The 113,108-nt window shown below is 64.1% G+C and carries 109 protein-coding genes and 7 tRNA genes (2 of these 116 only partly in view); 22 read left to right on the top strand and 94 right to left on the bottom strand.

Annotated features, from left to right (window positions below):
- The 7 genes in view from ACFPK0_RS05700 to pilV are tightly spaced (at most 47 nt apart) and all read right to left on the bottom strand, a layout consistent with a single transcriptional unit that may run on beyond the window.
- On the bottom strand, positions 1–299 hold the 5' end (the start) of the coding sequence (locus ACFPK0_RS05700) for a GspH/FimT family pseudopilin (RefSeq protein WP_377340275.1). 337 nt of this gene lie to the left of the window's left edge; 299 of the gene's 636 nt are visible here — the first part of the coding sequence; the start codon lies at positions 297–299; its stop codon lies beyond the left edge, outside the window.
- A 47-nt stretch (positions 300–346) separates the two neighbouring features.
- A complete protein-coding gene (locus ACFPK0_RS05695; RefSeq protein ID WP_377340273.1) occupies positions 347–778 on the bottom strand; it encodes a DUF4124 domain-containing protein in 432 nt (143 codons plus the stop codon).
- A 2-nt stretch (positions 779–780) separates the two neighbouring features.
- Positions 781–1,188, bottom strand: a complete 408-nt coding sequence (locus tag ACFPK0_RS05690; protein WP_377338985.1) for a type IV pilin protein — start codon at positions 1,186–1,188, stop codon at positions 781–783.
- Between the two features lie 8 nt (positions 1,189–1,196).
- Positions 1,197–6,614, bottom strand: a complete 5,418-nt coding sequence (locus tag ACFPK0_RS05685) for a pilus assembly protein (protein ID WP_377338983.1) — start codon at positions 6,612–6,614, stop codon at positions 1,197–1,199.
- A 10-nt stretch (positions 6,615–6,624) separates the two neighbouring features.
- Positions 6,625–7,383, bottom strand: coding sequence for a pilus assembly PilX family protein (locus tag ACFPK0_RS05680; RefSeq protein ID WP_377338981.1), 759 nt, complete (start codon positions 7,381–7,383; stop codon positions 6,625–6,627).
- Complete coding sequence (locus ACFPK0_RS05675) at positions 7,380–8,546, bottom strand: PilW family protein (RefSeq protein WP_377338979.1); 1,167 nt, start codon at positions 8,544–8,546, stop codon at positions 7,380–7,382. The genes ACFPK0_RS05680 and ACFPK0_RS05675 overlap by 4 nt, the downstream gene beginning before the upstream one ends.
- Positions 8,515–9,054: a type IV pilus modification protein PilV gene (gene pilV / locus ACFPK0_RS05670; protein ID WP_377338977.1), complete on the bottom strand. Its 540-nt coding sequence runs from the start codon at positions 9,052–9,054 to the stop codon at positions 8,515–8,517. Before pilV ends, ACFPK0_RS05675 begins: the two co-directional genes overlap by 32 nt.
- Before the next feature lie 280 nt (positions 9,055–9,334).
- Here pilV and ACFPK0_RS05665 point away from each other — a divergent pair.
- Positions 9,335–9,410, top strand: a tRNA-Thr gene (locus ACFPK0_RS05665).
- Positions 9,411–9,515: 105 nt separating this feature from the next.
- On the opposite strand, the gene ACFPK0_RS05660 is transcribed toward ACFPK0_RS05665, so the two are convergent.
- From ACFPK0_RS05660 to grxD, 8 genes are all read right to left on the bottom strand, one after another.
- Positions 9,516–11,045: a GH39 family glycosyl hydrolase gene (locus ACFPK0_RS05660; RefSeq protein WP_377338975.1), complete on the bottom strand. Its 1,530-nt coding sequence runs from the start codon at positions 11,043–11,045 to the stop codon at positions 9,516–9,518.
- 210 nt (positions 11,046–11,255) lie between these two features.
- Positions 11,256–11,332 (bottom strand) — tRNA-Asn (locus tag ACFPK0_RS05655).
- A 68-nt stretch (positions 11,333–11,400) separates the two neighbouring features.
- Complete coding sequence (gene ppnN, locus ACFPK0_RS05650; protein WP_056080551.1) at positions 11,401–12,798, bottom strand: nucleotide 5'-monophosphate nucleosidase PpnN; 1,398 nt, start codon at positions 12,796–12,798, stop codon at positions 11,401–11,403.
- 129 nt (positions 12,799–12,927) lie between these two features.
- Positions 12,928–16,194, bottom strand: a complete 3,267-nt coding sequence (locus ACFPK0_RS05645) for a TonB-dependent receptor (protein WP_377338973.1) — start codon at positions 16,192–16,194, stop codon at positions 12,928–12,930.
- 223 nt (positions 16,195–16,417) lie between these two features.
- Positions 16,418–18,154, bottom strand: a complete 1,737-nt coding sequence (olsF, locus tag ACFPK0_RS05640; RefSeq protein WP_377338971.1) for a bifunctional ornithine lipid synthase OlsF — start codon at positions 18,152–18,154, stop codon at positions 16,418–16,420.
- A 111-nt stretch (positions 18,155–18,265) separates the two neighbouring features.
- Complete coding sequence (locus tag ACFPK0_RS05635; protein WP_056081082.1) at positions 18,266–18,865, bottom strand: YhgN family NAAT transporter; 600 nt, start codon at positions 18,863–18,865, stop codon at positions 18,266–18,268.
- Positions 18,866–18,991: 126 nt separating this feature from the next.
- Positions 18,992–19,765: an SDR family NAD(P)-dependent oxidoreductase gene (locus ACFPK0_RS05630; RefSeq protein ID WP_056080560.1), complete on the bottom strand. Its 774-nt coding sequence runs from the start codon at positions 19,763–19,765 to the stop codon at positions 18,992–18,994.
- Positions 19,762–20,085: a Grx4 family monothiol glutaredoxin gene (gene grxD / locus ACFPK0_RS05625; protein ID WP_040671014.1), complete on the bottom strand. Its 324-nt coding sequence runs from the start codon at positions 20,083–20,085 to the stop codon at positions 19,762–19,764. Before grxD ends, ACFPK0_RS05630 begins: the two co-directional genes overlap by 4 nt.
- A 111-nt stretch (positions 20,086–20,196) precedes the next feature.
- Between grxD and ACFPK0_RS05620 the strand changes: the two genes are divergently transcribed.
- On the top strand, positions 20,197–20,775 hold the full coding sequence (locus ACFPK0_RS05620) for a superoxide dismutase (RefSeq protein WP_056080564.1): 579 nt from the start codon (positions 20,197–20,199) through the stop codon (positions 20,773–20,775).
- Between the two features lie 79 nt (positions 20,776–20,854).
- Here the strand turns inward: ACFPK0_RS05620 and ACFPK0_RS05615 are convergent, their stop codons facing one another.
- Together ACFPK0_RS05615 and purE are read right to left on the bottom strand one after the other, a co-directional pair.
- Positions 20,855–22,012, bottom strand: coding sequence for a 5-(carboxyamino)imidazole ribonucleotide synthase (locus ACFPK0_RS05615; RefSeq protein ID WP_377338968.1), 1,158 nt, complete (start codon positions 22,010–22,012; stop codon positions 20,855–20,857).
- On the bottom strand, positions 22,009–22,512 hold the full coding sequence (gene purE, locus ACFPK0_RS05610) for a 5-(carboxyamino)imidazole ribonucleotide mutase (RefSeq protein ID WP_056080571.1): 504 nt from the start codon (positions 22,510–22,512) through the stop codon (positions 22,009–22,011). Before purE ends, ACFPK0_RS05615 begins: the two co-directional genes overlap by 4 nt.
- 67 nt (positions 22,513–22,579) lie before the next feature.
- On the opposite strand from purE, the gene ACFPK0_RS05605 reads away from it, so the two are divergent.
- From ACFPK0_RS05605 to ACFPK0_RS05590, 4 genes are all read left to right on the top strand, one after another.
- Positions 22,580–22,852 (top strand): Trm112 family protein, encoded by a 273-nt coding sequence (locus tag ACFPK0_RS05605; RefSeq protein ID WP_377338966.1) that lies wholly within the window; start codon positions 22,580–22,582, stop codon positions 22,850–22,852.
- 152 nt (positions 22,853–23,004) lie between these two features.
- Positions 23,005–25,272, top strand: coding sequence for a DUF1631 domain-containing protein (locus ACFPK0_RS05600; RefSeq protein WP_377338964.1), 2,268 nt, complete (start codon positions 23,005–23,007; stop codon positions 25,270–25,272).
- Entirely contained in the window at positions 25,269–26,126 is an 858-nt protein-coding gene (gene nadC, locus ACFPK0_RS05595; protein WP_377338961.1) for a carboxylating nicotinate-nucleotide diphosphorylase, read from the top strand. The genes ACFPK0_RS05600 and nadC overlap by 4 nt, the downstream gene beginning before the upstream one ends.
- Positions 26,127–26,394: 268 nt before the next feature.
- A complete protein-coding gene (locus ACFPK0_RS05590; protein WP_056604875.1) occupies positions 26,395–26,811 on the top strand; it encodes a DUF3301 domain-containing protein in 417 nt (138 codons plus the stop codon).
- A gap of 29 nt (positions 26,812–26,840) precedes the next feature.
- On the opposite strand, the gene ACFPK0_RS05585 is transcribed toward ACFPK0_RS05590, so the two are convergent.
- The 5 genes from ACFPK0_RS05585 to petA all read right to left on the bottom strand — a co-directional run bounded on the left by ACFPK0_RS05585 (position 26,841) and on the right by petA (position 30,858).
- Positions 26,841–27,266, bottom strand: coding sequence for a ClpXP protease specificity-enhancing factor (locus ACFPK0_RS05585; RefSeq protein ID WP_082520146.1), 426 nt, complete (start codon positions 27,264–27,266; stop codon positions 26,841–26,843).
- A gap of 222 nt (positions 27,267–27,488) precedes the next feature.
- Positions 27,489–28,124: a glutathione S-transferase N-terminal domain-containing protein gene (locus ACFPK0_RS05580; RefSeq protein WP_056080587.1), complete on the bottom strand. Its 636-nt coding sequence runs from the start codon at positions 28,122–28,124 to the stop codon at positions 27,489–27,491.
- A gap of 73 nt (positions 28,125–28,197) precedes the next feature.
- Positions 28,198–28,938, bottom strand: a complete 741-nt coding sequence (locus ACFPK0_RS05575) for a cytochrome c1 (RefSeq protein ID WP_377340271.1) — start codon at positions 28,936–28,938, stop codon at positions 28,198–28,200.
- 13 nt (positions 28,939–28,951) lie between these two features.
- Entirely contained in the window at positions 28,952–30,253 is a 1,302-nt protein-coding gene (locus ACFPK0_RS05570; RefSeq protein ID WP_056080593.1) for a cytochrome b, read from the bottom strand.
- Entirely contained in the window at positions 30,253–30,858 is a 606-nt protein-coding gene (gene petA / locus ACFPK0_RS05565) for a ubiquinol-cytochrome c reductase iron-sulfur subunit (protein ID WP_056081086.1), read from the bottom strand. Before petA ends, ACFPK0_RS05570 begins: the two co-directional genes overlap by 1 nt.
- Positions 30,859–31,071: 213 nt before the next feature.
- Here petA and ACFPK0_RS05560 point away from each other — a divergent pair, with 213 nt between their 5' ends.
- Complete coding sequence (locus tag ACFPK0_RS05560; RefSeq protein WP_056080595.1) at positions 31,072–32,253, top strand: S1C family serine protease; 1,182 nt, start codon at positions 31,072–31,074, stop codon at positions 32,251–32,253.
- A 35-nt stretch (positions 32,254–32,288) separates the two neighbouring features.
- Here the strand turns inward: ACFPK0_RS05560 and ACFPK0_RS05555 are convergent, their stop codons facing one another.
- Positions 32,289–33,443, bottom strand: coding sequence for a lytic transglycosylase domain-containing protein (locus ACFPK0_RS05555; RefSeq protein ID WP_056080598.1), 1,155 nt, complete (start codon positions 33,441–33,443; stop codon positions 32,289–32,291).
- Positions 33,444–33,630: 187 nt separating this feature from the next.
- On the opposite strand from ACFPK0_RS05555, the gene miaB reads away from it, so the two are divergent.
- The 5 genes from miaB to coaE all read left to right on the top strand — a co-directional run bounded on the left by miaB (position 33,631) and on the right by coaE (position 40,002).
- Entirely contained in the window at positions 33,631–34,974 is a 1,344-nt protein-coding gene (gene miaB, locus ACFPK0_RS05550) for a tRNA (N6-isopentenyl adenosine(37)-C2)-methylthiotransferase MiaB (protein ID WP_377338957.1), read from the top strand.
- Between the two features lie 320 nt (positions 34,975–35,294).
- The gene (gene pilB / locus ACFPK0_RS05545; RefSeq protein ID WP_377338954.1) at positions 35,295–37,022 is read left to right on the top strand and encodes a type IV-A pilus assembly ATPase PilB; all 1,728 of its coding nucleotides are present in this window, start codon (positions 35,295–35,297) and stop codon (positions 37,020–37,022) included.
- Positions 37,023–37,161: 139 nt separating this feature from the next.
- Positions 37,162–38,424 (top strand): type II secretion system F family protein, encoded by a 1,263-nt coding sequence (locus ACFPK0_RS05540; protein ID WP_377338952.1) that lies wholly within the window; start codon positions 37,162–37,164, stop codon positions 38,422–38,424.
- Between the two features lie 115 nt (positions 38,425–38,539).
- A complete protein-coding gene (locus tag ACFPK0_RS05535; RefSeq protein ID WP_377338950.1) occupies positions 38,540–39,397 on the top strand; it encodes a prepilin peptidase in 858 nt (285 codons plus the stop codon).
- A complete protein-coding gene (gene coaE / locus ACFPK0_RS05530) occupies positions 39,394–40,002 on the top strand; it encodes a dephospho-CoA kinase (RefSeq protein WP_377338948.1) in 609 nt (202 codons plus the stop codon). Before ACFPK0_RS05535 ends, coaE begins: the two co-directional genes overlap by 4 nt.
- Here coaE and tldD read toward each other — a convergent pair.
- The 4 genes from tldD to ACFPK0_RS05510 all read right to left on the bottom strand — a co-directional run bounded on the left by tldD (position 39,999) and on the right by ACFPK0_RS05510 (position 48,315).
- Complete coding sequence (gene tldD / locus ACFPK0_RS05525; RefSeq protein ID WP_377338945.1) at positions 39,999–41,438, bottom strand: metalloprotease TldD; 1,440 nt, start codon at positions 41,436–41,438, stop codon at positions 39,999–40,001. The genes coaE and tldD overlap by 4 nt on opposite strands.
- Positions 41,439–41,545: 107 nt before the next feature.
- Positions 41,546–45,520: a YhdP family protein gene (locus ACFPK0_RS05520; RefSeq protein WP_377340269.1), complete on the bottom strand. Its 3,975-nt coding sequence runs from the start codon at positions 45,518–45,520 to the stop codon at positions 41,546–41,548.
- A gap of 27 nt (positions 45,521–45,547) precedes the next feature.
- Complete coding sequence (rng, locus tag ACFPK0_RS05515) at positions 45,548–47,044, bottom strand: ribonuclease G (protein WP_056081093.1); 1,497 nt, start codon at positions 47,042–47,044, stop codon at positions 45,548–45,550.
- Between the two features lie 152 nt (positions 47,045–47,196).
- Entirely contained in the window at positions 47,197–48,315 is a 1,119-nt protein-coding gene (locus ACFPK0_RS05510; protein ID WP_377338943.1) for a mechanosensitive ion channel family protein, read from the bottom strand.
- A gap of 65 nt (positions 48,316–48,380) precedes the next feature.
- Between ACFPK0_RS05510 and ACFPK0_RS05505 the strand changes: the two genes are divergently transcribed.
- A complete protein-coding gene (locus ACFPK0_RS05505; protein ID WP_377338941.1) occupies positions 48,381–49,064 on the top strand; it encodes a Dph6-related ATP pyrophosphatase in 684 nt (227 codons plus the stop codon).
- A 17-nt stretch (positions 49,065–49,081) separates the two neighbouring features.
- Complete coding sequence (locus ACFPK0_RS05500; protein WP_377338939.1) at positions 49,082–49,579, top strand: mismatch-specific DNA-glycosylase; 498 nt, start codon at positions 49,082–49,084, stop codon at positions 49,577–49,579.
- A gap of 22 nt (positions 49,580–49,601) precedes the next feature.
- On the opposite strand, the gene ACFPK0_RS05495 is transcribed toward ACFPK0_RS05500, so the two are convergent.
- The 49 genes from ACFPK0_RS05495 to ACFPK0_RS05255 all read right to left on the bottom strand — a co-directional run bounded on the left by ACFPK0_RS05495 (position 49,602) and on the right by ACFPK0_RS05255 (position 87,865).
- Positions 49,602–50,891 carry a c-type cytochrome gene (locus tag ACFPK0_RS05495; protein WP_377338937.1) on the bottom strand — a complete coding sequence of 430 codons (1,290 nt, stop codon included), beginning with the start codon at positions 50,889–50,891 and terminating at the stop codon, positions 49,602–49,604.
- Positions 50,888–51,670, bottom strand: coding sequence for a c-type cytochrome (locus ACFPK0_RS05490; protein ID WP_056080629.1), 783 nt, complete (start codon positions 51,668–51,670; stop codon positions 50,888–50,890). The genes ACFPK0_RS05495 and ACFPK0_RS05490 overlap by 4 nt, the downstream gene beginning before the upstream one ends.
- 96 nt (positions 51,671–51,766) lie before the next feature.
- Positions 51,767–53,161: a class II 3-deoxy-7-phosphoheptulonate synthase gene (locus ACFPK0_RS05485; protein WP_056080632.1), complete on the bottom strand. Its 1,395-nt coding sequence runs from the start codon at positions 53,159–53,161 to the stop codon at positions 51,767–51,769.
- Between the two features lie 2 nt (positions 53,162–53,163).
- The gene (locus ACFPK0_RS05480) at positions 53,164–53,670 is read right to left on the bottom strand and encodes a disulfide bond formation protein B (RefSeq protein WP_056081096.1); all 507 of its coding nucleotides are present in this window, start codon (positions 53,668–53,670) and stop codon (positions 53,164–53,166) included.
- 190 nt (positions 53,671–53,860) lie between these two features.
- Positions 53,861–54,244: a 50S ribosomal protein L17 gene (gene rplQ, locus ACFPK0_RS05475; RefSeq protein ID WP_056080634.1), complete on the bottom strand. Its 384-nt coding sequence runs from the start codon at positions 54,242–54,244 to the stop codon at positions 53,861–53,863.
- Between the two features lie 178 nt (positions 54,245–54,422).
- Positions 54,423–55,421: a DNA-directed RNA polymerase subunit alpha gene (locus ACFPK0_RS05470; protein ID WP_056080637.1), complete on the bottom strand. Its 999-nt coding sequence runs from the start codon at positions 55,419–55,421 to the stop codon at positions 54,423–54,425.
- A 15-nt stretch (positions 55,422–55,436) separates the two neighbouring features.
- Positions 55,437–56,063 (bottom strand): 30S ribosomal protein S4, encoded by a 627-nt coding sequence (gene rpsD, locus ACFPK0_RS05465; protein ID WP_056080640.1) that lies wholly within the window; start codon positions 56,061–56,063, stop codon positions 55,437–55,439.
- A 10-nt stretch (positions 56,064–56,073) separates the two neighbouring features.
- On the bottom strand, positions 56,074–56,460 hold the full coding sequence (gene rpsK, locus ACFPK0_RS05460) for a 30S ribosomal protein S11 (RefSeq protein WP_007082196.1): 387 nt from the start codon (positions 56,458–56,460) through the stop codon (positions 56,074–56,076).
- Between the two features lie 12 nt (positions 56,461–56,472).
- Positions 56,473–56,829: a 30S ribosomal protein S13 gene (rpsM, locus tag ACFPK0_RS05455; RefSeq protein ID WP_007082195.1), complete on the bottom strand. Its 357-nt coding sequence runs from the start codon at positions 56,827–56,829 to the stop codon at positions 56,473–56,475.
- A 126-nt stretch (positions 56,830–56,955) separates the two neighbouring features.
- Positions 56,956–58,278 (bottom strand): preprotein translocase subunit SecY, encoded by a 1,323-nt coding sequence (gene secY / locus ACFPK0_RS05450; protein ID WP_007082194.1) that lies wholly within the window; start codon positions 58,276–58,278, stop codon positions 56,956–56,958.
- Between the two features lie 4 nt (positions 58,279–58,282).
- The gene (gene rplO / locus ACFPK0_RS05445) at positions 58,283–58,720 is read right to left on the bottom strand and encodes a 50S ribosomal protein L15 (protein WP_193385306.1); all 438 of its coding nucleotides are present in this window, start codon (positions 58,718–58,720) and stop codon (positions 58,283–58,285) included.
- Positions 58,720–58,920 carry a 50S ribosomal protein L30 gene (gene rpmD, locus ACFPK0_RS05440; RefSeq protein WP_040671001.1) on the bottom strand — a complete coding sequence of 67 codons (201 nt, stop codon included), beginning with the start codon at positions 58,918–58,920 and terminating at the stop codon, positions 58,720–58,722. Before rpmD ends, rplO begins: the two co-directional genes overlap by 1 nt.
- The gene (rpsE, locus tag ACFPK0_RS05435) at positions 58,913–59,422 is read right to left on the bottom strand and encodes a 30S ribosomal protein S5 (protein WP_007082191.1); all 510 of its coding nucleotides are present in this window, start codon (positions 59,420–59,422) and stop codon (positions 58,913–58,915) included. Before rpsE ends, rpmD begins: the two co-directional genes overlap by 8 nt.
- Positions 59,423–59,538: 116 nt before the next feature.
- Entirely contained in the window at positions 59,539–59,892 is a 354-nt protein-coding gene (gene rplR / locus ACFPK0_RS05430; RefSeq protein WP_007082190.1) for a 50S ribosomal protein L18, read from the bottom strand.
- Between the two features lie 118 nt (positions 59,893–60,010).
- Positions 60,011–60,538 carry a 50S ribosomal protein L6 gene (gene rplF / locus ACFPK0_RS05425; protein ID WP_377338931.1) on the bottom strand — a complete coding sequence of 176 codons (528 nt, stop codon included), beginning with the start codon at positions 60,536–60,538 and terminating at the stop codon, positions 60,011–60,013.
- Positions 60,539–60,548: 10 nt separating this feature from the next.
- On the bottom strand, positions 60,549–60,944 hold the full coding sequence (rpsH, locus tag ACFPK0_RS05420) for a 30S ribosomal protein S8 (protein WP_056080647.1): 396 nt from the start codon (positions 60,942–60,944) through the stop codon (positions 60,549–60,551).
- 216 nt (positions 60,945–61,160) lie between these two features.
- On the bottom strand, positions 61,161–61,466 hold the full coding sequence (gene rpsN, locus ACFPK0_RS05415) for a 30S ribosomal protein S14 (RefSeq protein WP_007082187.1): 306 nt from the start codon (positions 61,464–61,466) through the stop codon (positions 61,161–61,163).
- Between the two features lie 12 nt (positions 61,467–61,478).
- Positions 61,479–62,021, bottom strand: coding sequence for a 50S ribosomal protein L5 (gene rplE, locus ACFPK0_RS05410; protein ID WP_193385304.1), 543 nt, complete (start codon positions 62,019–62,021; stop codon positions 61,479–61,481).
- Between the two features lie 8 nt (positions 62,022–62,029).
- A complete protein-coding gene (rplX, locus tag ACFPK0_RS05405) occupies positions 62,030–62,344 on the bottom strand; it encodes a 50S ribosomal protein L24 (RefSeq protein ID WP_007082185.1) in 315 nt (104 codons plus the stop codon).
- A 13-nt stretch (positions 62,345–62,357) separates the two neighbouring features.
- Entirely contained in the window at positions 62,358–62,726 is a 369-nt protein-coding gene (rplN, locus tag ACFPK0_RS05400) for a 50S ribosomal protein L14 (protein WP_007082184.1), read from the bottom strand.
- A 14-nt stretch (positions 62,727–62,740) separates the two neighbouring features.
- Positions 62,741–63,022 (bottom strand): 30S ribosomal protein S17, encoded by a 282-nt coding sequence (rpsQ, locus tag ACFPK0_RS05395; protein ID WP_007082183.1) that lies wholly within the window; start codon positions 63,020–63,022, stop codon positions 62,741–62,743.
- Positions 63,023–63,034: 12 nt separating this feature from the next.
- Entirely contained in the window at positions 63,035–63,220 is a 186-nt protein-coding gene (gene rpmC / locus ACFPK0_RS05390) for a 50S ribosomal protein L29 (RefSeq protein ID WP_007082182.1), read from the bottom strand.
- Positions 63,220–63,633 carry a 50S ribosomal protein L16 gene (gene rplP, locus ACFPK0_RS05385; protein ID WP_007082181.1) on the bottom strand — a complete coding sequence of 138 codons (414 nt, stop codon included), beginning with the start codon at positions 63,631–63,633 and terminating at the stop codon, positions 63,220–63,222. The genes rpmC and rplP overlap by 1 nt, the downstream gene beginning before the upstream one ends.
- Before the next feature lie 11 nt (positions 63,634–63,644).
- Positions 63,645–64,397 (bottom strand): 30S ribosomal protein S3, encoded by a 753-nt coding sequence (gene rpsC, locus ACFPK0_RS05380; RefSeq protein WP_007082180.1) that lies wholly within the window; start codon positions 64,395–64,397, stop codon positions 63,645–63,647.
- A 15-nt stretch (positions 64,398–64,412) separates the two neighbouring features.
- Positions 64,413–64,748 (bottom strand): 50S ribosomal protein L22, encoded by a 336-nt coding sequence (rplV, locus tag ACFPK0_RS05375; RefSeq protein ID WP_007082179.1) that lies wholly within the window; start codon positions 64,746–64,748, stop codon positions 64,413–64,415.
- Positions 64,748–65,020 carry a 30S ribosomal protein S19 gene (rpsS, locus tag ACFPK0_RS05370; protein ID WP_007082178.1) on the bottom strand — a complete coding sequence of 91 codons (273 nt, stop codon included), beginning with the start codon at positions 65,018–65,020 and terminating at the stop codon, positions 64,748–64,750. Before rpsS ends, rplV begins: the two co-directional genes overlap by 1 nt.
- 12 nt (positions 65,021–65,032) lie before the next feature.
- Entirely contained in the window at positions 65,033–65,857 is an 825-nt protein-coding gene (gene rplB / locus ACFPK0_RS05365; protein ID WP_007082177.1) for a 50S ribosomal protein L2, read from the bottom strand.
- A 17-nt stretch (positions 65,858–65,874) separates the two neighbouring features.
- Positions 65,875–66,168, bottom strand: coding sequence for a 50S ribosomal protein L23 (gene rplW, locus ACFPK0_RS05360; RefSeq protein ID WP_007082176.1), 294 nt, complete (start codon positions 66,166–66,168; stop codon positions 65,875–65,877).
- Positions 66,165–66,767 carry a 50S ribosomal protein L4 gene (gene rplD / locus ACFPK0_RS05355; RefSeq protein WP_007082175.1) on the bottom strand — a complete coding sequence of 201 codons (603 nt, stop codon included), beginning with the start codon at positions 66,765–66,767 and terminating at the stop codon, positions 66,165–66,167. The genes rplW and rplD overlap by 4 nt, the downstream gene beginning before the upstream one ends.
- 11 nt (positions 66,768–66,778) lie before the next feature.
- A complete protein-coding gene (gene rplC / locus ACFPK0_RS05350; protein WP_056080653.1) occupies positions 66,779–67,420 on the bottom strand; it encodes a 50S ribosomal protein L3 in 642 nt (213 codons plus the stop codon).
- Positions 67,421–67,440: 20 nt separating this feature from the next.
- A complete protein-coding gene (gene rpsJ, locus ACFPK0_RS05345) occupies positions 67,441–67,752 on the bottom strand; it encodes a 30S ribosomal protein S10 (RefSeq protein WP_007082173.1) in 312 nt (103 codons plus the stop codon).
- Between the two features lie 414 nt (positions 67,753–68,166).
- A complete protein-coding gene (gene tuf / locus ACFPK0_RS05340) occupies positions 68,167–69,357 on the bottom strand; it encodes an elongation factor Tu (protein ID WP_377338923.1) in 1,191 nt (396 codons plus the stop codon).
- A gap of 61 nt (positions 69,358–69,418) precedes the next feature.
- Positions 69,419–71,548, bottom strand: a complete 2,130-nt coding sequence (fusA, locus tag ACFPK0_RS05335; protein ID WP_377338921.1) for an elongation factor G — start codon at positions 71,546–71,548, stop codon at positions 69,419–69,421.
- A 242-nt stretch (positions 71,549–71,790) separates the two neighbouring features.
- Positions 71,791–72,258 carry a 30S ribosomal protein S7 gene (gene rpsG / locus ACFPK0_RS05330; RefSeq protein WP_007083022.1) on the bottom strand — a complete coding sequence of 156 codons (468 nt, stop codon included), beginning with the start codon at positions 72,256–72,258 and terminating at the stop codon, positions 71,791–71,793.
- 69 nt (positions 72,259–72,327) lie between these two features.
- Positions 72,328–72,702, bottom strand: a complete 375-nt coding sequence (gene rpsL, locus ACFPK0_RS05325; protein ID WP_007083021.1) for a 30S ribosomal protein S12 — start codon at positions 72,700–72,702, stop codon at positions 72,328–72,330.
- 176 nt (positions 72,703–72,878) lie between these two features.
- Entirely contained in the window at positions 72,879–77,093 is a 4,215-nt protein-coding gene (gene rpoC / locus ACFPK0_RS05320) for a DNA-directed RNA polymerase subunit beta' (RefSeq protein WP_056608813.1), read from the bottom strand.
- Between the two features lie 131 nt (positions 77,094–77,224).
- Complete coding sequence (gene rpoB / locus ACFPK0_RS05315; RefSeq protein ID WP_377338918.1) at positions 77,225–81,385, bottom strand: DNA-directed RNA polymerase subunit beta; 4,161 nt, start codon at positions 81,383–81,385, stop codon at positions 77,225–77,227.
- Positions 81,386–81,617: 232 nt separating this feature from the next.
- Positions 81,618–81,986 carry a 50S ribosomal protein L7/L12 gene (gene rplL, locus ACFPK0_RS05310; protein ID WP_056080665.1) on the bottom strand — a complete coding sequence of 123 codons (369 nt, stop codon included), beginning with the start codon at positions 81,984–81,986 and terminating at the stop codon, positions 81,618–81,620.
- 48 nt (positions 81,987–82,034) lie between these two features.
- The gene (gene rplJ / locus ACFPK0_RS05305; RefSeq protein ID WP_056080668.1) at positions 82,035–82,568 is read right to left on the bottom strand and encodes a 50S ribosomal protein L10; all 534 of its coding nucleotides are present in this window, start codon (positions 82,566–82,568) and stop codon (positions 82,035–82,037) included.
- Positions 82,569–82,905: 337 nt separating this feature from the next.
- Positions 82,906–83,613 carry a 50S ribosomal protein L1 gene (rplA, locus tag ACFPK0_RS05300; protein WP_056080670.1) on the bottom strand — a complete coding sequence of 236 codons (708 nt, stop codon included), beginning with the start codon at positions 83,611–83,613 and terminating at the stop codon, positions 82,906–82,908.
- 3 nt (positions 83,614–83,616) lie between these two features.
- Positions 83,617–84,045, bottom strand: coding sequence for a 50S ribosomal protein L11 (rplK, locus tag ACFPK0_RS05295; protein WP_007083015.1), 429 nt, complete (start codon positions 84,043–84,045; stop codon positions 83,617–83,619).
- Between the two features lie 306 nt (positions 84,046–84,351).
- The gene (gene nusG, locus ACFPK0_RS05290) at positions 84,352–84,912 is read right to left on the bottom strand and encodes a transcription termination/antitermination protein NusG (protein WP_007083014.1); all 561 of its coding nucleotides are present in this window, start codon (positions 84,910–84,912) and stop codon (positions 84,352–84,354) included.
- A 10-nt stretch (positions 84,913–84,922) separates the two neighbouring features.
- On the bottom strand, positions 84,923–85,318 hold the full coding sequence (gene secE / locus ACFPK0_RS05285; RefSeq protein ID WP_056081099.1) for a preprotein translocase subunit SecE: 396 nt from the start codon (positions 85,316–85,318) through the stop codon (positions 84,923–84,925).
- 81 nt (positions 85,319–85,399) lie between these two features.
- Positions 85,400–85,475: transfer RNA gene (locus tag ACFPK0_RS05280), tRNA-Trp, on the bottom strand.
- A 108-nt stretch (positions 85,476–85,583) separates the two neighbouring features.
- Complete coding sequence (gene tuf, locus ACFPK0_RS05275; protein ID WP_377338913.1) at positions 85,584–86,774, bottom strand: elongation factor Tu; 1,191 nt, start codon at positions 86,772–86,774, stop codon at positions 85,584–85,586.
- A gap of 81 nt (positions 86,775–86,855) precedes the next feature.
- A tRNA-Thr gene (locus ACFPK0_RS05270) sits at positions 86,856–86,931 on the bottom strand.
- A 126-nt stretch (positions 86,932–87,057) separates the two neighbouring features.
- Positions 87,058–87,131: transfer RNA gene (locus tag ACFPK0_RS05265), tRNA-Gly, on the bottom strand.
- 58 nt (positions 87,132–87,189) lie between these two features.
- Positions 87,190–87,275: transfer RNA gene (locus ACFPK0_RS05260), tRNA-Tyr, on the bottom strand.
- A 101-nt stretch (positions 87,276–87,376) separates the two neighbouring features.
- On the bottom strand, positions 87,377–87,865 hold the full coding sequence (locus tag ACFPK0_RS05255; RefSeq protein WP_056081105.1) for an acyl-CoA thioesterase: 489 nt from the start codon (positions 87,863–87,865) through the stop codon (positions 87,377–87,379).
- Positions 87,866–87,998: 133 nt separating this feature from the next.
- Here ACFPK0_RS05255 and ACFPK0_RS05250 point away from each other — a divergent pair, with 133 nt between their 5' ends.
- Positions 87,999–90,314, top strand: a complete 2,316-nt coding sequence (locus ACFPK0_RS05250) for a SpoIIE family protein phosphatase (protein WP_377338910.1) — start codon at positions 87,999–88,001, stop codon at positions 90,312–90,314.
- On the top strand, positions 90,311–90,703 hold the full coding sequence (locus tag ACFPK0_RS05245; protein WP_056081111.1) for an STAS domain-containing protein: 393 nt from the start codon (positions 90,311–90,313) through the stop codon (positions 90,701–90,703). The genes ACFPK0_RS05250 and ACFPK0_RS05245 overlap by 4 nt, the downstream gene beginning before the upstream one ends.
- A 27-nt stretch (positions 90,704–90,730) precedes the next feature.
- Here ACFPK0_RS05245 and ychF read toward each other — a convergent pair whose 3' ends face one another.
- The 8 genes from ychF to ACFPK0_RS05205 form a co-directional block, all read right to left on the bottom strand.
- Complete coding sequence (gene ychF / locus ACFPK0_RS05240) at positions 90,731–91,819, bottom strand: redox-regulated ATPase YchF (RefSeq protein ID WP_056081114.1); 1,089 nt, start codon at positions 91,817–91,819, stop codon at positions 90,731–90,733.
- A gap of 92 nt (positions 91,820–91,911) precedes the next feature.
- The gene (gene pth, locus ACFPK0_RS05235) at positions 91,912–92,496 is read right to left on the bottom strand and encodes an aminoacyl-tRNA hydrolase (protein WP_056083916.1); all 585 of its coding nucleotides are present in this window, start codon (positions 92,494–92,496) and stop codon (positions 91,912–91,914) included.
- Positions 92,497–92,549: 53 nt separating this feature from the next.
- Complete coding sequence (locus ACFPK0_RS05230) at positions 92,550–93,233, bottom strand: 50S ribosomal protein L25/general stress protein Ctc (protein ID WP_056081117.1); 684 nt, start codon at positions 93,231–93,233, stop codon at positions 92,550–92,552.
- Between the two features lie 162 nt (positions 93,234–93,395).
- Positions 93,396–94,361 (bottom strand): ribose-phosphate diphosphokinase, encoded by a 966-nt coding sequence (locus tag ACFPK0_RS05225; RefSeq protein WP_056081120.1) that lies wholly within the window; start codon positions 94,359–94,361, stop codon positions 93,396–93,398.
- A gap of 27 nt (positions 94,362–94,388) precedes the next feature.
- Positions 94,389–94,465: transfer RNA gene (locus ACFPK0_RS05220), tRNA-Gln, on the bottom strand.
- Positions 94,466–94,508: 43 nt separating this feature from the next.
- Positions 94,509–95,885 (bottom strand): 4-(cytidine 5'-diphospho)-2-C-methyl-D-erythritol kinase, encoded by a 1,377-nt coding sequence (gene ispE, locus ACFPK0_RS05215; protein ID WP_377340266.1) that lies wholly within the window; start codon positions 95,883–95,885, stop codon positions 94,509–94,511.
- 53 nt (positions 95,886–95,938) lie between these two features.
- The gene (gene lolB, locus ACFPK0_RS05210) at positions 95,939–96,541 is read right to left on the bottom strand and encodes a lipoprotein insertase outer membrane protein LolB (protein WP_377338906.1); all 603 of its coding nucleotides are present in this window, start codon (positions 96,539–96,541) and stop codon (positions 95,939–95,941) included.
- Positions 96,538–98,190 (bottom strand): tetratricopeptide repeat protein, encoded by a 1,653-nt coding sequence (locus tag ACFPK0_RS05205; protein ID WP_377338904.1) that lies wholly within the window; start codon positions 98,188–98,190, stop codon positions 96,538–96,540. Before ACFPK0_RS05205 ends, lolB begins: the two co-directional genes overlap by 4 nt.
- A gap of 193 nt (positions 98,191–98,383) precedes the next feature.
- On the opposite strand from ACFPK0_RS05205, the gene hemA reads away from it, so the two are divergent.
- Positions 98,384–99,658 (top strand): glutamyl-tRNA reductase, encoded by a 1,275-nt coding sequence (hemA, locus tag ACFPK0_RS05200; RefSeq protein ID WP_056081131.1) that lies wholly within the window; start codon positions 98,384–98,386, stop codon positions 99,656–99,658.
- A 109-nt stretch (positions 99,659–99,767) separates the two neighbouring features.
- Positions 99,768–100,847, top strand: a complete 1,080-nt coding sequence (prfA, locus tag ACFPK0_RS05195; RefSeq protein ID WP_377338902.1) for a peptide chain release factor 1 — start codon at positions 99,768–99,770, stop codon at positions 100,845–100,847.
- A gap of 139 nt (positions 100,848–100,986) precedes the next feature.
- Here the strand turns inward: prfA and ACFPK0_RS05190 are convergent, their stop codons facing one another.
- The 3 genes from ACFPK0_RS05190 to ACFPK0_RS05180 are packed head-to-tail and all read right to left on the bottom strand — an operon-like array spanning position 100,987 to position 103,035.
- Positions 100,987–101,253: an acylphosphatase gene (locus ACFPK0_RS05190; RefSeq protein WP_377338900.1), complete on the bottom strand. Its 267-nt coding sequence runs from the start codon at positions 101,251–101,253 to the stop codon at positions 100,987–100,989.
- A gap of 13 nt (positions 101,254–101,266) precedes the next feature.
- Positions 101,267–101,755, bottom strand: coding sequence for a TlpA family protein disulfide reductase (locus tag ACFPK0_RS05185; protein WP_377338897.1), 489 nt, complete (start codon positions 101,753–101,755; stop codon positions 101,267–101,269).
- Positions 101,752–103,035 (bottom strand): YihY family inner membrane protein, encoded by a 1,284-nt coding sequence (locus ACFPK0_RS05180; RefSeq protein ID WP_377340264.1) that lies wholly within the window; start codon positions 103,033–103,035, stop codon positions 101,752–101,754. Before ACFPK0_RS05180 ends, ACFPK0_RS05185 begins: the two co-directional genes overlap by 4 nt.
- A gap of 157 nt (positions 103,036–103,192) precedes the next feature.
- Between ACFPK0_RS05180 and wrbA the strand changes: the two genes are divergently transcribed.
- On the top strand, positions 103,193–103,795 hold the full coding sequence (gene wrbA / locus ACFPK0_RS05175; protein ID WP_056081143.1) for an NAD(P)H:quinone oxidoreductase: 603 nt from the start codon (positions 103,193–103,195) through the stop codon (positions 103,793–103,795).
- Complete coding sequence (locus tag ACFPK0_RS05170; protein ID WP_377338895.1) at positions 103,792–104,142, top strand: DUF2069 domain-containing protein; 351 nt, start codon at positions 103,792–103,794, stop codon at positions 104,140–104,142. Before wrbA ends, ACFPK0_RS05170 begins: the two co-directional genes overlap by 4 nt.
- 1 nt (position 104,143) lies before the next feature.
- Here ACFPK0_RS05170 and ACFPK0_RS05165 read toward each other — a convergent pair whose 3' ends face one another.
- Positions 104,144–105,739 (bottom strand): hypothetical protein, encoded by a 1,596-nt coding sequence (locus ACFPK0_RS05165; protein ID WP_377338894.1) that lies wholly within the window; start codon positions 105,737–105,739, stop codon positions 104,144–104,146.
- Positions 105,739–106,689: a glycosyltransferase family 2 protein gene (locus ACFPK0_RS05160; RefSeq protein WP_377338892.1), complete on the bottom strand. Its 951-nt coding sequence runs from the start codon at positions 106,687–106,689 to the stop codon at positions 105,739–105,741. The genes ACFPK0_RS05165 and ACFPK0_RS05160 overlap by 1 nt, the downstream gene beginning before the upstream one ends.
- A 78-nt stretch (positions 106,690–106,767) precedes the next feature.
- Between ACFPK0_RS05160 and ACFPK0_RS05155 the strand changes: the two genes are divergently transcribed.
- Together ACFPK0_RS05155 and ACFPK0_RS05150 are read left to right on the top strand one after the other, a co-directional pair.
- Entirely contained in the window at positions 106,768–108,408 is a 1,641-nt protein-coding gene (locus ACFPK0_RS05155; protein WP_377338890.1) for an acyl-CoA dehydrogenase family protein, read from the top strand.
- Between the two features lie 108 nt (positions 108,409–108,516).
- Positions 108,517–109,011, top strand: a complete 495-nt coding sequence (locus ACFPK0_RS05150; protein ID WP_377338888.1) for an asparaginase domain-containing protein — start codon at positions 108,517–108,519, stop codon at positions 109,009–109,011.
- 149 nt (positions 109,012–109,160) lie between these two features.
- On the opposite strand, the gene ACFPK0_RS05145 is transcribed toward ACFPK0_RS05150, so the two are convergent.
- From ACFPK0_RS05145 to ACFPK0_RS05125, 5 genes are all read right to left on the bottom strand, one after another.
- Entirely contained in the window at positions 109,161–110,432 is a 1,272-nt protein-coding gene (locus tag ACFPK0_RS05145) for a threonine/serine exporter family protein (protein ID WP_377338886.1), read from the bottom strand.
- Positions 110,429–110,878: an NfeD family protein gene (locus tag ACFPK0_RS05140; RefSeq protein ID WP_056081159.1), complete on the bottom strand. Its 450-nt coding sequence runs from the start codon at positions 110,876–110,878 to the stop codon at positions 110,429–110,431. The genes ACFPK0_RS05145 and ACFPK0_RS05140 overlap by 4 nt, the downstream gene beginning before the upstream one ends.
- Positions 110,879–110,914: 36 nt before the next feature.
- Positions 110,915–111,289, bottom strand: coding sequence for an endonuclease domain-containing protein (locus ACFPK0_RS05135; RefSeq protein WP_377338884.1), 375 nt, complete (start codon positions 111,287–111,289; stop codon positions 110,915–110,917).
- A 63-nt stretch (positions 111,290–111,352) separates the two neighbouring features.
- Positions 111,353–112,297 (bottom strand): SPFH domain-containing protein, encoded by a 945-nt coding sequence (locus tag ACFPK0_RS05130; RefSeq protein WP_377338882.1) that lies wholly within the window; start codon positions 112,295–112,297, stop codon positions 111,353–111,355.
- Between the two features lie 60 nt (positions 112,298–112,357).
- Positions 112,358–113,108, bottom strand: the 3' portion of a protein-coding gene (locus ACFPK0_RS05125; protein WP_056081162.1) for a sensor histidine kinase. Its footprint extends 632 nt past the window's final position; 751 of the gene's 1,383 nt are visible here — the last part of the coding sequence; its start codon lies beyond the right edge, outside the window; it ends in the stop codon at positions 112,358–112,360.

Raw genomic sequence — 113,108 nt, 5'->3', positions numbered from 1 at the left:
GCACTTGAGCAGGTGGTGGTCCCCGCGATAGCCAACGGACAGACTGACAGATAGCTGCGAGTGGCGGCCGCTTGACCACGTGCAAATTGCATATCGGAACGGATGCTGTTGGATTGGGCTACCGCACGGTTCCGCCGCATGAAGTCACGCATGCTCGGGTAGGCGATGGTGGAGAGTATGCCCAACACCCCCAATGTCACCATCAACTCCAACAGAGTAAAACCACGGGTTCTTGCGTGCGCCGCCCCATGCCTGCCGAGCCCGCGCCAATGGGAACCCCGCCCATACGCGGCAGCCATAGGTGGCGGTAGGGGTGAATTTGACGGAGTGCAGGTTGTCATCGTGATCATCCGCGATCGCAGTACTGGGTAATTTGATGCCGCGCCTCGACCGTGGCCGCGACCCGCTGTTCGGCCGAGAGCTTGGTCGCCGTGGTGACGCCATCAGGATGTTGCACGGTACCGGTATCGAGCACCATCGAAGACCCAGAGAGCAGTTGCAGGTTGTTGCGCGCGGCGGCACACGCCTGCTTCCGAAAGTCATCCGTGGCCGCCTTCAGATCGCCTGCCATGGTGGCGGGCGCGGCTGCGGTGGCAGGTGCGGCGGGCACCTGCCCCTGCGTGCCACGCACATGGACGGGCTTCGCCTTCGTCGTCGGTGGGCGTTGCTCGCTGTAGTGTGTGACGCCTTGGGCATCGATCCACTTGTAGTACGTCTGTGCCCATGCCGCACCTGTGCCCAGCATGGCCAACGCCACCAGCGCCAGTAAGCAGCGCATGCTCAATGCCCGCCCCAGCAGATTTCCGTCGCACCGCTACCGGACGATCCCTTCGCGCCGGAGCGATGCAGCGCGAACGCAGTGCAGGCGCCATCCTGCGTCTGCGTGCCACGCGCCGCGGCAGTGATTTCATAATCAGTGCTGCTGGCCGAGGCGATGGCGATGGTGTAATACGATCCGGCGATGCTTGACGTGGCGCCAAGATCTCCGAGGTTGTCGGCGTATTCGTTGTTGCTGAAGTAGTAATTCTCCTGGCGTGAGGCAATGTCCTGCAGCGCCCGCGTCGCCTCGGAGCGGTGTCCCTTGAGCATGTATTGTCGGTAGGACGGGATAGCAATGGCGGCCAGAATCGAGATGATGACCAGGACGATCATCAACTCGATCATGCTGAAACCGCGGGCTCGGTTCATGTCGGTTCTCATTGGTTGTCCATCGGTTCGCGCCACGAAATTTCTCCATTGCTGGCCGCGCCCAGCGCGCCGATCTCCTGCAGCTTGGTGCCGCCACTGATACCCAAGGCAGCCCTGACCTCTCCATTGCCAACATGCAATACCGGCGAGGAAGCCTTGCCGCTACCCAGGTTCACCTTGTTCGACACGTTGCCTCCACTGATGCCGAAGGAGCTCGCCAGAGAGGGATCGGCCGTGCCGGTCTGATAATTCATGCCATACAGGTTGCTGCTGCCCGGCACCGGCACCGGATTGCAAGCGCTCTGCTTCGCCGCCGTCTTCTGCGACAGGTTGGCGGGAATGTAGCTGGGCGTGAGCAGAATGCCGTTGTAGAGCACTTGGCTGCTGATGATACGTTCCGATGGCTGTTGCACCGAAACCCCGTTGTTGCCCGCCGCAAGCCGCAGTTTCCAGCCCGAATAGTTGTAGCACCCAGTTTCAGGATCGCGTGCGGTCAATTGCGCGGCCAGGATATCCAAGGTGGCTGTGTCCTTGAATTTGTCGTCATCCGGAAGGCCCGAAACTTTTCTCTCGCTGGTCACGAAAATATCCGAGGCGTCAAAGAGCGGCCCCGTGGCGGGCATCTCCTTGCAGACGTCGTCGAAACCCACCAGCAAGCTATTGTCCGATACCCCATAGATATATTGCTGCTGCACACCCTGTGCGGATGCCCCGCTGTCATCGTTGGTGGTGAACGACCGCCCTGTGCCGAAATACACCATGGCTCGATTGGTGGAATCCAGTGCCAATGTTGGCCGGATGGTTACTGGCTGTCCGGTATCGATCACCTGTTCGAGGGCCCACGTATTGGGATCACTGGTGTCGGTCACCGTAGCGGCGTTTCCGTCTGCATCCGCGGGAGCCGTATTCATGTCCAGCTTCCACAGACCGCCACCGAACATGCCGGTGGACTTGCTCAGGTCCAGATCGGCGGGGTTCGTGACCACACCGAAGTAGACACCCTCGGCGCTGTTGTTCAGGTCGAAGTCGGAAGCCACCATGTCACCAGCGAAGCTGTCTTCCGGTCCCGTGTCCAGGGCGGCTACCGGCGTGCTGCTTTGCGCCACGATGTCGGCGACGTCGTAGACCCATACCTTGAGGTTGCCGTCGGGCGCCGCTACGGGCTTGTCTTGCTCCCCGTTGGGACCGCCGTTGTCGATGGGACCCGAACCGATGGTGAGGTAGTAGTGCAGCGTGCCGTCTTTCTCCCGGTGCACCGAGAACGCGGGCGCAGACGTGGTGTACGTACCCGTGGTGATCTCGCCCAATACAGTGGGCGGCTGCTCGGGGTCAGTGATGTCGAGCAACACGTAGGCGGAAGCAGAGGACTGGAAGTGAGCCTTCCCCTCTTCCGTGTCGCCATCGCCCACGGTATCCACTTTGATCGGGCCGCCTCCCAGCCGGAACGGCACCACCATGACCGTGCCCCAACCGCATACATGACCCTTCGTGTCCTTGACTGTGGACGTCCCAGCCTTGCAAGCGGCGGTGGACGGGTCGCTCGCGGTGCTGACAAAGGCCTGGACATCGGAAACGACTGGCGAGCCATCAACATAGAAGACATGCGTGTAGTTCTTGTCCGCCAACCAGCGCAAATGAGGCAAAAGGTTGTTAGGCACATAGGCCCACACTTCCTGACCAAGCTGCCAGTTATTGCCTAGCGGCAAGCTGTCATTACCGCTGGTCATCTTGCTCGCGGTGGTCAACTGCCGGACGACCGTGGGGTTGGTGGCATTGTCGGGGTCGGGATCGGCGTGACCGGGCACATAGAAGCCGCCATTGAACGCATGGAGCATGCCGTCATTGGCCCCTACGTAAACCATCTGACGACGGTCACGGTAGTTGGCTCGGAACGAGGCGAAACTGTAATCGCTGTATAACAGGTCATAAGATTCCGCCGGAACGCCTACGACAGACGGCGACGAATCCACGATATCGCCCAGCCGATACGTGCGCGTACCTCCGGTGCCAGTACGGCTGCGATAGTCGTTGTACTCCACGCCTCGCACCCAATTAACCAGCTTCTTGGCCATCAACGGATCTTTCTCGTTGAGCAAACCATAGTTGCCGTAGCGTTCGCCGTCCTTCATACCGCCGCAGAAACCGGACGCCACCGCCAGTGTGTACGTGCCATCGGCATCGCACGCCGCATCATTCCATACGAACGCGGTCTGGGTGCCGTTCACCACCGTACCGCTGGCAGCGTCACCGTTGGGAGCCTGAGTCAGGTAAGTGAAGATGTAGCGCTGGCTCGCACCAGCGAGGTCGGTGGCGTTGCCATAAGTGCGTTGCTTGGCCAGGTTGGCGATCGCATTGGCGTCACTCGACCCGGTCGCCGCGGTGGGTTCGTAATAAGCGTTGAGCCATTTACCCACGTCCCACGCCGGATGTAGCGGATTGGTGGCCGTGACCATCGAACAGTTGCTGTTGTTCTTTGAGGGATCGAACGACGCATCCCCTTCTGCAGGTTCTGGTTTGACCGAGCAGCGATAACTGGCCATTGCGCCAGCTAACGCGCCCTCGGACGTATCCGGCCCGGTGGTTACATACATCGCGTCGGGCTCCAGCTCCTGCGCCCCGCTGTCCGTGCCTTCGCGCTGGTAGCCCTCACTGTCGGACCAGAATGCCTGCAGGCTGCCGGTCCACTTGACACCATCGCGCTGCTGGAAATATTGCACCTGGTAAGAAAGACCACTGCCCTGCACGTCGTTGCTGGACGACGGCGTGGTCGCGTTGCCGAAATTGTTGGCAGCGATCGAGGTTGTTCCACCAATGGCCTTGTCGAGCTTGTCTTTCAAAGCACCGGCGTTCCGGGCGAAGAAGTAGTTCAATGGATCTTTTGAATCCACTGGCAACGCGGGCGTTTCGCCTGTGAAACCGCTGTATTTTGCTGCGTACCAAAGCGGACTCTGCAAGGCCGTCACAGCGGAGCCCGTGCTCGTAAACCGCTTTACCTGAGGCGCTGAATTGCAGACGATATTCGCAAGCATGTTGCAACCGAAGGAAACGCCTGAATTGTTGATTTCAGCAACTGCAGTGGAGTTCGCGCCGCTCAATTGATAGCCGATATACATGCCCGAGGAGCTGTAGCCCAGCCATTGGTTGCGCACCAACACGTCTTTCGGACCCATCGTCTGGGCAAGCTTGCCATCGGAGGTGCATGCCCCGCCGATGGCAGCCGTGGATTTGGTTCCGTTAACGACGATGGGGTCGCAAATGGCCACGCCGGATGTTATTGAGGAAGGTTTGTTGCAGCTCGTTCCTACGCACCAGGAAATGACGTTCGTGGCGTCCTGGTCATGGTCGGATCCATATTGCGAGTCCTCCCACACGAAATAATAGCTTCCAACGGTTTCGTATCCCGGGGATGGCGCGAGCCCATAGGTCGTATTCCCGTTCTGGTTCTTTCGCGCACCAATGGCAACCGAACCGATATAGCAACTGGCATAAGTGCCTTTGTTGGCGGGGTCAGCGCGACACGTCGGCGAAAGCGAGATGGAATCGCTACCGACCGGTATCGAGAATGACGGCAGGTTTTCCGACAGGGATATTCCGTAGGTCTTTACCTTGAAATCGTCCTTGACCCTGTCGTCGGTCCGAATCGGATCGGCCCACGCCCGGTAACTCAATCCCGCGATGGTGTAGGAGCCTTCCTGGCCGGGAGTGCCCAGGCAGATGCCGGTAACATCGGACAGGCTGCCAATAGTTGTGGGCGAGCAGATAGCGATGTCGCTGAACTTGGTCCCACCCACGGTGAGATAGCCATTGTCTGGTGCGTCCGTCAACGCCTTGTCGTTGTAGTAGGTGGACAGCAAATAGCTGCCTGTAATCCCCTCCTTCGTTTGCAGGGCATCGGTATAGGTGTCCGCCTCCAACGTACTTGCATCAGGGACATTGGCGTCATCGAAGCTGTTGAGACCGCTGCTGATCACAATGATTGAGCAGCTGGCGCAAGGAAGGTTGCGCGGTTCTCCATCGGCGGAATCACCATAGGGATCCACCCAAGCCGGCGTCGGCAGCGCGCCACTATCGGCATAGGTTGGGCCGGACGCTCCCTGGATATAGCGCAGCGCTTCGGCATACATGCCCGCCAGCGGGTTGCCAAAATCCGGGCACATCGCCGGATGCTCCTGGATGTAATAACCACGACTGCCCCAAGCCGTCCCACCCGGCGCGTTACACCGCGCGTCACCGCTCGTGCCGTAGTCCGAGCCATTCCAACCAACGATCTGCAAACGGTCGAGCGTCTTGACGATGCCTTCGCCCGGTTGCGGGCTGGCCGTCTTGTAGCAAAAAGTTCCATCGAGGCTGTTGAACTCGTCGCCTTGGGCACAGCCCGTGCCCGGTTGGTTGGACGCCAGCTTCCCGATGTTCCTGCGCACTTGCCCGCCCTTGCGCGCGTTGACCCAGGAGCCCGTGACCAGGCCGAAACGCTTGACGTCGGCGCTCCCCTCCTTGCTGTATTTCTGCAGCAGGCCTTCCGGCTTCAGCGAGCTTCCGGTTGCCACGCAGAACGATTCGTTGGGCGCGGTGCCGTTGTTCTGGCAAACCGTGACACGCGCGGTGCGCTCGACGTTACCCGTCTTGGAGGGCCTGTTGCTGTCGCCTTCCGCATTGTCTCCCTTCCATTGGCATTGCAGCTTCGCCGTGGTGGCCCAGTCCGCCCAATCGCCACTGGCCACGCGGATCTGTGGCGTGGTGTCGATGCCGCTTTGGACATCGCTTACGGTGCCCCAGCCGCCAGTTTTGCCGCTGGAGACGTTACAAAAGGTGCGTGTGCCCGTATACGGCGTGTATTTGTTGATGTCGGCGCCCGAATAGACCTTCGCCCAAGCGTGCAGGTCATTGGGAATTTCGGCGCGCTCAAGGACGGTCTTTCCGGCTTGATCGGTGCTGCGCGTGCCGCCGTACAGAACCCAGCGGATGATATCCAGCCGGCTCATCGAGACCCAGTTGAGGAAGTTTCCGCTCCAGAGCGAGCCGTTGCACTGGTGATTGCTGGCGTTGGCCTTCGAATAAAAAGTGCCGGATCCGTAGTCGTAACAGATTGCCGGATCAAAATAACCGTTGTACTCAAACGTGTTCTGGTACGTCGTATCGATGACGCCATCGTTGTTCAGATCGGTGTAATCTGGATACGCCTTGTTGAACAACTGTTCGTCACGCGACATCACCAGCATGATCAGTGGCGGCGGGTTGCTGGCCGCCAATCCATTCACGCCCGATGGATAGGCCTCGAAAGAGGGCATGTCCTTGAGAGATATACGGCCAGGCTCGACGGTGGGCGTGACTGTTTGCGCTGAGACGGCCACGAGCGCCACGCCACTGATCAGCACCATGGGCAGACACAGCCAGAGGCCACGCAACAACGGTTTGAATCGGGTCATTACGACGCCCTCAATGATCGATATTCAACTTGTACTGCGCGATGGTGGCCGCTTGGCCATTGCCAGGCACCGTCGCCTGGCTACGTATCTGCAGGTACAGTGCGGAACCACCCCTCGCCGTGCCTACACCAATGCTGGCGTACCCTTGTGATTGCGCGGCCCCGGACCCCTTGTTGACCGTCACGCCGTCACGAATCATGGCCACGGTGGTCTTGATCTTTCGATTGGATTCGCACGTGGCGCCACCGTCGCTGCAGGTGGTCATGATGACGGAAGGATCCCAATCCGACGGCGAATAGCTGTAATTGTCGGCGTGTACACCGCAAGCCTGCGGCATGTAAAAGATCACCAACCCCACGCCTCCGCACTTTTGCAGGCCCTGGCCGCTCGTGGTGGCGGGATCGAGCAGTTCTATCCAGTCAGGACGATGTACAAAGGTGGCGTTCAGATCGAACGCGCTGTCTGGCACCGACCCGCCCCAGCTATTGGGCCAACCGCGGTTGAACACATGCGCAGCCAACACTGTCTCCGGGATCAGGCGGCCGGCCTCGGACGCCTCGAACGCCTGCTCGTGCCGCGCGGTTGCCGTGGTCATGCGCGTTTCAAGCAAGGTGTCCTTCATCACCACGATCGCCACCAGACTCAACATGACAAGAAACACCAGGCCCACGAACAGCGCAACGCCGCGCTGTCGCCGAAAACCGGGAGTTGCCGTGCGCATGTCCATACCGCCTTCTTGTCCGATTCGTTGCATCGACATCACCGTCATCCCCGTATCCGGTTGCGCAGTTGCACCACAAACTGCTGACTGGCGCGCACGAATTGCGATGCCTTGTCACCACCGAAGGGGGTGAAGTCCTCACAATCCGTGGTGGTCGGTGCGGCATCACGATTGATCGTGTACTTGCAGGCTTCAAGCGTGCCAAGCGTGTAGGTGCCGATATGCGGAACAGAGACGTCGCGTACCGCATTCACCGCTACCACCGAAACGCGTACCGATACGACATTTCCCCAGTTACTGTCGTTTGTCACTTTAGTCGCGCGGGCGTATTCCGGCACCATGTCGTTTGCCGAGGTAGCCACGCCGAACTCGAAATTCAATTGTTCGATGCCGTCCACCACCGGCTCGGAAATGAAGGTGCCGTCGCTCTGCAGATGCATGCGCATCAGGGTCGGTACCGGCATGCCACCATCGGCAGCGGCATTGCAGATCGAGCCCACCGGCACGTTGCAGGGACGCAGGTAATACATGTCGATCTGGTAGGGGTGCACATAGCGGCGCAGCGAATTGTTGCCGCCAGCCCCGGGCACGGTGCCGGCGAACAGCTGGGCAGTAGAGCCCGGTACGGAAAGCAGGAAAATCTGGTCGGGGTTGTCACTGATGGTGGCTGCTTCTGCCGGTGCGGCGCTGCTGGCAGCAGGCCCGGGCGACAATACGTCCGGCTCGGCATAACGCAACACCAGCACATCCGAGCCCTTGACGTAATTGTCTTCGCCACCGATGCAGGCGGCATCGAGCGGGAACGCATCCGCGCCGTCATAGCCAAACACCGCACCCGCACCGTTCGAGCCCGGTGCGACGGCAGTTGCCCACGCGCCGTCGCAATCCCCCTTTTTGGTGACGGTACTGCCAGCGGACACGACGACGGCCGACGACTTGTTGCCGCCCCAGAAATCCGCCATGCGCAAAGACCAGCCCACACGGTCCGATGCAATGCGCAGGTTCTCCTGCAGATAATTATTCCCGGACTGGATCTGGTACGCCTTGCGGTTGGCGACGAACAGGTTGATGAGGCCGGCGACCACCAGCAAGCCGAGAACCATCGAGACCATCAGTTCGATCAGCGAAAAACCACGCAGGCGCGCCGGACCCCGCCGGACACTTCGAGAGCGGACCACCTCAGGGGTGGTAGGTAAAATGGTACGAATCATTTTGTGCGACTCCGCTCGCGCTGGCGGACATGCCGTTCCAGCTGGACGTGATGATCAAGCTCCCCTTGTCACTATCGACCGCTACCCCCGCCAGGGCGCTGCTGTCCATGCTGCCATCGGCCTTGACCGGCGTGGGCGCAGCGGCTTTCAATTGCGTAATCCACTGCGCCAGGTCGCTATGCGCCTGCCTGCAGGCATCGTTGTCGCAACCGACGCTGGTGGGGACGGCTGGTCCACTGTGAAGGTAATAACTTTCGCTGAGGTCGCCGTTTTTTGACGGAATCAGATCTTTGCTCTTCACGCCGTAGACGCCCGCCGGATTGGCACGCATCGCATCGCTCAACGACCGTGCCTGCAATACGGCGACGGTACGTGCCCCGGCCTGCTTGGTGTATTGGGCACCCTTGATCTGCATGAGCGCGATGCCCAGCACGCCGATGCTGAAAATCAGCATGGCGACCAGCACCTCGATCAGCGAGACGCCTCGCTGACGCGACAAGACTTGCATGGAAAATTCTCCCTGATACCCCTTCGTGCAATGTAGCCACTCCGCAGCTCTCGGCCAGCCCTCTCCCGACAAGCGGTAGCAACGGCCCGATGAGCGGTGTCCGGGCAGCGTGAAAACGTGACCGTGGTCCGGTGCGCGATAGGTGCGGGCATGCCTGGTATCGAGGATGCGGCGGGGAAAAGGTTGCCGACCAGCGCTTGCGGCGCACGTCCTGCGGAATGCCGGCCCGCCACACAGCTTGCGCCAACCACCTCCCGCCCCGTAAAATTCGCGGCTCACTGCCGGAATAGCTCAGTTGGTAGAGCGGCGCATTCGTAATGCGTAGGTCGGAGGTTCGACTCCTCTTTCCGGCACCAGTTTCCTGCAAGACCCGAAGCCCCGGAAAGCGCGAGTTTTCCGGGGCTTTCTTGTGTCGGCGAAGCTCCCCGCTGAGGTGAAGCCACCCACGCCAGGCTTCGCGCTCAGGGGCTCTGCCTGATCTCCATCAGCACGACATCATTGGTTCGCATCGGAACGGGCACGCTTGCCTTTCCATCGGCGTCGACCGTCACCGCGAGAATCCCGGGTTGGTCGGTGGTGGCCGCCTGCAATTGCTGCAACTGGCCTGGCGTCAGTGACGCCGGGGAACCCATGCGCAGATAGGCGGTGTACGCGTCGTTGGCGTCGTAGCCCGTGCGGTAAACCGCGGCTTGGTAGGTGCCCGGCGGCAGATGCTTCAGGTCGAGCGTGACGGCGCCATCCTGCCGGGAGGGAAACACCTTCGTGTAGAACGGGCGGTTGCTCTTGTCCTGCGTTGGTTGCACGAAATCCCAGACCAGCACCTTGAGCACGCCGTCGTCCCACGTCACGTAACTCTGCGCGTCGGCGGTTTTCAGCTGGCTTGCGCCGAGCCGGTTCAGATACTTGTAGGCGAACCAGGCCGGCTTGCGGATACCCTGCGGATTCATCAGGCCGAAACCGCCCTGGAACGGCGCCGTGGGCGGGCCCGGCTCCTCGAACAGGTCGCTGAAGGTCCAGTAGCTCATGCCTTGCGCCAAACCTTCCGACGCCTTGAGCTTGCCGAGGATGTACGCGGCGCTGACGTACGAATCATGCACGGGATCGCGTGGCGTATAGCTGCTGCTCCACTCGGTGAAGTACAGCGGCAGGCCGGGCATGGAGGATTGCTCGATCTGCTGGCGCACGCGGCGCACGTCGCCGACGATCGCATCCGGTGATGGCGAGAGTTTGGTGTCGCTCTCGCCATGCTCATCGAGGAAGCCGCCATCAACGCCATAGGTATGCGTGGTGATGAAATCGATCGGTACGCCGACCTGCCTGGCGTGCGCGATCAACTCGGGCACCCAGGCCGCACCTGCCGTGGCCGGGCCGCCCACTTTCAATTGCGGATCGACCTGCTTGATGTGGCGCACAGTGGCATCGAAAAGGTCGAAGTAGGCCTTTTGATCGGCGCCCTCCCAGAAGCCGGCCAGGTTCGGCTCGTTCCAGACCTCGAAATACCAGCGCCGGATCTCCTGCTGGCCATAGCGCTGCTCCAGGTGACGCACGAACGCGGTCACCAGCGCGCTCCACTTCGAAAGCACCGGATGGGAGGTGTTGCCCTTCCAGTAGAAGAGGTGCTGATCCGAGGTCCGCATCGCCTCCGGCGTGAAGCCCAGCTCCACGAACGGACGGATGCCCATCGCGAGCAAGCGATCGTAAAGCGCATCGATGCCGGTCCAGTCGTAAACCGGTTTGCCGTCGACCTCGCGATAGGTGCCGAGCACGTCGTGGAAGATGGCGTGGAAACGGATGTAGCGAAAGCCCAGTTCCTTCCTTGCGGTCTGCAGCTGCGCGAGGCTGTCGTCGCGCATCAGCGTGCCGGGGTAATCGGAGCCGATGGAGAAATTGAAGAAACGATCCAGCGGCGACGTCTTCCCCTGCACATCGATGTCGATATGTCGTACCCCCTGCGCGGCGTAGACGACGGGCACCAGGCAGACCAGGAGCATGACCAAGCTGCAGGCGGTAAGGGAACGGCGGAAAGTGGGCATGTTCATGGCGCCAGTAAAGCAAACCCGGGCCAGCGATTTCCGGCAGCGGCCTTTACGATTTTCACCAGTTGCCGCAAGCAGGGCACCAAGGGCTTTCACCGCGGAACAAACCGTGGGTACCGCCCACGCAAAAGGGCCACGATCACTCGCGGCCCTTTGCTTGAATTTTGGCGCCCGAAGTTGGACTCGAACCAACGACCCCCTGATTAACAGTCAAGTGCTCTAACCAGCTGAGCTATTCGGGCGGGAGCTGCGTAGTTTGTAGTTCGTGCGCTCAGCTGTCAACCCATCGGGAGCAAATTTCGCGCCCTTTTCAAGGCGTACGCACGCGGTAGCAAGGCACGTACGCCGCGCCGCCGGGCAGCTTCATGCGTTGCTGCTCCACGAAGGCCTGCAGCAGCTTGTCCAGGGCCTGCATGATGTCGCTGTCGCCGTCGATGTCGAACGGCCCGTGCTGCTCGATGGCGCGCACACCCTCCTCCTTCACGTTGCCGGCGACGATGCCGGAAAACGCGCGGCGCAGGTCGGCGGCCAGTTCGTGGCGGGGCCGATCATGCCGGATCTGCAACGCCCGCATCGCGGCGTGGTCCGGCTGGAACGGCAGCTGGAACGCATACGGCACCTGCAGTGCCCAGTTGAAGAAGAAGGCGTCCTTGGTATCCAGCCGGTGGTGGCGAACCTTTTCCACGCCCTTGACCATGGCCCGTGCCACCGTCGCCGGGTCGTCGACGATGATCTGGTAACGCTCGGCCACTTCATCGCCCAGGGTCAGGCGCAGGAATTGATCGATCTGCTCGAAGTACGCCGCCGATTGTTTCGGCCCGGTAAAGATCAGCGGGAACGGCGTATCGGCGTTGTCCGGATGCAGCAGGATGCCGAGCAGGTAGAGGATCTCCTCGGCGGTGCCGACGCCGCCGGGAAACACGATGATGCCGTGGCCGATGCGCACGAAGGCTTCGAGGCGTTTCTCGATGTCCGGCATGATCACCAGGTGGTTGACGATCGGGTTGGGCGATTCGGCGGCGATGATGCCCGGCTCGGTCAGCCCGATATAGCGGTTGTGCCGGTGACGCTGCTTGGCGTGCGCAATGGTCGCGCCCTTCATCGGCCCCTTCATGGCGCCGGGGCCGCAACCCGTGCAGATGTCCATGCCGCGCAGACCGAGCTGGTAACCGACCAGCTTGGTGTAGTCGTACTCCTCGCGCGAGATCGAATGCCCGCCCCAGCACACCACCAGGTTGGGGTCGGCATGCGGCTTGAGGATGCGCGCATTGCGCAGGATCTCGAACACGTCCTCGGTGAGCCGGTCGGATTCATCGAGATCGTCGCCGGTGTGCTCCAGCTGGGTCGCCACGTAGACGATGTCGCGTACCACCGCCACCAGCAATTCGTTGATGCCGCGGATGATCTGGCCATCCACGAACGCCTGCGCCGGCGCGTGCGAAAGCTCGATCTTGATGCCGCGATCCTGCTGCAGCACCTGGATGTCGAAATCCGGATATCGCTCCAGGATGGCGCGCGGATCGTCGCTGATGCTGCCCGAGGTGAGCACGGCCAGCGCGCAACGGCGCAGCAGTGCATGCAGCCCGGACCCGCTGGCGCCACGCAGGCGCACCACCTCGTTGCGGGACAGGATATCCAGGCCACCCGCGGGCGAAATGCGCGCGCTGACGGTGGCGACTTTGCCGGAACCGGTGTTTACAACATTCATGCACTACATCTCCATGCCGTCTCGATACGGCGAGCTCGTTAGCTTCACGCGCGGGCGTCGACAGGGTCAAGCCAAAAAAAACCGGCGCCCTCGCGGACGCCGGTCTGTTCGATCAATCCACAGGTTCGCTTAGAACGTGTAGCGAAGGGTCAGCATGGCCGACCAGCGCGAAACCACGCGGGTCGGGTTCTGGCCCGATTCGTACACGCCAATCGGCGTTGCCTGGTAGTTGCCATTCTTGTCGGTCGGCAGCTTGTAGACGTACTTGCCGTCCACCACGCCGTTGTAACCGGCGAGGTTGCGCGTCTGGTACTGAATGTAGGGCACGCTGCCCCAGTCCTTGTTGACCAGGTTCAGGAAGTTGTAGACATCCAGTCGCAACTCACCCTTGTGACCCTTGAAGAAGCCCGGAAGCTCCTGCACGAAGCTCATGTCCAGCTCGTTCGACCAGGGCAGATGGCTGGCATTGCGGCCGGCGATGTCGCCGCGGTGGGCATTGAGGTACTCGTTGTTCGTGATGTAGTCCTGGAACTGCTGCACGAGCTGGGCACTGGCGGGCTTGCCCTTGCTGTCCACATAGGCACCCACAAGCGCGTCGTTGACCTGCGGGATGTAGGCCAGGTCGTAATAGCTGATGCCGTCGCCATTCGCGTCGCCGCTGTAGACCCAGCTGTACGGCAGGCCGTCGTGGCCCAGGTACAACGCCGAGATCTGCGTGTTGTAGTCGCCGAAGAACTTGTGCTGCCAGGTCAGCGACAGCTTGAGGCTGCGCGGAATGTTGTAGGCGGAAATTTCGTTCTCGTTGCCGTTCGGATTGATGCGCGGCATGTACTGGTAGCTGGAGAACGCCTGCGAGCTGCCGCCCGAATTGACCTCGGTCGAATGGCTGAGGGTGAAGCTGGCGTTGCCGAAGAAGTTCTCCGAGAACGGCTTGCGCAGCGACAGGGTGAAGCTGTCGGCCTTGCCCTTGTGGGTGTTGGTCAGCTGCGTGGAAGCGGTGGAGAACGCCGGGTTGGCACCGTTGTTCGGGCCCTTGGTCGCGCCAGGCGTGACCCAGTATTGCTCGCGGCCGTCAGGCAGGTAGCCCGAGGGCGTGCCCAGGTTGATCGCCTTGTACAGGATCGCATTGCGCACCTGGATGTGCTGGTACTCGGCCGAAGCGATCATGCCCCACCACGGCAATTCGCGATCCAGCGCCAGCGCGGCCTTCCACACGGAGGGCAAGCGGAAGTCCTTGGAGATCGTATCCACCGGGCCGGCCACCGCGCAGCCGGGCGAGTCGTCGATGATCTGGTTGTGCGCGTCCGGGCTGAAATCCGGCTTGGCGTCGCAATGCGAGCCGTAGCCGTACTTGTAGTCAACGAGGGTAAGGCCGTTGTTCTGGTACGGGTTGGTCATCCATACCGTGGGCGGTGTGGTCTGGAACAGGCCCACGCCACCGCGCAACTGCATCATGCGGTCGCCTTCGAAGTTGTAGTTGAACGACAGACGCGGTTCGACCACGCGATTGCTGGAACCGACCGCGTAGTTGTTCGGATAGCCGAACGCGGCAGCGGCATCGGCGTTGTACGGCGGCTTGTGGTCGGAGTACGGGATGTCGACGCGGACGCCGTACATCACCGACAGGTTGTCGGTGACCTGCCAGGTGTCCTGCAGGAACGGGGTGTACTGGCGGTAGGTCCACTTGGCGGCGATGTCGCCGATGCCGCGGTCGCCGGCGGGCTGGTACAGCTCATAGCTGTCGTAGTTGCCCGCACCGGCGGCGAAATCGTCGATGCTGTTGAACGTGTACGAACCGAACTCCGTGCGGCCGAACAGGTTGTAGATCTGGTCCTGCTCGAAGGCCAGGCCACCCTTGATGGTGTGGTCGCCGGCGTAATAGGTGCCCGCGACAAACGCCGTCCAGCGCTTGGTGTTGATTTCGTTGTAATGGCGGAACTGGTCTTCGCCCAGGTTCACCGACGGGCTGTTGAACGAATCGGTGTGCACCTGGATGGCCGGCTGGTCCTTGGCGCCACCCGCCAGCTGCGAGAACTGCTGGAAGCCGATCTTCACCTCGGTGGAGAAATTGTCGGACCAGTCGTCGAACAGGTGGATCACCGAGTTCTCGGTGAGGCTGTTGGTGGTGTACCAGTAGCTGCTCAGGCCGACCGACGAATTGCCGTTGCCGTTGACCTTCGGATACGACTCTTTCGTGCGCTGGTAGGTGAAGCTGGCGCGGTGGTTGTTGCTGATGTTCCAGTCCAGCTTGACCAGGTAGCGGTCATCCGTCAGGTCGGTCGTGCCGCCGGCAACGTCGCCCGGATCCAGGCCGTAACCGATGGCGATGTTGCGGATGCGCTCGATGTCGCCGGGAGAAACCGCATTGCCGGTGGACGGGCCATCACCGAGGCTCGGGTCATACGCCACATTGGACGAGGAGCCCACGCCGGTGGTCTTCTGCTTCTCGGCGGACACGAAGAAGAACAGCTTGTCCTTGACGATCGGGCCGCCCAGGGTCACGCCCTTGGTGGCGTCGATGCCGTAGCCCTTGTAGTGGTAGTTCGGGTCGTCGCGGTCCAGATAGCCGGCGTCGCCTACCAGGTGGCTGGCGTTGCGATAGGCGTAGTAGACCGAGCCGTGGAAATCGTTGGTACCCGACTTGGTCACCGCGTTGATGCTGGCGCCCACGCTGTTGGAGGTGGTGTCGAAATTCGCGGTGGAGATGTTGTATTCGGCGATGGTGTCGGGCGAGATCGGCGAGCCCTGGTACGGCAGGCCGTTGGCGTTGAGGCCAAACGGGTCGCCCTGCGATACGCCGTCCACGCTGATGTTGTTGTAGCGGGTGTTCTGGCCGTTGGCGGAGATGGCGCCGGAGCCCTGGTCGGTCACCGTGATGCGCGGATCAAGACGCGCGATGTCCGAGATCGAGCGGTCGGCCTGCGGCGTCGCCTGCAATTGCTTCTCGGAAAGATTGGTCGACAGGCCCTTGTTGTCCGGCGTGAAGGTCTGCATCAACGCGCTGGCGGACACTGTCACACCGGAAAGGTCCTGAACATTCTTGGCCTGCTCGGCACTCATGGTCAGGTTGACCGTGCTTTCCTGGCCCAGCTGCAGGTACACCTGATCCTGCTCGCCCTGGGTCAGGCCGGCCTTGGATGCGGTCACGTCGAACGGGCCGCCCACGCGCATGCCCTGGGCCGAATAGCGTCCATCGGCGTCGGTGGTGGTGATCTTCGTGGTGCCGGAAGGCTCATGCACGATCTGCACAGTGGCGCCCGCCACCGGCTGGCCGGCGTTGTCGAGCACGCGTCCACTGATGGCGGACGAGGTGACCTGCGCCATGGCGGGCGCACTCGCCACCAGCAGGGAGGCGATGGCGAGGGGCAGGATCTTGGTGCGTATCGGGTTATTCATTCTTGATCGACCTTGGGCTCACAACGGATTCGTGGGCGTTGCCGGTGACTGCGGGACGGCACGGGCAACGCCGCTGGACAGGTTTCGGACCATCATCGAAGCCGACCGACGGCCTCGATTGTTAAAAAATATTAACGATAGTGTATGACACTTTTATAACGTTTGCAGGTGCCTCGATGCGTGTAGCCACCCCAAAACTCAACGTTTAATGCATGAATATCAGTCACTTATAAAATTTCACCGATTCAGCCGCTGCCGCCCCCAGGTAGCGCGTCCGCTTGGACGCCTTCAGATTCGCCAGATCCAGCATCACCAGGCCGTCGACACAGCCGGAGAAATCCGGGTCCTCGCCAAAGTCCAGAAACTGCACACCCGCCGGCTCCATCAAGTCGACGTACTGGCGATACAGCACCGGCAGGCTGACGCCCAGGGCATCGAGCTGATGCTTGAGCTGACCCAGGCCCGCCTGCGGGTCCAGGCCGGCCAGCGCCTGATGCACGCGCTCGGCCACCTGGGGTGACACCACGAACGGCTGGCGCGCCGCGGCCAGGCCCGGCGCGCCGAAATAATGCTGGTGCGCCACGGCGATCCACTCGCGCGCCTCGCGCGGCAGCTTCACCGACATGCTGACCGGGCCGAACAGGTAGCGGATCTCGCGGTGGCGCTGCAGATACAGGCCGATGCCCTGCCACAGCTGATCGAGTGCCCGCGACCGCCAATACGCCGGCGCGATGAAACTGCGCCCCAATTCCAGTCCCTGGCTCAGGCGGCTCTCGAGCGCGGGCGAATAATGGAACAGGCTGGCGGTGTACAAACCGGCCATGCCGCGCTCGGACAGCACCCGGGCGCCATGACCAAAACGGTAGGCACCCACGATGCGTTGCGCCGCCGGGTCCCACAGCAGCAGGTGCTCGTAATGGGCGTCGTACGCATCCAGGTCGCAGCGCTGGCCGGTGCCCTCACCCACCTTGCGAAAGGTCAGCTCGCGCAAGCGGCCGATCTCGCGCAGCACCGCGCTGTCGCACGAACCGGTGAATAGCAACACCTGTTTGCCATCCGACAGATCGCCCAGTTTTTCGGCGCCGGCCAGTTCGTCGACCAGCTGCTGCACGGGCTCCGGATGCGCCAGCGCCACCTGCCCGCCGAAGATCAGCCCGCGACCACGCGCTACCCGATAGACGTGCCGCCGCATCAGCACCGTCGCGCGTGCCGGCGAATTCCCGCTGCGCAAGGCCAACTCATCGGGATCGATCAGGGCGCCGATCTGGAAGCCGATACGCCGCTGTCCCGCGGCCACCGCCTCGCGCGGCAGCATCGCCGTGCTCAACGGCTTGGCCAGCATCGACAGCCCGTAGAAAGCGGCGGAATTGCGCGCCGTCACGTGGATCGGCAGCACCGGCACCTTTCGCCGCAACGACAACCGGGCGAAACCATCCGACCAGCGCCCGTCACGCACGCCCGTGGCGCGCATGCGCGACACTTCGCCGGCAGGAAACACGATCAAGGCCTCGCCGTTGTCCAGCGCGCGATAGATGCCACGCAGGCGCGAAGCGGCGCCGTTGCCGAATACATCCACCGGCAACAGCAGATCCCCCAGTTGCGGCACCACGGCCAGCCAGTCGTTGCCCAGCACCCGCACGTCACGACGCACGGAGCCGATCAACTGCAACAGCGCCAGCGCATCCTGCATGCCCAGCGGATGGTTGGCGACCACCAGCAGCGGGCCGTCCACCGGAATGTTCTCGCGCTGCTGCGGGTGGACGTGGCTGCGCGTTCCCAGCAACGCCAGCGTGCGGTCGACAAAGTCGAAACCGCGCGCGGCGCCGGCCTGGTCAAGCACGCGGTTGAAGGTGGATTCGTCGGCCAGGCGTCCGAAAAGCCCGGCCATGGGGCGGCGGATCCTGGGGTGCTGCGCCAGCCAGGGCATCCGCTCGACCAGCGCCTGTTCAATGCTCAGCATGTCGCGCCCTCGAGAGTTTTCCCCAATCTGTCAGACGATTGTGACAACAGGTCGAGTATGTGCGGCGTCAATGCCGCTTCAGCCGGGGCGCCGAGGGAAAGCGCCTCGCGCTCAGATCGCCAGATGCAGGAACGAGGCGACGCCGCCCAGGAACATCTGCACGGACAAGGCGATCAGCAACATGCCCATGACCCGCTCCAGCGCGGTCAGCACGCTCTCGCCCAGCCAGCGGAACAGGTAGGTGGCACTGAGCAGGATCACCGACGTGGCCAGCCACGCCAGCAACAAGGCGATCACCCAGTCGGCGGTGCGACCGGGCTGGGTGTTGGTCAGCAGCAGCAGCGCGGCCATGGCCGACGGGCCGGCCACGCCGGGGATCGCCATCGGCACGATGAACGGTTCACCCTCGCCCGCCTTGCCGAAGATGCCGCCGCCGTCGGCCGGCGGAAACACCATGCGGATGCCGATCAGGAACAGCACGATGCCGCCGGCGATGCTGATCGAATCGGACTTCAGCTGCAGCAGCTTCAGCATGAACTGGCCGCCGAACAGGAACACCAGCAGCACGCCTAGCGCAATCAGCAGCTCGCGCACCATCACCAGGCGACGCCGGCGCGGCGGCACGTCCTTGAGCAGGCTGAGGAAGAACGGGATGTTGCCCAGCGGGTCCATGATCAGAAACAACATGATTCCCGCCGACAACGTGGTCATCTGCGTTTCCATCGAACCGGAGGCTCCTTGGGTGGCGGGTCGGCCGACCCGTGCAGGGGTTGCGTACAGACTGCGGTTCTACACCGAAACCAGCGGCCGCATGCGAAGGCGGTGTACCGCTCGGAATCAGGCGCCGTCGCGCAGGTCCAGCACCGCGCCACGCGCCGGTGCCGCATCGGGGCCAAGCAGGTAAACCGCCGCTTCCGCCGTCGCATCAGGCAGCGGCAGTTGCATGGAGTCTTCGCCGAAATAGGCCATGCGCCGCAACGTGGTGCGCATGGGCGCGGGAAGCAGCGCATGCGTGCGCATCGCGCCGTCGTCGGTTTCCTGATGCAGGATCGCCACCAACCGCTCCAGCGCCGCCTTCGATGCGCCATAGGCGCCCCAGTGCGCCCGCTGCAACAAGTCCGGGTTGTCCAGCACGAACACCACGGCGCTGTCCGGCGCGCCAAGCAGCAGTGGCATGCAGGCCTGGGTCAGCGCGAAGGGCGCCGACACATTCACGTGCATCGTGCGCAGCCAGGCATCGGGCTTGTGCATGACGATGGGCGTGAGTCCGGCAAAACTCGCCGCCGCATGCACGATGCCGTCCAGACGGCCAAAGTCGCGCTCCAGCCCTTCGGCCAGCGCGGCGTAATCGGTGGGCGTGGCCGCCTCCATGTCCAGCGGATGGATCACCGGCTCGGGCAAGCCCTCGGACATCATGGCGTCGTAAAGCTGCTCCAGCTGGCGCTTGCGCTTGCCGGTGATGACGACCGTGGCACCGGCGCGCGCAGCTGCGCGCGACACCGCGCCACCCAACCCGCCATAGGCACCGGTGACGAGAACAACGCGTCCGGCCAGCGTATCGGCCGCAGGTTTCCAGCCCTCGGGCAAGCGGGCTACAGGCAGCGCGGTCAATGCGTCGTTTCCGCGACGTCGCTGGCCATGCGTGCCAGTTCACCGGCCACCTGCAAATCCTCGATGACGTCGCAGCCGCCGATCAACTCGCCCTGGATGAACATCTGCGGGAACGTGGGCAGGTTGGCGAAATGCGGCAACGCTGCGCGCACCTGGGGATCGGCCAGCACATTCACGGCGTGGAATGGCGCACCGGCATCGCTCAACGCACGCGCCGCGCGGCTGGAAAAACCACACATGGGAAATTCCGGCGTACCCTTCATGAAGAGCACGATGGGATGCTCGGCAAGCATCGCCTTGATTCGTTCGTTAATATCCATGGTTCGAATGTTTCATCTTTACAATGCGTGCAGGCCGGCATTGTATCAGCCCCCCAGCGACCGGCCGTTGCGACCGGTCGCGCTTTCTCCGCCATCGCCAAGGAGCCAATCATGGCAATTGAACTTCCTCCCCTTCCGTACGAAAAAAGCGCCCTCGAGCCCCATATCTCGGCCGAAACGCTGGAGTTTCATTACGGCAAGCATCATCAGGCCTATGTCACCAACCTGAACAAGCAGATCGAAGGCACCGAGTTTGCCAACGCCTCGCTCGAGGACATCATCAAGAAGTCGTCCGGCGGCGTGTTCAACAACGCGGCGCAAACCTGGAACCACACGTTCTACTGGAACTCGATGAAACCCAACGGCGGCGGCGAGCCGACCGGCAAGCTGGCCGACGCGATCAACAAGGCGTTCGGCTCGGTCGAGAAATTCAAGGAGGAGTTCACCAAGTCCGCCGCCGGCAACTTCGGCTCGGGCTGGACCTGGCTGGTGCAGCGCCAGGATGGCTCGCTGGGCATCGTCAACACGTCCAACGCCGCCACCCCGATCACCGGCACCGACAAGCCGCTGTTCACCGCCGACGTGTGGGAGCACGCGTACTACATCGACTACCGCAACGCCCGCCCGAAGTATCTGGAAGCGTTCTGGAATCTCGTGAACTGGGATTTCGCGGCGAAGAACCTGGCCTGATTTTTCCTGTCAGCGCCACCAAAAAAACGGAGCCGTCATGGCTCCGTTTTTTCATGGGTCGACGCGGTCGCGATGGCGCTTAGCGGGTCAATGCATCCAGCGCCGGCTGCGCTTGCGGCAGGCGGCCCAGTGTCGTGGCGACATCAGCCAGACGATCGGCCAGGGCGCCGGACGTGGGCGCGCAAAGCGTGGCATGGCCCACCTTGCGACCCGGCCGTGCCTGCTTGCCGTAGTCGTGCCAGTGCGCATCCACCGTGCGCAATACGGGCGCGGGATCCGGCAGGTCACCGATCCAGTTGAACATCGCCGATACGCCGCGCGCCTCGCAATCACCCAGCGGCATGCCGAGGACGGCGCGAACATGATTCTCGAACTGGCTGGTGTGCGCGCCTTCGATCGTCCAGTGGCCGGAGTTGTGCACGCGCGGCGCCATCTCGTTGCCCAGCAACTCTCCGTCTTTCACGAACAGTTCCAGCGCGAAAACGCCGACATAACCCAGCCGCTCGGCCAATGTGCGCGCCAGCTCGGTGGCCCGGCCCTGCAGCTGCTCGATATCCGGCGCGGGCGCCAGGCTCATGCTGAGCACGCCATCGGTATGCCAGTTGCGGGTCAGTGGCCAGGTGTTGAAATCACCGTTGCGACCGCGCACCGCGATCACCGACAACTCGCGCTGGAACGGCACGAAAGCCTCCAGGATCAGCCCATGCCGCGCGGCGGCCGCACCTAGCGATGCCCATGCGGCATCGGCATCGGCGATCGAGTGCAGGCGGAACTGCCCCTTGCCGTCGTAACCCAGCCGACGGGTCTTCAGAATGGCCGGCGTGCCGATCGTGGCCAGCGCCTGATCCAGCATCTCGCGGGTATCCACCGCCATGAACGCGGCCGTCTGCAGGCCACAATCGCGAAACATGGTTTTTTCGGCCAGGCGATCCTGCGCGACGGCCAAGGCCTGCGGCGCGGGGAACACCGCCACGCGCTCGGCCAGCCAATGCGCGGTTTCCGCGGGCACATTCTCGAAATCGAAGGTGACCACGTCGACTTGCGCGGCAAACGCTTCCAGCGCGGCGTAATCGGTCCAGTCGGCCACCACCAGCGGCGCCACCTGACCGGCGCAGGCATCGGCGACGCCGTCCACGACCTGGGTCTTCACGCCCAGCGGCGCCGCGGCCAGGGCCAGCATGCGGGCCAGTTGACCGCCGCCAAGAATGCCCAGCACGGGCTGCCGATCAGCGGTCATTGGCGGGGGTCCGGTTGATCGATCACCGCTTGCGTCTGGCGGCTGCGCCACGCGTCCAGCGCCTTGGCCAGCTCGCCGTCGTGCAAGGCCAGCACCGCGGCGGCCAGCAATCCGGCATTGACGGCGCCAGCGCGCCCGATGGCCAGCGTCCCCACCGGGATGCCGGCCGGCATCTGGGCGATGGAGAGCAGTGAATCCATGCCGTTGAGCGCCTTGGACTGCACCGGCACGCCGAACACCGGCAGCCGCGTTTTTGCCGCCAGCATGCCCGGCAGGTGCGCCGCGCCGCCGGCCCCGGCAATCACCACCTGGATGCCCCGGCCGGCAGCCTGTTCGGCATAATGAAACAGCAAGTCAGGCGTGCGGTGCGCGGAGACCACCTGCACCTCGTGTGACACGCCCAGCTCGGTCAGCACATCGGCCGCGTGCTGCATGGTTTCCCAGTCCGAACGTGACCCCATCACCACGCCAACGCGCGGCGCCCTGATTGCTGCTGTCATGGTTCGGCCGTCCAAAAACCGCTATTGTACGGGCTTTCCGCAGCTCCGGCATCCCGCATAAATCATCATGGACAAGCGCTTACTCGACATCCTGTGCTGCCCGGTCAGCAAGACACCGGTGCGGCCCCTGGGCAAGCATGAACTCGACGCCCTGAATTCGGCCATCAGCGCCGGATCCGTCGATACCGTGGCGCACGCCCGCGTGAGCCAACCCATCGCCGAAGGCCTGATCACCACGGACCGGAAGGTCATCTACCGGGTCGACGATGGCATTCCTGTCATGCTCCCGGAAGAAGGTATCGGTACGCTGCAACTGACGGATTTTCCGGCGGCATCCTGAAAACGAGTAAATGCCCTGCGGCCATCGGGCCGACCGGATCATTGATAATGTGCGCCAGGCATGACATGCGGGCTCGCTTTGGCTTATTGTGGCATTCCGACCGGTTCGCCCGGACGGCACTGCATGACTGATGACGCTCCGGGGGCGTGGCTATGAACGAAGCCAGTGACTCATCAAAAATCGTCAATTTGAACCAGCGCATGGATCCTTCCAGCGAGCGCGTCGGTGAATTGCTTGCAACGGTTCGCACCATCGCCAATCGTTTGCTGCAGCAGTGGGTCGGCAACGTGTTCGAACATGTCGACGACGCATTATTCGACCTGGCCGAAAAGGCCGAGAACAATGCGGCCCAGATGCACTACTTCGATGGCATGCGCGACGTGCGCAAGCGTCGGGCGACGGTGGAGCGGTCGTTCCTGTCCACCATCGGGCGCGAGCTGGGCGAACTGGCCAGCCGCCGTCCGTCGGCAACGCATTCCCCCGCCCCTACCGGCGTGGTGGAGTTGTCGCTGGTTGCCGACAACGAACTGGAAGAATCGCTGGCGATCACCAGCATGATCGGCAAGAACGAATCGCGCATGTCCCGCGACCTGTTCGCCGTCAATCATCGCCTGTCGGTCATTTGCGGCGGCCACAAGATCGACGACAGCAACAACCCCGTCGCGCCCGCGATCCTGTCCCAGGCATTCCGCACGGCATTGCACGAACTCAGTGCCGACATGCGCGTGAAGCTGATTATCTACAAACTGTTCGACCGCTATGTACTGTCAGCGCTCGAGGAGTTGTATCAGGCGATCAACGCGGAGCTTATTCGCGCTGGCGTACTGCCCCAACTGCGCCCCCACGTGGCTCGCCAGCCGTCCGGTACGGCGGCTGCGTCCTCGTCGGTAAATGGCGAACACCATGGCGTGGCCAGCGAGGAATCGGGCGACATTCCCGGCGACCTGCTGCAAACCCTGCATGCGCTGTTCAGTGCACGTCGTGGCAATCCCGGTGAAAGCGGCGACGGCGGGGCGGGCAATTATTCCAGCGGCCCGTTGCCCTCGGTGAACGAGTTGCTGGGCGCACTCAGCGTATTGCAGAACCAGATAGCCACCACTGACGCGCAACCATCGGCCGCCGGCCTGTCCGGCGCCAACCTCAGCCACGAGGTCACCGCGCTGAAGGAACAACTGCTGCGCCAGATCGGGGCCTTGCGTGGTGCACGGCCGGGCCAGGTGGCCTCGATCGACGAGGACACCATCGACCTGGTCGGCATGTTGTTCGAATTCATCCTGGAAGACCGCAACCTGCCACCGGAGATGCAGGTACTGCTGGCTCGACTGCAGATTCCCTATCTGAAAGCGGCCATCATCGATCGCAAGCTTTTCGCGCATCGCCAGCATCCGGCACGGCGCCTGCTCGACGGCCTGGCGGAACAGGCGAAGGGCTGGTCCGACGAATCCGACCGCGACCGGCGCCTGCACGAGAAGGTCAAGTCCATCGTCGAACAGCTGCTGCACGAATTCGATGATGACATGGGCATTTTCGACCGGCTCCTGGCGGACCTGCAGCAGTTCCAGGAACTGAGCATGAAACGCGCGGATCTGGCCGAGCTGCGCGTGGCCGAATCCACCCGCGGCCGCGAAAAGCTGGAATACGCACGTCGTCGCGCCGCCCGGGAAATCGTCGAGCGGATCGGCACCAACGAATTGCCACCGTTGATCCATGGCGTACTGGCCCGCGCATGGGCCAATCACATGGTGCTGCTGCTGTTGCGCCACGGCGATGATTCGACCGAGTTCAAGGTGGCGCTGCATTTCGTCAATGAATTCATCGCCAGCAGCCGTCCCGCCCAAACCCCTGAAGCCCGGCAGGCGCTTCGGCAGATGTTGCCCGGCATCGAGCGGGCGCTGCGTCACGGCTTGGCCAATGTCGCTTTCCAGGAGCCGGATATCGAGCGACTGCTTGGTCAGTTGCATACCTACTACCGCCAGCAACTGGGCGAGATAAACCCTTCCGCCGCACCGCCGGCGGAGGACGAATCCGCACTGCCTATCCCCGACAGCATCCAGCCGCTGGTTCAGGCCGCGCCAGATTTCGACGACGACAATCTCGGTTTCGCGTCTCCGGACATCACTACGGACAGCCCCGAGTATCGTCAGGTGGAAGCGCTTCAGTCGGGTACCTGGCTGGAGCTCTCGCTCGCCGATGACTCCTGCACGCGGGCCAAGCTGTCGTGGATCAGCCCGATGACCGGGCGCTACCTGTTCGTGAATCGGCGCGGGCTGAAGGTGGCGGATTACGCGCCACGCGAGCTGGCCACCCTGCTGAAGCAGGGCAAGGCGCGCGTACTGGCCGCCAACGCGCTGTTCGAGCGAGCCATGAGCGCCATCGTGGACCGCCTCAGCCATCCGTCCCCTGTCACAGAAGAAGAATGAATTTCGGCACGCCTTTTTCGCCCCCTTCCCCCGACCAGATCAGCAACGACATCGAACGCGCCTTCGCCGAGGACATCGGCGCAGGCGATGCAACGGCGGACCTGCTCGGCGCCGATGCCCACGGGCGCGCCGAGCTCACCTGCCGTGACGACGCGGTGTTGGCCGGAAGCGCATGGTTCGATGCCTGCTTCCAGCGGCTGGATCCCTCAGTCCATATCGAATGGCGGCTGCAGGACGGGCAACGGGCTACGGCTGGTGCCGTGATCTGCCGCCTTTCCGGTCAAGCCCGTGCATTGGTGACGGCGGAGCGTTCGGCGCTGAACTTCCTGCAATTGCTGTCCGGCACCGCCACCGTCACCTCGTCCCATGTCGGGGCCATCGCCGGCACCGCCGCGCGCATCCTCGACACCCGAAAAACCGTACCGGGGCTGCGATTGGCGCAAAAATACGCGGTGCGTTGCGGCGGCGGCCACAACCAGCGGATGGGCCTGTACGACGCCATCCTGATCAAGGAAAACCACATCATCGCCGCGGGCAGCCTCGCAGCGGCGGTGCAATCGGCGAGGCAAAAACACCCTGATCTGCCACTTGAAGTCGAGGTGGAGACGCTGGCCGAGCTGGCACTGGCGCTGGAGACGGATGTGGACCGCATCATGCTGGACAACTTCGACCCGCCACAAATGACCGAAGCGGTGCGGATCACGGCCGGCCGCGTGCCACTGGAAGCTTCGGGCAACGTCGACCTGCAGACGATCGGCGCCATCGCGCGCACCGGCGTGGATTTCATTTCCGTGGGTGCGCTGACCAAGCATGTCCACGCGGTGGATTTCTCCCTGCGCCTGCAATTGAGCTGACGGCTCAGCGTTTGTGGGGTAAACCACTTCCTGTGGTGTACCTCTGTCGCGCTTCCGGTACATGCCCGGAAGCGCTCACGCGAATGAATCACCGGCGTGATCGACACGCCCCCGCCCATCGCGACCGTGCTTCGAGATTGAAAAATCACAACCTCTCGGCGCGCCAACTCCCCGAACCGGTGAATCGTCCGTCGCCGACCGCACCGCAGGCCGAACGATATGCCGGCGATCGCTTGCACACGGTAGCGACGGCCCACACACTGACGGCATGAGCAATCTTTCAGACCTGCTGTTGCTGCTGTCGCTTGGTGCCGTTGTCGGCCTGTGGCTGAAAATCAGCGCGGCGCGGGAACATGCCGTACGCGAAGCGCGTCGCTTGTGCCTGCAACATGGGCTGCAACTGCTCGATGAAACCGTCGGGCTGCGTGCCTTGCGACTGCATCGCGGCAGTCCCGGCCGGGGCAGGATCGAGCGCTGCTACGGGTTCGAGGTCAGTCTTGAAGGCGATGATCGCAAATCCGCGCACATGTGGATGCTGGGCACAGCGATCAGCGCACTGAGCTTGCCTACGCCAGACCTGCCGGTGTCTCCGGTTGCCATTACCGGCGCGACAAGCGCAAGCCACCAGACATCCGACAACGTGATCCCGCTGCGTCCCCGTCGCGCCGACCAACGCCTGCACTGATTCCCGCGTTTACGCGCGGTACCTGTTGGTTATTTGACGACGCGCAGATGCGCGCCGCGCTTTGGCGCCGCTTCGGCGGGTGCGGCGGGGCCGGCGGACGTCTTGTCGTCGTCGGGCGGCGTGGTCGGCGGAGGCATGTCGCCCTCCTCCTCGGCCGGGAACATCATGCCTTGCCCGTTTTCCTGGGCATACAGCGCCAGCACCGCACGAACCGGTATGTGGATCGATTGGCTGACGCCAGAGAAGCGCGCCTGGAAGCTGATCCAGTCGTTGCCCAGGTCAAGGTTGGCGACGGCGCGCATGGCGAGATTGAGCACGACCTGGCCGTTCTTGATGACCTGGGGCGGCACCCTGACCCCTTCCACGCCGGCGTCCACCAGCACGTACGGGGTGAGGTTGTTGTCGCTGATCCAGTCGTAGATCGCCCGCAGCAAATACGGGCGATTGGAACTCATCGAGGGGGACTCGTCGGTGCTCATCTGTGGGGGTGATGCCTCAAGGCCAGGGGCCAAATGAAAGTCGATGTTTGCGGGCGTACCAGAATGTTGGCGGCGGACAGCTGAACATCAACAAATGGATCGTGCGTCGACAGCTTGTCAGCCGTCGCCCGTGCCGTCAGCGTTGGACACCCTGCGACAGCGGGCGGAAAAATGGTGTCAAGACGGCCGCAGCCGGCTTCAGCGCACCGTTTCCAACCGCATGTTTTTTTCGTCCTCGGTAAGACTGCGCTCGAAGCCCTGGCTGTGGAACAGCCGCTCACCGTAATCGACGATCGGTCGCCCTTCCTTGCCAAGATCAACGTCCAGCGACGGCAACCGCCAGATCACCGGGGCCACCAGGCAGTCCACCAGGCTCATCTCGGGGTTGAGGAAGAAGCGCGACGCCTTGAACAGCGGCACCGTGGAAAGCAGGTTCTGCCGCAGCCGCTTGCGCGCGGCATCCGCGGGCCGACCACCAGCACGGATCACATCCACTTCCGTCAGCCAGTCTTTTTCGATACGCACCGCCGCCACACGAAGTCTGGCGCGCGAAAGCGGATCGATCGGCATCAGGGGCGGATGTGGATAACGTTCGTCCAGGTATTCGCACACCACGCTGGTGTCATAGAGGACCAGGTCGCGATCAACGAGCGTCGGTGTCGTGCCGTAAGGGTTGAGCTCCACCAGCTCCGCCGACGCCTTGTCGCGGTCCACGATCACGCGTTCGTAGCTGACGCCCTTGGCTGCCAGAACCAGTCGTGCCCGGTGACACTGGATGTCATCGGCCAGGGTATACAAGGTGAGTACGTTACGTGAGCGCGCGCTTTGAACCATGCACCAATCCCCTTCGTCGACACGAAGGCGGCGGCTGGTCGGCCGCCGCCTTCGCAGGGTTATCTCACCCGTTTCAGTGGACGTCTTTCCAGTATTCCTTCTTCAGCATGTATGCCAGCAAGGTAAAGAAGGCCAGGAACAGCAGCACCCAGACACCATAGGCATGGCGTTCGAGCGCGGCCGGTTCGGACGCGTATTCCAGGAAGCTGGTCAGATCGCGGGTAGCCTGCTGGAACTGCGCCGGGGTCAGTTTGCCCGGGTGCGACAGCACCAGCTTCTCCACCTGCGCATCTTCACCGGGCTTGGCCGGCTTCATTTCCGCCGTCTGCAGACCCTGCAGCTCCCACAGCGGGAACGGCATCGAGGCGTTCGGGAACACGGTGTTGTTCCAGCCCACCGGACGGCTCGGATCCAGGTAGAACGAGTTGAGGTAGGCGTTGACCCAATCAGCGCCCTTGGCGCGCACTTCCAGCGACAGATCCGGCGGTGCCTTGCCGAACCACGCTGCGGCCGAGGCCTCGGGCATGTGCGAGATCACCGGTTCACCGAACTTGGCACCGGTGAAGTTGAGGTTCTGCATCACTTCCTGTTCGGACAGGCCCAGATCGGCCGCAATCCGCTCGTAACGCATGTACTTCAACGAGTGGCAACCCACGCAATAGTTGAAGTACAGCTTGGCTCCGCGCTGCAGCGACGCCTGGTCGTGCACGTTGGTGCCAGCCGCCGGCAAACCGCCCTCTTCGGACGCCTGCACCGACATGCTGCCGACGAGCAGACTCAGCGCCAACGCCACCGGGAAGATGTATCGCTTCATTAGCAGCTGCCGCTTAGTCATGCGTGGTCACCCGTTCCGGAACCGGCTTGGTCTTTTCCCAGCCGAAATATGTGTAAGCCCAAAGGAAGGCGAAGAAGCCGAAGTAGACGAGCGTCATCACGCGGCCGAACAGGTTCTCCCAGAACGTCACGTCGACATCGCCGAACCAGACCGGGATCACCTCGGCGGTAATGCCCGCACCGACCGCGCCCAGCGCGAAGAACGACAGCACGAACAAGCCCAGGCCCACCTTGAAACCGGTGCCGCGGTAACGGATCGACTTCACCTTGCCCCGATCGAACCAGGGCAGCGCGAACAGCACCGCGATGGCGCCGAACATCGCCAGCACGCCCCACACGGCCGAGCCGAGGAAGGACGGGATCATGCGCACGATCGCGTAGAACGGGGTGAAATACCACACCGGCTTGATGTGCGACGGAGTCGCCAGGTTGTTCGCCGGGATGAAGTTGTCATGCTCCAGGAACCAGCCGCCAAACGTCGGCGCGAAGAAGATGATGAACGCGGCGATCATCAGGAAGAAGCCCACGCCGACCAGGTCCTTCACCGTGTAGTACGGATGGAACGGAATGCCGTCGGCCGGCTTCAGCGCATCCCAGCGGTTGCCCTTGGGACCCTTCTTGATTTCCACGCCGTCGGGGTTGTTGGAGCCCACTTCGTGCAGCGCGGCGATGTGCAACACCACCAGCAGCAGCAGCACGATCGGCAACGCGATCACGTGCAGTGCGAAGAAGCGGTTCAAGGTGGCGTCGGCGGGCAGGAAGTCGCCCATGATCCACTCCACCAGCGTGTCGCCGATGTAGGGGATGGTGCCGAACAGCGAGATGATCACCTTGGCGCCCCAGAACGACATGTTGCCCCACGGCAGCACGTAGCCCATGAAGGCTTCCGCCATCAGCACCAGGAAGATCAGCATGCCGAGCAGCCACACCAGCTCGCGTGGCTTCTTGTACGAGCCGTACATGATGCCGCGGAACATGTGCAGGAACACCACCACGAAGAACAGCGAGGCGCCGGTGGAGTGCATGTAGCGGATCAGCCAACCCCACTCCACGTCACGCATGATGTACTCGACCGAGTTGAAGGCTCCCGCCGCACTCGGGTTGTAGTTCATGGTGAGGAAGATGCCGGTGACGATCTGGTTGATCAGGACCAGCAGCGCCAGCGAACCGAAGTAGTACCAGAGATTGAAGTTCTTCGGCGCGTAGTACTCGGTCATGTGCGCGCGGTACATCGGCGCCATGCCGGGTGCGCGTTCGTTGACCCAGTCACCGATGCTCGTGAATACGTTGGCCATCAGACAGCCTCCTTCGGATCCACGCCAATCTGGATGGTGTTGTCGTCAACAAAGTGATACGGCGGCACCGGCAGATTCTTCGGCGCCGGTACGCCCTGGAACACACGGCCGGCCAGGTCGTAGCGCGACTTGTGGCAGGGGCAGTAGAAACCGCCTTTCCATTCCGGATCGAACGGCTCGGGCTTGATCTCCGGCACGAAATCGGGGACGCAGCCCAGATGCGTGCAGATGCCGATCACCACCAGCCATTCCGGCTTGATCGAGCGCGCTTCGTTCTGTGCGTACTTCGGCTGCTGGTCGGCCGAGGCGCCGTCGGACTTGGGGTCCACCAGCCGTGAGTCGACCATCGGCAACGTGGCCAGTTGCGCCTTGCTGCGATTCAACACGAACACCGGCAGGCTGCGCCACGACACGGTCAGCATCTGGCCGCTCTCGATCTTGGCCAGGGACTGCGTTACCGGAGCACCGGCGGCCCGGGCTCGCGCGCTGGGTTCCCACGACTTGATGAAGGGCACAGCCGCCGCAACGATTCCCACCCCACCAACCACCGCAGTGGTTGCTGTAAGGAAACGGCGGCGGCCGTGATCGACGACTTCGTTCGCCATCAGGCTCTCCGGTACTTGCAATATCATCGTGATGGGTTTGGGCATGCCGATCGTCGAAGCCCATCAAGCTGCTTCGCCGAAACTGGCAGAACCAGTGCCCGCAAAAATCGCGTTAGTGTAGCGTCAGGGCCGGCCCCGTACAATAAAACACCTACCCGGCGATGGCGACGCGCCGCGGCCCCAGCTCCCGACTTGCCGAGTATCCCCCTCGATATGAAACATGCCGCCGGCACGCTCGCCTTCATTGCCCGATTCGTGATTCTCGGGCTGGCGATCGCCTTCGTGATCACCCTGTTGTGGCCCGGCAGCGGTGATCGCCTGCGCAGTCGATTCGGGGTAACTACCACGCCGCCAGCACGTACCGAGCCGGCCAGTGCGCCGGCTGGCAGCCCGTTGTCGTATGCCGACGCGGTGGCCGCCGCCGAACCTTCCGTGGTGAATATCTACGCCAACAAGATCGTCACCGGCCAGGCCTTCCGGATGTACAACGATCCGCTGCTGCAGCAACTGCTCGGCGGGCAGCCGACCACATACCAGAGGCGGGAACAGACTCTTGGGTCGGGCGTGATCGTCAACGCGCAGGGCCAGGATTACGTACTGACCAACAACCACGTCATCGCGCACGCCGCCGATATCCAGGTGCTGCTCTACGACGGCCGCATCGCCAAGGCGACGCTGGTGGGCGCCGACGAGGAAACCGACCTGGCGGTATTGAAGATCGACGCCAGCAACCTGCCCTCCATCCACATCGCCGATCAGCAACCACTGCGCGCAGGCGACGTAGTGCTGGCGATCGGCAACCCGCTGGGCCTCAACCAGACCGTGACGATGGGCATCGTCAGCGCGATCGGGCGCCAGTTGAACAGCTCCAGCGCCGAGGATTTCATCCAGACCGACGCGGCCATCAACCTCGGCAATTCCGGCGGCGCGCTGATCAACGCCCGCGGCCTGCTGGTCGGCATCAATACGCTGTTGATCGGCAAGGCGGCCGGGGCCGAGGGCATCGGTTTCGCCATCCCGGTCAACACCGCCATGAAGGTCCTCGACCAGATCATCGCCACCGGGCACGTGGTGCGCGGCTGGCTGGGCGCGGATTACGCCTTCGTGCCGGTGGCCGCCAACAGCGGCCTGCCGGCGGCGGCGCGTGGCGCCCAGGTAACGGACGTCTATCCGGGTAGCCCGGCAGCCCTCGCCGGCCTGCAGCCACACGACATCCTGCTGAAAATAGGCAAGGACGACATTCTCGATCCAGCCGATCTGCGACGACACGAGGCAGCGTTGGAACCGGGCAGCAAGGTCACGGTTTCCGGCCTGCGCAACGGCGCTCCCTTCCATTCGGAACTGACGGTCGCCAAACGTCCGCCCATGGCCACCAGCACCACCTCGGACGACTGAGCGGAATCCCGCCTGGCCCAGTTCACCCGGCCCGGTCAGCCCGGCCCGCTGGCCGCCAGCGGCGGATGGATCGCTGCGCCATAACGCTGCCGCAGCGTACCGACACGCTCTACATACACCTTGGTTTCCGCATACGGCGGCACGCCGTTGTAGCGTTGCACGGCGCCCCGGCCTGCGTTGTAGGCCGCCGCCGCCAAGCGTTCGTTGCCGTGGAAATTCTGCAGCAGCAAACCCAGGTAACGCGCGCCGCCGCGGATGTTCTGGTCGGCATCGAAGGCATCCAGCACCCCCATGTCGCTGGCAGTGCCCGGCATCAATTGCATCAGCCCCTGCGCGCCCTTGATCGAAAGCGCACGAGGATTGAACGCGCTTTCGGCATGGATGATCGCGCGCAGAAACGCCTCGTCGACGCCATATTCAAGACTGGCGGCACGGATAGTGTCGTTGTAGGCAGTGAGGTTGAGCGCCACCCGCCCCCAGCGAATGGTGGAATGCAGATCGCAGGCAGCACAGGTGGCGATGTAGCTGAAAAGCAGGGTCGCCGCCTTGCGGCCGCGCGGCGGCAGGTTGGTGTATTCAACGGTGCCGTCGTGGCCCACGACACGGTAAACCGCTCCGCGCAACACCTTGGTCGACGGGGCGATCGCCGTGGCTGGCGCCGCTTCGGCATCATGCGATTCGCGATAACTCCATTGCCCTGGCTTGGCGGGGGCGGCGACGGGTGCCGGGTGCGCGCCCTTGCCGGTGGTGCTTGCGCTTGCCTCCACCTGGGCCAACGAAGCGCGCCGTACCGAGGCCGCGCCCACCGCCGTGGCGCTGGTCTGCACGCTCCCTTGCACGTTGGCCAGCGACACCGGCTTGATGCCATCCGCTGCCAGGCTGCGCGCCGAGGTCGTCACGTCGCCGTTCGCCCGCGCCAGCGATGCCCGCGGCACCGGCACCTTGCGCGATGGCGAGGCACCGAACGTGCTGATCCGCTTGCAGCCGTGGTAGCCCACCGTGCTGCTGCTGAACACCGCTTCCCCACCGCTGCCCGTGCAGCGGTACAACGCACCCGCTGAAGCACCCGGCAGCCAGAAGGCGCCGCACAGCAATGCGCCGGCCAGCGCGAGCCGGCGCGGCAACGTGATCAAGGAGAAGCCCCCGGCGAACCGACCGACGCTTCCCCCGTGGCGTGCGGTATCGAACATGCGCAGAGTGTGGCGCCAACGCAACGTCGACGCCAAGTGCAATGTCTCACTTTTGCGGAACCGCAGCGGCCCGCGGCCAGTTGACGCAAGTGTTTGATCCGCGAAGCATCGATTGGCGGGGCCAGTCGTGCAGGGGTAAAATGCGCGGTTCAGTGCATTACGCCTCACCAACCACGGTACCCACGCCATGAGCGGCAAACTCTTCATCAAGACCCACGGCTGCCAGATGAACGAGTACGACTCGGCCAAGATGGCCGACGTGCTGCGGGAGTCGCACGGCATGGAGCTGACGCTGGACGAGTCCGAGGCGGACGTGATCCTGATCAACACCTGCTCGATCCGTGAGAAGGCGCAGGAAAAAGTCTTCAGCCAGCTCGGCCGCTGGAAGCAGCACAAGAAGGACGGCAAGCCGGTGCTGATCGGCGTCGGCGGTTGCGTGGCCTCGCAGGAAGGCGCGGCGATCGTCAAGCGCGCGCCGTACGTGGACCTGGTGTTCGGCCCTCAGACCCTGCATCGCCTGCCCCAGCTGATCGAGCAGCAGCGCGCCAGCGGCCTGCCGCAGGTCGACATCAGCTTTCCGGAGATCGAGAAGTTCGACTGCCTGCCCGAGCCGCGCGCCGAAGGCCCCACCGCGTTCGTGTCGATCATGGAAGGTTGCTCGAAGTACTGCAGCTACTGCGTGGTGCCGTACACCCGCGGCGAGGAACTGAGCCGCCCGTTCGACGACGTGATCGTCGAAGTCGCCAAGCTGGCCGCCCAGGGCGTGCGCGAGGTCAACCTGCTGGGCCAGAACGTCAACGCCTACCGCGGACCCACCTTCGACGGCGGCACCGCTGACCTGGCCGTGCTGATCCACGCCATCGCCCAGATCGACGGCATCGGCCGCATCCGCTTCACCACCTCGCATCCGCTGGAGTTCTCCGACTCGCTGATCGAGGCCTACGCCAACGTGCCGCAGCTGGCCAACTACCTGCACCTGCCGGTGCAGGCCGGCTCCGACCGCATCCTCAGCGCCATGAAGCGCGGCTACACGGCGCTGGAATTCAAGCAGAAGATCCGCAAGCTGCGCGCGGTGCGGCCGGATATCTGCGTGTCATCCGACTTCATCGTGGGCTTCCCCGGCGAGACCGAGGCGGATTTCGAGAAGACGATGAAACTGATCGAGGACGTCGGCTTCGACCAGAGTTTCTCCTTCATCTTCTCCTCGCGCCCGGGCACACCGGCGGCGGGGCTGGCCGACGACACGCCGGCCGAGGAAAAGCACGCCCGGCTGAGCCGGCTCCAGGCCGCGATCAACGCCAATGCGAAACGGATCAGCCAGGCGATGATCGGCAGCGTGCAGCGCGTGCTGGTGGAAAAACCCAGCACCCGCGACGCCTCCGAGCTGACCGGCCGCACCGAGAACATGCGCTTCGTGAACTTCGCCGGCCACCCGCGCCTGATCGGCCAGTTCGTCGACGTGGAGATCACCGAGGCGATGGCCAATTCGCTGCGCGGACGCGTGAAGCTGACCGACGACGTCGCCGCCTGACTCTGTCGCCCGGCCGAACGGCGGCCGGGCGATCCCCCCGGGTAACCAATCGCCGGCCACCGCCCGGGGCAGATCAAAGTTCGCCATCGGCTCGGATTTCGGCTGCTGCCGCACCATACCTGCCTTTGCCGATGGGTAGGGTTCTGCCGACCGCGGAAAACGGGCTCCGGCACAGCGGCGCGCACGACGCTCCACGAAAAGGGGGCACGGCCTCTCCGAACCTCGCCGGCGGTCACAAATGGCCCTGCAAACAATGGATGACCTTCCGCGCAGACTGCGGTAGATTCAACAACATACGGGGATGGGGTAGAAATACGGTTATGTCTTCTGAAGTGCAAGCAACGCTCGCGGGTTTATCCGGCATGGCGCGCCGCCTGGTATCCGAAGGCGTACTGCCGGAGACGGATGTGCGCAAGGCGATGTCCGACAGCGCCGCGCATAAAACCACGCTGACGGTCTGGCTGCTGGACCATGGCCTGGTCGACAGCGCGCGCATGACGCAGATCGCGTCAGCCGAATTCGGCATGCCGATGATGGATGTCTCGGCGCTCAATCCGACCACCATGCCAATGGATCTGATCAGTGAAGCGCTGATCAGCAAGCATCAGGCCCTGCCCCTGTTTCGCCGTGGCAAGCGCCTGTTCGTCGGCATTGCCGATCCCATGCAGTCGCGCGCGCTGGACGAGATCAAGTTCAACTCCAACTGCAATGTCGAACCGATCCTGGTCGAGCGTGCCACGCTGCAGCGCACGATCGAGACCTTGCTCAACAGCATGCGCGACACCATGCCGGATATCGGCGGCAGCGAGCTGGACGGGCTGGAGCTGGAGATCGGCGATGACGAGAGCGAGGCCGCCGGCACCGGCGTCGACGCGAACGCCAACGACGACGCGCCGGTGGTGAAATTCGTCAACAAGATCCTGCTCGACGCGATCCGCCGCGGCGCGTCGGACATCCATTTCGAGCCGTTCGAAACGCAGTACCGGGTACGCCTGCGCATGGATGGCATGTTGCGCGCCGTGGCCAGCCCGCCGATGAAACTAGCCAACCGCATCTCCTCCCGCCTGAAGGTGATGTCGCAACTGGACATCGCCGAGAAGCGCGTGCCGCAGGATGGCCGCATCAAGCTCAACCTGTCCAAGACCCGCGCGGTCGATTTCCGCGTCAGCACGCTGCCGACGCTGTTCGGCGAAAAGATCGTGCTGCGTATCCTCGATGGCTCGTCGGCGAAGGTCGGCATTGAAAAGCTGGGCTACGAGCCCGACCAGCAGAAGCTCTACATCGACGCCATCCACAAGCCCTACGGCATGGTGCTGGTCACCGGCCCCACCGGCTCGGGCAAGACCGTGTCGCTGTATACCGGCCTGAACATGCTCAATACCGCCGAGCGCAACATCTCGACGGTGGAAGACCCGGTGGAAATCCGCGTCGAGGGCATCAACCAGGTGCAGCAGAACGCCAAGCGCGGCATGACGTTCGCCAGCGCGCTGCGATCGTTCCTGCGCCAGGATCCGGACGTGATCATGGTCGGCGAAATCCGCGACCTGGAAACCGCGGAAATCGCGATCAAGGCGGCGCAGACCGGCCACATGGTGCTGTCCACGCTGCACACCAACGACGCGGCACAGACCATCGCCCGATTGATGAACATGGGCATCGCGCCGTACAACATCACCTCGTCGGTCACCCTGATCATCGCCCAGCGCCTGGCCCGGCGCCTTCACGACTGCAAGAAGCCGCAAAGCCTGCCGCCGAACGTGCTGCTGGCGGCGGGCTTCACCCAAGCCGACATCGACGCGGGCATGACCGTGTACGAAGCGGTCGGCTGCTCGGGGTGCAATGATGGCTACAAGGGCCGCGTGGGCATCTACCAGGTGATGCCGATGCTGGAGGAAATCCAGAAGATCATCCTGCAAGGCGGCAACGCCCTGCAGATTTCCGAGGTGGCGAAGGCGCAAGGCATCAATGATTTGCGTGCGTCGGCGCTGCTCAAGGTGAAAAACGGGTTGACCAGCCTGACCGAGATCGACCGCGTCACCAAGGACTGAGCAAGACATTTGTTGGAAAAACCGTTGGCTGGAGTTGCGTTGCGCGCCACGGTTTGGGGGCTGGAAATTGGCATAAGCTGTACTGACCTTGCCTGCCGCCTGCGGCAAGTCTGGATTGGATCATTGGGGGAAAATGCGCATGGCCACGGCTACCGCAAGCAAGACGCGCACGCTCGGCGCCCAACGCGCCGAAGTCAGCAGGCTGACCACCTACGAGTGGGTGGCGCTGGACAAGCGCGGCAAACGAATGAAAGGCGACATGCCGGCGAAGAACGCCTCGCTGGTAAAAGCCGAACTGCGCCGCCAGGGGATGAATCCGCAGACCGTGCGCGAACGCGCCAAGCCGCTGTTCGGTTCGTCCGGCAAGCCAGTCAAGCCGCTCGACGTCGCGGTTTTCAGCCGCCAGATCGCCACCATGATGGCGTCCGGCGTACCCATCGTGCAGTCGTTCGACATCATTGCCGACGGCCAGAAAAACGTCCGCTTCAAGAACATCCTGCTGGATGTGAAGCAGAACATCGAAGGTGGCTCGGCCCTGCACGAAGCGCTGCACCGCTATCCGGTGCAATTCGACGAGCTGTACTGCAACCTGGTTCGCGCGGGTGAAGCCTCCGGTGTGCTGGACACGGTACTGGACACCGTGGCCACCTACAAAGAGCGCATGGAAGCGATCAAGAAGAAGATCAAGAAAGCGCTGTTCTACCCGATGATGGTGCTGGCGGTGGTGTTCATGGTCTGCCTGATCATGCTGCTGTTCGTGGTGCCGGTGTTCGCCAAGACCTTCCAGGATGCCGGTGCCCAGTTGCCGGCGCCCACGCAGTTGCTGGTGACCGCGTCGGAGTTCATGCAGAGCTATTGGTGGGTGGTGATCGGCATCATCGGCGGCGGCATCGTCGCCCTGGTGGTGGCCAAGAAACGCTCGGTGAAGTTCGCCCATTTCCTGGACCGCATGGCGCTCAAGATGCCGGTGATGGGCAATATCGTGCGCAACTCCGCCATCGCCCGCTTCGCCCGCACGCTGGGCGTCACCTTCCGCGCCGGCGTGCCGCTGGTCGATGCGCTGGATGCAGTGGCCGGCGCCACCGGCAGCGTGGTTTACGGCGACGCGGTGCACCAGATGCGCGAGGACATCGCGGTCGGCCATCAGCTGCAACTGGCGATGAAGCAGACCGGTCTGTTCCCCAACATGGTGGTGCAGATGACCGCCATCGGCGAAGAATCCGGCGCGCTGGACAACATGTTGTTCAAGGTGGCGGAGTTCTACGAGGAAGAAGTCAGCAATGCAGTCGATACGCTGTCGACCCTACTCGAGCCCATCATCATGGTGGTGCTCGGCACCTTGGTCGGCGGCATGGTGGTCGCGTTGTACCTGCCTATCTTCAAGCTTGCCGGCACGTTCTAAGCCTCGACAACCACGACACGACACGAAACGGCGGGCATGGCCCGCCGTTTCCGTTACGGGACGAAGCACCGTAACCTAAGAGCTTCGTTCACAGGCTCACACACAAGGCCGACGCATGCCCGATCTTCCCTTTGCCCTGTGGATCACCCTCGCCGGCGTGCTGGGCCTGCTGGTCGGCAGTTTCCTCAACGTGGTGATCCTGCGCCTGCCCGAACGGATGGCGGCGGGGTGGCGACAGGAAGCCCGCGACGTGCTGGAGCTGGAGGCCGACGCCACGCCACTGCCGCCCGGCATCGTGCGCGAACCGTCGCATTGCCCGCACTGCAAGCACCGCCTGGCAGCTGGCGACAACATCCCGCTGCTCAGCTGGCTGCTGCTGCGTGGGCGCTGCCGCTATTGCAACGCGGCCATCTCGATCCAGTACCCGCTGGTGGAACTGCTCAGCGGCGTCCTGAGCGCCGTGATCGTGTGGAAGTTCGGGCCGACCTGGGTGGCGCTGGCCGGGCTGGTGTTTACCTGGACGTTGATTGCGCTGGCCGGGATCGACTTCCGCACCCAACTGCTGCCCGACCAACTGACCTTTCCGTTGCTGTGGCTGGGCTTGCTGCTGTCGCTGCTGCCGACGTTCGTGGCGGCACCCTCGGCGATCATCGGCGCCGCCGCCGGCTACCTGAGCCTGTGGAGCGTGTACTGGCTGTTCAAGCTGCTCACCGGCAAGGAAGGCATGGGTTACGGCGATTTCAAATTGCTGGCCGCATTGGGCGCGTGGATGGGGCCGGTGTCGTTGCTGCCGATCATCCTGTTGTCGTCGCTGATCGGTGCGCTGATCGGCGGCACGCTGATTGCCCTGCGCCGACACCAACGGGAGTTGCCGATGCCGTTCGGGCCCTTCATCGCAGCGGCCGGCTGGGTCTGGCTGGTGGCCGGTGATGGCCTGTTGCAGGGCTACATGCAGTTCACCGGCCTGCGATGAACACGCGGCCCTTCGTCGTCGCCGTGACCGGCGGCATTGCCTCCGGCAAGAGCGCGGTGACGCGCCGGTTCCAGGCGCTGGGTGTGCCCGTGCACGACGCCGACGTGGCTGCCCGCGAAGTGATCGAGCCTGGCACGCCCGGACTGCGGGCGGTGGTGCAGGCCTTTGGCCCAGACGTGCTGGACCAGGACGGCCGGCTGGACCGCCCCGCGATGCGCCGCCACGTGTTTGCCGATGACGGCGCCCGACGCAAGCTGGAACAGATCATCCACCCGCGCGTGCGCGAGTGGATGCACGATCGCGCGATGGCGCAGCACGATCCCTATTGCCTGCTGGCGATCCCGTTGCTGGTGGAGAACATGGACGCCTACCGCTGGGTGGATCGGGTGCTGCTGGTGGATGCGCCGCCAGCGACGCAGATAACGCGGCTGGTCGAGCGCGACGGCATCGACGCGGCGCTGGCGCAGCGCATGCTGGACCGCCAGGCGAGTCGCACCGAACGCCTGGCCGTGGCCGACGACGTGATCGACAACAGCGGCGACGAAGCAGCGCTGGACGATGCCGTCATGGCACTGCACCAGCGCTATCTGGCGCAAGCGCGTTAGGAAGCGGTACCGCCCACCGTCATGTTGTCGATCTTCAGGGTCGGCTGGCCCACGCCCACGGGCACGCTCTGGCCGTCCTTGCCGCACACGCCCACGCCTTCATCCAGCTTCAGGTCGTTGCCGATCATCGAAACGCGGTTGAGCACTTCCGGGCCGGAGCCGATCAAGGTGGCGCCCTTCACCGGGCGGGTGATGCGGCCGTCCTCGATCAGGTAGGCCTCGCTGGCGGAAAACACGAACTTGCCGTTGGTGATGTCCACCTGCCCGCCACCGAAATTGGGTGCGTACAAGCCACGTTTCACCGAGCGGATGATTTCCTGCGGGTCGTGCTGGCCGGCCAGCATGTAGGTGTTGGTCATGCGCGGCATCGGCAGCGCGGTGAACGATTCGCGGCGACCGTTGCCGGTGGATTTGACGCCCATCAGCCCGGCGTTGAGCTTGTCCTGCATGTAGCCCTTGAGGATGCCGTTCTCGATCAGCGTGGTGCACTCGCTCGGCGTGCCTTCGTCATCGATGCTGAGCGAACCGCGGCGATTGGCAAGCGTGCCGTCATCGACCACGGTAACGCCAGCGGCGGCCACGCGATCACCGATGCGGCCGGCGAAGGCGGAGCTGCCCTTGCGGTTGAAATCGCCTTCCAGCCCGTGCCCGATCGCCTCGTGCAGCAGTACGCCAGGCCAGCCCGGGCCCAGCACGACCGTCATGCTGCCGGCCGGGGCGTCGACCGCCTCCAGGTTCACCAGCGCCTGGCGTACGGCCTCATCGGCGAAACCCAGGGCGCGGCCGTTCTCCATCAGCTCGCGATAACTGTGGCGACCACCACCGCCGGAATGACCCTGCTCGCGCCGGCCGTTCTGCTCCGCGATCACCTGCACGCTCATGCGCACCAGCGGCCGCACGTCAGCCGCCAGGGTGCCGTCGGAGGCGGCGATCAGGATGGTGTCGACGGTGGCGGCAAGGCTGACGATCACCTGCTTGATGCGCGGGTCGCGCGAACGCGCATACGCATCGACCTCGCGCAGCAACGCGATCTTGTCGGGGTTGGGCAGGCTGTCGACCGGATCGATGGCCGGATACAGCTGACGCGCGCCGTTCAGCGCCAGCGGCTTGCCGGCCCCGTTGCCGTCATTGGCAATGGCGCGGGCCGCTTTCGATGCCTGCAACAGCTGCGGCATCACGATCTCGTCGGAATAGGCGAAGCCGGTCTTTTCACCGGAGATGGCACGCACGCCCACGCCCTGCTCGATCGAATGACTGCCGTCCTTGACGATGCCCTCCTCCAGCAGCCACGACTCGCTGCGCGAGTGCTGGAAATACAGGTCGGCGGCGTCGATCGACGGCCCCATCAATTGCGAGAAAACGCGATCGAGATCGGTGGCGGCAAGGCCGCCGGGCGTCAACAACCGGCGCTCGGCCTGGGCAATCAGGGAATCCATCAAATCTCAGCCATTCAATGCGGGGGAGTCTTGTCAGATGAGGGTCGGAGCGCACCGTTTAAAGGGAACCGGCGGGGATCGCTGCCCCAACGTTGCCGTCGCGGGCCTCAATGCGCGGCAGAACTGGCTGGCGCCGGCAGCAAGGTCGTACCGGCCGCCGGCGGCTCCCCCGCGTCGCGATACGGCGGCGCCAGAACCGGCGCGGTCGTCGCGGGCGTGGGCACATCGTGTTTCTCGATCAGCGTCATCACCGGTTTGTCCCAGCTGCCGCTGACGTGATACCGGGCGCCTGCGGCGCGGTTGAGGCCCTTGCCGAGCAGACCCTGCATGGCGATCCCCGCCGCCGCACCGATGGGTCCTGCCACTACGGCTCCCACGATCGGCAAGCTGTTGCCCACATGCGGTACCACGGTCACCTGCTGGTCGTAATCGCGGCTGCGCAGGCCGGTGCGGCCGGAAATGCTGATCCGGGCCGCCGGCCCCTGAATCACCAGGTTGTCGGTGGTGGCATTGCCGTCGGCCAGGGTGAAGTCGCCGGTGATCGCGTCGAATGCGAGGCCCTTGCCGAACACGTCGCCGAAATCCAGGGTCAGCCGACGCGGCAGTTCGGCCATCGACACCAGACCGAACAACCGGCCCATGCCGGGTGGAACCTCCGGAATGCGGCCGTCGCTGACGTTCACTTTCAAGGTGCCGCGCATGTTGGCCAGCGCCAGCGCCGAGGGCGACCCGGGCCAGCTGGCATCCAGCTCGTCATGCGTCTTGCCGCCTTCGAACAGACCGGTGTAGCCCAGCGCGGTCAGCATGCTGCCGAGGTTTTCCGCGGCGAATTCGATGCGCATATGAGTATGACTGTCGCTGGCCGTGCCATTCCAGTCGCCACTGCCGGTGATCTGCACGCGACTGGACAGCGCACGCAGTTGATCGATGTGCATGCCGTCGGCCGTCGGCCAGCTTTCCAGCCGCGCTTCGCCCAGGCGCGCCGTACCCAGGCGCAAATCACTCACCCACAGATGCAGCGGCGGTACCGATGCGGGAGCGATGCCGGTATCGGACGGGTGATCCTCCACCGCGGACGCGGGAGTCGGCTCGGCCGGTGGCGCGGCGGCCACTGCGGGCGCGGCAGACGGCTTGTGCGGCTCAGTCGACTCCTTCGTCTCCTTCGGCCAGTACAAGCGCTGCAACCGCGCCGTGATGCCGCGCTTGGCGAGTTCCTGCCGCGGAATGCTGAAATTGCCGACCATCGCCGCGCCCGTCACGTCCACGCTCAACGCATCCGGCTGCACATTGGCGCGGATCTGCATCGCACCCAGCGGCTGGCCAAACCACTCGGCGTGTTCGGTGCTTACATCCACGCTTTCCAGACCCGGCCCATCGCCGCCCGTGCCGGCCGCAGCGCGCTGGACCCAGCCTGTCACATCCAGCGTGTCGGCGTGACCGAGGATACGCAGGTCTTTTGCGGGCAAGGTGGTGGGCATCTCGCTGCCAAAGGCCAGGGCGCCGGCCAGCGGCTTCCGCGCACCCGGGTTGCCCGTGTTCGGTACATCCTGCGGCAGACGCAAATGCCCGCGCATCACCTGCCCCAATGACAGCTGCACATCGCTGCCATCGACCGGCAGCGTCAGCGCCACGTGCAGCGGCAGGCTGCCACTGGCGGGTTTGCGTAGCGGAGCTGGCAGATCGAGCGCGGTGCCGTCCAGGCTGGACTCGATGCGCAAGGACTGCGCGGCGGGTGCCGTGCCACGCGAATCGGCAATGGAAAAACCGACCGTGAAATCGCTGCGGCCGTCGGCAAGCTTGCCCAGCCAATCCAGCGTCGGGTAATCGCTGACCAGTTCGGCCATCGTGTAGCGGCCTGTCATGCTGGCCGAAAGCATGGTCGATGGATCACCGGTGGCGGCACCCACCGCCAGTTGCAGCGTCGAGGGCTGGCCATGGAACGCGCCGCTCAATGGCCCCACCTGCAAGCCATGCGCGTCGAAACGCAGCGGGCCGGCAAGCTTGCCCAGCGCCAAGTTCCAGTCCGGCGCATCAAGATCGGCGGCACTGAGCTGCGCCTTGCCGTCAAGGCTCACCGACTGCACGTCATGCAGCGGCAACACCAGGTGGAAATCGAACGTGGCGCTGCCGCCGAGTTTCATTTTTGCCAGTACATCAGCCTCGCGACGCGCCACCGGGCTTTGCCGGGCGAACGTGAGCAGATCACGGGCGGCGCCGTGGCCGCTCACGTTGAGGTCGAGCAGGCTTTGCCCGTAGTCGGGTATCACCGCGACAGCCTTGTCGACCTTGACGCCCAACGACTGGCCACTGCTGGCTTCGGCCAGCAAGCCGTTGTTGACAAAACTGGCGACCACATCAACGCCTTTGGCGACCGGCCATTCGTCGTGGCCGTAATCCAGCGTCAGGTCGCTGATGTTCGCGTGCGCCTCGAACCGCCCTTCATTGTGGCGAAACGGCCAGTCGGCCAGATTCCCGTGCAGCACGACCTGCGCGCTGTCGAGCGTGCCGCCGGCCAGTGCGGTGTCCAGCCAGGCGGTGGTTCCATGGGGCGATGTCGAGGGCGGAAGGAACAGGCGCGTCGCCGTGACATCCGCATGATCCACCGCGGCATACAGGTCGACAAACGGCTTGCCGCCTTTCGCGGGCAACAGCACCTGGCCACGCACCTGCCCGGAAAAACCGTCGCCTTCGATGTCGAGTGCATCGGCGCCGAGATGCCAGCCGGCACCGTCAGGCCAGAACGCCAGCGTGCCGCCAAGTTTCGACAACGCGAGTGGCTGGCGGAAAAGATGCGGGAACGTCAGCGTGGTCGCCTGCACGGGCAGTTCCAGCGAAAGCGCCTCGCCATCACCGCGCAGGGTGCCGCGCAACCCGCTGACGCCCGGCAATGCACCGGCCGCGTCGATGCCCACGTCCTTGAACGCCAGCTCGATCGACCGCAACCCGGCCGCCTCACTCCAGTTCATCGCCAGCCGGCTCAATTCACCATGGGGGCGTCCATCGCCCAGCCATTGCGCCACCCCGTTCGGGAGCCCGGATTTCAGCGCCAGCCAGGGCAACAGTGGCGCCAGTTGCAGATCGCGGGCGGCAACGGCCAGCCACCGCTTTCCATCCGCCGGCTGGTGCAGCGCCAGCACCAGCGCGCCGCCCTGGTCGCCCGCCCAGCGCAGTTCGTAACCGTCATCGTTCCGGCGCAGGCTGGCCACGCCATGCAAGGCGGGCACGTTGGCGCTGTCGTGGTTCGGCGCGGTGATCTGCACGTCGTTGAGATCGAGGCGCGCGGTGGCGCCGACGATGCGCTTGTCGCGCCAATCAACCCAAACCCCCAAGCGACCATGGCCACGATTGGCCGTATAGCCGTCCATATCGACGCCTTGCAGCGCCGCCTGGAGATCCACCTGATCCGCGCCGAGCCAGAGCCTGCCCGCACTGCCGTCATCGCTGAAACGCCCGACCACGCTCAGTGATCCCGCCGCACCGGTCCGGTGCAGCACGCCACCAACCCGCAAGTTTCCGCCGCGGCGGCTCAGCCGAAGCTGACGGGAGGTGAGTGTGTAATGCCGGTCGAGCGCTTCATCGGTGACATTGACGCGCACGTCGTTCAGCCACAGATCGAGCGACATGCCTCGCAGCGATACCGGCTGCCGCTGCGCCGTGGCATCCGTACCGATGCCATCGAGATGCCAGCGGCCATCACGACTGTGCAGGACATCGAGTTGCAACCCGCTCACGTGCAGGTTGAACAGATGCCGCGACGGCCAAAGCCAGCCACCGAAATCGAGCTTCAAACTCGACGAGGGAATGTGCAACGGGCTGCCGCTTTCGCCTACCGGCACGCCGATGGTCACGCCATGCAGCACCAGCGACGGGCCGGAACGGGTGCGATGGCCCTCCATCGCCTCGATGCTGACGGGGCGTTGCAGGCGTTGCGAAAGCTTTGCGGCCACCCAGTCCGGGTGATGGGCCACCAGCGGCAGCAACAGCTGCGCCAACGCCACCATCAATGCGAGGGCGATCAGCAGACTGCCTGCCGTCCAGCCCAGGCCACGAGCGGCCCGCTGCCAACGGCGTCGCCACTCCATGTTCACGCGCAACGGATCCCGACGGATTTACAGCAAAACGACATCAAACTGTTCCTGCGAATAATGCTCTTCAGCCTGAAATCGTATGCTTTTGGAGATGAACTCTTCCAGTTCCGCCACCGCGCCTGACTCTTCTTCCAGGATGCGGTTGACCACCGCCGGGTTGGCCATCACCAGCAGCTTCTCGGCGTCGAACTGGCGGACCGCGCGGGTGATCTCGCGGAAGATCTCGTAGGTGATGGTTTCGGCGGTTTTCAGCACGCCCCGGCCGTTGCAGGTGGCGCAGGGCTCGCACAGTTGCCGGGCCAGGCTTTCGGTGGTGCGCTTGCGCGTCATCTCCACCAGGCCCAGTGCGGAAATCGGGTACACGGTGGTCTTGGCGTGGTCGCGCGCCAGGCCCTTGTTGAGCATCCGCAGCACCTGGCGCTTGTGTTCCTCATCCACCATGTCGATGAAGTCGATGATGATGATGCCGCCCAGATTGCGCAGGCGCAGTTGCCGCGATGCGGCCTGGGCCGCTTCCAGGTTGGTGCGGTAGACGGTTTCTTCCAGATTGCGGGTGCCGAGGTAGGCGCCGGTGTTGACATCGATGGTGGTCATCGCCTCGGTCTGGTCGACGATCAGGTAACCGCCGGATTTCAGCGGCACCTCCTTCTTGAGCGCGCGCTGCATTTCGTCCTCGGCCCCGTACAGGTCAAAGATCGGCCGCTCGCCGTCGTAGTGCTCGATGCGGTCGTCCAGGCTCGGCATGAACTTGTGCACGAACTTCACCACGTTGTCGAACGTGGTTTGCGAATCGACGCGCACCTTTTCGATGTCGCTGTTGAGCATGTCGCGCAGGCTGCGCAGCGGCAGCGACAATTCCTCGTAGACGCGCTCGCCCGCCTTCGCCTTGGCGATGTTCTCCTGCACCACACGCCAGACCTTGCCCAGGTAGGCCACGTCGAACGCCAGCGATTCGGCGCTCTGCCCCTCGGCGTTGGTGCGCACGATATAACCCAGCCGGTGGCTGCCGGGAATGTCCTCGCCGATCATCGGCGTGAGCACGTCCTTGAGCCGCTGGCGTTCGGCCTCGTCCTCGATGCGCGCGGAAATGCCCAGGGTGCGCGAATACGGCAGCAGCACCAGATAGCGCGAGGGAATCGACAGGTGCGCCGACAACCGTGCGCCCTTGGTGCTGATCGGGTCCTTGACCACCTGCACCACGATTTCCTGGCCTTCGTGCACCAGTTCGCTGATCGATGGAATGTGGCCGTTGCCGTTCGATTCCGTGCCATCGGCGCCACCCGGCGCCGGCGGCTTCACGATGTCCGACGCGTGCAGGAACGCCGCGCGCTCCAGCCCGATCTCCACGAACACCGCCTGCATGCCCGGCATCACCCGCTGCACGCGGCCCTTGTAGATATTGCCCACGTAGCCACGTTTGGAGGCGCGTTCGACATGCACTTCCTGCAGCATGCCGTTCTCGACCACACCAACTCGTGTTTCCCGCGGGGTTACGTTGATCAGGATCTCTTCACTCACCACACACCCCCAGGACAAGTGTTCTTTATAGCGGGTGGCCGCGGCGGCTGTCGATCCATCGCACGGGCTGTTGTGACGCGGTCGGCCTGCGCCGACGATGCGACACGACGACCAGGTACACGGCGCCGGATGAAAGCGCACCCATAGCGCTCTCAGGGCGAACCGGGCGACGGCCCGTCGGCAGGTTGCGCCAGCAGCGGACGGGAGCGGTCCGGCGGCGACGCGCTTTCAGCCTGATGAAACTCGGTGCGGCGCAGCGGCAGGTGCTGCGGATAGTTGGCCTGCACGAATGCGATCAGCCCCTCGCGCACAAAACAACGCAGGTCCCAGCCGGTGCCCGAATCCACGGTGCTGACCAGCACGCGCAATTGCATCGCCTGTTCATTGGCGTCGGTCACCTGCAACACGCACACCCGGCCGTCCCACTGCGGTGCCTGCTTGCACAACCGCTGCAACTCCGCGCGCAATGGCTCCAGTGGCATGCGGTAATCCAGCCACAGAAACACCGAGCCGATCAGCTGCGAGGTGGTGCGGGTCCAGTTCTGGAACGGGTTCTCGATGAAATAGTTCAGCGGCACCACCAGCCGCCGCTCGTCCCAGATGCTCACAACAACATAGGTGCCGGTGATTTCCTCGATGCGGCCCCACTCCCCTTCGATGATCACCACGTCGTCCAGCCGGATCGGCTGCGCCAGCGCGATCTGCAGGCCGGCGATCAGGTTGCCCAATACCGGCTTGGCGGCAAAACCCAGCGCCAGTCCCGCCACGCCCGCCGATGCCAGCAGGCTGGTTCCGATCTGGCGAACGCCGGGGATCGTCATCAGGATCAGTGCGGCGCCAATCAACACCAGGATGACGTCCCCAGCGCGACCCAGCACGCGAGCCTGGGTTTGTACCCGCCGTGCACGCAGGTTGTCAGCGGTGTTGAGCGGATATTCGCGCACCATCCAGCTCTCCAGCGCACCGATGCACGACACGCCCAGCCAGGTGGCGGTGCCGATCAACGCCGCCAGCAGCACGTGCTGTATCAACCCGGGAACCATTGGCGACATGCGCAAGGCCACCGTCAACGTGATCAACGGCACCAGCCAGCCCATCGGCGCACTGGCACGGTGCAACATGTCGGTGGCCACCTCGCGGCCACGCGTCAGCCGGCGCAACACCAGGTAAACCAGACGGTGCAACAAGGCGCCGAGCAGCAAGGTGACGACGATGGTGGCGCCCAGTCGTGCCCACGGATGGGCGTTCCAGAAATCGATGAGGGGGATCATGACCGCCACCTTGGCAGCGCCTACGTCCATGCCACGTCGATACGGGAGCAAGTTAAAGTAAGGCAATGAATGCGCGCCCCATACTGCTGGCCTGGAGCGGCGGGAAGGATTGCCTGCTCGCCCTGCAGCGATTGCTTGCCGACCCACGCTGGCACGTCGTCGGCCTGCTCACCACCATCAACCGCTCCTACCAGCGGGTGGCCATGCATGGCGTGCGGCAGGAAGTGCTCGCCGCGCAAACTGCCGCGCTCGGCCTGCCGCTGGTGGAAGTGGCGCTGGACTGGCCCGGCAGCAACGAGGCCTATGAACAGGCACATGCGGAGGCGCTGGCGCAGGCACAACGCCGCTGGCCCGGACTGCGCCATTGCGCTTTCGGCGACCTGTTCCTGCAGGACGTGCGCGACTATCGGGTGCGCCAACTCGGCCGCGAAAACTGGCGCGCGGTGTTTCCCTTGTGGGGCGAGGACACCACGCTGTTGTCGCGGCGCTTCATCAGCGAAGGTCATCGCGCCAGGTTGTGCTGCGTCGACACGCAGCAACTGGACGCAGGTTTCTGCGGCCGCGACTACGATGCGGCGCTGCTCGATTCGCTCCCCGCCGGCGTCGACCCCTGCGGCGAACGCGGCGAATTCCACACACTGAGCTACGCCGGGCCACTGTTTCGCCAACCGCTGACCTTGAACCGCGGCGAATCGGTGCTGCGCGACGACCGCTTCCAGTTCACCGATTTCCTGCTTGCGGACGCGTGATGGTGGCCGATGCGGACATGATCCTGCCCGACCTGCTGCAACCGGGCCTGGCCCTGGTGTTCTGCGGCACCGCCGCAGGCAAACGATCGGCCGCCGAACACGCCTACTACGCGCACCCCGGCAATCTGTTCTGGCGCGCACTGCACGAGGCAAGGCTCACCCCGCGCCGACTGGCGCCTTCCGAATTCCCCGTCTTACCAGACTTCGGCATTGGCCTTACCGACCTGGCCAAGCATCACAGCGGCAATGACAACCAACTGCCACCTGACGCCTTCGACGTATCTGCACTGCACGCCAAGATCGCGATTTATTCCCCGCACGTGCTCGCGTTCACCAGCAAGAATGCCGCACGCGCTGCGCTGGGCCACGCGGTGGATTACGGCCTGCAGACCGGGCATATCGGCACGACACAGTTGTTCGTACTGCCCTCGCCGTCCGGCCAGGCGCGAGGGCACTGGCAGATTGCGCCATGGCTCGCGCTTGGGCAGTTGGTGGAGACGCTGCGCAACCGGTGAAGCCGGGCGCAGCATTCGCGCGCTAATCGATTGGCGTATGCCGGTAGACGCTGACGTCCGACGGCCGCACCGCCGGCGCCTTGTTCGACCACGACTGGCGGATGTAGCTGACCACCGCCGCCACATCCTCGTCGTTCAATTCCTGCGCATAAGGCGGCATCGAGTACGGACGCGGATTACCCGCGGTGACCGGCGCGAAACCGCCCAGCAGCACGGTGCGGATCGCATTGATGCCGGTCGGTTCGTTGATCGAGGTATTGCCATCCAGCGGTGGATAGATGCCCGCCACGCCACGACCATCCGCACCATGGCAATCCGCACACCGATCCGCATACAGCTGCGCGCCCTTCTTCCGGTCGAACGACACGCGCGACACCGGCGCCTGCGCGGCCGGGCGCGCCGGCAACGATTGCAGGTAGGTGGCGATCGCATCCAGATCCGTGTCGGTCATGTGCTGGGTGCTCTTGCGCACCACGTCCGCCATGGGCCCGAAGGCCGCGCCCTTGGCCGACTGACCGGTTTTCAGCAGGTCGACGATGTCGCCCTTGCTCCACCCTTCCAGCCCGCCACCCTGGTTGACGCTCAGATCGGGGGCGTACCAGTTCTGCTCGGGAATCTGGCCGCCGGTCAGCGTGTGATCGGGAGACAGGCCGCCGAGTGCGTCACGCGTGGCATGGCATTCGTTGCAATGGCCCAGGCCCTGTACCAGGTAGGCGCCACGATTCCACTGTTCCGACCGCGCGGGGTCAGGCTGATAAACCCCAGGCTTGAAATACAGCGCGCGCCACGCCGCAAGGCTGCGACGCAGGCTGTACGGGAAACGCAACGAAGGCTCCTCGGACGCCTGCCGCACGGGCGGCAACGACTGCAGGTAGGCGAAGATCGCCAGCGCGTCGTCATGCGTGACCTTGGTGAACGAGGTGTAGGAAAACACCGGATACAGCAACTCGCCGTGGCGTCCCTCGCCCAGGTGCAATGCCCGCCAGAAATCCTCGAAGCTCCACTGGCCCAAGCCGGTCTCGGGGTCCGGCGTGAGGTTGGGCGCCGGCACGTTGCCGAACGGCGTCGCCAGCGAACGACCACCCGCATAACGAACGCCGCCCTTGCGGGTATGGCAGGCCGCGCAATCGCCAACCGCGGCAAGGTATTCGCCGCGGGCAATCAGCGCGGGGTCACGCAGAGTGGCGGCACTCACCTGGGATGATGCGGACTGTGGCGATTTTTCCCGGGGCGAGGGGAAGAACGTCCACGCCAACGCCAACGCCACGAGCACGATGACGACCGCCAGCAAACCGCCAAGCCACCGCTTCATGGCGTGACTCCGGCGTCACTCACCACGCACCAGCCCGGCAAGACCTGCTTTTCGACATCGGCCGGCTGCGCGTGCATGTCCGTCGGTGGCGGCAGGCTGCCCAGCCACGCGGCGACCGCCGTGATGTCGGAATCACGCAGGCGGTTGGCCACGATCGCCATGCAATCGGGCGACTTTGCCGCGCGGGTATGCGTGCGCCAGGAGCCGATCTGCGCGCTGACGTAATCGTAGGACAACCCGGCCAGACCCGGCATCGCCGGCTCCACGCCGGTAAGCCGCTCACCATGGCAACTGACACACGAGGGGATGCCGCGCGTCGAATCACCACGTTCCACCAACTGCTTGCCGCGCTCCATCACCGCCGTGGAAACCGAAGGCACCGGCGACTGGTGGTAAGGCGCTTCCTGGGCGGAAAAATAGGCGGCGATCTCTTCCATGTAAGCCGGGCTCAGCTGGCGCACGGTGTATTCCATCGGTGCGTACTTGCGCAGACCGTCCTGGAAATAAGCGAGTTGCTGCGCAAGATAAGCAGCTGGCTTGCCCGCCAGTCGCGGGAACACACCGTCGCCGGCGGAGCCTTCGCCGTGCACGCCATGACAGGTGGTGCAGGCTTTCACGCGCTGCTGAATCGTATCGGGAACCTGCGGCTGCGAGTCCGCGGTGGATACGGAATCGGCGGCCAGCGTCGTGGCAAGAGGCGCACAAACCACGAGCAACGCGATCGCTGCCCGCGAAGCCCATCCCGACCAGGCGAGGTACGGCAAGACAAACCAGTTCATCCGCCGATTATAGATCCCCTGTCACAGGCAATCGCGCAAACATGGAGTCAACCGCGACGTCGTGCCGCACCTCGCCGCGTGGATTTCCCGGGAGGATCAGCCGCGGGAGGGAATCTTTCCGTTCGACTTGCGCACGATCAGCATGGCCATTTCCAGCGACTGCTCGTAGTTCAAGCGTGGATCCACCATCGATTTGTAGGCACGGTCCAGATCCGCATCAACCAGGCCACGTGCGCCGCCGGTGCATTCGGTCACGTCCTCACCGGTCAACTCCAGATGCACGCCGCCCAGGCGCGTACCTGCCGCCGCGTGGATATCGAACGCCTGATCGAGCTCGCCGCTGATATTGGCGAAGCGTCGCGTCTTGTAGCCGTTCGACGTGCCCTCGGTATTGCCATGCATGGGGTCGGCCACCCACAACACGCGGCGCCCTTCGCGCTTGACCGCCTGCAGCAACGGCGGCAAGGCCTCGCCGATTTTCGTGTTGCCCATGCGATGGATCAACGTGAGCCGGCCCGGCTCATCCTCGGGGTTGAGTGCGTCGATCAAGGGCAGCAACTGGTCCGCCGTCACCGTGGGGCCCACCTTCACCGCCACCGGATTGCGGATGCCGCGGAAATATTCCACATGTGCGCCATCCAGCGCCGCCGTGCGCATGCCGATCCAGGGGAAGTGGGTGGAGAGGTTGAACCAGCCAGGGTTACGCGGCACTTCGCGCGTCAGCGCCTGCTCGTAATGCAACAGCAGCGCTTCATGCGAGGTGAAAAAATTCACCTTGGAAAAACCGGCAATCGGGCCGGCCAGCGTTTCCATGAACTGCAGGGAATCGCCGATGGCCGCCACCATTTGCCGATACTCGGCCGCCCAGGGCGAATGCTCCACCCAGGCCAGGTCCCAGTACTCGGGATGGCGCAGATCGGCGAACCCGCCATCGACCAGCGCACGCACGAAGTTCATCGTCAAGGCGGAATGCGCATGCGCCTGGATCAGCCGCTGCGGATCAGGCCGGCGCGCGGCGGGCGTGAATTCCGGGCTGTTGACCAGGTCACCACGAAAACTCGGCAGGCTCACGCCGTCGCGCGTTTCCATGTCCGCCGAGCGCGGCTTCGCGTACTGGCCGGCAAAACGCCCGACCCGCAATACCGGCTTCTTGAGACCGTGCACGAGCACGAGACTCATCTGCAGCAACACCTTCAACCGGTTGGAAATGATCGGGCTGCTGCAGTCGGCGAAGCTCTCGGCACAATCGCCGCCCTGGAGCAGGAATCGCTGCCCATCCTGCGCCTCGGCCAAGGCCTGCTTCAGAGCCAGAACCTCCCACGACGTCACCAGCGGCGGCAGCTGCGCCAGGTGCGTGGTGGCCGCGGCCAGCTCGGCTGCGTCCTCGTAATGCGGCTGCTGGAGTGCTTCGTGCTGCTGCCACGATGCCGGGGTCCACGACGCCGGCGCTGGCGGGAAGGTGTTCGCGTCCCGCTGCGACCCAGGTTGCATGATCACTTCCCCACGCTACGACGACGGCTTGCCACGATCACCAGCACCGCCAGCAACACGAACCACAACAAACTCCACGCCGGCATCGGCAAGCCCAGGATGGGCTCCACCTTGGCGCACTCACCCGAACCGGTGAACACCAGCTTCAGCATTTTCCCCAACGGAAACGCATCGAACAGATAGCCGATGCCGGGACCGCAGGACGGAACCTGATCCGGTGGCAGCGTTTGCAACCACAGGTGCCGGCCGGCAGTGACAAGCCCGCCCAGTGCACTCAGCAGCACCAGCCCCGCGTATGTCCACCGACCGTTGCGGCCGCTCGGCGCATGCAAGCCTCCCAGCAAGAAGAAGAAACCCATCGCAAGGAAGGCAATGCGCTGGAACACGCACAAGGGGCAAGGCGCCATGCCGAGGCCGTATTCGGCGTACAGGGCGAAAGCGAGCAAGCCGAAACAGGCGCAAAACCCGACGAGGAAACTGACGCGGTACGACCAACGAAGTGGATTCATGACATCTTGCTGCATGGCGAGCTCCCGACATTACCGGTTCGGCGCGATGCTGTCAGCATGCCGGACCGGGCCAAATACATCATCGCACCGGCGATGGATGCACCGACAGAACCGATCTTTCGACAAACAAAAACCCCGGAAGGTTGCCCGACCGGGGTTTCGTGTTTGGACGTCTGGATGTCCGTGCCGCTTAGTCGGCGTCGACTGCCTCGACCTGCGGACGGCCCACCAGCTCGACGTACGCCATCGGCGCATTGTCGCCGGGACGGAAGCCGCACTTCAGGATACGCAGGTAGCCGCCGGGACGTTCGCGGTAGCGCGGACCCAGCTCGACGAACAGCTTGCCCACCGCTTCCTTGTCGCGCAGGCGCGAAAAGGCGAGGCGACGGTTGGCGACGCCATCGGTCTTGGCCAGCGTGATCAGCGGCTCGGCGACGCGGCGAAGTTCCTTCGCCTTGGGCAGGGTGGTACGAATCAGCTCGTGCTTGAACAGCGACGAAGCCATGTTCTTGAACATGGCTTCGCGATGGCTGCTGGTGCGATTGAGCTTGCGTCCGGAATATTGATGGCGCATGGCGGAAAACTCTCTAGTCTGTTGTTATGAAAAACCGGCACCTGCGTCCGGTTTTCCGCGGATTACCCGCTTTTATTCGGGATTCGGGATTAGAGATGCGGGATTCGTGAAAAGCATGCGCTCGCGAGAGCGTGCCTTACCGAATCCCGAATCCCGTCTGCCGAGTCCCGGCTTTCAATCAACCCAACTGCATGCCGTGGGACAAGCCCGGCGGCGGCCAGTTTTCAAGCTTCATGCCCAGGGCCAGGCCACGGCCACCCAGGACGTCCTTGATTTCGGTGAGCGACTTCTTGCCCAGGTTCGGCGTCTTCAGCAGCTCGACCTCGGTCTTCTGCACCAGGTCGCCGATGTAGTAGATGCTCTCGGCCTTCAGGCAGTTCGCCGAACGCACGGTGAGTTCCAGATCATCGATCGGACGCAGCAGCAACGGATCGAAACCGCTCTTCTCGGCGGTGCTGATGTCGTTCTCGCGACGCGAGAAGTCGCCAAAGACCGACAACTGGTCGTTGATGATCTCGGCCGCCTTGCGAACCGCATCCTCGGCATTGATGGTGCCGTTGGTCTCGATGTCGAGAACCAGCTTGTCGAGGTTGGTACGCTGTTCGACACGAGCCGCATCCACCTCATAGGCGACGCGCAACACGGGGGCAAACGACGCGTCCAGCTGCAGCCGACCGATCGGACGCGCCTCGTCATCCGGATGCTGGCGCGCGCTGGCCGGCTGGTAGCCGACGCCGCGACGCACCTTCAGGCGCATGTTGAGTGCGATGTCCTTGGTCAGGTGGCAGATCACGTGCTCGGGGTTGATGATTTCCACCGAGTGATCGACGGCGATGTCGCCGGCGGTGACCACGCCCTTGCCCTTCTTGGACAGCGTAAGGGTGACTTCATCGCCGGTGTGCTGACGAATCGCCACTTCCTTCAGGTTGAGCAGGACTTCGATCACGTCCTCCTGCAGACCCTCAAGGGTGGTGTACTCGTGCAGCACGCCATCGATTTCCACCTCGACGATGGCACTGCCAGGGATCGAGGAGAGCAGCACGCGACGCAGCGCGTTGCCCAGGGTGTGGCCAAAGCCACGCTCGAGCGGCTCGACCACCACCTTGGCGCGGTTGGCTCCGAGCTGTTCGACGCTGAGGCCACGAGGCCGCAGCACGCTAGTTGACGAAACTGCCATGCAGAGCTCCGGTAATTACTTCGAGTAAAGCTCGATGATCAATGCTTCATTGATGTCGGACGGCAGATCGCCGCGATCCGGCACCGACTTGAACGTACCTTCAAATTTCTTGGCATCGACCTCGACCCAGATCGGACGCAGGTCCATCGTGTCGAACACGGTTGCCGCTTCCTGCACGCGCAGTTGGCTGCGCGCCTTTTCAGTCAGTGCAATCGCATCGCCCGGACGAACCTGGTACGAAGGAATATTCACTTTCTTGCCGTTCACCAGGATCGCCTTGTGGGCAACCAGCTGACGCGCCTGGGCGCGGGTGACCGCGAAGCCCATGCGATAAACGACGTTGTCCAGGCGGCTCTCGAGCAGGCGCAACAGGTTTTCACCGGTGTTGCCCTTGAGCGTGGTCGCCTTGGTGTAGTAGTTGCTGAACTGGCGCTCAAGCACACCGTAGATGCGCTTGACCTTCTGCTTCTCACGCAACTGCACGGCGTAGTCGGACATGCGCATGCGCTTGTTGGCGCCATGCTGACCGGGCTTGTTTTCCAGCTTGCACTTGGAATCCAGCGCACGCGCCGGGCTCTTCAGGTTGAGATCCGCACCCTCGCGACGGGCGAGTTTGCAGGTAGCTCCACGATAACGGGCCATGGGTTACTCCTTAGACTCGACGCTTCTTGGGGGGACGGCAGCCATTGTGCGGAATGGGCGTGACGTCGATGATGTTGAGCACCTTGAAGCCCAACGCGTTCAGCGAGCGCACGGCCGACTCGCGACCCGGGCCTGGGCCCTTGATCCGCACTTCGACTGTCTTGACGCCATACTCGCCAGCCACGCGACCGGCCTTTTCCGCTGCGACCTGCGCAGCGAACGGGGTGGACTTGCGCGAGCCACGGAAACCGGCGCCGCCGGCGGTAGCCCACGACAAGGCATTGCCCTGGCGATCGGTGATGGTGACGATGGTGTTGTTGAAGGAAGCCTGCACGTGGGCCACCGCATCGGTGACAACGCGCTTGATCTTCTTCTTTGCTTTTACCGGCTTAGCCATATTCGGAATCCGTTACTTCTTGATCGCGCGACGGGGACCCTTGCGGGTACGTGCGTTGGTACGCGTGCGCTGACCGCGCACCGGCAGGCCACGACGATGGCGCAGGCCACGGTAGCAACCAAGATCCATCAGACGCTTGATGGCGATACCCACCTCGCGACGCAGATCACCTTCGACAATGTACTTGCCGATCTCGTGGCGGATTTTCTCCACCTCACCCTCGCTGAGGGACTTGATCTGGGTGGTGGGAACCACACCAGCATCCGCGCAGACCTTTTTGGCCCGGCTGCGGCCGATACCGTAAATGCTCTGCAAACCAACCCAGACATGCTTCTGGACCGGCAAATTGACACCCGCGATGCGCGCCATGATGTTCTTTCTCCGATGCGTTTCGTGCGCGGTAAACGCGCAATTCTAACCTGAATTACACTGCCGGGAAAGCCCTGCGGCACCGCGGTGCCGCCACCTCCCGACTTCGAACCCGACACACGCAGCTCAACTGCGGCGAAGGTTGGCCTTCTTGAGCAGACTTTCGTACTGATGACTGACCAGATGCGCCTGGATCTGCGACGTGAAGTCCATCACCACCACCACCACAATCAGCAGCGAGGTGCCGCCGAAATAGAACGGTACGTGCCAGAAGCTCTGCATGAACGACGGCACCAGGCACACCAGCACCAGATACAGAGCGCCCACACCGGTCAAGCGCGTCATTACCGCGTCGACGTAACTGGCCGTGGCCCGACCCGGACGGATGCCCGGAATCAGCGCACCTGACCGCTTGAGATTGTCGGCGGTCTCATCGGCGTTGAAGACGATCGCCGTATAGAAGAACGCGAAACCAATCACCAGGATCGAGTACACGATGTCGTACAACGGCTCGCCCGGATTCAGCGACTGCGTCAGTTCCTGTAGCCAACGTGACTGGTGACCGGTACCGAACCAGGTGATCGCCGTTGCCGGGAACATCAGCAGGCTGGACGCGAAGATCGGCGGGATCACACCCGACATGTTGATCTTCAGCGGCAGGTGCGAGCTCTGGTTCTGGTAAGCGTTCTGACCGCCGCCGCGTCGCGCGTAATTCACGGTGATGCGCCGTTGCGCACGCTCCATGAACACCACGAACGCCGTGACCGCCAGGACCAGCCCGAACACCATCAACAGCTTCAGCACCGTCAGCTCGCCGTTGTTGGCCATGCCCAGCGTATGCACCACCGCTTCCGGCAGGCCGGCAACGATACCGGCGAAGATCAGCAGCGAGATGCCGTTGCCGATACCGCGCTCGGTCATCTGTTCGCCCAACCACATCAGGAACATGGTTCCCGCGGTCAGCCCGATCACCGATGCCATGATGAAGCCGAAGCCCGGGTGGTAAACCACTGGTGCCCCGCCGGCCGCCACCTGCTTCTGCAGCGCCACCGCGATACCGAACGACTGGAACAACGCCAACCCGACCGTGCCGAAGCGCGTGTACATGGTCATCTTGCGCTTGCCGGACTCGCCTTCCTTGCGCAGTGCCTGCAGGCTGGGTACGACCGACCCCATCATCTGGATCACGATCGACGCGGAAATGTACGGAATCACGCCCAGCGCGAACACCGAGAACCGCTCCAGCGCGCCGCCCGAGAACATGTTGAACATGTCCATCAGGCCATTGCCGTTGACCAGGCTGGTCATCGCCGCCGGATTGACGCCGGGCACCGGAATGAACGAGCCCAGGCGGAACACCACCAGGGCGCCGATCACGAAGAAGATGCGCTGACGAAGCTCCGTCAGCTTGCCGAGCTTGCCGAGTGCATTGCCCTTGGCTGCAGCCACCGTCTTACTCCACGCTGCCGCCGGCCGCCTCGATGGCTGCCTTGGCGCCGGCGGTAGCCAGCAGACCTGACAGCTTCACCGCGCGACCGATCTCGCCCTTCAGGACGACCTTGACCTTCTTGGCGCGACTGTTGATCAGGCCAGCCTGATGCAGCGCGACGACGTCGATCACGTCAGCCTTGAGACTGGCCAGCTGGTACAGGAACACTTCCTGGCTGCCGACCTTCAGCTTGGAACGGAAACCGACCTTCGGCATCCGGCGGTTCAGCGGCATCTGGCCGCCTTCGAAACCGTACTTGTGGGTGCCGCCCGCACGGGCATGCTGACCCTTGTGACCGCGACCGGCGGTCTTGCCCAGGCCCGAACCGATACCGCGACCGACGCGCAAACGCGTCTTGTGCGAACCGGCGGCCGGCTTGATGTCATTCAGACGCATGATGATTACTCCTCGACCCGGACCAGGTAATAGACCGTGTTGATCAGGCCACGAACCTGCGGGCTGTCCTTCAATTCGCGGACATCATTGAGCTTGCCCAGACCCAGCGCCTTCACGCTGAGACGGTGACGCGCCTGCACGCCGCGCAGGCCCTTGACCAGGCGCACGCGCACGGTCTTGTCGGCGGTTGCTTGAGACTTAGCCATTGCCGAGCACCTCTTCCAGTGTCTTGCCACGCTTGGCGGCGATCTTCTTGGGCGAGGCGACCGCCTGCAGACCCTTGATGGTGGCGCGCACCAGGTTGATCGGGTTGCGCGAGCCGACCGCCTTGGCCAGCACGTTCTTGACGCCAACCACTTCCAGCACGGCACGCATGGCGCCGCCGGCGATCACGCCGGTACCTTCGGAAGCGGGCTGCATGTAGACGCGGGCCGCACCATGGTTGGCCTTGATGGCGTACCACAGCGTGCCGTTGTTCAGTTCGATGTTCACCATCTGGCGGCGGGCGCGCTCCATCGCCTTGGAAATGGCCACCGGCACTTCACGTGCCTTGCCATAGCCGAAGCCGACCTTGCCCTCGCCGTCGCCGACAACCGTCAGCGCGGTGAAACTCATTTGGCGGCCACCCTTGACGGTCTTGGCCACGCGGTTGACGGCAATCAGCTTTTCGAGCAGGCCGTCCGAATTTTCGCGATCGTTAGAAGACATGTTCTATCCGTATGCCCGACAAACGGGACTTTGCTTGCGGCTGAGCCGCTTGGAGTTGTAGGTGTTGCTTGCGGCATCGGCACGCCGGAGGCACTGCCGAACCAGGTGTCGCTTTCTTAAAACTTCAGACCCGCTTCGCGAGCAGCTTCGGCCAACGCCTTGATACGCCCGTGATAGCGGAAACCGGAGCGGTCGAATGCCACCGACTCGATACCGGCAGCCTTGGCGCGCTCGGCCACAGCCTTGCCCACCGCCGCGGCAGCGGCCAGGTTCTTGGTGCCCTTCAGGCCTTCGGCCACGGACTTCTGCAGCGTCGAGGCAGCTGCCACCACGTTGGTACCCGACGCATCGAACACCTGCGCGTACAGATGCTGGCCGGTGCGATGCACCGACAGGCGCGCAACCGCCAGCTTGCGGATGTGCGAGCGGGTGGACTTGGCGCGGCGCAGACGACTTTCGTTCTTGTTCATCGTTATATCTCCAGGAAGCGGATCGACTTGCATGAGTGTTAGCGAATCGCCCTGCTCTTTTGAGGAGTGCGGCCATGAATGGCCGCTTTCCTCACGCAGGGAAAGCGTACTAACCCACTTAAGCCTTCTTGGCTTCCTTCATCGTGATCTTCTCACCGGCATAGCGGACGCCCTTGCCCTTGTACGGCTCGGGCGGACGGAAGCCGCGGATCTTGGCGGCCACCTGGCCGACGCGCTGCTTGTCGCTGCCCTTGATCAGGACTTCGGTCTGCGTCGGCGTCTCGATGCTGATGCCTTCGGGCGCATCAAACACCACCGGATGGGAAAACCCGAGGCTGAGGTTCAGCGACTTGCCGGTCATCGAAGCGCGATAACCCACGCCGACCAACTCCAGCTTGCGCTCGTAACCGTCGGAAACGCCCTTGACCATGTTGGCCAGCAACGCACGCGCGGTGCCGCCGAACATGTCATCAGTACCTTCGGCGAGGCTGATGGTGGCAACGCCGTTGTCCACCGCCACCGAAACACCCGGCAGATGATGAACGGACAAGGTTCCCTTCGGGCCCTTGACCGAAATGTTCTCGGCACCCACGACCAGTTCCACGCCCTTGGGCAGGGTAATCGGCTGTTTGGCTACTCGTGACATGATCGACTCCTTATGCCACTTGGCCGATGACTTCGCCGCCCAGACCCTTGGCACGGGCCTGCGCGTCGGTCAGCAGACCGGCGGAAGTCGAGATGATGGAAATGCCCAGACCGCCCAGCACCTTGGGCAGCTCGTCCTTGCCGCGATACACACGCAGGCCGGAGCGGCTGACACGGGAAATGGTCTCGATGGCGGGGGCGCCGTCGAAGTACTTGAGTTGAATCTCTAGTACCGGCTTGCCCTCCTCGGCGGAGGTCTTGAGATCGAGGATATAACCCTCGTTCTTGAGAAGGTTGGCGATCGCCACCTTCAACTTCGACGACGGCATACGAACGGTCGGCTTGCCCATGGCCTGGGCATTGCGGACGCGCGTAAACAGATCGGCGATGGGATCAGTCATGCTCATGAAAACATCCTTCAGAGTGCACCGATATCCGATAAAACCGGAAATCAATCAGATTGTGAGCCAGCATGGAAGCCGGCCTGCGTTGCGCAGACCGCCGACTATATCAGCTTTACCAGGTTTTAGCGAATCTCGATGCGGTAGTCGCATCAGCGATGGCGACATGCCAGCGCGTGGCTCGACGTCGGGGCGGAATGCCCCGACGTCGGCTCAATCAAATTACCAGCTGGCCTTGCGCAGACCCGGCACGTCGCCACGCATGGTCGCTTCACGCAGCTTGTTGCGACCCAGGCCGAACTTCGCGTAGACGGCACGCGGGCGGCCGGTCAACGCGCAGCGCGTGCGCTGGCGTACCGGGCTGGCGTCGCGCGGCAGCTTCTGCAGTTTGCCCTGGGCGTCCATCTTCTCTTCATAAGAAGCGGTGGCGCTCAGTACGATCGCCTTCAGTTCGGCGCGCTTGGCGGCGTACTTCTGGACGAGTTTGGTCCGCTTGATATCGCGGTTCACCATTGATGTCTTGGCCATGGATAACGCCTATCAGTTGCGGAACGGGAAGCTGAACGCGGCCAGCAAGGCCTTGGCTTCGTCATCGGTCTTGGCGGTGGTGGTGATGGAAATATCCATACCGCGCAGCGCGTCGACCTGGTCGAAATCGATCTCCGGGAAGATGATCTGTTCCTTGATGCCGAAGTTGTAGTTGCCACGGCCGTCGAATGCCTTCGCCGACACGCCGCGGAAGTCGCGCACGCGGGGCAGCGAGATGTTGATCAGACGGTCCATGAACTCCCACATCTGGGCGCGGCGCAAGGTGACCTTGCAACCGATCGGCCAGCCGTCGCGGATCTTGAACGAGGCCACGGAAACGCGCGCCTTGGTCGTGATCGGCTTCTGGCCCGAAAGCTTGGCCATATCGGCCACGGCATTCTCCAGCACTTTCTTGTTGCCGGCCGCTTCGCCCACGCCCATGTTCAGCGTGATCTTGGTGATGCGGGGAACCTGCATCACGTTCTGGTAGCCGAACTGCTCGGTGAGCTTCGCCACTACCTGCTCTTTATAAAACTTTTCAAGGCGCGTCATGATCGTGTTCCTTACGCGTCCACGACCTCGCCATTCGAACGGAACACGCGGACCTTGCGCCCATCTTCGAGCGTTTTGGTGCCGACGCGTTCACCCTTGTTCGTGGCGGGGTTGAACAGCTGCACATTGGAGAGATGGATCGAAGCTTCACGCTCGACGATACCGCCAGCCTGGTTGGCCTGCGGGTTCGGCTTGGTGTGGCGCTTGACCAGATTCACGTTGGAGACGAACACGCGCTCGCCTGCAACACGCAGCACATCGCCGCGTTGGCCCTTGTTTTTGCCGGTGATCACGAGGACCTGATCACCTTTACGGATACGGTTCATGTCTTGACTCCGCTCAGAGCACTTCAGGCGCGAGGGAGACGATCTTCATGAACTTCTCGCTGCGCAGCTCGCGGGTAACCGGCCCGAAAATACGGGTGCCGATCGGCTCGAGCTTGTTGTTGAGGAGGACCGCTGCATTGCCGTCGAAACGGATCAGCGAACCATCGGGACGGCGCACGCCCTTGGCGGTACGAACCACCACGGCGCTGTACACCTCGCCCTTCTTTACCTTGCCGCGGGGAATCGCATCCTTCACGGTGACCTTGATGACATCGCCGATCGCGGCGTAACGGCGCTTGGAGCCACCGAGCACCTTGATGCACATCAGTTCCTTCGCGCCGCTGTTGTCCGCTGCGGAGAGCGTGCTTTGCACCTGAATCATGTCTGCACCCTCCCTTAGACGCTGGCGCGCGTGATGATTTCGACCACACGGTGATGCTTGGTCTTGGACAACGGACGGCACTCGGCGATACGTACGAGATCACCTTCGTTCGCACCCAGGTCGTCCTGCGCATGCAGCTTGGTCGAACGACGGATGATCTTGCCCAGCAGCCAATGCTGCACCTGGCGCTCGACCAGCACGGTGACCGTCTTGTTCATCTTGTTGCTGGTGACGCGACCCTCGAGGGTACGCGCCTGCTTCGCTTCTGCTTGAACTTCTTGATTGTTGGCGCTCATCTCGGCCGTCCCTTACTTCTTGCCGCCGAGCACGAACTTCGTGCGGGCGATGTCACGCCGAACGCGGCGAAGCTGGTGCGGCTGAGTGAGCTGGCCGGAACCCTTTTGCATGCGCAGGTTGAACTGCTCCTTGCGCAGGTCCAGCAGGTGCTGCTTCAACTCGTCGGCCGACTGGTTATTGATATCTTTGCTGGCCATCACATCACCGCCCTGGTCACGAACTGGGTCTGCACGGACAGCTTCGCCGCCGCCAGACGGAACGCTTCACGCGCCGTGGTCTCGTCGAGACCCTCGATCTCGTAAAGCATGCGGCCGGGCTGGATCTGGGCAACCCAGAACTCGACGCTGCCCTTGCCGGCGCCCATACGCACTTCGATCGGCTTCTTGGTGATCGGCTTGTCGGGGAACACGCGGATCCACAACTTGCCGCCACGCTTGACGTAGCGCGTGATGCAACGACGGGCGGCCTCGATCTGACGCGCGGTGATCGCACCGTGCGTGATCGCCTTTAGGCCGTACTCGCCGAAACTGACGAGGTTGGCGCACTGGGCCAAGCCGTCGTTGCGGCCCTTGAACTGCTTGCGGTATTTGGTTCGCTTAGGTTGCAACATGGCAACTCTCCTTACTTCGCAGACCGCTCGCGGCGGCCGTCACCGGCCTCGCGACGCGAATCATTACGACGACCTTCGCCACCCTCGCGGCGCGGCTGCGACGACTCGTCCTTCGACTCCTGGGTGGCCGCGGCGAGATCGAAGATTTCGCCCTTGAAGATCCACACCTTGATGCCGATGATGCCGTAGGTGGTTTTCGCCTCGGCAAAGCCGTAATCGATGTCGGCGCGCAGCGTATGCAGCGGCACGCGACCTTCGCGGCTCCATTCGGAACGAGCGATCTCGGCACCGTTCAGACGACCGGACACGTTGATCTTGACGCCCAGCGCACCGAGGCGCATCGCGTTGCCGACCGAGCGCTTCATCGCGCGGCGGAACATGATGCGGCGCTCCAGCTGCTGCGCGATCGACTCGGCAACCAGCTGCGCGTCGAGCTCGGGCTTGCGCACTTCGCTGACGTTGATGTGCGTCGGGACGCCCATCATGTCGCTGACTTCCTTGCGCAGCTTCTCGATATCCTCGCCCTTCTTGCCGATCACCACGCCCGGACGGGCGGTGTGGATCGTCACGCGTGCGGTCTTGGCCGGACGCTCGATCTGGATTTTCGAGATGCCGGCCTGGGCCAGCTTCTTCTTCAGCATGTCGCGAACCTTGATGTCAGCCACGAGATACGTGGCGTAATCGCGCTTGTTCGCATACCACTTCGAGTTCCAATCCTTGGCAATGCCGAGGCGGATACCGGTGGGATGAACTTTATGACCCATCGTCTATATCCTCGGTCAGTTGCCAACAACCACAGTGATGTGGCTGGTGCGTTTCAGGATGCGCGAACCGCGGCCCTTGGCCCTGGCGTACATGCGCTTCATCGCCGGACCCTCGTCGACGAAGATGCTGGACACCTTCAGCTCGTCAACGTCGGCGCCGAGATTGTTCTCGGCATTGGCGACGGCCGAAAGCAGCACCTTGCGAACGAGGTGTGCGGCCTTCTTGTTGGTGTAGGTGAGCACGTCGCTGGCCCGGCCCACGGGAAGCCCGCGGACGAGATCAGCCACCAGGCGTGCCTTTTGCGCCGAGATGCGGGCGCCACGCAGGATCGCTTTGGCTTCAGTGCTCATCACTTACCCTTCTTGTCGCCGACATGGCCCTTGAACGTACGGGTCACCGCGAACTCGCCGAGCTTGTGCCCGACCATGTTCTCGTTGATCAGGACGGGCACGTGCTGACGGCCGTTGTGGATGGCGATGGTCAAGCCGACCATTTCCGGCAGGATCATCGAGCGGCGCGACCAGGTCTTGATCGGACGCTTGTTGTTGGCGGAAACCGCAGCTTCCACCTTCTTTACGAGGTGAAGGTCGACGAACGGACCTTTCTTCAGAGAGCGAGGCATGTCGGTTTCCTGTTACTTCGTACGACGACGCACGATGAACTGCTGCGTGCGCTTGTTGTTACGGGTCTTGTAACCCTTCGCCGGCGTGCCCCACGGGCTGACCGGATGACGACCACCGGAGGTCTTGCCTTCACCACCGCCGTGCGGATGGTCGACCGGGTTCATCACCACACCGCGAACGGTCGGGCGGATACCCAGCCAGCGCTTGGCGCCGGCCTTGCCGAGCTTCTTCAGGCTGTGCTCGCCGTTGCCGACCTCACCGATGGTGGCGCGGCAATCGACCGAGACGCGACGCATTTCGCCGGAGCGAAGACGCAAGGTGGCGTAGCCGGACTCGCGGGCCACCAGCTGCACCGAGGCGCCGGCGCTGCGGGCAATCTGCGCGCCCTTGCCCGGACGCAGCTCGATGCAATGGATCGTGCTGCCCATCGGGATGTTGCGCAGCTGCAGGCAGTTGCCGGCCTTGATCGGCGCGTCGCGACCGGACACCAGGCGATCGTCCACCTGCACGCCCTTGGGCGCGATGATGTAACGACGCTCGCCATCGGCGTAGCACAGCAGCGCGATGTGCGCGGTGCGGTTCGGATCGTATTCGATGCGCTCGACGCGGGCGGCGATGCCTTCCTTGTCACGCTTGAAATCGATGATGCGGTAATGCTGCTTGTGACCGCCGCCGCGATGACGCACGGTGATGCGGCCATGATGGTTGCGACCGCCGCTGCGGGACTGCGACTCGGTCAACGCCGCGTACGGCGCACCCTTGTACAGGCCTTCCGTCTTGACGCTGACGGCGTCGCGACGGCCTGGCGAGGTCGGCTTGTGGTTGATTAGTGCCATCTCAAAGAACTCCTGGCTCAGGCCTTGGCGGACACGTCGATGGTCTGGCCATCGGCAAGACGCACATAGGCCTTGCGCTTGCCCTGGCGGCTGCCAGCGCGGAAACGGAAGGACTTGACCTTGCCTTTCGTGTTGACGAGGTTCACCTGCTCGACTTTCACGTCGAACAACTTCTCCACGGCAGCGCGGACATCGGCCTTGGTTGCCGCGGGGGCAACCACGAATACGTACTGGTTGTGCTCGGCCAGACGCGCCGATTTCTCGGAAATGTGCGGCGCGCGCAGCGTATCGAGAATGCGTTCGTTGTTCATGCCAGCCACTCCTCGATCTTCTTCACCGCATCGACCGTCACCACTACGTGGTCGGAGCCGACGAGGCTGACGGGGTTCAGGCCCATCACGTCCAGCACATGGATATAGGGGATGTTGCGCGCGGCCAGAAACACCGACTCGGACGCATCTTCGGACACCAGCAGCACGCGACCGGAAACGTCCAGCTCGGCCAGCTTGGCAACCATCGCGGAGGTCTTCGGCGTTTCGATGCCGAAGCTCTCGACCACCTTCAGGCGATCCTGACGAATCAGCTCGGAGAAAATCGAGCGGATCGCCACGCGGTAGGCCTTGCGGTTGACCTTCTGCTCGTAGCTGCGCGGCTTGGCGGCAAACGTGACACCGCCACCAATGAAGATCGGAGCGCGGTAATCGCCGTGACGGGCGCCGCCGCCCTTCTGCTTCTTGAACTTCTTGGTGGTACCGGACATCTCGCCACGCGAGAGCTGCGCCTTCGTACCGGCGCGGCCGGCGGCCTGATAGGCCACCACGACCTGATGAACCAGGGCCTTCTTGTACTCACCGCCGAACACTTCGTCGGACACGCTGAGCGACTTGGCACCAATGACATTGAGTTCCATGGCGTCTCTCCTCAGCTCTTCGTCGTCGGGCGGATGATGACGTCGCCACCGGTTGCACCGGGGACCGCGCCCTTCACCGCGATCAGATGACGCTCGGCGTCGACCTTGACCACTTCCAGACCCTGCTGCGTGCGGTTGACCGCACCCATGTGACCGGCCATCTTCTTGCCCGGGAAAACGCGACCCGGGGTCTGGCGCTGACCGATGGAACCCGGCGCGCGATGCGACAGCGAGTTACCGTGGGTAGCGTCACCCATCTTGAAGTTCCAGCGCTTGATCGTGCCCTGGAAACCCTTGCCCTTCGACACACCGGCAACATCGACGATCTGGCCGACGCTGAACACCTCGTCCGCCTTGATGTCGGCACCGACGCTGTACTTGCCGAGATCATCGGCGGACACGCGGAATTCCCACAAGCCGCGACCCGGCTCGACCTTTGCCTTTGCGTAATGACCCTTCAGCGGCTGGGTCAACAGGTTCGCGCGCTTGGTGCCCGCTGCAACCTGGACGGCGCTGTAGCCATCGTTATCTTCCGTCTTCAGCTGGGTCACGCGATTCGGGGTCGCTTCGATCAGCGTCACCGGAATCGAGCGGCCATCTTCAGTGAAGAGGCGACTCATGCCGCATTTGCGGCCAACCAATCCGATACTCATCTTCGTATCCTGTCTGTCGCTCAACCGAGCTTGATCTGAACATCGACGCCAGCGGCGAGATCAAGCTTCATGAGCGCGTCCACGGTTTTGTCGTTCGGGTCGACAATGTCGAGTACACGCTTGTGCGTGCGGGTCTCGTACTGATCGCGCGCATCCTTGTCCACATGCGGGGACGTGAGGATCGTGTAGCGCTCGATCTTGGTCGGGAGCGGGATCGGGCCGAGTACCGTTGCGCCAGTGCGCTTGGCGGTCTCGACAATCTCGCTGGCCGAGCGGTCGATCAGTCGGTGATCGTATGCCTTCAGCCGAATCCGAATCTTCTGGTTCGCCATAACCGTGTCCTGTTGTCGAAAGAACGTAATGTGAAACGGAACGGCTTCTCACCGATCCGCACAACCTGTTTCTGCACCACATCGGGGCCGCAAACACGCCGCCCCAAATTCGAAAAGCCCAGGCGAACGTTGACGGCTCGCCTGGACCAGCATTTGCCTTCGCGCAAAAAAACCGATCATCGGCCATGCCTTTGATCGAGTGAGATTGCGAGGGCCGTCCTCGGCCAGCGAACTCGAAACACTTCCTGTGTCTCATTTCGCGGTAGATCGACGAAAACCATGTCCGTCGATAAGCAAGCTGCGAAGTATATCTGCAAACTTCCGCTTAGTGAAGCCCCCTCGACATTTCAGTCGATGGGAACCTGCGCGGGAATGCACACGAGGCCGCGCAAGGCGGCCTCGTGATTGACGGCTTTACTTGATGACCTTGGCCACCACGCCGGCGCCGACGGTGCGGCCGCCTTCGCGAATGGCGAAACGCAGGCCTTCGTCCATCGCGATCGGGTGGATCAGGCTCACCACCATCTTCACGTTGTCGCCCGGCATCACCATTTCCACGCCCTCGGGCAGCTCGCAAGCGCCGGTGACGTCGGTGGTGCGGAAGTAGAACTGCGGACGATAGCCCTTGAAGAACGGGGTATGACGGCCACCCTCGTCCTTGCTCAGCACATAGACTTCGGCTTCGAAGTCGGTGTGCGGGGTGATCGTGCCCGGCTTGGCCAGCACCTGGCCACGCTCCACGTCGTCACGCTTCAGGCCGCGCAGCAGCAGACCGGCGTTGTCGCCTGCCTGACCCTGGTCCAGCAGCTTGCGGAACATTTCCACGCCGGTGACCGTGGTCTTCTGCGTGTCGCGGATACCGACCACTTCGACTTCGTCGCCGACCTTGATGATGCCGCGCTCGATACGACCGGTGACGACCGTGCCGCGACCGGAGATCGAGAACACGTCCTCGACCGGCATCAGGAACGGCTTGTCGATGGTGCGCACCGGCTCCGGGATGTAGCTGTCCAGCGCGTCGACCAGCTTGATGATCGCCGGCACGCCGATTTCGCTCTGATCACCTTCCAGCGCCTTCAGCGCCGAACCGTGGATGATCGGGGTGTCGTCGCCCGGGAAGTCGTACTTGGAAAGCAGCTCGCGCACTTCCATCTCGACCAGCTCGAGCAGCTCGGCGTCGTCGACCATGTCGGCCTTGTTCAGGAACACCACGATGTACGGCACGCCGACCTGACGCGACAGCAGGATGTGCTCGCGGGTCTGCGGCATCGGGCCGTCAGCGGCCGAGCACACCAGGATCGCGCCGTCCATCTGCGCCGCACCGGTGATCATGTTCTTCACATAGTCCGCGTGGCCCGGGCAATCGACGTGCGCGTAGTGGCGCACCGGCGATTCGTATTCCACGTGGGCGGTCGAGATCGTGATGCCGCGCGCCTTCTCTTCCGGCGCCGCGTCGATCGCGCTGTAGTCCTTGAACTCGCCACCGAAGCGCTCGGCACCAACCTTCGTCAGTGCGGCCGTCAGCGTCGTCTTGCCGTGATCCACGTGACCAATCGTGCCGACGTTGACGTGCGGCTTGGTGCGTTCGAATTTACCCTTTGCCATGACTCAAACCTCGAAAGAACTGTTATTCGGAAAAATTATCTGCAGAGCGGAACCGCCCTGATCAGGCCTTGTGCATGACCTGCTCGGCGACGTTGCTCGGCGCTTCGGCGTAATGGTCGAATTCCATCGTGAACGTGGCGCGTCCCTGGGTCAGCGACCGGATCGTGGTGGCATAACCGAACATCTCGCCCAGCGGAACCTCGGCGTTGATGGTCTTGCCCGACGGCGTGTCTTCCTGGCCGGTGAGCATGCCGCGACGCTTGCTGATGTCGCCCATCACGTCGCCCATGTAGTCCTCGGGCGTCACGATCTCGACCTTCATGATCGGCTCCAGCAGCACCGGACTGGCCTTGGCGAAGCCCTGCTTGAACGCCATCGATGCCGCCAGCTTGAACGCCATTTCCGACGAGTCGACGTCATGGTACGAACCGAAGACCAGCTTCACCTTGACATTGACCACCGGGAAGCCGGCGAGCGGGCCGCTGGTGATGGTTTCGCGCAAGCCCTTCTCGACCGAAGGAATGAATTCCTTCGGAATCACGCCACCGGTGATGTCGTTGATGAACAGGAAGTCGTCCTTGATCGTGGCGGCGAGCTTCTCGTCCGCACGGTCCTCGGCACTGATCGGCGACATCTCGATGACGACATGGCCGTACTGGCCCTTGCCGCCCGACTGCTTGGCGTGCTTGTAATCGGACTTGACGTCGCTGGAACGGATCGTCTCGCGATACGCCACCTGCGGCTTGCCGACGTTGGCTTCGACGTTGAACTCGCGGCGCATGCGGTCGACCAGGATGTCCAGGTGCAGCTCGCCCATGCCGGAGATGATCGTCTGGCCGGATTCCTCGTCGGTACGCACGCGGAACGACGGATCCTCAGCTGCCAGGCGACCCAGCGCGATACCCATCTTTTCCTGGTCGGACTTGGTCTTCGGCTCCACCGCCATCGAGATCACCGGCTCGGGGAACGACATGCGCTCCAGCGTGATGATCTGGTCCTGCGCGCACAGCGTGTCACCCGTGGTCACGTCCTTCAGGCCGACCGCGGCGGCGATGTCGCCGGCGCGCACTTCCTTCAGTTCGTGACGCTCGTTGGCGTGCATCTGCAGGATGCGGCCCACGCGCTCCTTCTTGCTCTTGACCGGGTTGTAGACGGCGTCGCCGGAGTTCAGCGTGCCCGAATAGACGCGGAAGAACGTCAGCGAACCGACGAACGGGTCGGTCATGATCTTGAACGCGAGCGCGGAGAACGGCGCGGCGTCATCAGCCGGGCGCGAGGCCTCGTTCTCGTCCTCGTCGATACCGGCAACCGGCGGACGATCGGCGGGCGACGGCAGCAGCTGCACCACCGCGTCGAGCATCGCCTGGACGCCCTTGTTCTTGAACGCCGTACCGCAGTAGACCGGGATGATTTCGTTGGCCAACGTACGCTGACGCAGGCCGGCGATGATCTCGCTCTCGCTGAGGTCGCCGCCTTCCAGGTACTTGTTCATCAGCTCTTCGGTGGCTTCGGCAGCCGACTCCACCATGAAGGCGTGAGCTTCGGCAGCCTTGTCGGCCAGTTCGGCCGGGATCTCCCGGTATTCGAACTTCATGCCCTGGGTTTCCATGTCCCAGATCACGGCCTTCATCTTGAGCAGGTCGACCACGCCCTCGAAGCCGTCCTCGGCACCAATGGGAACCTGCATCGGCACGGCGTGCGCACCGAGGCGCGCCTTCAGCTGGCCGACGACCTTGTCGAAATTGGCACCGGTGCGATCCATCTTGTTGACGAACGCCAGACGCGGCACTTTGTACTTGTTGGCCTGACGCCAGACCGTCTCGGATTGCGGCTGCACGCCACCGACCGCGCACAGCACGAACACGGCGCCATCGAGCACGCGCAGCGAGCGCTCCACTTCGATGGTGAAGTCAACGTGTCCCGGGGTGTCGATGATGTTGAAGCGGTGTTGGGGCAGCGAGCCGTCCATGCCCTTCCAGAACGCCGTCGTTGCCGCCGACGTGATGGTGATGCCGCGCTCCTGCTCCTGCTCCATCCAGTCCATCGTGGCCGCGCCATCGTGCACTTCGCCAATCTTGTGACTGACGCCCGTGTAAAACAGGATGCGCTCCGTGGTCGTGGTCTTGCCGGCATCGATGTGAGCCATGATGCCGAAGTTGCGGTAGCGTTCGAGGGGAGTGGTGCGTGCCATTGATATTTACCTGTGTCGGGCTGCCTGCCCTGGTTTGTGACAGCCATCCGGGCCGTTGCGCTTATGAATATCCGGCCTGGATGCCGGCTGGCTTGCCCCATCGTGACGATGCGGCTTTTGGATAACCGACGGTCCGGCAATGATGCCGGACCATCTTCGCCGTCGTGGCGACGGCTGAATCATCAAGGCCCACCATCTGTGGCGGGTCGGTCGTCGCCGTCATCGATGACGGCGCAAACCACTTACCAGCGGTAGTGCGAGAACGCCTTGTTGGCTTCCGCCATGCGGTGCGTCTCTTCGCGCTTCTTGGCGGCGCCGCCGCGGCTTTCAGAAGCCTCCAGCAGCTCGGCAGCCAGCTTGCGCGGCATCGAGGTCTCGCCGCGCTTGCGGGCGGAGTCGATCACCCAGCGCATGGCCAGCGCCATGCGGCGGCCCGGACGCACTTCAACGGGCACCTGGTAGGTGGCACCACCGACGCGACGGGACTTCACTTCGACCGCCGGAGCGATGTTGTTCAGCGCCTTCTCGACCAGAGCCACCGGCTCGGCATTCTTTTCGCCAATGTGCTGCAGCGCGCCGTAGACAATGCTTTCGGCGACCGACTTCTTGCCGCTCTTCATCACCATGTTGATGAAACGGGCGATCAGCTGGCTGCCATGCTTGGGATCCGGCAGGATCAGACGGGCGGGATGTGAACCTTTACGCGACATGTTTGTTGTCCGTTATTTTCGCGGACATTCCTGCCCGCCTGTAAAGCGGCCAGCGAGGGCCGCGCGACATTATTTCTTCGGGCGCTTGGCGCCGTACTTCGAGCGCGATTGACGGCGCTTGGTGACACCGGCGCAGTCCAGGCTGCCGCGCACCGTGTGGTAACGCACACCGGGGAGATCCTTGACGCGACCGCCGCGGATCAGCACCACCGAGTGCTCCTGCAGGTTGTGGCCTTCACCACCGATATAGCTGATCACCTCGAAACCGTTGGTGAGGCGCACCTTGGCAACCTTGCGCAACGCCGAGTTCGGCTTTTTCGGGGTGGTCGTGTAAACGCGCGTGCAGACGCCGCGACGCTGCGGGCTGCTCTGCAGGGCCGGCGACCCGCTCTTGTAGGTCTTGGGGCTGCGGTTTTTGCGCACCAATTGATTGACTGTCGTCATGCGAAGCTGTTCCTGAAAACATAAAGGCAGCCCGAATAAGCTCGGTCTGCCAAGAAGCGGGAATTTAACATGAGCGAGCTTGCCTGGGCAAGTTGACGCTCTGCCATCCGTGACCCGAACACGAGGTGCATCCATGCACCTCATTTCGTATGTCGGCGAGTAAAACCTGTCGAGGCTTACTCGGCACCACCTTCACTGCTGACCGGCGCTTCGACAAATGACGTCGGAGGTGTGGAACCGGAAAGGGTATCCAGCTCCAGATCGGTCAGACCACCCTGGCGGCGACGCCCTGCGTGGTAGGCCAGACCCGTACCTGCCGGAATAAGACGGCCGACAATAACATTTTCCTTCAGGCCACGCAAGGTATCGCGCGTGCCACGAACCGCCGCTTCGGTAAGGACGCGGGTGGTTTCCTGGAACGAGGCCGCCGAGATGAACGACTCGGTGGCCAGCGATGCCTTGGTGATGCCCAGGAGGATCGACTGATACTCGGCCGGACGCTCGCCCTTGGCCACCGCGCGGTCGTTTTCGCCGTTGATGCGCACGCGCTCGATCTGCTCGCCGCGCAGGTAATGGCTTTCGCCCGGCTCGACGATCTCGACCTTGCGCAGCATCTGGCGAATGATCGCCTCGATGTGCTTGTCGTTGATCTTCACGCCCTGCAGGCGATACACGTCCTGGATTTCCTTGACCAGGTACGAGGCCAGCGGCTCCACGCCCAGCAGGCGCAGGATGTCATGCGGGCTCGGCTCGCCGTCGACGACGGTTTCGCCCTTCTCCACATGCTCGCCCTCGAACACGATGACCTGGCGCCACTTCGGAATCAGCTCCTCGTGCTCGTTGCCGTCGACATCCTTGATGATCAGGCGCTGCTTGCCCTTGGTGTCCTTGCCGAAGCTGATGATGCCCGACCGCTCGGCCAGGATCGCCGGCTCCTTCGGCTTGCGTGCCTCGAACAGATCGGCCACGCGCGGCAGACCACCGGTGATGTCGCGGGTCTTCGACGTTTCCTGCGGGATACGGGCAACCACGTCGCCCACGCCCACTTCGGCACCGTTCTGGATCGACACGATCGCACCGGCCGGCAGGAAGTACTGCGCGGCGATGTCGGTGCCCGGCAGCTTCAGTTCGCGGCCCTTGGCGTCTTCCAGGCGCACGATCGGGCGCAGGTCCTTCGCCTGCGCGCCACGACGCTTCGGATCGGTGACCACCGCCGATTCCAGGCCGGTCAGTTCGTCGGTCTGGCTCTGCACGGTGACGCCATCGAGGAAGTCGATGAAGCGCACCACGCCGGCCACCTCGGTGACGATCGGGTGGGTGTGCGGATCCCAGTTGGCCACGGTCTGGCCCGGCTTCACCGCCGCACCGTCCTTCACCGCGATGGTGGCGCCGTACGGCACCTTGTAGCGCTCGCGCTCACGGCCGCTGGCGTCGATCACGCTCAATTCGCCCGAACGCGACACCGCCACCAGATGGCCCGACTTGTGCTGCACCGACTTCAGGTTGTTGTACTTCAGCGAGCCGGTGGTCTTCACCGTCACGTTGTCCACCGCCGCCGCACGCGAAGCCGCGCCGCCGATGTGGAACGTACGCATGGTCAGCTGGGTACCGGGCTCGCCGATCGACTGCGCAGCAACCACGCCCACGGCCTCGCCCATGTTGACCAGGTGGCCACGGGCCAGATCGCGACCGTAGCAGAGCTTGCACACACCATGGGCCGCTTCGCAGGTAATCGGCGAACGCACCTTGAGCAACTGCACGCCAGCCTTGTCCAGCTTCTCGACCAGCGCTTCGTCCAGCAGCGTGTCGGAGAGCACGATCGGCTCATCGTCGTCGCCGGGCGCGTAGACGTCACCCACCACGACACGACCCAGCACGCGCTCGCGCAACGGCTCGACCACGTCGCCGCCCTCGACGATCGGCTGCATGATGATGCCGTCTTCGGTGCCGCAGTTGTCCATGGTGATCACCACGTCCTGCGCCACGTCGACCAGTCGGCGGGTCAGGTAACCGGAGTTCGCCGTCTTCAACGCGGTATCGGCCAGACCCTTTCGAGCACCGTGGGTCGAGTTGAAGTACTGCAGCACGTTCAGGCCTTCGCGGAAGTTGGCCTTGATCGGGGTCTCGATGATGGAGCCGTCCGGACGCGCCATCAGGCCACGCATGCCGGCCAGCTGGCGAATCTGCGCCACGGAACCACGGGCGCCGGAGTCGGCCATGATGTACAGCGAGTTCATCGACTTCTGGTTGACCGTCTTGCCTTCGGCGTCGGTCACCTTTTCGGTACCGATGCCGTCGATCATGGCCTTGGCCACCAGTTCGCTGGTACGCGACCAGATGTCGACCACCTTGTTGTAGCGCTCGCCAGCCGTGACCAGACCGGACTGGTACTGCTGCTGGATCTCGACCACTTCCTTCTCGGCGTCTTCCAGGATCGGCTTCTTCTCGTCCGGAATCAGCATGTCGTCGATGCCGATGGAGATGCCCGCGCGCGTGGCGAAGCGATAGCCGGTGTACATCAGCTTGTCGGCGAACACCACGGTCTCTTTCAGACCCAGCAGACGGTAGCTGGAGTTGATCAGGCGCGAGATGTTCTTCTTGGTCAGCTCGGTGTTGGCCAGCGCAAACGGCAGGCCTTCGGGCAGGATTTCGGCCAGCAGCGCGCGGCCCACGGTGGTGTCGACCAGCGCGGTTTCATGCGTGCGCGCGCCGTCCTCGGCGATGTGCACCAGGTGCAGGCGCACCTTCACCTTGGCGTGCAGTTCCACCGCGCGGTTGTCGTAGGCGCGGCGTACTTCGCTGACGCCGGAGAACACCATGCCGGTGCCCTTGACGTTGATCAGCTCGCGGGTCATGTAGTACAGGCCCAGCACCACGTCCTGGGTCGGCACGATGATCGGCTCGCCATTGGCGGGGCTGAGGATGTTGTTGGACGACATCATCAGCGCGCGCGCTTCCAGCTGCGCCTCGATCGACAGCGGCACATGGACGGCCATCTGGTCGCCGTCGAAGTCGGCGTTGAACGCGGTGCAGACCAGCGGGTGCAGCTGGATGGCCTTGCCTTCGATCAGCTTCGGCTCGAACGCCTGGATACCCAGACGATGCAGGGTCGGCGCACGGTTCAGCAGCACCGGATGCTCGCGGATCACATCCTCGAGGATGTCCCACACCATCGGCTCTTCGCGCTCGACCAGCTTCTTCGCCGCCTTGATGGTGGTGGCTTCGCCACGCGCCTGCAGCTTGGCGAAGATGAACGGCTTGAACAGCTCCAGTGCCATCTTCTTGGGCAGACCGCACTGGTGCAGGCGCAGGGTCGGGCCGACCACGATCACCGAGCGACCGGAGTAGTCCACGCGCTTGCCGAGCAGGTTCTGGCGGAAGCGGCCCTGCTTGCCCTTGATCATGTCGGCCAGCGACTTCAGCGCGCGCTTGTTGGTGCCGGTGATGGCACGGCCGCGACGGCCGTTGTCCAGCAACGCATCGACCGATTCCTGCAGCATGCGCTTCTCGTTGCGCACGATGATGTCGGGCGCATTGAGTTCCAGCAGCCGCTTCAGGCGGTTGTTGCGGTTGATCACGCGGCGGTACAGGTCGTTCAGATCAGAGGTGGCGAAGCGGCCACCGTCCAGCGGCACCAGCGGACGCAGGTCCGGCGGCAGCACGGGCAGCACGGTCAGCACCATCCACTCGGGCTTGTTGCCCGATTCCAGGAACGCCTCGATCAGCTTCACGCGCTTGGTGAGGCGCTTCAGCTTGGTCTCCGAACCGGTCGAGCCGATCTCTTCCTTCAGGCGGATCACTTCGGCCGGCAGGTCCAGCGACTTCAGCAACTGGTAGACGGCCTCGGCGCCCATGCGGGCATCGAACTCGTCACCGTGCTCTTCGGTGGCTTCCAGGTACTGGTCTTCGCTGAGCAGCTGGCCGCGCTCCAGCGCGGTCATGCCCGGATCGATCACCACGAAGGCTTCGAAGTACAGGATGCGCTCGATGTCGCGCAAGGTCATGTCCAGCATCAGGCCGATGCGCGACGGCAGCGACTTCAGGAACCAGATGTGCGCGGTGGGGCTGGCCAGCTCGATATGGCCCATGCGCTCGCGGCGCACCTTGGCCAGCGTCACTTCGGTGCCGCACTTCTCGCAGACCACGCCGCGATGCTTCATGCGCTTGTACTTGCCGCACAGGCACTCGTAGTCCTTCACCGGCCCGAAGATGGCAGCGCAGAACAGGCCGTCGCGCTCGGGCTTGAAGGTGCGGTAGTTGATGGTTTCCGGCTTCTTCACTTCGCCGTACGACCACGAGCGGATTAGCTCAGGCGACGCCAATGCGATCTTGATCGCATCGAAGTCCGGCATCACGCGCTGCTGATTGAACAGATTGAGCAGGTCTTTCATTTGAATCTCCGGTCGGAGCAAATTCTTGGGTCGAGGTCCGCGGTTCGAACGAGGTCAGGCTTGCCGGATCCGGGATCGGAAGCCGGGTTTGCTTGTGCAAATCCCGAATCCCGACTCCCGAATCCCGGACATCACTTGATCTCTTCCAGATCGATGTCGATGCAGAGCGAGCGGATTTCCTTCACCAGCACGTTGAAGGATTCCGGCATGCCCGCGGACATCTCGTGGTTGCCGTCGACGATGTTCTTGTACATCTGGTTGCGGCCCTGCACGTCATCGGACTTCACCGTCAGCATTTCCTGCAGGGTGTAGGCCGCGCCGTAAGCTTCCAGCGCCCAGACTTCCATTTCGCCGAAGCGCTGACCGCCGAACTGCGCCTTGCCGCCCAGCGGCTGCTGGGTCACCAGCGAGTACGGGCCGGTGGAACGCGCATGCATCTTGTCGTCAACCAGGTGGTTGAGCTTCAGGTAATGCATGTAGCCCACGGTGACCGGGCGATCGAACGCCTCGCCGGTGCGGCCGTCGTACAGCGTGGTCTGGCCCGATTCGGGCAGATCCGCCAGCTTCAGCATCGCCTTGATCTCGGTTTCCTCGGCACCGTCGAACACCGGCGTCGCCATCGGCACGCCTTCCTGCAGGTTGTTCGCCAGCGAGCGGATCTCGTCGTCGGTCAGCGACTTCAGGTCGACGTGCTGCACGGCACCTGCGGCGTGGTGGTTGTACACCTGGTCCAGGAACTCGCGGATCTTGGTCACCTTCTCCTGCGCTTCGATCATCTTCTGGATCTTCTTGCCCAGGCCCTTGGCGGCCCAGCCCAGATGCACTTCCAGAATCTGGCCGATGTTCATGCGCGAAGGCACGCCCAGCGGGTTCAGGCAGATATCGACCGCCTCGCCGTTGGCCATGTACGGCATGTCCTCGACCGGCACCACGTTCGACACCACGCCCTTGTTGCCGTGGCGGCCAGCCATCTTGTCGCCCGGCTGGATGCGGCGCTTCACGGCCAGGAACACCTTGACCATCTTCAGCACGCCCGGGGCCAGGTCGTCGCCCTGGGTGATCTTCGCCTGCTTCTCCTTGAAGCGCTTGTCGAACTCCTCCTTGTGACGCTTGACCTGATCGGCCGCGCGCTCCAGGAACTCGGTGATGCTCTCGTCCTTGACGTTGATCTTGAACCAGTCGTCCTTCTTCAGGCCGTCCAGGTAGGCGTCGGTGATCTCGGCGCCACGCTTCAGGCCACCGGGGCCGCTCATCGCGGACTGGCCGACCAGCTGGGTGCGCATGCGGTTGTAGATCGCGCCTTCGAGGATGCGGAACTGATCGTCGAAATCCTTGCGGATCCGCTTCACTTCCATTTCCTCGATCTGCTTGGCGCGCTTGTCCTTCTCGATACCGTCGCGGGTGAAGACCTGCACGTCGATGACGGTGCCGTCCATGCCCGGCGGCACGCGCAGCGAGCTGTCCTTAACGTCGGACGCCTTCTCGCCGAAGATCGCGCGCAGCAGCTTCTCTTCCGGCGTCAGCTGGCTCTCGCCCTTGGGCGTGACCTTGCCGACCATGATGTCGCCGGCTTTCACTTCCGCACCGATGTACACGATGCCGCTCTCGTCCAGGCGCGCCAGCGCCTGCTCGCCCACGTTGGGGATGTCGGCGGTGATTTCCTCGGCGCCCAGCTTGGTGTCACGCGCGATGCACGACAGCTCCTCGATGTGGATCGAGGTGTAGCGGTCTTCCTGCACGACGCGCTCGGAGAGCAGGATCGAGTCTTCGAAGTTGTAGCCGTTCCACGGCATGAAGGCGATCAGCATGTTCTGGCCGAGCGCGAGCTCGCCCAGGTCGGTCGACGAACCGTCGGCCAGCGTATCGCCCTTCGCCACCACGTCGCCGACATTCACCAGCGGGCGCTGGTTGAGGTTGGTGTTCTGGTTGGAGCGGGTGTACTTGGTCAGCGTGTAGATATCGACGCCGGCGTCATTGTCACCGACCTCTTCCTCATTGACGCGCACCACGATGCGGGCCGCATCGACCTGGTCGATCACGCCGCCGCGCTTGGCGGAAACAATGACGCCGGAGTCGCGCGCCACGGCGCGCTCGATACCGGTACCCACCAGCGGGGTCTGCGAACGCAAGGTCGGCACGGCCTGACGCTGCATGTTCGCGCCCATCAGCGCGCGGTTCGCGTCATCGTGCTCCAGGAACGGCACCAGCGCTGCGGCGACCGACACGGTCTGCATCGGCGAGACGTCCATGTAGTTGATCTCGGACGCCGGACGCAGCTCGGACTCGCCACGGAAACGGCAGGACACGAAGTCCTCGACGAAGGCGCCGTGCTTGTCCAGCGGCGAGTTCGCCTGCGCGATCACGTGGTCGCCTTCCTCGATCGCCGACAGGTAATCGACGGTGTCGGTGACCTTGCCGTCCGCCACCTTGCGGTACGGCGTCTCGAGGAAGCCGTACTGGTTGGTGCGGGCGTACACGGCCAGCGAGTTGATCAGGCCGATGTTCGGGCCTTCCGGCGTTTCGATGGTGCAGACGCGGCCGTAGTGGGTCGGGTGCACGTCGCGCACTTCGAAGCCGGCGCGTTCGCGGGTCAGGCCGCCCGGCCCGAGCGCGGAAACGCGGCGCTTGTGCGTCACTTCCGACAGCGGGTTGTTCTGGTCCATGAACTGGGACAGCTGCGAGGAGCCGAAGAACTCCTTCACCGCCGCCGCGACCGGCTTGGCGTTGATCAGGTCCTGCGGGGTCAGGCCATCGGCCTCGGCCAGCGACAGGCGCTCGCGCACGGCACGCTCCACACGGACCAGGCCGATGCGGAAGGTGTTCTCGGCCATTTCGCCGACCGAACGCACGCGGCGGTTGCCCAGGTGATCGATGTCATCGACGGTGCCATGACCGTTCTTGATGTCGATCAGCACCTTCAGCACGTCGAGGATGTCGGACTTCTCGCCCTGCTCCTTGACCAGCACCTGGGAAGCCTCTTCCTTGCGCTCGCTGAAGAACTTGTGGTCATACAGCACGCCCGGGCCCAGGATGTCCTGGCGGCCCACGCGACGGTTGAACTTCATCCGGCCCACGGCCGACAGGTCGTAGCGATCGAAGGTGAAGAACAGGTTGAAGAACAGGTTCTGCGCCGCGTCCTTGGTCGGCGGCTCGCCCGGACGCATCATGCGGTAGATCTCCACCAGCGCCTCCAGCGGCGTCTTGGTGTTGTCGATGCGCAGGGTGTGCGAGATGTAGGCGCCGCGATCGAGATCGTTGACGTACAGCGTGGGCAGCGTCTCGATGCCCGCCTTGCGGAAGGCTTCCAGATGCTCGGCGGTGATCTCGTCGTTGGCCGAGGCCAGCAGCTCACCGGTCTGCGCGTCGACGATGTCCGTCGCCAGGATGCGGCCGATCGGGTAATCGTCCGGCACTTCCAGCGCGGTGATGTCCTCGGCCGCCAGCTGGCGCACGTGGCGCGCGGTGATGCGCTTGCCCGCTTCCACCAGCACCTTGCCGCCGATGGCCAGGTCGAAGCTCAGCGTTTCACCGCGCAGACGCTCGGCCACCAGCTCCAGCGTGATGCCACCCTTCTTGCCGAGATGGAACACGTTGTGCTCGAAGAAGATGCTCAGCATCTCCTCGTTGCTGTAGCCGAGCGCGCGCAGCAGTACCGTCACCGGCAGTTTGCGGCGACGGTCGATACGGGTGAACAGCGCGTCCTTCGGGTCGAACTCGAAGTCCAGCCACGAGCCGCGGTAAGGAATCACGCGCGCCGAGAACAGCAGCTTGCCCGAGCTGTGCGTCTTGCCGCGGTCGTGGTCGAAGAACACGCCCGGCGAACGGTGCAACTGCGAGACGATCACGCGCTCGGTGCCGTTGATGATGAAGGTGCCGGTGTCGGTCATGAGCGGAATCTCGCCCATGTAGACCTCCTGCTCCTTGATGTACTTCACCACCTTCTTCGAGGCCGGGCTGTCCTTGTCGTAGATGACCAGGCGCACGGTGGTGCGCAGCGGCGCGCCGAACGTCATGCCACGGTTGCGGCACTCACGCTCGTCGAACGCCGGCTCGCCCAGGCGATAGTCGACATACTCCAATGCGGCATTGCCGGAATAGCTGGAAATCGGGAACACCGATTTCAACGCCGCGTGCAGGCCTTTCTCGTCGCGCTGCTTGGGCGCGACATGCTCCTGCAGGAATTCCCGATAGGAATCGGTCTGGATGGTCAGCAGGTTGGGCACGCCCAGTACGGGTGGACGTTTGCCAAAATCCTTGCGGATGCGCTTCTTCTCGGTATACGAGTAGGCCATGGTGAATACCGCCTCGGTTCGCTGTGACGCCGGTGGTGCACACACCGGCTGAATGAAAAAACTGGGGACTCGGGAATCGAGAATGGGGAATCGTCAGAGCAAACAGCTGGCGTCGCTCAACGATTCTCCATTCTCCATTCCCCATTCCCGCATAAAGCAGGCAAAGCCCGGGAGCTTTCGCCCCCAGGCTTGCCTGAAACTAGATCAAACTGACGACGCGCAAGGGCGCCAATTACTTCAGTTCGACCGTGGCGCCGGCAGCTTCCAGATCCTTCTTGAACTTCTCGGCGTCTTCCTTCGACACGCCTTCCTTCAGCACGCCGCCGGCCTCGGTGAGGTCCTTGGCTTCCTTCAGGCCCAGGCCGGTGATCGCGCGGACAGCCTTGATCACGTCAACCTTCTTGGCGCCGGCGGTCTTCAGCACGACGTCGAACTCGGTCTGCGCTTCAGCAACCGGACCAGCAGCAGCCGGGCCAGCCACGGCAACCGGGGCGGCGGCGGTCACGCCAAACTTCTCTTCGATGGCCTTCACCAGGTCCATCACTTCCATCAGCGACTTGGCGGCTACGGCTTCAACGATTTCTTCGTTGGACAGGGACATTTCATTTACCTCTGGATGTGATTCGATTCAGTATGTAAGTCGATGAACTCAGGCGGGCTCGGCTTCAGCCGGGGCTTCGGCGGCGACTTCGCCACCACCCTGCTGATCGGCGACGGCCTTGACCACGCGGGCAAACATCGTGGCCGGTTCGGCCAGCACGCGGGCCAGCATGGCCAACGCCTGTTCGCGGGTCGGCAGCGCGGCCAGCACGTCAACGTGCTCAGCCGGCAGCAGCTTGCCTTCCACCGAGACGACCTTCGCCTTCAGCTTGTCGTTGCCCTTGGCAAATTCCTTGATCAGACGCCCGGCAGCACCGGGCTCTTCCGTCGAGAATGCGTACAGCAGCGGACCGACCAGGGCGTCCTTGACGACCTCGAATTCGGTTCCGGCCACGGCGCGCGACGCCAGCGTGTTCTTGACAACCCGCAAGTACACACCGGATTCGCGAGCCTTCTTGCGCATCGCGGTCATCTGTTCGACCGTGGTGCCCGCATACTCGGCAGCGACCAGGGAGTGAGCCGTTGCGGCAACACCTGCCAGTTCGGCGACTACTTCTTTCTTCTGTGACAGATTGAGAGCCATTGCACTCCTCCAAATGAACTCCGCTTGCGGCTCCTGCCGCTTGCGGTCCTGGGCGACGCCATCCTTGACGCCGGGGACACACGTCCCGGGTGATGGCCTTTCCAGAACAAATCGAACATTCCAGAAGGGCAGCACCATCTGCGCAGGCCGGATCCTCGCGAACCCGATTAAGCGATCCCGCTGGCGGTGACGGCGATTCCCTGCCAGATGCGAGCGTCCTGCCCGTCGTCACCGCGCGCTGAGCGCGCCTGCGGTCTTTGACGGCGGCATCGGCCAGTGGCCGAAACTGCCCTCAAAAACGTGCCCGCACCGGAATGACCGGTACGGGGCTTGATACTTACTTGGCGCCGAGCGTCAGCGTGGAGGTATCCACGGCGACACCGACACCCATCGTGCTGGACAGCGCAACTTTCTGCAGGAACTGACCCTTCGCCGTCGCCGGCTTGGCCTTCAGCAGGTCACCGATCAGCGCATTGAGGTTGTCCGCCAGCTGCGACGCCTCGAAACTCGCCTTGCCGATGGTGGCGTGAATGATGCCGCCCTTGTCGTTGCGGAACTTCACCTGGCCGGCCTTGGCATTGGTGACGGCCGTGGCGACGTCGGCGGTGACCGAGCCATCCTTCGGGTTCGGCATCAGGCCACGCGGGCCCAGCAGCTGACCCAGCTTGCCGACCACGCGCATGGCGTCCGGCGTGGCGATCACGCGACCGAAGTCGAGATCGCCGGCCTGCATGCGCTCGGCCAGGTCATCCATGCCGACAGCGTCGGCACCGGCGGCCTTGGCGGCCTCAGCCTTCTCGCCCGGCGGGCAGAACACGGCGACCTTGACGGTCTTGCCGGTGCCATGCGGCAGCAGCGAGGAACCACGTACGCCCTGGTCCGACTTCTTCGCGTCGATGCCCAGACGCACGGCCACGTCGACCGACTCGGCGAACTTCGCCTTGGCGTTGTCCTTGACGATCTTCAGGGCTTCTTCCAGGCCGTAGAACTTGCCCGGCTGCACCGCGGCCTGAGCCGACTTCATACGCTTCGTGAGCTTTGCCATGTCTTAACCCTCCACCACAAGGCCCATGCTGCGGGCGCTACCGGCAATGGTGCGCACCGCGGCGTCGAGATCGGCAGCCGTCAGATCCGGCTCCTTCTGCTTGGCAATGTCTTCCAGCTGTTTGCGGGTGACCTTGCCGACCTTGTCGGTGTTCGGCTTCTGCGAACCCTTGGCGACGCCGGTGGCCTTCTTCAGAAGGATCGTGGCGGGCGGGGTCTTGGTGATGAAAGTGAAGCTGCGGTCGGAATAAGCCGTGATGATGGTCGGAATCGGCAGACCCGGCTCCAGTTTCTGCGTGGCGGCATTGAACGCCTTGCAGAATTCCATGATGTTCAGACCGCGCTGACCGAGGGCGGGGCCCACCGGCGGCGACGGGTTGGCCTGACCGGCCTTGACCTGCAACTTGATGTAACCAATAACTTTCTTTGCCATGGGATTTCCTCGCGAGTGCAGGCGCCTTGCGGCTCCTCGCTGTTCACCGCTCCTTGGATGGAAGGAAGATCCGCCTCTTGCGGATCCCGAAACGCGCGCACGCCGAGTCGAAAAGACCCAGCGTGAACCGCGTAGTTTAGAGATTTACCTGTTTGTGAGCAAGCCCCGTGCCAGTGAGGCGTCGAGGTGAAGCAAAAGCGGCTGGAAGTTCCGGTTAGCTGGAATCTCCCCTCTCCAACTCTCCCCGCTAACGGGGAGAGGGCGAAGGTGCCGAGCGGATTCGCCCTGAGCCAACCAATCCCTGGCTCAGGCCTTTTCGACCTGGCCGAATTCCAGTTCCACGGGCGTGGAGCGACCAAAGATCAGCACCGCGACGCGCAACCGGCTCTTCTCGTAATTGACTTCCTCGACCACGCCGTTGAAGTCGTTGAACGGGCCTTCGGTGACACGCACCATCTCGCCCGGCTCGAACAGCACCTTCGGCCGCGGCTTCTCGACACCTTCGCGCACCCGGCTGAGGATCGCCTCGGCCTCACTGTCGCGGATCGGCAACGGGCGGTCGGCGGTACCGCCGATGAAACCCATCACCTTCGGCGTTTCCTTGATCAGATGCCAGCATTCGTCATCGATGCGCGGCACCTTGCCTTCGGTGTTGGCCTCGATCTGCACCAGCACGTAACCGGGAAAGAACTTGCGCTCGCTGCGCCGTTTCTGGCCGCCGCGCATTTCGATCACTTCCTCGGTCGGCACCAGCACTTCGCCGAACTTCTCTTCCATGCCCGCGCGCTGGATGCGCTCGTCCAGCGAACGTTTCACCTGGTTCTCGAAACCGGAATAGGCGTGTACCACGTACCAGCGCTTGCTCATGCTTGCCACCTCAGGAACCCAACTTGAGCAGCCAGTCAAGGATGACTGACTTCAGAATCAGGTCGATCAAACCCAACAGCAGCGACAGGATGATCACCACCACGATAATGATGCCGGTCGTCTTCAGCGTCTCGTCGCGCGTCGGCCACACGACCTTGCGCATTTCGAACTGGGATTCGCTGATGAAGTGCCGCACGCGCCGGCCGGGCGCGGTAAAGGCTGCAATGGCCAGCGCGATCGCCAGCGCAGCAAATACGCCCAGCAGGCGAACCGTGCCGGGAACGTTGGCGTCGTTGTTGAACCAGGAATAGGCGAAGATACCGGCGGCCAGCACCAGCCCCGCCAGTACCAGCTTGCCGATATCGGCGGCGTTCGTGCCCTTGGGCTGTTCTGCCTTGGTATTCATGCGCAGTTGCCGTGTGTCATCGGCATACCGGACCTTGCGGCCGGTATCGCCATCCGCCACCCGTCATTGCTCCTTGGAAAGTGGCACGCCAGGAGGGACTTGAACCCCCAACCTGCGGTTTTGGAGACCGCTGCTCTGCCAATTGAGCTACTGGCGTATGGAAAACGGGAATAGGGAATGGGGAATCGGGAACAGGAAGATCGGATGGCGCTGTCGCATGCCCTTCCGATTCCCTATTCCCTATTCCCCATTCCCGGTTTTCAGCTTACTTGATGACCTTGGCCACCACGCCGGCGCCGACGGTGCGGCCGCCTTCGCGGATGGCGAAACGCAGGCCTTCGTCCATCGCGATCGGGTGGATCAGGCTCACCACCATCTTCACGTTGTCGCCCGGCATCACCATTTCCACGCCTTCCGGCAGGGTCACGGCACCGGTCACGTCCGTCGTGCGGAAGTAGAACTGCGGGCGGTAGCCCTTGAAGAACGGCGTATGACGACCACCCTCGTCCTTGCTCAGCACGTAAACCTCGGCCTCGAAATTCGTGTGCGGGGTGATCGTGCCCGGCTTGGCCAGCACCTGGCCGCGCTCCACGTCGTCACGCTTCAGGCCGCGCAGCAGCAGACCGGCGTTGTCGCCTGCCTGACCCTGGTCCAGCAGCTTGCGGAACATTTCCACGCCGGTGACCGTGGTCTTCTGCGTGTCGCGGATGCCGACCACTTCGACTTCGTCGCCGACCTTGATGATGCCGCGTTCGATACGACCGGTCACCACCGTGCCGCGGCCCGAGATCGAGAACACGTCCTCGACCGGCATCAGGAACGGCTTGTCGATGGTGCGCACCGGCTCCGGGATATAGCTGTCCAGCGCGTCGACCAGCTTGATGATCGCCGGCACGCCGATTTCGCTCTGATCACCTTCCAGCGCCTTCAGCGCCGAACCGTGGATGATCGGGGTGTCGTCGCCCGGGAAGTCGTACTTGGAAAGCAGCTCGCGCACTTCCATTTCGACCAGCTCGAGCAGCTCGGCGTCGTCGACCATGTCGGCCTTGTTCAGGAACACCACGATGTACGGCACGCCGACCTGACGGCTCAGCAGGATGTGCTCACGCGTCTGCGGCATCGGGCCGTCAGCGGCCGAGCACACCAGGATCGCGCCGTCCATCTGCGCCGCACCGGTGATCATGTTCTTCACATAGTCCGCGTGGCCCGGGCAATCGACGTGCGCGTAGTGGCGCACCGGCGATTCGTATTCCACGTGGGCGGTCGAGATCGTGATGCCGCGCGCCTTCTCTTCCGGCGCCGCGTCGATCGCGCTGTAGTCCTTGAACTCGCCACCGAAGCGCTCGGCACCGACCTTCGTCAGTGCGGCCGTCAGCGTCGTCTTGCCGTGATCCACGTGACCAATCGTGCCGACGTTGACGTGCGGCTTGGTGCGTTCGAATTTACCCTTTGCCATGCGCGCTAAACCCCGATGGAGTCAATGGTTAAAAAGAAAACGTGCCCTGCAAGGGTCACGACCGTGAAGGTCAAACTGAATTGGTGCTCATAACAGGAATCGAACCTGTGACCTCTTCCTTACCAAGGAAGTGCTCTACCGACTGAGCTACATGAGCGTATGTATTTCAGCCATCCTCCATGATGGCGAAGAACAAGACCGGCATCCTGCCGGACTCTTCATAAAAGCGTCGATCTAGGCAGCATCTGCGTTGACCAACTTCGCATCAGCAGATGCAGAACAATGGAGCGGAAGGCGGGAATCGAACCCGCGTAATCAGTTTGGAAAACTGATGTTCTACCATTGAACTACTCCCGCCCTGCGCGGAACCTTTGCCAACTGCGCCGCTTTCGCGTCGTATGATGCCGCTTGCAACTGGTGGAGGGAGGTGGATTCGAACCACCGAAGGCGTAAGCCAGCAGATTTACAGTCTGCCCCCGTTGGCCGCTTGGGTATCCCTCCAACAAAGAACGCGTATTGTGTGGATCGGACCCGGGACTGTCAACACCTTCTGGCACCGAATTCGCATGTCGGCGTGATTTTCCGGCAGGTTTTGCGGCTGCTCAATCCAGCGTCACGCCCCGCAGATCGACCAGTTGCTCCATTCCCTTGGACAGCTCCAGCAACTGCCGGGCCTGCGCCTGCAACCGGCGCTCGCTGTCGTCGCGCGGCTCCCAGCGCGGCACCGGGGTGGGCTTGCCGTCCTGCCCGTCGAGCGCCACGAAAACCATGACGCAGCTGGTGGCCAGGCGCTGCTCGTCGCGACGCAGGTCGCGAGCCAGCACGTCGACGGCCAGATGCATGCTGCTGGTGCCGGTATGAATCAGCCGCGCGCGTACCGTGACCAGGTCACCGATCAGGATCGGCGCCACGAACTGGATGCCGCTCACCGATGCGGTGACGCAATATGCCCCGCTCCAGCCCACTGCACAGGCATAGCCAGCCTGGTCGATCCACTTCATCGCCATGCCGCCATGTACCTTGCCGCCGAAATTGACGTCCGTTGGCTGGGCGAGAAAACGGAACGTCACTTCGTGCTGTTGTCCGGACATGGGGCGGCGTCTCGTCGGTGAAGTAGGAGGGCGGGATTATGCCCTGACTGACGGAGCCATCCTTGCCGGCCCGGCTTGCGGACAACCAATTATTCGTGGCTAGATGCAAGGCCAAGGAAACCGGGAATGCAGCATGGCCCTGCGCAGCATTGCATCGCGGACAGCATTGTGGGTTCTGGTCGGATCGATGGTCGTGCTTGCGGCGATCGGGGCGTTGTTGCTCAGCCTGACCCGCGCGCAGATCCTGCAGCACACCCACCACGAGGCCGCCGCCCTGGCGGCCAACGCGGGCAGCCAGATCCAGGCCCGGATCGATCGCGTTGCCGTTTCGGCACAGATGCTCGCGACGATCGTCGCCACCCGCCAGGATGATGCCGAATCCCTGCTGCGCGACACCCTGTCCACCAATCTGGACATGGATGGCCTGGCTGCAGCGTTCACGCCGTCACCCGACACCGCCGATGGGTCCATGTATTCGCCGTTCGCGCGTCGACTGGACGACGGCAGCCTGGCCAGCCGCAACCTGTCGCAAGACAGCAACCCCTACTGGAACAGCAACTGGTTCCTCGGCGGGCTCGGCTGCGCCAGCGGCTGCTGGCAGCGACCGTTCCTGTCGCTGTCGCGGCACCGCCAGGTGATCAACTACTCCGTGGCGATCGAGCGCGAAGGGCACCCGATCGGCATCATCAACGCCGATGTCACGCTCGACTGGCTGCACCAGATACTCGGCAGCCTGGACAAGCCCGCGGGCGCCTACGCCTTCGTGCTCGACAGCGACGGCAACTACCTGGCGCACGACAATCCGGCCCTGGTGGGCAAACGCGGCTCACCAGCCTTGCTCAACGCGCTGGCCAGCGACCAGGCCGGAGCCATGCGTCTGCGGGTGGCGCAGAACCCGCGGGCGCGCGGGCCGGTCTGGGTCTATTCCGCACCGATCGAAGGCACACGCTGGCGGCTTGGGCTGGTGGTGCCCGAGTACCAGACCTACGCCAGCGTGCGGCACATCTTCATGCTGAGCCTCGCGCTGGGCCTGCTGGCCCTGCTCGGCGTGTCGCTGATCACCCTGCTGACGATCCGCCGCACGATGGCGCCGCTGGGTGTACTGGCCGACCGCGCCGAGCACGTTGCCCGCGGCGAGCTGAATTTCGAATTGCCGCCGGCACGCCGGCCCGACGAAGTGGGCCGCCTGACCCAGTCGTTCGACCACATGCGCCGCGAGCTGGCGTTGCATCTGGAGGACCTCGCCCGGGTGGCGCGCGAAAAACAGCGGCTGGCCAGCGAACTGGAGATCGCCCACCAGATCCAGCTCGGCCTGTTGCCGAACGCACACTACCTCGATGCCGTCTGCGCGCAGTTCGAACTGCATGCGGCGCTGCGTCCCGCGCGGGCCGTCGGCGGCGATCTCTACAGCTACTTCATGCTCGACCCGCAGCGCTTCTTCGTGATGGTCGGTGACGTCTCCGACAAGGGCATTCCGGCCGCCCTGTTCATGGCGCAGACGATCACCCTGGCCAAGGCGCTGGCGCCGCGCGCGCAGACGCCGCAGAACCTGTTGCAACTGCTCAATCTCGAACTCTGCCGCGGCAACGACAGCTGCATGTTCGTCACCCTGCTGTGCGGCCTGCTGGACACTGGCAGCGGCGACCTGGTGCTGGCCAGCGCCGGCCACGAGCCGCCGATCCTGTGCGGCCGTGGCGCACCACAACTGCTGGAATTCCCCACCGGCGCGGTGCTGGGGCTGTACGAAGACTCGACTTACCCGGAACAACGCCTGCGCCTGCGCCCGGGCGAAACGCTGCTGATGTACACCGACGGCATCACCGAAGCCAGCGACCACGAGCTGCAGATGTACGGCATCGAGCGCACCGTGGAGAGTCTCGCGCAGGTTCCGTCAACCGCCGACACCGCCGCCTACATCGAGCGGCTGCTGGGTGACGTCGACCATTTCGTGGCGGATGCCGCGCAGGCGGACGACATCACCCTGCTGGCGCTGACCTGGCACGGCGCCGGGGCGCCGCCGACCGGGATAGACATCGACAACCGGCTGCCGGACGTCTTCGTGGCGCTCGACCGCTGCGAGCAGTTGCTGCAGGAGGCAAAAGTCCCGGCATCACTGCACGGCGACGTGCGCCTGGTGCTGGAGGAGCTGATGGTCAACACGGTGGAATACGGCTATCCCGATGGCCGACCCGGCCGGATCCGCGTGTTGCTGCAGTCCCGACCCGGCGCCACCACGATCGAGCTGATCGACGACGGCATCGCCTTCGACCCGTTGCAATCCGCCGCCCCCACCCTTACCGGCGACCTGGCCGACCGCGAGCAGATCGGCGGCCTCGGCATCCACCTCGCACGCACCATGACCGACGAAATGCGCTATACACGGGACGCGCAAGGCAATCACCTGCTGCTTCGCTTCACCTACCCGACCCAGGATGGATCTTCACCATGACGCTCAGCCTGCACAGCGAATTCTCCGCCCCCGACCGCGTGGTCGTGCAGGTCGGTGGCCGCCTCGACGCGATGACCTTCGGCGAGCTCGACGAGGCCATGCTCGCCCTGTTGCCACGACTCGCCGATGGCGGCACCGTGGTGATCGACCTGGCCCATCTGGAATACGTCAGCAGCGCCGGCCTGCGCAGCTTCGCCAAGATCCGCAAGAATATGCGCACCCGCGGCGGCCACACCCTGCTGCTGAATCCGCAGCCGCAGGTGCGCAAGGTGTTCGACATCGTCAAGGCCGTGCCGGTGAACGAGGTATTCGCCAGCACCCAGGAACTCGATGCCTATCTGGACCGCATGCAGCGGCAGATCACCGAAGGCGACGACAGCGACATCTGATCACTGCGTCGCCGTACGTACGGCAGCTCAGACGTTGAACAGGAAGTGCAGCACGTCGCCATCCTTGACGATGTATTCCTTGCCTTCCTTGCGCAGCCGCCCGGCCGCACCCGCGCCCGCCTCGCCCTTGTACTGGATGAAGTCCTCGTAGCCGATCGTCTCGGCGCGGATGAAGCCCTTCTCGAAATCGCTGTGGATCACGCCCGCCGCCTGCGGCGCCGTGGAGCCGCGCCGCACCTGCCACGCGCGCACTTCCTTCACACCGGCGGTGAAATAGGTCTGCAGGTCGAGCAACTTGTAGCCGGCGCGGATCACCCGGTTCAGGCCCGGCTCGTCCAGGCCCATGTCCTTCAGGAACTCGTCGCGGTCGGCGTCGTCCAGCTGCGCCATCTCTTCCTCGATCGCGGCGCACACCGGCACCACCTCGGCACCTTCGGTGGCGGCGCGCTCGCGCACGGCGTCCAGCAACGGATTGTTCTCGAAGCCGTCGTCGGGGACGTTGGCGATGTACATCAACGGCTTCAGGGTCAGCAGGAACAGGTCGCGCACCAGCGCCTTCTCTTCCTCGTCCAGGCCCAGGCTGCGCGCGGATTTGCCTTCGTTGAGGCCAGCGGCCAGCTTCTGCAGCACCGGCTTCTTCGCCAGCGCTTCCTTGTCGTTGGCCTTGGCCGCGCGCTCGGCGCGGTTCAGCGCCTTGTCCACCGACTCCAGGTCGGCCAACGCCAGCTCGGTGTCGATGGTCTCGATGTCGGCGATCGGGTCAACCTTGCCGGCCACGTGGATCACGTCACCCTCGAAGCAGCGCACCACGTGGGCGATCGCGTCGACCTCGCGGATGTGCGCCAGGAACTTGTTGCCCAGGCCCTCGCCCTTCGACGCGCCAGCCACCAGGCCCGCGATGTCGACGAATTCCACCGCGGTCGGGATCACCTTTTGCGGATTGACGATCTCTGCCAACGCATTCAGCCGCGGGTCCGGCACCGGCACCACGCCCACGTTCGGCTCGATCGTGCAGAACGGAAAATTCGCCGCCGCGATGCCCGCCTTGGTCAGCGCGTTGAACAGGGTGGACTTGCCGACATTGGGCAGACCGACGATGCCGCATTTGATGCCCATGGATGTGATTCCGGGAATAGGGAATGGGGAATCGGGAACAGGAGAAGCAGGAATCGGGCTTTGGCTTTTGACCATTCCCGATTCACCATTCCCTATTCCCGGCTATTCGTATGCAACAACTGCATTGCCTTGTCGAACTGGCCGCCTACCACCAGCGGCAGCACGTCCAGCGCGCGGGCGATACCGTCGATGATCGCGTCCTCGTCCGTGGCCGACGGCCGGCCCAGCACCCAGGGCGTGACCTGGTCGCGATGGCCGGGATGGCCGATACCCACACGCAGCCGATGGAACTTGCCGTGGCCGAGATGGGCCATGATGTCGCGCAGGCCGTTCTGGCCGCCGTGGCCGCCGTCGAATTTCATCCGTACGGTACCCGCAGGAAGGTCCAGGTCGTCGTGCGCGACCAGGCACTGTTCGGGTTCGATCTTGTAATAGCGCAGCGCCGAAACCACGGCGATGCCGCTCTTGTTCATGAAGGTGGCCGGCTTCAACAGCCAGACCGGTTCGCCACCGAGGCGCACGCGGCAACTCTCGCCGTGCAGCTTGCCGTCGAAGGCGAAACGCTCGCCCTGCCCGCTGGCGAGGGCGTCAACTAGCCAGAACCCGGCGTTGTGCCGGGTTCGGAGGTATTCGGCACCGGGGTTGCCCAGTCCGACAATGAGTCGCAAACCAGCCATGCGCAGAAGCAGCAGGACGGCCCGCACTCCATCGGAGCGCGGGCCGTCGCGGCTTACTTCTTGTCAGCCGCCGGCTTGGCCGGCTTGGCAGCCGCGGCCTTGTTCGCCTCGGCTTCGGCTTCGGCCGCAGCGTCTTCCGCCGCGTCGGCAGCGCTTTCCTTGACCGCATTCACGGTGACCACCGCAGCGTCGTGCGCTTCACCCAGCGCCAGCGCGGGCAGTTCCACGTTGGCTGGCAGCTTCAGCTGCGACAGGTGGATGATGTCGCCGGCTTCGACCGCGCCCAGGTCCAGCTCGATGAATGCGGGCAGGTCCTTCGGCAGGCAGCTGACTTCCACCTCGGTCAGGTTGTGCGAGATCACCACGCCGGACATCTTGCCGGCCGGCGACGTTTCCTGGTTGAGGAAGTGCAGCGGCACGTTGGCGCGCAGCTTGGCGTTCTCATCGATGCGCAGGAAATCCATGTGCATCATCAACTGCTTGAACGGATGCTTCTGCCAGTCACGCACCAGCACCTTCTGCACCTTGCCGTCGACGTTCAGGTCGAGCACCGAGGAGAAGAACGATTCGTTCTTCGCGGCCAGCAGGATGGTGTTGTGCTCGATCTGGATGCTCTCGGGAGCCTGATCGCCGCCGTAGACAACGGCAGGCACATAAGCGGCACGACGCAGGCGGCGGCTCGCACCTTTCCCCTCGTCCTTGCGGCCTTGCGCCTTGATTTCAAGATTCTTGGACATTGCTTTTCACTACCTTGGTGGTTGTTTGCCGCCTCGCGGCGACTGGTTGACTTCCCCGCGACCAGGAAAGTCTTGGTTTGGGAATAGAGAATCGGGAATGGAGAATCGTCAAGCCGGCTGTGCTTTTACGATTCCCTATTCCCGATTCCCCATTCCCGTTGATCAATCCACATACAACGAACTTACCGACTCGCCGTAGGCGATGCGGCGAATGGTTTCGGCCAGCAGTTCGGCGACGGACAACTGGCGGATCTTGCCGCAGGCCTGCACTTCGGCGCGCAGCGGCAAGGTGTTGGTGACGATGAGCTGGTCGAGCTGGGAGTTCTCGATGTTGCTGACCGCCGCGCCCGACAGCACCGGGTGCACGCAATAGGCAATGACCTTGCGGGCGCCACGCTCCTTCAGGGCGGCGGCGGCCGCGCACAAGGTGCCGGCGGTGTCCACGATGTCGTCAACCATCACGCAGGTCTTGCCGTCGACGTCGCCGATGATGTTCATCACCGTGGAGACGTTGGCGCGCGGACGGCGCTTGTCGATGATCGCCAGGTCCGCGTCGTCCAGCCGCTTGGCAATGGCCCGCGCACGCACCACGCCGCCCACGTCCGGGCTCACCACGATCAGGTCGTCCGTGGCGTGGTTGCGCCAGATATCGGCCAGCAGCACCGGCGAGGCGTACACATTGTCCACCGGGATATCGAAGAAGCCCTGGATCTGGTCGGCATGCAGATCCACCGTGAGCAGGCGATCCACGCCAGCGGCGCTGACCATCTTGGCAGCCAGCTTGGCGGTGATCGGCACTCGCGCCGAGCGCGGCCGACGATCCTGCCGTGCATAGCCGAAATACGGCATTACGGCGGTAACGCTGGTGGCAGATGCCCGCTTCAGCGCATCGGTGAGCGCCAGCAGCTCGAACAGGTTTTCCGCGCTCGGCGCGCCCGTGGGCTGGATGACGAAAACCTCCTGCCGGCGGACGTTCTCCTCGATCTCGATCTGCACTTCACCGTCGCTGAAGGTGCCCACCAGCGCCTTGCCCAAGGGCACACCCAGGCGCTGGGCGACGTTCTCGGACAGTGCGCGGTGCGCATTGCCGGAAAAAAGCAGCATCGGGGTGGACGTATCCACAGTCATTACCTCAGAACCAATGGCCATCATGAATGGCTGGGGCGGCAGGATTCGAACCTGCGCATGCGGGAATCAAAATCCCGTGCCTTAACCAGCTTGGCGACGCCCCAGAAGTTTTAGTTTTCGTTCGTGCTTTGGTTCGATCCATGCGGCTCACGGCGCGCCGCAATGGCGCGCCAAGGCCTGGTTCAGCGGTGACACGTCGACACCTGCGGCCACTTGGGCCGAAAATGCCGCCGGGCAACGACGCGCAATCGCCACCGCCCGATCGAGTGATTTCGCCTCCAGGAACACGCAACCACCGCTGCCGGAAAGTCGCGCCTCGCCGAAGCCCGCCAACCAGTCCAGCGCCGCGGCCACCCGCGGGTGTCGCGCTCGCACAACGGTCGTGAAGGCGTTCTCCGACGTTTCGCCGGAAACAAAGGATGAAATTGTCGCCCGCGGCGCATTTCGTGTCAATTCGGGCGCCTGGAAAAGCGCCGCCGTCGGTACCGATTCGTGCGGGTCGAGCACTACATGGTAGCGCCGCGGCAACGCCAGCGGCGTGAGTTTCTCGCCGACGCCTTCGGCCCACGCCGATCTGCCCCGCACGAAAACCGGTACGTCGGCGCCCAATTGGCGGCCCAGCTCGGCCAGCGCATCGATGTCGAGGTGGCGCCCCCACAGGTGGTTGAGCGCCACCAGCACGGTGGCCGCGTCGGAACTGCCGCCGCCCAGGCCGCCACCCATGGGAATGCGTTTTTCCACCGTGATGTCGACGCCCATGCCGCCATCGGTTTGCAGCAGGCGCGCGGCGCGGGTCACCAGATCGTGTTCGGCCGGCACGCCGGGTGTGTCGCTCAGCCGGCGTATCTCGCCATCGCCGCGGACGCGAAGGCGTATCTCGTCGCCCCAGTCGAGCAGCCGGAATACGGTTTGCAGCTCGTGATAGCCATCGTCGCGCCGGCCCACGATGCGCAGGAACAGGTTGAGCTTGGCTGGTGCCGGCCAGGCCGACCAGTCGCCTGCGGCCAGCGGCGGCAGATGGCGGCTCATGAACTGGCGCAGGTGCTCGGGGAACCCGTTGTCACGATCGCGCTGGCGCGCCAGCGCGAAGGTCGGATCGCTCCTGTCGACCGCCACGAAACCATGCCTGGCGTAGAACGGCGCATTCCATGGCACATCGGCCAGGGTGCCCAGGTCGACCCGGCGATAGCCGGCCGCGCGCGCCCAGTCGCAGGCATGCTCCAGCAGCGCCGCGCCGATGCCGCGGCGGCCGTGCGACGGCAGCACGTCGAGCTCGGCAATGCCGATCGCGCCCTCGCCCACGTCGGTATCCAGCCACACGAAACCCACCGGCTCGCCGGAAGTATCCAGCGCCACCCACACCAGGCCGCGGCTGACCGCCAGATGCAGCAACGGGGGCGGAATGACCATCGCCGCATACGACGGCCAGGCCGGATGGCCGCGGAACAGCTGCACGGCCTTGCGCTCGATCTCGCACAACGCGTCGACGTCGGCGGCGCCGGCACGCACGATGCGGCAGTTCATGTCGTGGCGGCTGGGTCGGAGATGGGGCGACCCGTCATTGCCGCGAACCGCACTCAGGGGAGTTGCCACGATTCGATCACCAGTTTCACCTTGTACGGGGATTTCGCCGCGTACAGTTTTTTCGGCAGTGGCGGCTGGCGGCTGGTATCCCACTCGCGATAATCCACGCTCCAGCCGTCCTGCAGCAGCGTGGCCGGAAGCCGGTCCTCGCCGAAGGTGAGTTCCGCCGGGCCGCTGTCGGCGCGCAGCCCCAGCACCCAGGCGCGCAGGTCGCTCAGTGGCACATCCCAACCCAGCGCCCGGTGCATCAGTGATTCGGCGTCGCGGCCGCGGATCGGCCCGCCATCCAGGCCTTCCATCAGCGCACCGTGGTTGTCACCGCTGAGGCGGAAGCTCTTGCCGGTGACCGGCGCGCGCAACACGAATTCGTAATGGTCGCCGTCCTGGCTCCAGCTGAAACTTCCGCTGCCGCCGTCACTGCCGTTGGATACGCCCAGCCGCCCCTGCAACACCCAGCGATCGACCGGCGCCAGCGCCTGCTCGCGCGCGTGCTGGGCGGCCAGCAGGCTGGCGTCGCCCTTCATCCGCACGGCGGGCACGCAGGCGGTCAGCAGCAACGGCAACACCAACAGGGAATACCGCAACCAGCGCCTCACGGTTGCAGCCTCTTCAGGGTCTCGCGCAGCAAGCTGCTGTGCGGGTCGAGCTTGCGTACTTCGTCAAACAATTTTTTCGCTTCCTGTTGCTGGCCCTGTTTCCACAGCACTTCGGCCAGATGCACGCCGACGTCGGCGTCCTTGCGCGACTGCCACGCGCTGCGCAGAACCTCGGCCGCCTGGTCGAGGTGACCCAGCCGGTATTGCAGCCAGCCCCAGGAGTCGGCGATCGCCGGGTCATGCGGTTTGGCGGCACGGGCGGCGCGCAGCAGTTTTTCGGCTTGCGGCAGATCGCGGTCGGCATCGGCCAGGGTGTAGCCCAGCGCATTGCTGGCATCGATGTCATCGGGCTTGATCTCAAGCAGGTGCTCGAAATCCTTCACCGCCAGATCCACCTTGCCCGCCTCGGCATAGGCCAGCCCGCGCCCGTACAGCAAGCCGGGATCGTTCGGTACCACCTGCAAGGCGCGGTTGAACGCCGCTTCGGCCAGCGTGAAGTGCTGCTCGCGCATGTAGAGCTCGGCGTCCACCTGGTAGGCCTGACGCAGTTGATCGGGCTGGTCGAGGTAACTCATCTGCAACTGGCTGAGCAGCTCGTGGGCCTCGGCGCTGTGGCCTTGCGACTGCAGGATGACCGCGGTGCGCAGGTCGGCGTCGAACGCGTGCGGGTCGTCATCAGCCACCTGGTCGTACCAGGTCAATGCCTCGGCATCGTGGCGCTGCATCTGCGCCAGTTGCCCGAGCAGGTAGGCGTTGTGCCGACGCACGTCGGGCGACGCCTTCTGCAACTGCTGGTAGAGCGCCGCGATGGCCTTGTCGTCATCGGCCCGCGCGGCCAGCGACGCGCGCAGGGCATAGGTGTCGGCATCCTGCGGGCCGTGGTCGAGCACCCGCAAGGCGGCGGCGTTGTCGCCGGCCTGGCTCAACATGCCGGCATAACCCATCCGCAGCGCGGTGCTTTCCGGGTGACGCGCAACGGCTTGGCGCAGCAGCGCCTGCGCCGCCGCATGGTCACCCTGGCGGAACGTCATCTGCGCCGCCCAGGCATAGGTTTCGGGGCTTTTGAAGCGCTCCATCGCTGCCTGGGCGATCTGCATGGCGTAGGCATGGCGACCCAGCTTGTCGCCCAGTTCACTCATCGCCAACCATGCCCTGGGGTCGGCAGGCAGGCGTTGCGCCGTGGCCAGTTTTTCCAGTAGACGGCCCGCCTGGGCCTGGTCGCGGGCAGACAGCAAGACACGGCCAAGCTGACGCCAGGCGTCCTTGTCGCCGCTGTCCAGCAGGCGCTGCAACTGACGCGCCGCCTCGTCGCCGTCGCCGCGGTCCAGCGCCAGTTGCGCGCGTCCCGCAGCCAGCGCGGCAGGCTCGGCGCCCAGCGACTGCCAGCGGTCCAGTGCGCGCTGCGCGGCGGCGTCATCGTGCACCGCGGTGGCCAGGCCGGCGGCGCGCTCGGCCACTTCCGGCTCGTTGCTCAGCATCATCGCCTTGCCGAAGAACCCGGCCGCACCGGCGAGGTCGGTGCGGTTCAGCGCCATCTCGCCGGCCAGCAGCTGGGCCAGCAGATCGTGGTCGGCATCGGGCGTCGCCACCACCAGGTGCGTCAACGGCTGCGCGGGCGCCGGTGCGGTGGTGGCTGGCCGCGATGCCATCGAGGCGCATCCGGCCAGGCCCAGCGCGAATGCCGAGACTGCCGTAAAATGCCGCAGTTGCTTGAACTTGACCGACCTGCTCCGCACACTGTTCACCGTTTGTTTGACCGTTTCGCCGTATCGCTCCGTACACGGCAGGTTGCATCAAGCTTAGCCTACGCTGCCGTCATTCCTGCCCGGATTCCTTCCGAAAATGCCGCTGATCGCCCTCGGGCTCAATCACCTAACCGCGCCGGTCAGCCTGCGCGAGCGGGTGGCGTTCGACCCGGACGCCGCTGCGGCAGCCGTGCGCGCGCTGCGTGGCGAACCGGGCGTGGAAGAGGCGTTGATCCTGTCCACCTGCAACCGTACCGAGTTGTACGTGGGCGTAACGGCCGGCGCCGAGGGTATCCCGCAGCAGTGGCTGAACCGCCACCATCATCTGACGCCGGGCAAGCTGGACGAGTTCCTGTATCGGCACGATGAACAGGATGCGGTGCGGCACATGTTCCGCGTCGCCACCGGGCTGGACTCGATGGTGCTGGGCGAGCCGCAGATCCTGGGCCAGGTGAAGGATGCCTACCAGCAGGCCCGCGCCGCGCAGGCCTTGGGCGCACCGTTGGATCGCCTGTTGCAGCACACCTTTGCCGTGGCCAAGCGGGTGCGCACCGATACCCGCATCGGCGCGCACACGGTCTCGGTGGCATTTACCGCGGTACGCCTGGCCGAGCAGGTGTTTGCGGACCTGAAGCAGGCCTGCGTGCTGCTGATCGGCGCTGGCGACACCATCGAACTGGCCGCGCGGCACCTGGCCGACAAGCAGGCACGCCGGCTGATCGTGGCCAACCGCACGCTGGAAACCGCGCAGGAACTGGCCGCCCGCCATGGCGGTTATGCGGTGGCGCTGGCCGACCTGCCGCAGCACCTGGCCGAAGCCGACATCGTGATCTCCTCCACCGCCGCGCGCACGCCGATCGTCACCCGCGCCATGGTCGAACAGGCGATGGCCACGCGGCGGCGCAAACCGATGTTCATGGTCGACATCGCCGTGCCGCGCGATATCGAGGCCAGCGTGGCCGAGCTGTCCGACGTCTATCTCTATGGCATCGACGACCTGCAGCAGGTGATCGACGAAAACCGCCGCTCGCGCCAGGCCGCCGCCCGCGAGGCGGACGCCATCATCGACCTGCAGGTGGACCGCTACATGGCCTGGCGCCGTGCGCTCACCGTGCACAATCCGGCGCTGGACATCCGCCAGCACGCGGAGACCTACCGCGACGAAGTGCTGGAAAAAGCCCGCGCCATGATCGCCCACGGCAAGCCGACGGACGAAGCACTGGCCTTTCTCGCCAACACGCTGACCAACAAGCTGCTGCATCACCCCAGCGCTCGCCTGCGCGAGGCCGCACTCAGCGGCGACATGGATCTGCTGCACGCGGCGGGCCGCCTGTACGGCCTGGACGACGACGCGAACACCCCCCATCTGTAGGAGCGACTTCAGTCGCGATGCTCTTGGCTGTATCGGCGCCAAGAAGAGCATCGCGACTGAAGTCGCTCCTGCATTATTTGCCGCCTGTCAAAGGGTAAACGTACCGGCCATGACCCCATCGATCCGCCGCAAGCTCGAAGCACTGGCCGAGCGTCACGAGGAAATCGGCCTGCTGCTGGCCCAGCCCGACGTGCACGCCGACAACGCCCGCTTCCGCGCGCTGTCGCAGGAATACGCCCAGCTTGAACCGGTCGCCGCCTCGCTGCACGAACACGACCAGGCCGAACACGAACTGGCCGATGCGCGCGCGATGCTGGACGACGCCGAACTGCGCGAGATGGCCGCCGACGATGTGCGCCGGCTGGAGCAACGGCTGCGGGAGCTGGACGACGAGCTGCAGATCCTGCTGCTGCCGAAGGACCCGCGCGACGACGCCAGCCTGTATCTCGAAGTGCGCGCCGGCACCGGCGGCGACGAGGCGGCGATTTTTGCCGGCGACCTGCTGCGCATGTACCTGCGCTTTGCCGAAAGCCGCCGCTGGCAGGTGGAAATTCTCAGCGAGCACGCCGGCGAGCACGGCGGCTACAAGGAAGTGGTGGCGCGCATCGAGGGCAAGGGCGCGTATTCGCAACTGAAATTCGAATCGGGCACGCACCGCGTGCAGCGCGTGCCGGAAACCGAATCACAGGGACGCATCCACACCTCGGCCGCCACGGTGGCGATCATGCCGGTGCCCGACGAGATCGACGAGATCGAGATCAACCCGGCCGACCTGAAAACCGACACCTTCCGCGCCTCCGGCGCCGGTGGCCAGCACGTCAACAAGACCGACTCGGCCATCCGCATCACCCACCTGCCCACCGGCACCGTGGTGGAATGCCAGGACGAGCGCAGCCAGCACAAGAACCGCGCCCGCGCACTGAGCCTGCTGAAGGCACGGCTGCTGGACGTCGAGCGCAGCAAGCAGAGCGAGGAACGCTCCGAGGCGCGGCGCCTGCAGGTGGGTTCCGGCGACCGCAGCCAGCGCATCCGCACCTACAACTACCCGCAGGGCCGCATCACCGACCACCGCATCAACCTCACGCTCTATCGCCTGCCCGAAATCGTGCAGGGCGATCTGGGCGAGCTGATCGATGCGCTGAACCGCGAGTACCAGGCGGATCAGTTGCAGGCGTTGGGCGGCGGGTAAAGAGCCAAGAGCAACCCCCTCCCAACCTCCCCCTGCGAGCAGGGGGAGGAGCAAAAAGCTGCCTCCTGGGCAGCCAGAGGCTGAGCGCTGTGCCCCCTCCCCTGCTCGCAGGGGAGGGTTGGGGAGGGGTCGCTCTTCGTCACCCGATCCGAAAACCCCGCAACGCCTGCTCCGGCAAGTCCTCCCGACTGACCGCATCAACCACCGCCATCCGCGGCCCCTGCCGCAGCCAGCGCTGCAACGCATCGAGCGCCGACGCCGACCCGCTGGCCAGCACCTCGACGCTGCCATCCGGCCGGTTCTCCGCATGCCCGGCCATGCCAAGCGCCAGCGCCTGATCGCGCGTACTGGCGCGGAAGAACACACCCTGCACCCTGCCAGTGACGACAAAACGTGCAGTCGGCATCACGACACCCTCATCACGGCTGGCCGATCAGCGCCGCCAGCGAGGCCTCGGTCACCGGCCCCACGATGTGTTTGGCGACCTTGCCGTCGGGGCTGATCAGGTAGGTGGTGGGTAACCCGCGCGGCTGGTCGAAATCCTTCAGCGGCTTGTCCAGCGTCACCTGCGCGATCGGGTACACCACCGGCCGTTTCGTCAGGAAGGCCTTGATGTCGGCCGGATCGCTGTCTTCATATGCCAGCCCGATCGCGCGGACATTCGGGTGCGCCGCCACGAAGCGCGAGATGTCCGGCATCTCCTTGATGCACGGCACGCACCAGGTGGCCCAGAAATTCACGATCACCCACTTGCCGCGCTGCGCGGAAAGATCGAACGTCTTGCCCTGCAGCGTGGTCACCTGGAGCGTGGGCTGGGCGGGCATGGCCGACCAAGCGGGCGCGGCAAAAGCCAGCATCGCGGCGGATATGGCCGTCCATACGGCAGGACGGAAAAAGCGGAAAGTCATGCGTTCGGTTCCTCAATGGCAGGCACGTCGGCAGGCGCATCGGCGTCCTGCGGATAGATCTGATCCAGCCGCGTGCCCAGCGCGGCATGCAGGGTATCGGCCATCACGTCCAGCAATTCAAGCAACGTCCTGGGCAACTCGATGCCAAGTGCGGCCGCTTCCTCAGCCGGGCGCAACGGCAGGCGGTAATGGGTTTTGTTGTAGACGCGCAGCAGGTCCGTGCTGTCCAGACTGCGGCAGAGCAACCAGCCGGCCTCGCCGCGGGTGATCAGGTCGGCGCGTTGCAGGTCGTCGAAATAGGCGGCGATGGCGGCGCTGCGCAGATACGGCTCGCACAACCGTACTTGCGCCGGATCCACTCGCGAACCATCGCGCTGGGCTTCGATGAAATGGCGCAACACCACCAGCAGCCCCAGAAATTCCGCGCCCTCGGGCAACGTCGTGGCCGGCGCGTGGTATTCGTACGCCGACAGCGAAGCGGCGACGGACGCCGCCAGTATCACGATCACCCACGACAGGTAGATCCACAGCAGGAAGATCGGGATCGTGGCCAGCACGCCGTAGATCTGCTGGTAGGTATGCGCATTGCGCACGAACAGCGTGAAGCCCCAGCGGGCGACCTCGAACAGCACCGCGCCCAGCAGCGCGCCGATCGCCGCATCACGGCGCGACACGCGGCAATTGGGGATCACCGAATACATCAGCCACAGCGTCACGAACGTCACCACGAATGGCAACACCACCAGAAACCGCTCGGCGATGCTGGTGCCCAGGTCGTAGGCGCCATGCAGCAGCGGCATCGCCGTGACATACGAGGTGGCGGCGATGCCACCACCCACCAGGATCGGCCCCAGCGTCAACGCGGCCCAATACAGCAGCAGGCGCGATCCCCACCCACGCGGCTGGCGCACGCGCCAGATGCGATCGAGCCGATCCTCGATGCTGATCATCATCGACACCGCGCTGAACAGCATCACCAGGATGCTGATGCCGGTGAGCTTGCTGGCGTTGGCCGCGAAACCCAGCATGGTGTTGCGCACCGCCTCGCCCGCCGCCGGCACGAAATTGTTGAACACGAAGGTGATCAGCGTGTCGCGTGCAGGCTGGAACACCGGAAACACCGAGAACATCGCGAACACCGCCACCATCAGCGGCACCAGCGACACCAGCGTGGTGTACGACAGCGCGCCGGCCGTCTCGAAGCATTTGTCGTCGACAAAACGCTGCCAGATGAAGCGGCTGAAATTCGACGTGCGTTCGCGATTGAAGCGCAGGGCCATCATTCTTCCATCGTTGCGCCGGAGGGCGGCCTCCTCGCCACAACCATCGCGGCCGGAACCTATGCGGCATGAACTCATTGCGGCATGCGCCGGTACACTAGCGTATCGCCCATGAACGACAAAAACACATGAATCCCCGCCACCGGAACCACCGCGCATGAGCCAGGACATCCTGGTGCTTTACTACAGCCGCAGCGGCCACACCGCCCAACTGGCGCGCTTGATAGCCCGCGGCATCGAGGAAGTGCCCGGCATGCACGCGCGCCTGCGCCAGGTGCCGCCGGTGGCGCCGGTGACCGAAGTGGCACAGCCGCCCGAACCGGACGACGGCGCACCTTACGTGACCCGCGCCGATCTGGCCGACTGCGCCGGACTGGCGCTGGGCAGCCCCACCCGCTTCGGCAACATGGCCGCGCCACTGAAGTATTTCCTCGACTCCACCGGCGCCGAATGGGCCAGCGGCGCGTTGGTCGGCAAACCCGCGGCGGTTTTCACCTCCACCAGCACCATGCACGGTGGCCAGGAATCCACCTTGCTGACGATGGCGCTGCCGCTGCTGCATCACGGCATGCTGCTGCTCGGCCTGCCATTCACCGAAGCCGCGCTCAGTGCCACCCAGAGCGGCGGCACGCCCTACGGCGCCAGCCACATCGCCGGCACCACGGGCGACAACCCCATCAGTGACCACGAACGCGAACTGGCCCGCGCCCTGGGCCGCCGCCTTGCCGACACCGCACGCAAACTGGCGGCCGGCGCATGAGCACGATGGCGCAGTTGCCACCCGAACAACGGCTGGGCCTGATCGCCTGGACGGCGCTGACGGCGTTGCAGCCGGTCTGGCACGCCTGGCTGTTTCCCGCGCAGACCGTGCCGGTCTGGCTGGTGGTGGCAATCACCACTGTGCCGCTGCTGCTGCCACTGCTGGCGATCCGCGACGTGCGCCGCGCCTTGCTGTGGGTGGGCACCCTCAGCCTGTTTTATTTCTGCCATGGCGTCTCCGAAGCGTGGAGCGCCGCCGACCAGCGCTGGCTGGCCATCATCGAGATCGTGCTGACCGTGCTGCTGATCGGCTTGCTGGGCGCCGGCGTCAAACGCAAGGCGCACTGAACTAGTCGGACTGCAGCCGGCAGATGCGCAGGTTGCCGGACGCCTCCTTGCCGTTGCGCCGTTGCTCCAGCCCGCTTTGCACCGGCGCGCAATCGGTCATGCGGACACCGGGCAGATACCGTTGCAGCAGCGGCAGATCCTCACCAGCGTCGTCGCGCAGCAGGGCGTACACGGCGCCCGTGTGCGCCGCGATCCGCTCCTGGACCAGCGTATCGAACCGGAAGCCAAGCGCGGACCGGGTGAACCAGCTCAGTCCGATATAGCGGTTGTCCTGCGCATGCGGCAGAAACGGAATCACATACGCATCCGGCTGCCCCACCACTAGCACCAGGCTGCCGCGCTCGACTGCCGGCGGCCGCACATCGAACGTGACATCCGCATATGGCACATGCCCCCAGCCCGGATAGCGGCTGAACCCGGCCAGCAGCAGGAAGGCGCCAGCCATGGCCCACACCAGCCAGCGCCGCGGCGCCGCGTCTGCCGGCGCGAAAAGCTGCAACGCCGCCAGCAGCAACAAGCCCGAGAGCGACTCCAGCGGCACCGCATAACGCAGGATCGAAAACAGGCACAGCCACAGCACATAGGCCGTGGCCACAAACACCAGCAACAACCGTATCGACCGATCCACTGGCCGCCGCCTCAGCAGCCACGGCAACGTCACCAGCGCCAGTGTCGACAGCCCCGCCAGCGCATAACGCGCATCGGCAAAGTTCACCTCGGTGACGATGTGCTGGTTCTTTCCCAGCCAATACAGCGGATAAAACAGCCATTGGCCCAGATCGCGCGGCAGATATTGCCGGTCGGTGCCGCCCACCGCCGGTACCCACGCCGAGTGGAACACCTGGTTGAACAGCGGAAAGATCGGGTTGCCGGTGAGCTCATAAAGCTGCCAACCCCACCAGCCGTACGCCAGCGCGAAACCGGCCAGCGCACCGACACCGAACAGCGTTGCCAGCCGCCACGCCTCGCGCCGCATTCCCAGCGCCAGCAACAGGCCCAGCGCCAGGGCCGGCGCGTAAACCACGGCGGTGGGTTTCAAGCCTGCAGCCAGGCCGCCCAGCAAACCGGCCAGCAACGCACGCCGCCATGGCCGGGGTGTGTCGCCGCACAACGGCAACAGCACGTACAGGCTCGACAGGATGAACAAGGCCAGCGGCAATTCGTTGAAGCTGGAACCGGTCTGCGAAACCGTCATCGTCCCGGTCACGCCGATCAGCACAGCCCACACGTCAGCCCAGCCAAACGTGCGCCCGCGCAGCCACGCCAGCCGGATCGCGACACGAAACAGCATGAAAACCAGGCCGCCGTACCACAGCCCCTGCACACCCGCGAGCAGCCGCGGCCAATGCTGCAACGGGCCCGTTCCCAGCAGGAAATACGGCACGTCCAGCAACGGATTGAAAAAGCTCTGCAGGCCCGCCGGCGCCAGGTCCAGCGCCAGCCGTCCGTGCAGCCCGGCCCAGGCGTTGTAGAGGTGGTAGTTCTTCAGGTCCCAGTTCGCGTCCTGGCCGCGCAGCACCGACAGCAGCGCACCGAAAGACAGGCACGCCAGCAAGGCGCGCACGCCCAGGAATTTCCGCGCATCCAGCGCCCGCATCAGCGTGGGTCACTCGCGCTCGGGAGTCCCGGCTGGTTGAGATACGCTAGATACTTCTGCTCGCGCCGCCCCAGCGTCACCGTGTCGAGCACCAGCCCGCAAACCAGGAACACGCCGCCGAGCAGGCACAGCGACGCGCTCAGGATCGCGGTGGGGAATCGCGGCACCAGTCCGGTGGCCAGATAGGTCTCGAACAGCGGCAGCGACAAGCCCACCGCCAGCAACACGCACAAGACGCAAGCCACCGAGAAGAACGCCAGCGGCCGACCGTTCTTGGCCAGCTTCACGATGGTCAGGAAAATACGCCAGCCATCGCGCCAGGTGTTGAGCTTGCTGTGTGAACCCTCCGGCCGCGCGCTGTAGCGGCTGGGCATTTCCGCCACCGGCATGCGCAATTCCAGCGCGTGGATCGCCAGCTCGGTCTCCGTCTCGAAACCCTGCGCATGGGCCGGAAACGATTTCACGTAACGCCGCGACATCACCCGGTAGCCCGACAGCATGTCGGTAAACGTGTTGCCGAATATCCAGCCGACCAGGCCGGTCAGCAAACGGTTGCCCCATTGGTGCCCGGCGCGATAAGCCTGCGCGTGATCGCTGGATCGGCTGGCCACCACCAGATCCAGGCGCTCGTCGCACAGGCGCTGGATCATTGCCGGCGCATCGCCGGCGTCATAGGTGGCGTCGCCATCCACCATCACGAAGACATCCGCGTCGACATCGGCAAACATGCGGCGCACCACGTGGCCCTTGCCCTGCAGCCGTTCCTGCCGCACCTCGGCGCCGGCCTCGCGGGCGATGCGCGCGGTGTCGTCGGTCGAGTTGTTGTCGTACACCACGATCCGCGCCTGCGGCAGGCTGGCGGCAAACGCGCGCACCACGGAGGCAATCGCCACCGCCTCGTTGAAACACGGAATCAACACCGCCACGCGCGGTACCGTCACTGGGGTCATGGGGCTGGCACGCCTCGATGGAAACGCGCCTATTCTAGTCGTCTGGCGAAAGCTTCCACGCTCCTAGGGAGAACACCCATGGGATTCCTGCAAGAAGGGCCGCAACTGGCGCATCCGTGGCGCAGCGATCGATTGCTGCACGGCCTGCTCGATCGTGTGCTGCCGGCCGAACGCCGCGCGGCGCTGGATGCCGACCTCGCCGCCCTCGGCGACTACGCACAGATGGCATGGCAACGCGCCAGCGAAAGCACCCGACCCAACCCGGTACTGACCCAATGGGACGCGTGGGGCCATCGCGTCGACCGGATCGAGCTGACCACGGCGTGGCTGGAAGGCCCGCAGCTGACGACGCGGCACGCGGTGCTTGCCGCCGGCCATGCGCCGGGCGAGTACGCGCGGCTGGAGGAGTTCGCCCGCGTCTACCTGTATCACGTGGCCAGCGAGTTCTACACCTGCCCGCTGGCAATGACGGACGGCGCCGCCACCGCGATCAAGGCCTCCGGCAACGCGGCGTTGATCGAGCGCGCGCTGCCGCACTTCCTCAGCCGCGATCCGGCGCGGTTCTGGCTCAGCGGCCAATGGATGACCGAGAACATCGGCGGCTCCGATGTCAGCCACAGCGAAACGGTGGCGCGCCGCGATGGCGATGGCCAGTGGCGATTGCATGGCCGCAAGTGGTTCAGCTCGGCCGTGGTCGGTGAAGCGGCACTTGCGCTGGCCAGGCCCGAAGGCGCCGGTGAGGGCAACGCCGCGCTGGCACTGTTCTACGTGGAAACGATGGACGGCCAGCGGCGCAAACCCGAGCTGATCATCGACCGGCTGAAGGACAAACTGGGCACGCAGGAGCTGCCCACCGCGGAAATCCATCTCGACGGCCTGCCCGCCTGGCCCGTGGGCGAGTTGGCTCACGGCGTGCGCCAGGTGGCGCCGATGCTCAACGTCACCCGCACCTGGAATGCCGTCTGCGCGGTGGCCAGCATGGCCCGCGCGATCAGCCTGACGCGCGACTACGCCACGCGGCGGCAGGCGTTTGGCCGTCCATTGATCGAGCAGCCGCTGCACGCGCAGACGCTGGCGGACATGCAGGCCGAGTTCGAGGGCGCGTTCGCGCTGGCATTCGAAGTGGCGCATCTGCTGGGTCGGGTCGAGAGCGGCGCTGCGACCGCGCATGAAGCGGCGCTGCTGCGCCTGCTCACACCGCTGGCGAAACTGTGGACCGGCAAGCTGGCGGTGAAAATCTGCTCCGAAGCGCTGGAAGGGTTCGGCGGTGCCGGCTACATCGAGGACACCGGCCTGCCCCAACTGCTGCGCGACGCGCAGGTGTATCCGATCTGGGAAGGCACCACCAACGTGTTGTCGCTGGACAGTTTGCGGGCGCTGGCCGGCGAGGGATTGGCGGCGTTGCGATTGGCGGTCGACGACTGGCTGGCCGGCAGCGATGACGCGGCAGCCGCGGCAGTCATCACGGGCGCGCTGGATGCGGCCACCGCGCATCTCGATCGGCATGGCGCCGATCGTGCGTCGCTCGAAGCAGGCGCGCGCGGGTTGGCTTTCACCCTCGCCCGTTGCGCGGCGGCGGCGTTGCTGGCGCGTCAGGCGGTGTGGTCGGCGCGCAGCGGCGAGCGGCGGCCGGGGGCCGCGTTGCGCCGGTTTGTCAGCCATGGGCTCAATCGGTTGATTGCGCCGGATGCAGAGGACACTGGGTTGTTGCTGGGGTGAAGACGGTCGCGGCCAAAAAGCGTCGCGGCTGAAGCCGCTCCTACAGGGGGGCACGGCGCAGATGTGCGGGCGGGCTAAAATGCGTCATTCCCTCTATTGGCCGACCCCATGCAGCATCTGACCATCGTCACCACCGGCGGCACCATCGACAAGATCTATTTCGACGACAAGTCGGATTACAAGATCGGCGCACCGCAGATCGGCGAAATCCTCTCCCAGCTCGGCGTGGGCTTCCAGTTCGACGTGATTCCCATCCTGCGCAAGGACAGCCTGCACATGGCCGCCGAGGACCGCGCCCTGGTGCGTTCCACCATCGAGGCGCAGCCGCACCGGCACGTGCTGGTGACGCACGGCACCGACACCATGGTCGACACCGCCAGGGCGCTGGCCGACATCAAGGGCAAGGTGATCGTGCTGACCGGCGCGCTCAACCCGGCGCGCTTCCAGGGCTCGGATGCAGTGTTCAACATCGGCTGCGCGGTGGCCGCTGTACAGACCCTGCCCGACGGCGTCTACATCACCATGAACGGCCGCGTGTGGGACCCGGCCAAGGTGCGCAAGAACCGCGACGCCAACCGATTTGAGGAAGCGTCAGGCGCCTGAAGGCCCGACATTCCCTTCCCCCGCTTGCGGGGGAAGGTGCCCGCAGGGCGGAAGAGGGCGCTCTTCTTCCGCGCAAAAGCCAAGATCAAGAGCACCCCCATCCGCCTTCGGCACCTTCCCCCGCAAGCGGGGGAAGGAAGGTTTGGGTGCTACAGCGAGCGCCTTGGCGAGATCAGCAAATCGCCGAACATCAGCCCCGCCACGATCGACACCAGCAAGGTCAGCAGCAGCATCGCGGTGTCCAGGCCCAGCGGCGTATCGCGCTCCAGCAGGAACGACATGCTGCGAAAGCCCACGCTGCCCGGCACCAGCAGCAGGATGCCCGGCTCGCGGATCACGGCGCCTGGCTGGTGCGCATAGCGCGCGTACAGGTTGGAGAACGCGCCCAGCAGCAAGCCGCCCAGGAACACGCCGAACGGCGCCGCCGGCAACGCGCCGGAAATCTCGCCGCCCCAGCGCGTGGCCAGGTAACCCACGATCACCGCACCGATCACCGCTGGCCAGTCGCGCAGCGCGGCGCGAAACAGGATGGCGAACGCGACCGCGCCCACCAGCAGCGCCACGTAGTCGGTCCATGGCGGCAACGCCGGCAAGGCGTAATCGCGCGCGTGGATACCGGCGGCGGCGCACAGCTGCGTGGCGGCCACGGTGCCGAACACCAGTTTCAGCAGCGTCGCCATGGCGCCGCCCATGCGCGCCATGCCGGAAACCAGGTTCTGGCTGGAAATCTCGCGCACCGCGTTGGTCAGCGACATCCCCGGGACCAGGATGATCAGGCCCGCCAACACCACCGACTTGATCGCCAGCGGCACCACGAAGGCGCTCACCACGATCGCCACGGTAGTCGCCACCATCGCGCAGATCACGTCGCTGGCCACCGCCAACCGCGGGCGCGTACCGGCGAGTATCGCGATCCAGCCGATGAGCACGCCGATCACGCCGGCGACCACCAGGTCGACCCACGAACTGTGCAGGAACAACGCTGCGATCGCGGCGGCAGACAATCCGTAGCTGGCGATGGTGCCCGCCTGCTCCCACGGCGTATCGGGGCGACCCAGCAGCCGCAACTGGCGAAAGCCTTCGCGCAGATCCAGCTCGCCCGCGATGGCGCGATCGGCGATATCGTCGGCGCGGCACAGGCGCGCCAGGTTCACCTCGCCCGGCGCCAGCCGCATCACCTGGGTGGTCTGCGCCACGCCTTCCTCGCCCTGCGCCATGTCGGTGAACGAGATGATGATGGCGGTGGGGCTGGACCACACATCCGCCACCAGCTCCAGCCGCTGCGCTGCGCCGGAAATGGCCATCTCCAGCCGTGGCGCGGAGGTGCCGTATTGATGCAGCCGCCGCGCCAGCTCCACCAGGAAGGCAATGCGCGTGTTGAGCGCGATGGCCGCAAACGGCTGGCTGACGACCGCATTCATGCCGCTGCGCGAACCTGCAGCGTGGTGCCCTGCACCGCCACCACCTCGACTGTGCTGCCTGCGGGCAGATCCGGCCCGCTGACCAGCCACTGACCGTCGCCCACGCGCGCCTTGCCGCGGCCGTTGATGATCGGTTCGATCAACTCGTAGCGCTGGCCGATCATCTGCTCGCCACGACGGTTCAAGCGCTCATTGCCCGGCTCGCTGCGCTCCAGCCGCGGCCGCAGAAACTTCGCGTAAAGCACGCAGGCCGCGAACGCCAGCACGCCAAACACGATCGCCTGCGCCAGCATCCCCAGCGTCGGCACCACCCACAGCACCACGCCCATCGCGGCGGCGGCAATGCCTATCCACAACAGGAAATACCCCGGCAGCAACAACTCCCCCGCGATCAACAGCAACGCGAGTATCCACCACAGGTAGTGCGTTGAAATGGCCTCGAACATGATGGTTTCCGTGGAGTGATAACTCCCCTCTCCCATTCATGGGAGAGGGGTTGGGGGAGAGGGCAGCGGGCTGAAGGACTGCTCATCGACAGCCAGTCGAATCCGCTCCAGCACACTCTCCGTTTGATTCAATACATCGTGATTCCAGAAGCGCCGCACCACGAAGCCTTGCGATGCCAACCACTGGTCACGTCGCTGATCATAAGCAACATCATCACCGTGTTGTCCGCCATCCACTTCGATCACCACCCCGCGCTCCAGGCAGATCAAATCCACGATGTAGGGGCCGAGGGGTTTCTGTCGCTTGAACTTCAGCCCCATGAAGCGATTCGCGCGCAGGTGGTACCAGAGGTGCTGCTCGGCCGGTGTTTGCGCTGAACGCATGGATTTGGCGTTGCTGAGGTTGTCCATGGCTTCTTCGGCTCCTTGCCCTCTCCCCCGGCCCCTCTCCCGCTAGCGGGAGAGGGGAGCAAATCAGCGTAGTGGCGGTTGGACGACGGTTTTCTGCTGGCCCAGCGACTCCTTCGCCAACTCCGCGATGCCGGCCAGCGAGCCGAGGATGCCGGTGGCTTCGATCGGCAACAGCAGCATTTTCTGGTTGGGGGATTTGGCCATCTCTTTCAGCGCATCCACGTAGTTGTTGGCGACGAAGTAGTTCAGCGCGTTGACATTGCCGCTGGCGATCGCGTCGGACACCATCGTGGTGGCTTTCGCTTCGGCCTCGGCCGAACGCTCACGTGCCTCGGCGTTGCGGAACGCGGCCTCCTTCTCGCCCTCGGCGGCCAGAATCACCGACTGCTTCTCGCCCTCGGCCTTCAGGATCGCCGCCTGGCGGAAACCCTCGGCGTCGAGGATGTTGGCGCGCTTTTCGCGCTCGGCCTTCATCTGCCGCGCCATCGCGTCGATCAGGTCGCGCGGCGGTGCGATGTCCTTGATCTCGATGCGGTTGACCTTCACGCCCCACGGATGGGTGGCCTCGTCCACCACGCGCAGCAGCTTGGCGTTGATGGCATCGCGCTGACTGAGGCTTTCGTCCAGATCCATCGAGCCCAGCACGGTGCGGATGTTGGTCATGATCAGCGCCAGCGTGGCCTGCTCCAGGTTGGAGACTTCATACGCCGCCTTGGACGCGTCCAGCACCTGGTAGAACACCACGCCATCCACGCCGACCACCGCGTTGTCCTTGGTGATCACGTCCTGCGAGGGCACGTCCAGCACCTGCTCCATCATGTTGATCTTGCGTCCGACCGCCTGGTAGATCGGGATCAGGAAATGCAGCCCCGGGGTCAGCGTGCGGGTGTATTTGCCGAAAGTTTCCACGGTCCATTCGTAGCCCTGCGGCACGATGCGCACCAGCTTGACGATGCCGACCACCACCAGAAAAACAATGACCAGCGCCAGCAGTTGTCCCAATCCCATGACGTAACTCCATCCCCTGAAGAAGTCCTGAGTATAGGCGAGCGCCGCGGGCCAAAGCGGTTATCTCGGCGTGGTCTGCGGCAGCACCAAGGTCACCCGCAAACCACCGCCTTCGCGGTTGGCCAGCAGCACCCGGCCGCCGTGCGCCTCGGTGATCTCGCGCGCCAGGGCCAGGCCCAGGCCGGTGCCGGCGCGCTTGGTGGAATAGAACGGCAGCAGCGCCTGCGCCAGCACGGTTTCGCTCATGCCCGGGCCGCGATCGGCCACCTCGATGCGCAGGTCGCGCCCGGCCTGCGTGATGGCGAGCGACACCTCGTCCTCGTCGCCGCCGGCTTCGTGGGCGTTCTTGATCAGGTTGATCAGCACCTGCTCGACCTGCACCGCGTCGAACACGCCCGGCCGCTCCGGCGCCTCCCCCAGCAGGTGAAAGCGGCAGTGCAAGGCCAGCGCGTCGAGGAAAGGCTGCCATGCCACCGGCGCCAACCGCGGCGCGGGCAACTTGGCGAAGCTGGCGTAGCCGGCGATGAAACCGTGCAGATGGTTGGCCCGCTCGCCGATGGTGGCGAACACGCCCGGCAGCCGCGCCACGTCGCCGCGGCGGGCCAGCTCCGCACCCGAGTGCGCCAGCGAGGAAATCGGCGCCAGTGAATTGTTCAACTCATGGCTGATCACCCGGATCACCCGCTTCCAGGTCGCCACTTCCTGCCGCGACAGCTCGCGCGTCATGCGGCGGAACAACTGCAGGCGGTGCGGTCGCCCCTGCAACCGGAACGCGCGCTGGGAAAGGTGGAAGGTTTCCTCCCCGCCATCC

It is taken from the genome of Rhodanobacter ginsenosidimutans, from assembly GCF_042655685.1.
In the GTDB taxonomy this organism is placed as follows: Bacteria; Pseudomonadota; Gammaproteobacteria; order Xanthomonadales; family Rhodanobacteraceae; genus Rhodanobacter; species Rhodanobacter ginsenosidimutans.
This window is presented reverse-complemented; position numbering and strand designations above follow the sequence as displayed.

Bases quoted from the DNA above. Each gene is read 5' to 3' on its own strand.
- ACFPK0_RS05145 (WP_377338886.1), bottom strand. From the start codon at position 110,432: ATGAATGCGGTCGTCAGCCAGCCGTTTGCGGCCATCGCGCTCAACACG.
- ACFPK0_RS05535 (WP_377338950.1), top strand. From the start codon at position 38,540: ATGCCCGATCTTCCCTTTGCCCTGTGGATCACCCTCGCCGGCGTGCTG.
- ACFPK0_RS05645 (WP_377338973.1), bottom strand. From the start codon at position 16,194: ATGAATAACCCGATACGCACCAAGATCCTGCCCCTCGCCATCGCCTCC.
- tuf (WP_377338913.1), bottom strand. From the start codon at position 86,774: ATGGCAAAGGGTAAATTCGAACGCACCAAGCCGCACGTCAACGTCGGC.
- rplK (WP_007083015.1), bottom strand. From the start codon at position 84,045: ATGGCAAAGAAAGTTATTGGTTACATCAAGTTGCAGGTCAAGGCCGGT.
- rplD (WP_007082175.1), bottom strand. From the start codon at position 66,767: ATGGAACTCAATGTCATTGGTGCCAAGTCGCTCAGCGTGTCCGACGAA.
- ACFPK0_RS05135 (WP_377338884.1), bottom strand. From the start codon at position 111,289: ATGGACAACCTCAGCAACGCCAAATCCATGCGTTCAGCGCAAACACCG.
- ACFPK0_RS05680 (WP_377338981.1), bottom strand. From the start codon at position 7,383: ATGACGGTGATGTCGATGCAACGAATCGGACAAGAAGGCGGTATGGAC.
- ACFPK0_RS05170 (WP_377338895.1), top strand. From the start codon at position 103,792: ATGAGCACGATGGCGCAGTTGCCACCCGAACAACGGCTGGGCCTGATC.
- rpsE (WP_007082191.1), bottom strand. From the start codon at position 59,422: ATGTCTTCTAACGATCGCGAAAATTCGGACGGCCTGCTCGAAAAGCTG.
- ACFPK0_RS05635 (WP_056081082.1), bottom strand. From the start codon at position 18,865: ATGACCACGTTGTCGGCGGGAATCATGTTGTTTCTGATCATGGACCCG.
- nadC (WP_377338961.1), top strand. From the start codon at position 25,269: ATGAATTTCGGCACGCCTTTTTCGCCCCCTTCCCCCGACCAGATCAGC.
- ACFPK0_RS05615 (WP_377338968.1), bottom strand. From the start codon at position 22,012: ATGACCGCTGATCGGCAGCCCGTGCTGGGCATTCTTGGCGGCGGTCAA.
- ACFPK0_RS05490 (WP_056080629.1), bottom strand. From the start codon at position 51,670: ATGAACTGGTTTGTCTTGCCGTACCTCGCCTGGTCGGGATGGGCTTCG.
- ACFPK0_RS05165 (WP_377338894.1), bottom strand. From the start codon at position 105,739: ATGCGGGCGCTGGATGCGCGGAAATTCCTGGGCGTGCGCGCCTTGCTG.
- rpsC (WP_007082180.1), bottom strand. From the start codon at position 64,397: ATGGGTCATAAAGTTCATCCCACCGGTATCCGCCTCGGCATTGCCAAG.
- ACFPK0_RS05130 (WP_377338882.1), bottom strand. From the start codon at position 112,297: ATGGGATTGGGACAACTGCTGGCGCTGGTCATTGTTTTTCTGGTGGTG.
- ACFPK0_RS05245 (WP_056081111.1), top strand. From the start codon at position 90,311: ATGACGCTCAGCCTGCACAGCGAATTCTCCGCCCCCGACCGCGTGGTC.
- nusG (WP_007083014.1), bottom strand. From the start codon at position 84,912: ATGAGCAAGCGCTGGTACGTGGTACACGCCTATTCCGGTTTCGAGAAC.
- ACFPK0_RS05540 (WP_377338952.1), top strand. From the start codon at position 37,162: ATGGCCACGGCTACCGCAAGCAAGACGCGCACGCTCGGCGCCCAACGC.
- rpsM (WP_007082195.1), bottom strand. From the start codon at position 56,829: ATGGCGCGCATCGCGGGTGTCAATTTGCCGGTCCAGAAGCATGTCTGG.
- tldD (WP_377338945.1), bottom strand. From the start codon at position 41,438: ATGGATTCCCTGATTGCCCAGGCCGAGCGCCGGTTGTTGACGCCCGGC.
- rpoC (WP_056608813.1), bottom strand. From the start codon at position 77,093: ATGAAAGACCTGCTCAATCTGTTCAATCAGCAGCGCGTGATGCCGGAC.
- rpsG (WP_007083022.1), bottom strand. From the start codon at position 72,258: ATGTCGCGTAAAGGTTCACATCCCGCCCGTCTGATCCTGCCGGATCCC.
- rpsL (WP_007083021.1), bottom strand. From the start codon at position 72,702: ATGACGACAGTCAATCAATTGGTGCGCAAAAACCGCAGCCCCAAGACC.
- grxD (WP_040671014.1), bottom strand. From the start codon at position 20,085: ATGGATATTAACGAACGAATCAAGGCGATGCTTGCCGAGCATCCCATC.
- ispE (WP_377340266.1), bottom strand. From the start codon at position 95,885: ATGAACTGCCGCATCGTGCGTGCCGGCGCCGCCGACGTCGACGCGTTG.
- pilB (WP_377338954.1), top strand. From the start codon at position 35,295: ATGTCTTCTGAAGTGCAAGCAACGCTCGCGGGTTTATCCGGCATGGCG.
- rplX (WP_007082185.1), bottom strand. From the start codon at position 62,344: ATGAACCGTATCCGTAAAGGTGATCAGGTCCTCGTGATCACCGGCAAA.
- ACFPK0_RS05560 (WP_056080595.1), top strand. From the start codon at position 31,072: ATGAAACATGCCGCCGGCACGCTCGCCTTCATTGCCCGATTCGTGATT.
- rpsQ (WP_007082183.1), bottom strand. From the start codon at position 63,022: ATGAGCGCCAACAATCAAGAAGTTCAAGCAGAAGCGAAGCAGGCGCGT.
- ACFPK0_RS05685 (WP_377338983.1), bottom strand. From the start codon at position 6,614: ATGACCCGATTCAAACCGTTGTTGCGTGGCCTCTGGCTGTGTCTGCCC.
- ACFPK0_RS05580 (WP_056080587.1), bottom strand. From the start codon at position 28,124: ATGGTTCAAAGCGCGCGCTCACGTAACGTACTCACCTTGTATACCCTG.
- fusA (WP_377338921.1), bottom strand. From the start codon at position 71,548: ATGGCACGCACCACTCCCCTCGAACGCTACCGCAACTTCGGCATCATG.
- ACFPK0_RS05470 (WP_056080637.1), bottom strand. From the start codon at position 55,421: ATGGCAGTTTCGTCAACTAGCGTGCTGCGGCCTCGTGGCCTCAGCGTC.
- rpoB (WP_377338918.1), bottom strand. From the start codon at position 81,385: ATGGCCTACTCGTATACCGAGAAGAAGCGCATCCGCAAGGATTTTGGC.
- rpsS (WP_007082178.1), bottom strand. From the start codon at position 65,020: ATGCCTCGCTCTCTGAAGAAAGGTCCGTTCGTCGACCTTCACCTCGTA.
- ACFPK0_RS05675 (WP_377338979.1), bottom strand. From the start codon at position 8,546: ATGATTCGTACCATTTTACCTACCACCCCTGAGGTGGTCCGCTCTCGA.
- rplA (WP_056080670.1), bottom strand. From the start codon at position 83,613: ATGGCAAAGCTCACGAAGCGTATGAAGTCGGCTCAGGCCGCGGTGCAG.
- ychF (WP_056081114.1), bottom strand. From the start codon at position 91,819: ATGGGCATCAAATGCGGCATCGTCGGTCTGCCCAATGTCGGCAAGTCC.
- ACFPK0_RS05585 (WP_082520146.1), bottom strand. From the start codon at position 27,266: ATGAGTTCCAATCGCCCGTATTTGCTGCGGGCGATCTACGACTGGATC.
- rplC (WP_056080653.1), bottom strand. From the start codon at position 67,420: ATGAGTATCGGATTGGTTGGCCGCAAATGCGGCATGAGTCGCCTCTTC.
- ACFPK0_RS05695 (WP_377340273.1), bottom strand. From the start codon at position 778: ATGCGCTGCTTACTGGCGCTGGTGGCGTTGGCCATGCTGGGCACAGGT.
- pth (WP_056083916.1), bottom strand. From the start codon at position 92,496: ATGGCTGGTTTGCGACTCATTGTCGGACTGGGCAACCCCGGTGCCGAA.
- ACFPK0_RS05520 (WP_377340269.1), bottom strand. From the start codon at position 45,520: ATGGAGTGGCGACGCCGTTGGCAGCGGGCCGCTCGTGGCCTGGGCTGG.
- rplJ (WP_056080668.1), bottom strand. From the start codon at position 82,568: ATGGCTCTCAATCTGTCACAGAAGAAAGAAGTAGTCGCCGAACTGGCA.
- rpsJ (WP_007082173.1), bottom strand. From the start codon at position 67,752: ATGGCGAACCAGAAGATTCGGATTCGGCTGAAGGCATACGATCACCGA.
- olsF (WP_377338971.1), bottom strand. From the start codon at position 18,154: ATGCTGAGCATTGAACAGGCGCTGGTCGAGCGGATGCCCTGGCTGGCG.
- ACFPK0_RS05505 (WP_377338941.1), top strand. From the start codon at position 48,381: ATGAATGCGCGCCCCATACTGCTGGCCTGGAGCGGCGGGAAGGATTGC.
- ACFPK0_RS05225 (WP_056081120.1), bottom strand. From the start codon at position 94,361: ATGACTGTGGATACGTCCACCCCGATGCTGCTTTTTTCCGGCAATGCG.
- ACFPK0_RS05230 (WP_056081117.1), bottom strand. From the start codon at position 93,233: ATGTCCAAGAATCTTGAAATCAAGGCGCAAGGCCGCAAGGACGAGGGG.
- ACFPK0_RS05510 (WP_377338943.1), bottom strand. From the start codon at position 48,315: ATGATCCCCCTCATCGATTTCTGGAACGCCCATCCGTGGGCACGACTG.
- ACFPK0_RS05480 (WP_056081096.1), bottom strand. From the start codon at position 53,670: ATGAATCCACTTCGTTGGTCGTACCGCGTCAGTTTCCTCGTCGGGTTT.
- rplF (WP_377338931.1), bottom strand. From the start codon at position 60,538: ATGTCACGAGTAGCCAAACAGCCGATTACCCTGCCCAAGGGCGTGGAA.
- ACFPK0_RS05500 (WP_377338939.1), top strand. From the start codon at position 49,082: ATGATCCTGCCCGACCTGCTGCAACCGGGCCTGGCCCTGGTGTTCTGC.
- ACFPK0_RS05485 (WP_056080632.1), bottom strand. From the start codon at position 53,161: ATGCAACCTGGGTCGCAGCGGGACGCGAACACCTTCCCGCCAGCGCCG.
- ACFPK0_RS05180 (WP_377340264.1), bottom strand. From the start codon at position 103,035: ATGGCCCTGCGCTTCAATCGCGAACGCACGTCGAATTTCAGCCGCTTC.
- rplL (WP_056080665.1), bottom strand. From the start codon at position 81,986: ATGTCCCTGTCCAACGAAGAAATCGTTGAAGCCGTAGCCGCCAAGTCG.
- ACFPK0_RS05250 (WP_377338910.1), top strand. From the start codon at position 87,999: ATGGCCCTGCGCAGCATTGCATCGCGGACAGCATTGTGGGTTCTGGTC.
- rplB (WP_007082177.1), bottom strand. From the start codon at position 65,857: ATGGCACTAATCAACCACAAGCCGACCTCGCCAGGCCGTCGCGACGCC.
- pilV (WP_377338977.1), bottom strand. From the start codon at position 9,054: ATGCAAGTCTTGTCGCGTCAGCGAGGCGTCTCGCTGATCGAGGTGCTG.
- tuf (WP_377338923.1), bottom strand. From the start codon at position 69,357: ATGGCAAAGGGTAAATTCGAACGCACCAAGCCGCACGTCAACGTCGGC.
- ACFPK0_RS05555 (WP_056080598.1), bottom strand. From the start codon at position 33,443: ATGTTCGATACCGCACGCCACGGGGGAAGCGTCGGTCGGTTCGCCGGG.
- ACFPK0_RS05160 (WP_377338892.1), bottom strand. From the start codon at position 106,689: ATGACCCCAGTGACGGTACCGCGCGTGGCGGTGTTGATTCCGTGTTTC.
- ACFPK0_RS05155 (WP_377338890.1), top strand. From the start codon at position 106,768: ATGGGATTCCTGCAAGAAGGGCCGCAACTGGCGCATCCGTGGCGCAGC.
- rpmC (WP_007082182.1), bottom strand. From the start codon at position 63,220: ATGGCCAGCAAAGATATCAATAACCAGTCGGCCGACGAGTTGAAGCAG.
- rplN (WP_007082184.1), bottom strand. From the start codon at position 62,726: ATGATTCAGGTGCAAAGCACGCTCTCCGCAGCGGACAACAGCGGCGCG.
- ACFPK0_RS05600 (WP_377338964.1), top strand. From the start codon at position 23,005: ATGAACGAAGCCAGTGACTCATCAAAAATCGTCAATTTGAACCAGCGC.
- petA (WP_056081086.1), bottom strand. From the start codon at position 30,858: ATGGCGAACGAAGTCGTCGATCACGGCCGCCGCCGTTTCCTTACAGCA.
- ACFPK0_RS05660 (WP_377338975.1), bottom strand. From the start codon at position 11,045: ATGCTCCTGGTCTGCCTGGTGCCCGTCGTCTACGCCGCGCAGGGGGTA.
- purE (WP_056080571.1), bottom strand. From the start codon at position 22,512: ATGACAGCAGCAATCAGGGCGCCGCGCGTTGGCGTGGTGATGGGGTCA.
- hemA (WP_056081131.1), top strand. From the start codon at position 98,384: ATGCCGCTGATCGCCCTCGGGCTCAATCACCTAACCGCGCCGGTCAGC.
- rpsD (WP_056080640.1), bottom strand. From the start codon at position 56,063: ATGGCCCGTTATCGTGGAGCTACCTGCAAACTCGCCCGTCGCGAGGGT.
- prfA (WP_377338902.1), top strand. From the start codon at position 99,768: ATGACCCCATCGATCCGCCGCAAGCTCGAAGCACTGGCCGAGCGTCAC.
- ACFPK0_RS05575 (WP_377340271.1), bottom strand. From the start codon at position 28,938: ATGAAGCGATACATCTTCCCGGTGGCGTTGGCGCTGAGTCTGCTCGTC.
- ACFPK0_RS05690 (WP_377338985.1), bottom strand. From the start codon at position 1,188: ATGAACCGAGCCCGCGGTTTCAGCATGATCGAGTTGATGATCGTCCTG.
- ACFPK0_RS05205 (WP_377338904.1), bottom strand. From the start codon at position 98,190: ATGGCATCGCGGCCAGCCACCACCGCACCGGCGCCCGCGCAGCCGTTG.
- ACFPK0_RS05620 (WP_056080564.1), top strand. From the start codon at position 20,197: ATGGCAATTGAACTTCCTCCCCTTCCGTACGAAAAAAGCGCCCTCGAG.
- rpmD (WP_040671001.1), bottom strand. From the start codon at position 58,920: ATGGCTAAGTCTCAAGCAACCGCCGACAAGACCGTGCGCGTGCGCCTG.
- ACFPK0_RS05190 (WP_377338900.1), bottom strand. From the start codon at position 101,253: ATGCCGACTGCACGTTTTGTCGTCACTGGCAGGGTGCAGGGTGTGTTC.
- miaB (WP_377338957.1), top strand. From the start codon at position 33,631: ATGAGCGGCAAACTCTTCATCAAGACCCACGGCTGCCAGATGAACGAG.
- rplQ (WP_056080634.1), bottom strand. From the start codon at position 54,244: ATGCGCCATCAATATTCCGGACGCAAGCTCAATCGCACCAGCAGCCAT.
- rpsN (WP_007082187.1), bottom strand. From the start codon at position 61,466: ATGGCCAAGACATCAATGGTGAACCGCGATATCAAGCGGACCAAACTC.
- rplR (WP_007082190.1), bottom strand. From the start codon at position 59,892: ATGAACAAGAACGAAAGTCGTCTGCGCCGCGCCAAGTCCACCCGCTCG.
- rpsK (WP_007082196.1), bottom strand. From the start codon at position 56,460: ATGGCTAAGCCGGTAAAAGCAAAGAAGAAGATCAAGCGCGTTGTCACC.
- rpsH (WP_056080647.1), bottom strand. From the start codon at position 60,944: ATGAGCATGACTGATCCCATCGCCGATCTGTTTACGCGCGTCCGCAAT.
- ACFPK0_RS05590 (WP_056604875.1), top strand. From the start codon at position 26,395: ATGAGCAATCTTTCAGACCTGCTGTTGCTGCTGTCGCTTGGTGCCGTT.
- wrbA (WP_056081143.1), top strand. From the start codon at position 103,193: ATGAGCCAGGACATCCTGGTGCTTTACTACAGCCGCAGCGGCCACACC.
- ACFPK0_RS05255 (WP_056081105.1), bottom strand. From the start codon at position 87,865: ATGTCCGGACAACAGCACGAAGTGACGTTCCGTTTTCTCGCCCAGCCA.
- ACFPK0_RS05605 (WP_377338966.1), top strand. From the start codon at position 22,580: ATGGACAAGCGCTTACTCGACATCCTGTGCTGCCCGGTCAGCAAGACA.
- secE (WP_056081099.1), bottom strand. From the start codon at position 85,318: ATGAATACCAAGGCAGAACAGCCCAAGGGCACGAACGCCGCCGATATC.
- ACFPK0_RS05570 (WP_056080593.1), bottom strand. From the start codon at position 30,253: ATGGCCAACGTATTCACGAGCATCGGTGACTGGGTCAACGAACGCGCA.
- ACFPK0_RS05140 (WP_056081159.1), bottom strand. From the start codon at position 110,878: ATGTTCGAGGCCATTTCAACGCACTACCTGTGGTGGATACTCGCGTTG.
- ACFPK0_RS05185 (WP_377338897.1), bottom strand. From the start codon at position 101,755: ATGACTTTCCGCTTTTTCCGTCCTGCCGTATGGACGGCCATATCCGCC.
- ACFPK0_RS05495 (WP_377338937.1), bottom strand. From the start codon at position 50,891: ATGAAGCGGTGGCTTGGCGGTTTGCTGGCGGTCGTCATCGTGCTCGTG.
- rplP (WP_007082181.1), bottom strand. From the start codon at position 63,633: ATGTTGCAACCTAAGCGAACCAAATACCGCAAGCAGTTCAAGGGCCGC.
- ppnN (WP_056080551.1), bottom strand. From the start codon at position 12,798: ATGAATGTTGTAAACACCGGTTCCGGCAAAGTCGCCACCGTCAGCGCG.
- rplW (WP_007082176.1), bottom strand. From the start codon at position 66,168: ATGAACAACGAACGCATTCTCGATACGCTGCGCGCGCCGCACATTTCC.
- coaE (WP_377338948.1), top strand. From the start codon at position 39,394: ATGAACACGCGGCCCTTCGTCGTCGCCGTGACCGGCGGCATTGCCTCC.
- ACFPK0_RS05150 (WP_377338888.1), top strand. From the start codon at position 108,517: ATGCAGCATCTGACCATCGTCACCACCGGCGGCACCATCGACAAGATC.
- rplV (WP_007082179.1), bottom strand. From the start codon at position 64,748: ATGAGCACTGAAGCCAAAGCGATCCTGCGTGGCGCCCGCATCTCGGCG.